Origin of the sequence: Rhodococcus (subgen. Prescottella) equi (assembly GCF_003013675.1) — a bacterium.
GTDB lineage: Bacteria > Actinomycetota > Actinomycetes > Mycobacteriales > Mycobacteriaceae > Prescottella > Prescottella equi.
Genome location: NZ_CP027793.1, coordinates 5,035,314 through 5,149,318 on the forward strand (window position 1 = coordinate 5,035,314; position 114,005 = coordinate 5,149,318).

The following is a 114,005-nucleotide window of genomic DNA, read 5'->3' on the forward strand; positions in this document are numbered from 1 at the left end:
CCTCCACCAGCGCCGAGGGACCGAATTGCCGCACCAGCCGCGCGATTCGGAACAGCTCGGCGTCCTCGAACGGGGAGCCGGTCGGTGCGACGACCAACAGCGCGTCCGACGACGCGGCCGCGGCCCGGCCGCGCAACCAGCCGACCAGGTGGTCTGCCGTCCCCAGCGGGGACGACAGCACGAGGGGAGGCGAATTCGATTCCCTGCGTGCCCAACTCGAGGCCCGGGCTGCGTCGGCCACCAGACCGGAGTCCCGTCCCAGGGTCATCGGCACGACACATACCGGGTCGGTGGACGCCGCCCGCGCGGTGTCGATCGCGGCGGTGAGGGCGCGGCCACCTGCGACGACAGTCCAGTCGGGCGAGACGGTTTGCAGGTAGGCGGGGTCGGGACACTCGTGTCCGCACACGAGGATCACGTTCACGGCGGCCACGTGCTCATCCACCGATCGGGTCGTGACACGACACCAACTTGGTGCCGTCGACGAAGGTGGCCTCCACCTGCACGAGCTGGGTCATCTCACGCACGCCGGGCATGACATCGCTGCTGGTCAGCACCTGTCGACCGAGCTGCATGCACTCCGCGACGGTCCTGCCGTCACGGGCACCCTCCACGACCGCCTCGCTGATGAGCGCGACAGCCTCGCCGTGATTGAGTTGCAGCCCCCGGTCACGACGACGACGCGCGAGATCGGCAACGACGTGGATGTACAGCTTGTCCATTTCGCGCGGACTGAGGTTCATGGCGAGCACTGTCCGTTCTCATCCCGAGGGATGTCTCGTTGGTGGGTGCCGCGAACCAGGGGGAGCGAGCGGAACGATCCGTCGCGAGCGCGTGCAGCAGCTTCATTCCTGGAATCTGGCGGTGCCCAACATCTTACAGATTCGCGCCGAGCTATCAAGCTCGGCCCGTTCCGAGGGAAGAGCCTGCCGAGAGGGGTACCCGTCACCACCCTGCGTTCGGAATGTGGCCGTACCGAGTCGAATTCGACGATCCGACTTGCGCGGCACTGCTACCTTCTCATCTGAACAGCCGCACATATGTCGGTCTCGTTCCCCCTTCTCCACGTCCACCCTCGGGAGGATCATGAAACTCGTTCCAGCTCTTTCTCTTTTCTCACTCGTACCGATTGCCCTGGTCGGATGCACCGCGCCGGCCTCGCCTCGGGCCGACGGCGGCACCGCACTCGTCCTCGCCGACGGCTACGAACTGGGCAACTACAACCCCGTCGCCGGCTTCGGCGAGGCGGGCGAGGCCAAGGTGTACGACGGGTTGGTCCGGCTCTCCGGGGGCCGGGACTCCGGTATCCCGGCGCTCGAGCCCGCGCTCGCAGCCGAGATGCCGGTTCCCGACGCCGACGCGAAGGTGTGGACCGTCCGGATCCGCGACGGCGTCCGATTCACGGACGGCACGACGTTCGGACCCGAGGACGTCGTCGCCACCTACCGCGCGATTCTCGATCCCGCGTCGGCGTCGCCGCTGGCCACGTCGTACGACATGCTCGAGTCGGTGCAGGCCACCGGCCCCGACACCGTGGAGTTCCGGCTCGCCTATCCGTACTCGCCGTGGCCCACCAAGCTGCTGCTGGGGATCGCACCGTCCGAACGGCTGACCGGCGGCCTGGCCGAGCAGTCGCCGCTCAACAGCGCACCGGTGGGCACGGGCCCCTACGAGCTGGTGTCGTTGCGGGCCGACCAGGCCGTGTACGAGGCCAACGAGGACTACTGGGACGGTGCCCCGCAGGTGAAGAGGCTCACCGTGGTGTACGTGCCGGACGACAATGCCCGCGCCCAGCGGATGGCGTCCGGCGAACTCGACGGGGCCAACCTTCCGCCGCTCCTGGCGAACACGTTCGCCGACCGCGACGGGTACGAGGTGGTCGCCAACACGTCCGCGGACTGGCGCGGCGTGACGCTGCCCGCCGACAACCCGGTCACCGCCGATCCGGCGATGCGCACGGCACTCAACCTCGCGGTGGACCGGGAGGCGATGGTCGAGAGCATCCTCGCCGGGCACGGACGGGCCGCGTCCACCCCGGTGCCGGAGGTGTACGGCGACGCCTACGAGCCGAGTGCCGTGTTCCCGTTCGACCGCGTCCGGGCGGAGCAGATCCTGTCCGACGCAGGCTGGGTGCCGGGCCCCGACGGAGTGCGCGTCAGGGACGGGGCCCGCGCCGAGTTCACCGTCATGTACTTCCCGCAGGACACGCTGCGCCGGGACCTGTCGCAGGCGTTCGCCTCCGACGCATCGAAGATCGGGGTGCGGGTGAACGTCGAGGCCGTGGACCGCAGCGTCTTCCCCGACCAGCTCACCGCCAAGGCCGGGCTGCTCGGCGGGGGCGACCTTCCGTACGACCCGGACACCCAGCTGTACTCGACGCTGCACTCGTCGTACGCGCGGCCCGGTGTCGGCAGCGGCTACGACAACGCCTCGAACTACGTGAATTCGCGGATCGACCGTGCCCTCGACGACGCCCGCCGCAGCGTCGACGCGGCCGCGCGCGCCGCCGACTACCGCGCGGTGCAGACCGCGTACGTCGCCGACCCCGGTTACGTGATGCTGGTGTTCCTCGATCACACCTACGTGGTGCGCGACAGCGACTGGACCGGCCGGGCGCCGATCCTCGAGCCGCACAGCCACGGCGTCGGCTGGGGACCGTGGTGGAACCTGCGGGAGTGGACCCACCCGTGACCTCGACACCCGCCCGGATGGCATTGCGCCGGGCCGCCTTCGCGGTGCCACTGCTCGTCGTGGTGTCGGCGGCGCTGTTCGCGCTGGCGTCCCGCTCGCCGTTCGACCCTCTGGCCGGCTATCTCGGCGACCGCTACACGACCACCAGCGACGCCGACCGCGCCCGCCTCGCCGACGAACTCGGCCTGCACGATCCGTGGTGGGCTACGTACGGGCACTGGGTGCGCGGGATGCTGTCCGGCGACCTCGGAGTCTCCCGCAGCTTCGGGCAGCCGGTCGCGACGGTGATCGGCGAGCGGCTGCCGTGGACCCTGCTGCTCACCTGCCTCGGGCTCGGCCTGGCGATCGTGGCGTCGTTCGTGCTCGGCGTGTGGTCCGGCGCGCGCCCGGGCGGCCCGGTGGACCGGCTGGTGACGCCGCTCGCCCCGGTCGTGCAGGCCACCCCGCCGTTCGTGCTCTCCCTCGGCGCGGTCGCGGTGTTCGCGCTCTTGCTGGGATGGCTGCCCGTCGCCGGTCTCACCGACGCCGGAACGGACCCGACGTTCGGCCAGGTGTCCGAGCACCTCGTGCTGCCGGTGACCGTGCTGGCGGTCTCGCAGGTGCCGTGGCTGGCGATGTCGGTGCGGCAGTCGGTGCGCGACGCGATCGGGTCGGACGCCGTCCGCGGCGCCCGGGCCCGCGGCATCCCCGAGCGGACGATCCTGCTGCGGCACGTCGTCCCGCTGGCCCTCGGCCCGTTCGTGACGGTGATCGGTCTGCGGCTGCCGGAGATCATCGTCGGCGCGGCGATCGTCGAGGAGGTGTTCTCGTGGCCCGGGATCGCCGGCGCCGTCGTCACCTCCGCGCGTGAACTCGACTTCCCGCTGCTCGCCGCCCTCACCGTCGGCACCACGCTCATCGTGCTGATCGGGTCGCTGCTCGCCGACGTCACGCTGGCACTGCTCGATCCGCGGGTGACCGCCGATGGGTAGGGCCCGCCCGGATCGCCGACTGCTGGTGTCCGCCGTCGTGCTGGCCGCGATCGTCGCGTACGCGCTGCTGGTGCCGTGGCTCGCAGGTGTGGACGACCGGCTCACGAACTTCGCCGATGCCCGACTGGCGCCCACTACCGACCACTGGTTCGGCACCGACAACGCGGGTCGCGACCTGTTCGTCCGGGTGGCGGCCGGCCTGCGGGTGTCACTGTTCATCGCCGCGGTGTGCGCGGCCGCCTCCACCGTGCTGGGCGTCGGGATCGGTGTGGCTGCCGCAACTTTCGGCGGCTGGACCGATCGGATCGTGATGCGGGCGGTCGACGGGGTCAACGCGCTCCCACACCTGTTGCTGGGGATCGTCATCGTGGCGCTGTTCCGGGGCAGCCTGCCGGCGATCATCGCGTCCATCGCGCTGACGCACTGGACGCAGGCGGCCCGCATCGCCCGCTCCGAAGTCCTCGGAGTCCGCGGCCGCGAGTACATCGACGCCGCACACCTCGCCGGCGCCGGACGGTGGCACGTGATGCGGCACCACCTCGCCCCGGCCGCCGCCGGCCAGGCCCTCATCGCCGTCGTGCTGCTCCTCCCCCATGCCATCTGGCACGAGACCACGCTGTCGTTCCTCGGGCTCGGCCTGCCGCCACACCAGCCTTCGCTGGGAACACTGCTGCAGGAGGCACGTTCGACGCTCCTGCTCGGCGGGTGGTGGACCCTGCTGTTCCCGTCGCTGCTGTTGGTCGCCGCGACCCTGGCCGTCGCCGGCATCGGAGCCGCGCTGCGCGACCGGATCAACCCACCGATCCTGGAGAGGATCCCCCGATGACCGCCACCCTCACCATCGACGCGCTCACCGTCCGGATCCCGGTCGGATCGGGCGTGGTGCACGCCGCCACCGACGTCGACCTGACCCTCGAGGCCGGACGCGTGCACGCCCTCGTCGGCGAATCCGGTTGCGGCAAGTCGATCGTCGCGTCCGCGGCGTGCGGACTACTGCCGTCGAACGCCCGTGTGTCCGGTTCCGTCCGGCTGGCCTCCGCAAGCGACGACATCGAGATCGTGGGTGCCCCGGAACGGCTCCTGCAGAGCGTGCGTGGGCGCCGGATCGCCCTCGTCCCGCAGTCCGCGGCCACGTACCTGACGCCCGTCCGCACCGTCGGAGCGCAGCTCGACGAAACGCTACGCCATCTCGGAAGTCGTTACGGTGTGGACGAACTCCTCGCCCGGGCCGGGCTCGATCCCGAGTGCCGAACGCTGTACCCGCACGAGTTGTCCGGCGGAATGGCCCAGCGGGCCGCGATCGCGTTCGCACTCGCCGGCGAGCCGGCGGTGATCGTCGCGGACGAGCCGACGTCGAGCCTCGATCCCGACCTCACCGAGCGGATCCTCACACTGCTCGACGGGAGCGCCGACGCCGGAGCCTCCGTTCTGCTGATCACGCACGACATCGCGGCCGCCCGGCGCCACGCCGCCGCCGTGTCGGTGATGTATGCCGGACGGATACTCGAATCCGGTCCAGCCGCCGAGGTTCTCGACGATCCCTGGCACGACTACACCAAGGACCTGATGGCCGCCCTCCCCGGCAACGGGTTGCGCCCCATGCCGGGCACGCCGCCCGAACTGACCGACCTGCCCGACGACTGCGTCTACCATCTTCGTCGCCCGGGCACCGCCTTCTCGGGCGGCCGGACCCAGCTCGTCCGGAGCGGCGCGCGCGTGGTCCGCACCCGCGTCGGAGGTGGATCGTGAGCCTCATCGCCGAGCATCTGCGGGCCGGGCACCGACCGGACATCCCCGTCCTCGACGACGTCGGGATCGAGATTCCGCGCGGCCGCACCATCGGGCTCACCGGGCCTTCGGGCGCAGGGAAGACGACTCTGGCCCGGGTGTGCGCACTGCTGCATCGGCCCTGGTCGGGCCGGGTGAGCGTGGACGGCGTCGTCGTGTCCGGCGGCGCCGCGGCTCCGCCGGACACGCGGCGGGCGATCGCGATGCTGTTCCAGTCGCCGCGCCAGTCGACGTCGCCGCGGTTGACGCTCGAACGGATCGTCACCGAACCGCTACTGATCGCCCGGGTGCCGCGGCGCGAACGCTCGGACGTCGTGCACGCCGCGGCCGCACGGGTGGGGCTCACGGCCGACCTGCTGACCCGCCGTCCGCATCAGGTGAGCGACGGTCAACTGCAACGCGCTTGCCTTGCAAGGGCTCTGGTGCAGCGTCCGCGTTACCTGATCTGCGACGAGATGACCGCGATGCTCGATCCGGCGACCACCGCGGCCGTCGTCGCCGTGCTGCGGGAGGAGACGCGCGCCGGTCTGGGCGTCCTCGCCGTCAGCCACGACCACGAACTGTTGGGCGCGTGGGCCGACGATGTCGTCGAGCTGCCCGTCAACGCCGCCGCGCGTACTCCGTGACCGCCACCCCGGATTCGAACGAGCGGGTGTCGACCGCGTCGAATCGGCCGGGGCGGTACGTTCCGGGCGCGAACATCGGGATGCCGTTGCCGAACAGCACCGGATGACGCTTGACGACCAAACGGTCGATCTCGTCCACGAGCAGGGAGGCGAGTACGCCGCCGCCGCACAGCCAGATGTCGGCGCCGGGTTGCCCCTTGAGCTCCCGCACGAGTTCGACCGGGTCGGCGTCCGTCACGACGAGACTCTCGGCCTCGGCAGAGTTGTTGCGCGAGAACACGATCTGGCGCAGATGCCGGTACGGGCTCACCATCGCCGGCAGGCCCACCGCGTAGGTGTTCCACCCCATCAGGACGGTGTCGAACCCGGTGCGTGGTTGCTCGATGCCGAGGTGGGCGGCGCCGTCGGTGGGCAGCGCGTCGGCGAAGCGCGCCAGGTCGGCCATGTGGTCGCCCTCGAGGTCGAACGCATCGAACTGCCCGTCGGGGCCGGCGATGTAGCCGTCGAGACTGACGGCGACGTAGTACACGAGTTCACGCATTCCCACTCCAATCACTACATCTGTTGTGAATGGAAATGTACAACACATGTAGTGGTTCGGCTAGCATCTCGGTATGGTTCGCAACGATGAGCGGCGGCAGGTCCTCGCCGACGCAGGACTGGCAGTGCTGGCCGGCCAGGGCGCCCGGGGGCTCACCCACCGGGCAGTCGACCGTGCAGCCGAAGTCCCGCTGGGCACGACGTCGAACTACTTCCGCAGCCGGGACGCACTGGTCGCGGGCCTGGTGGAGAGGATCGGCGAACGACTGACGCCGGACGAGACGGTGCTGGCCGCGCTGTCCTCGCGGGAACCGAGTCGCGAACTGTTCGCCGACTACGTGCGCGACATCGTCCGGCGTCTCACCGAGAATCGCGAGGTGACGCTCGCCCTGTTCGAGCTCCGGCTCGAGAGCGCCCGCAACCCCGACGTGGCCGCGATGATGTCCGACTGGAGCCGAACGGCTTTCGAGGCGGACGTGGCCTTCAACACCGCCGCGGGGCTACCCGGCGGCGCGCACGAGGTCGCGCTGTTCCACTACGCCGTCGACGGACTCCTCCTCGACCGGTTGACGACACCTCTCGCGCCCGATACCTCCACCGACGAGATCGTCGACGCATTCGTGGCCGGGCTGCTCCCGTCGTAGCCGCGCGGAACCATCTGCAGCGCAGTCAGTTCCGACGCATCGTCCCGGTCTCCTCGAAGCGCTGGTGGAACGAGAGTGCCTCACCGAGCAGGTGCGGGGTGTGGCCTGACGACGGGGAGTGCTCGGCGCGATCGACGTAGTCCAGCAGCATCCCCCGGAAGTCCGGGTGGGCACACTTGTCGATCACCACGCGGGAGCGCTTGCGGGGCGAGAGCCCCCGCAGATCCGCCAGCCCCTGCTCGGTGACGAGCACCTGGACGTCGTGCTCGGTGTGATCGACGTGCGGGACCATCGGCACGATCGACGAGATCGCGCCGCCCTTGGCCGTCGACGGACTCAGGAACATCGACAGGTAGCCGTTGCGGGCGAAGTCGCCGGAGCCGCCGATCCCGTTCATGATCCGGGTGCCCATCACGTGCGTCGAGTTCACGTTGCCGTAGATGTCGGCCTCGAGCATGCCGTTCATCGCGATGATCCCGAGGCGCCGGACGATCTCGGGATGGTTGCTGATCTCCTGGGGCCGCAACACGATGTGCTTGCGGTAGAAGTCGATGTTCGAGACCAGTTCGTCGATGCCGGCCTCCGACAGCGCCAGCGACGTGGCCGACGCGTACCGCACCGTGCCGTGCTTGATGAGGTGCAGCATGCCGTCCTGGATCACCTCGGAGAAGCAGGTGAGCCCCTTGTGCGGACCGGCGTCGAGGCCTTGCAGCACCGCGTTCGCGACGTTGCCGATGCCCGACTGCAGCGGCAGGAGACCGTCTGCGGGCAGGCGCCCCTTCGACACCTCGTACTCGAAGAAGTCGAGCACGTGCGCGGCGATGGCCTGGCTGATCTCGTCGGGCGGGGTGAGCGGGCTGGCGCTGTCGCGCGCGTCGGTCTCGACGACCGCGACGACCTTGTTCGGATCCACCCTCAGCGTGGGCTGACCGATGCGGTCCTCGACCGAAGTGATCTGGATCGGCTTGCGGTACGGGGGCAGTGCGGTGCCGTAGTAGACGTCGTGGATGCCGGACATCGCCTCCGGGACCCACGAGTTGACCTCGAGGATGACCTTGTCGGCGACGTCGAGCCACGTCTTGTTGTTGCCGATCGACGCGGACGGGATCAGCTCACCGTTCTCGGTGACACCGGCGACCTCGACGACGGCCACGTCGACATTGCCGTAGTAGCCCTCCCACACCTGCTGCGCGACGTGCGACAGGTGGATGTCGACGTAGTCCATCCGCCCCGTGTTGATGCTGCGGCGCGCGGTGGGCTCGGACTGGTACGGCATGCGCAACGAGATCCCGTCGACCTCGGCGAGGAGACGTTCGGTGCCCGCGGACACCGATGCCCCCGTCAGGAGGTTGATCGTGAAGTTCGATCCGGCGCCCCGGACGGCGTGGATACGGTCGGCCAAGGCCGGGATGATCGCCTTCGGCGTGCCGGCGCTCGCGAAACCACTGATCGCGACAGTGTCGTGCGGGTGGATGAACTCGACGGCCTGCGCGGCCGAAGTCACCTTGTTCCGGAACACCGAGCTGCGGATTCGCGTCGAGCCCAGAGTCGGGGTCGGCTGCGATCCGGATTCATCCACATGCGACGTCACAGTGACAAGGCTAACTCTCGACACGCCGGTGAAATGCCGGCCACGAACACCCGAAATGCTCCTGACATGCGGTTTCGGTCTCTGGTCGCGTGTCGAGGGTCGCCGATCCGGCCATTTCGTGCGACGAGCGTGCAGAATGCCGCGACGAACAGCGTTCACCAGCTCAACCGAACACCCAGTTCGCAAGAACCATGTAAGTCGCGGTCCCGCCGACGATGCTGAGCAGCGCGTGCGATCGCCACAGGTGCAGAGCGATCGTCACCGCCAGCGCCGCCGCAGCCGGCACGAGCGACGCGGGCGCGAAGGACACGCCCCGAAGCGTGTAGATCGCGAGGATCAGCATGATGCCCACCGGCATGTGCGCGCCGAGGTAGTGGACGAGCGCGGACGAGCGCAGCGGGGCGATCACCGCGAACGGCACCGCGCGCAACAAGAACGTCACGCCCATGATCACGGCCAGGGCGGCGAGCAGGTAGGAGACGTCAGGCATCGACGGCCCCCCGGCGGCGCTGCCACAGGAACCGGGCGAGCAGTGCGACGACGAACAGGCTCATCGCGACCACGAGCATCTGGTCGCGCGCGACGACGAGCGCGACGAGTGCGCTGAGCAGCGCCAGGACGGGGGCCGGCACGTCCCGGCGGGCCCGGAACGCGTCCACCGCCAGCACCACGAACAGCGCGGTGAGCGCAAAGTCCAGGCCGTCGAGCTGCATCGGCAGGGCACTGCCGACGAGGGCGCCGGCCACGCCGCCCAGCACCCAGTAGAGCTGACAGAACACCTGGATGAGGATCACCCGGCGGCTGCTCAATGAGCGGGGATCCTTGGTCGCGGCCACGGCGTACGCCTCGTCGGTCAGCGCGTACATGCTGTACAGGCGCGCCGCCTTTCCCCGCACGCGGTGCAGGGGAAAGGACAACGCATAGAAGACGTGCCTGAAGTTGACGAGCAGCGTCGTCATCGCGATCGACGCGAGGGGTGTCACGGCGAGCACGAGACCGATCGCGAGGAACTCGAGCGAACCCGCATAGATGGTCAACGAGAAGATCGGCGCCCACCACCAGTGGAAGCCCGACTGCACCAGGAGCAGACCGAACGCCAGACCGAGGGGGAACAGCCCGAACCCCACGGACACGGTGTCACGGGCGGCCGCCCGCAGGTCCGACCGGCGCGAGTCGCCGGACGAGACGCCTGGGCCCTGATCGGTAAACGCGCTGGTCACACGGCAATAATAGTGCCCTCGACGAAGCAGTTGATTGCGAGAGATTGCCTCTGGGGATCCGTCGGCGCAATATTCTGCTGTGGATGATCTGGATCGCGCAATATTGCGCGAGTTGCGCTCGAACGGGCGCCTGACGAACGCCGAACTCGCTGAGCGGGTCGGCCTCACGCCGTCGCCGTGCCTGCGCCGGGTCCGGCGGCTCGAGGCCGACGGCGTCATCGTCGGCTATCAGGCGGTGGTCGACCCGGACGCCGTCGGACGCGGCTGCGAGGTGATCGTCAACGCCGAGATCGTTTCGCAGGACCGCAAGACCGTCGAGGCGTTCGAGTCCCAGGTGGGCGCGTTCGACGAGGTCGTGGAGTTCCGCCGCATGATCGGGCTCCCCGACTACTTCATCCGCGTCGCCGTCGCCGACCTCAACGCGTTCGAGGTATTCCTGCGAACCAAGCTGATGGAGCAGCCTGCGATCTCGAAGATCGAGTCGCACCTGACGATGAAGAAGCTCAAGGGCTAGCGTCCGCCCGCTTCACGACCTCCACTGCCGCGGCGACGACCTCGTCGAGGTCCAGCCCCGCATCGACGGAAGCGCCGACTTCACCGGGACCGAGCGGTTCGAGCGCCGCCAACTGGGACGCCAGCAAAGACGCCGGCATGAAGTGCCCGGTGCGGTGGGAGATACGGTGCGCGATCACCGCCGGCTCGGCCGTCAGATGCACGAAGACCGCACCGATCGCGCTGCGGCGCAGCACGTCACGGTGGCTGCGCGCGAGGGCCGAACACGCGACCACACCTCCTGGGCCCGCGCTGCAACACTCGCGCAACCATGCGCCGACCGCGTCCAGCCACGGTTGCCTGTCGGCGTCGTCGAGCGGCGTGCCGCGAGCCATCTTGGCGACGTTCCTCACCGGGTGCAGGTCGTCGGCGTCGATCCACGGCAGGTCCAGTCGCTCCGCGAGACGGCGTGCGACCGCAGTCTTACCCACCCCCGAGACACCCATCACGACCACACACCGCCGCGCTTCGGGTCCTGACATCACTCTCCCGCCGTACAGGGTCCGGCCGAGGCCAATGGTAGGTCTGCCACAGAGTTTCACGCTCGCGCGCAAGTGCCACCGCAGAAGCGCCCGGGCCGCGGCGTCGGAGCCTACTTTCGGGGTCCCATGGCGGCGTATCGCTGAGATCGCTGACACAAAGCGACCGTACGGACCGCCCATGGGCGCGATCGGTCGATCGCGGTATCGCCGGACGCTTCCGGCCAAGAGCGGAGCCTGTAGTCACAGTGACGTAATTCAGATGCACGGACTGCCCATTGACCGTCCGACCTCGGCATACGGCCTTCCGAGCATTCGTACTCGGTGGTCCGTTCGATGGCCGATGGAGTCGCCTCTAAGGCCCGCCGAAGGCCGTCGAGCGGCCTGACCTGCAACTTCCCTCGGAACCGGTTGGTTCTTATCCCATCAAGGTAACGACAGCATCACGGTGGACGAGTCGATACCTCTTTGTTACTTTTCCGTGACGAAAGATCCGAGGTCGCCGTCCATCGGGACCGACCAGAGACCACAAATGAGGTACTCCCTGTGGCCGATAACCACAGCACATACAACGTCGTAGCCCCGACTTCCCCCGCCGCCCTCCGCAGCCGCGCCGCGAAGGCCACCGCCGTCGCCGTCACGACGGGCGCCCTGCTCGCAGGCAGTGTGCAGATCGGCGCCGCCACCGCGTCCGCCGCGCCCCTGCACCGGCCCGACGTCGCCGGGGTCCAGCTTCAACTGCCCGCCGGCCAGTTCCTGCCCGGCGTCGACATCCCGTCGCTCGTGGACGCCGTGCACGCCGGACCGGGTCAGTGGACGCCGACCACCGCCGCCTGGTGGAAGCCCGCACCCAAGCTCCAGGCCCCCGCCCCCGCCCCGGAACCGCAGTCCGTGCCGATTCCGGCTCCGATGCCCGAGCCGCTACCGGCCCCCGAGGCCGTCCCCGCGCCCGAGCCGCTGCCGGCCCCCGAGGTCGCTCCGGCACCGATGCCGGCTCCCGTGCTCCCCCCGCCGCGTCCCGCCTTCGTCCAGCCGGTCGCGGGCTTCCTGACGTCGAGTTACGGACCACGCTGGGGAACCCACCACAACGGCATCGACATCGGCGCCAACCTCGGCACGCCGATCCTGTCGGCCGCCGACGGTGTCGTCATCGACGCCGGTCCGGCATCCGGGTTCGGACTGTGGGTGCGGGTCCAGCACACCGACGGCACCATCACCGTCTACGGCCACGTCGACACGTTCGTCGTGAACGTCGGGCAGCCCGTTCTCGCCGGTGAGCTGATCGCCACGGTGGGCAACCGAGGCCAGTCGACCGGTCCGCACCTGCACCTCGAGGTGTGGAATCCGGCCGGCTACCAGGTCGATCCGCTGATCTGGTTGCACGACAGCGGAGTCGCCGTCAACTGGTGACCTGCGCCGGGTCACACCGGGTCGAGCTCGGCACGCAGCTCACGCTTGAGCAACTTGCCGCTCTGGTTGCGAGGCAACGTCGAGACGAAGCGAATTCGCTTGGGCACCTTGAACGGTGCGATCCGATCTCGGACGTGGTCCACGAGCACCTGCGCCGTGACCACGTCCGGGTCGGCGTCGTCGCGCAGCACGACGACGGCTGTCACGGCCTCGATCCACTTCTCGTCGGGCACACCGATCACCGCGACCTCGGCCACACCGGGGTGCGTGTAGAGGGCGTCCTCCACCTCACGGGAGGCCACCAGGATGCCACCGGTGTTGATCACGTCCTTGATCCGGTCGACCACGGTGATGTATCCCTGGGCGTCCCGGGTCACCAGGTCGCCGGAATGGAACCAGCCGTCCCGGAACGCCTCGGTCGTGGCCTCCGGATTGTCCCAATACCCTTGGCACAGTTGCGGAGAGCGATAGAGAATCTCACCCGGCTCGCCGTCGGGGACGTCGTCTCCGTTCGCGTCCACCACCCGGGTCTCGACGAAGTAGACCGCACGACCGCACGACGACGGCCGCGCTTCGTGCTCGTCGGGGCCGAGCACCGTTGCGAGCGGACCGATCTCGGACTGCCCGAAGCAGTTGTAGAAGCCGAGGTCCGGGTACCGCTCCCGGAGCCGGTTCAGGACCGTCACCGGCATGATCGACGCGCCGTACTGCGCCTTCCGCAGCGACGAGAGATCACGCCGCTCGAGGTCCGGGTGCGCCGCGAGCGGTACCCACACGGTCGGCGCCAGGAACAGCGAGCCGATCCGATCGACCTCGATGCGGCGCAGGATCTCGGGGATGTCCGGCGTCTGCATCAGGTGCACGGTCGCCCCCACCGACAGGTACGGCAGCATGAACACGTGCATGCCCGCGGAGTGGTAGAGCGGCATGCAGATCAGGGGGTTGTCGTCGGCGTTCAGCCCGAGGGCGATCACCGACGACACGTACTCGTGCACCAGTGCGCCGTGGGTCATCATGGCGCCCTTGGGTTTCGATGTCGTGCCGGAGGTATAGAGCAGCTGCGCCAGGTCGCCGCCGGACACTCGGGCCGGCACCTGCGGGACGTCGCCGTCCCGGGTCCACTCGAGCAGCGAGTCGCCCTCGCCCCGAAGCGTGACCACGTGCTCGACACCGAGATCGGCGCGGACGGATTCGAGGCTCGACCGGAGCGCCGGGTCGACCAGTACGGCCCGGGACCCCGATTGCGCCAGCAGGTAGCGCAATTCGTCGCCGGTGAGGGCATAGTTCACCGGCACGTGGACCAGGCCGGCGCGGGAGCAGGCCAGGAACCCGATGACGTAGGCGTCGGAGTTGACGCCGTACCCGGCCACGCGGTCGCCGGGGGCCAGTCCGAGCGCGAGCAGGCGCCCGGCGGCGCGGGTGACGGCGTCGTCCAGTTCGCGATACGTCCAGCTGCGGTCGTCGAAGGTCAGAGCAGTGTGTTCGGGCCGTCTCGCGGCGGACCGACGGAGCACTCCGTCGACGGTGTCGGTGCGCGGATCCTCACTCATGTGACGCAGGTTATAGGACGTCCAACTATTGCGTAAGGGCTTTCTTTCCGCGCACCGGTTGTGTAGTTTCGCGCGTCCGCGCCGGAATCAGCCGCCGAAAGCGGCCGTGATCGCCGACATGTCGAAGTAGTCCCGCCACGCCGCGATCTTCCCGTCGACCACCTCGAACACGCCCATCACCGGTAGCGGTGTCGCCTTGCCGAGGCCCCGGAGCACGTCCGTGCGTTCGTTCATCACGATGCCGCCCGACTCGACCTGCTTGTGGATCTGGAAGTCGATCCCCTCGAACATCGCCAGGAAGCCCTCGAGGAACTCCTGAATCGCGGCGCGGCCCTTCACCGGATCCATCGGAATGTTGTGGTAAATGGCATCTTCGGTGAAGTAGCCGGCTATCACCGCCGGATCGGGATCGGCCCAGAGGGCACAGAACTCGGTGACCAGATCTTCGGCAGCACTCATGCGTTCACTCCAGTTCTCGTATCCAGTTCCCGAGCGGTTCGGGTGAGGCCTTCGATGTAGTGCGCCCGCTCGTCGCGACCGACGGCGGAGCGCAGGGGACCGATCTGCAACTCCCACGCCGCGCGGCCGTCCGCGTCGAAGACCGGCGCCACCAGGTAACTCACGGGCAGTGCCCGCTCGCTCGCGAGATCGTCTGCGCCGTAGGGCCTTCCGCTGATCCCGCCGAGCAGGTCCAGCACCCGGCCGCGCAACGCGTTGCGCGTGGGGTCGTCACCGAGGTGCTCCACGACCTCCGCCAGCACGTCCAGCATGCCGGGGTCGGCGGCACCGATCCCCCACATCCCGACTCCGGTGGTCCGGATCAGCTCGAGCGCCTCGGCGGTCTCCGCGCGCAGCTCCGGGGGCAGGGTGTCGAGCCAGGCGCGCCGACGGGCCTGGTCGGCGAACGCGATGACAGCCGCGCCCGCGGGCGCCCGCAGCGGCAACCCGGTGCCCACGGTGATCCCCGCGGGCAGCCGCCCCCGGCCCGCGTCGACCGCAAGGAACGTCATCTCCGTGGCGGTGACCACGCCGAGTGCCGCGCCGCAGTCCACCTGCGCGGACAACTTGGCGAGCGCCGCGTCCAGTCCGGGCGGCACGCCCGCCGCCGAACGCGCAGCCTCACCGATGCTTGCGAGGCGCGCCCCCAGGCGGTACCGGAGGTCGGCGTCGCGGCGGACCCACCCGTGGGCGTCCAGCGAGCCCAGCACCGCACCCACCGTCGAACGACTCAATCCGAGCGCGTCGGCCACCTCGGCGATGGTGCACGCCTCGTCCCGACCGGCCAGCAGTTCGATCACCGCCACCACCCGATCGGTGGGCGGCGATGCGGTTGCACCCTTGTCACGGTCCATGTTTCCTCCTACCCTCGCCACAGTAACCGATATTCGTCCAGTGCGACACGAATATTCGTCTCGCATCTTCTCGGGAGGATCCCGCCGATGACCGCTCCGTCAACGCTCGACACCGTCGACATCGAGGGGGTCGACTTCGCCTTCGAGGACTCCCCCGAGATCCATGCCGTCCTCGAGCGGCTACGCAGCGAGAAGCCCTACGCCGTAGTGCCCTTCGCCGGCGTCAAGGCCGTCCTGCTCCTCACCCACGACCTGGTGTCCGCGGCCTTCAAGGACGAGGACACCTTTCCGGCGTCAGCCATCTACCCGATGACCACCGGGCCGGTACTGGGAAAGACGTTGCAGTGCATGGCCGGTCGGGAGCATCGAGTGAACCGCGCCATCGTGTCCCCGCCCTTCCGGCGCAGCCGGATCAGCGAGTACATCGAGCCGATTCTCGAACCGCTCGCGCACGAACTGATCGATCGCTTCGCCGATCGGGGCACCGCCGATCTGGTGGCCGAGTTCACCACGCGGTACCCGGTGCTCGTCATCAGCCGATTGCTCGGTCTGCCGGTGGAGGACGAGGCCACCGTGCACCGCTGGGCGCACGACCTGTTCTACTTCCCGATGGATCCCCCGGCCGCGATGCGCGCGTCGGAGGAGTTCACCGACCACGTGATGCCGATCCTCGCCGAACGACGGCGCAACCCCGGCGACGACCTGATCTCGATGCTCGTCACCGAGTCCGCGGAGGGCGAGACGCTCGACGACGAGCAGATCCTCGCGTTCCTGCGCCTGCTGTTCCCCGCGGGCGCCGACACCACCATGCTCGCTCTCGGAAACACGCTGTCCGCGTTGCTCACCCATCCCGACCAGATGGACCTGCTGCGCTCGGATCCGGCCGAGCACACGCAGTGGGCGATCTGGGAGGGCCTGCGTTGGGAACCGCCGGTGGGGTTGCTCCCCCGCGCCTGCCCGGAGGCCACCACATGGAACGGCATCGACATCCCGCCGCTCACACCGATGATCTTCTCGATCAACGCCGCGCTGCGCGACCCGGCCGTCCACGAGGATCCGCACCGCTTCGACATCACCCGCCGCGCCACCTCGATGCTCGCGTTCGGGCAGGGCCCACACAGCTGCGCCGGTAGCTGGCTCGCACTGGCCGAACTGAACACCGCGCTGACGATCCTGCTCACCCGACTCCCCGGTCTGCGACTGCAGGACGGCGCCGCGGAGCAGGCTCGGGTCACCAGCCAGGTCGGCGTTGCACTGCGTGGGCCCAATTCGCTACTCGTGGAGTGGGACCGCGCGTAGCGGGCACAATGGCGGCATGAACTCCACTCGCCGCCTCGTCCTCGTTCTCGCGATCGCGGCCGGCGCCTGGGCAGCCTGGCGCCGGCTGCGGTTCGACGCGCCGCTCAGTACGGCCGAGTGGCGCGCCGACGCCGTCGGCCCGGACGATCTCGCCGGCTGAGCCGGCCACTCACCGCGGCAGCACCCCGTTGAGCAGGATGTCGACGAGCGACGAGGCGAGCCGCTGCTGGTCCTCGACGTCGCGTACCGACTGCGCGAAGATCGCCGTGCCGGCGATGACGTCGAGCAGGACGTCCGGATCGACGCCCTCTCGCAGCTCCCCGGCGGCCATCGCTTCCCGCATGCGATTACCGAGCTCCTCGCGGATCACCTCGAGCTGGTCGGTGATCAGTGCCTTGCGCAGTTCGGGATCGCTGCGCCCCTCATTCATCAGCCCCGGCACGGCCTCCCGCGCCGCCGGACCGCCGAACAACGCCACGGCACCGTACGTGAGCCGCCCGAGCTCCTCGGCGATCTCCAGGTCGGACACGTTCTCCGACTCCATCACCGGATACACGGCGTCGTGCACGATGTGTGCCTTCGACGGCCAGCGCCGATAGATCGCCGGGCGGCCGACCCCGGCCCTCGTGGCGATGGCATCGATCGATGTTCCGGCATAGCCGTTCTCGACCAGAAGATCGCGCGTCGCCTGCAGGACGGCCTCGTCGATCGCGGGGTTCCGTTGCGGCCCAAGCCTGTGCTGCGCTTGCCGCTGCCTGGACATCGAATGGAACCCCTTGCGTCGAAGTGTGATGGCCGTTACATTGTGTCACGTCGTAGTCGATACGCAATGTATCGACTAGAGCTTTCCGCGTCCCGTCGACACCACCGGGGCCGCCGATCGAACTGCCGCTGGACCGCTCCACCGCAGCACCCCGCTCTCCCCTGCCTGCGAGGCGCCCGAACGCCTCCCGACCAGACGAAGGGTCGCCATGAGTTTCGAGTACACGACCGACGATCGCGACTACTCGGAGATCGCCAGACCCGGCGAATCCCGCACGGATCCGGCCGAGTTGGGCTCGCGACTCCAGGGCTGGCTCCGGACCAAGCTGCCGGCCGATGCGGAACCCGAGGTCACCGACGTCCAGGTACCGGCCGCGAACGGCATGTCGAACGAGACCATTCTGTTCGACGCACTGTGGAACGAGGAGGGCGAACGCCGTCACCACCACCTCGTGGCCCGCATCGCGCCCGCCCCCTCAGGGGTGCCGATCTTCCCGTCGTACGACCTGGACCAGCAGTTCGAGGTGATCAAGGCGGTCGGGGCGCACTCCCCGGTCCCGGTGCCGCGAGTCTACTGGTCCGAGACGTCGCCGGACGCACTCGGCGGCGAGTTCTTCGTGATGGAACGCCTCGACGGCGAGGTTCCGCCGGACGTGATGCCGTACAACTTCGGCGACTCGTGGTTGTTCGCCGGTTCTCCCGAAGACCGTCGGCGCCTCCAGGACGCATCGGTGCGCGTCCTCGCCGAGCTGCACGCGATACCGACACCCGCACAGCTGTTTCCGAGCCTGGCACCCGCAGCGGGTGTCGACGCCGTCACGGCGGACTCCGCGCTCCGCGCGCACGTCGACGGCCAGCGCCGCTACTACGAGTGGGCCACCGAGACGGGGCCGCGCTCACCGCTGATCGAGCGTGGCCTCGACTGGCTGGACGCGCACTGGCCCACCGTCACCGGACCGGCCGTGCTGTGCTGGGGCGATTCGCGGATCGGGAACATCATCTACCGCGACTTCGAGCCGGTCGCGGTGCTCGACTGGGAGATGGCGACGCTCGGGCCGCGCGAGATGGACCTGGCGTGGATGATCTTCATCCACAGGTTCTTCGAGGACCTGGCCACGATGGCCGGCCTGCCCGGACTGCCCGACTTCCTGCGCCGCGACGACGTCGCGGCCACCTACCGCGACCTCACCGGGCACGAGGCCCGCGACCTCGAGTTCTACACGCTGTACGCCGCGCTGCGGCACGCGATCATCATGTTCCGCGTGCAGAGCCGCGCTGTCGCGTTCGGCCAGGCCGACGCGCCCGCAGACCCGGACGACATGATCCTGCACCGCAAGACGCTCGAGGAGATGCTCGACGGCGTCTACTGGCCCCGCATCGACAGCGAAGGAGTGGCGTGATGCTCTCACCGATGGACGACTACCCGGTCCACCAGATCGCCGAACCGATCCGTCACGTCGGCACGTCCGACCGCAACTTCTACGACCGCTACTACTTCAACTGTCACCCGGGTCTCGACTACGACGGGGAACCACTGTTCCTCATCATCGGCCTCGGCCAGTACCCCAATCTCGGTGTGACGGACGGCTTCGCGGTGCTCCGTCGGGGCAACGACCACATCGTGGCCCGCGCGTCCAAGGCGCTCGGCTCGGATCGCATGGACGTCTCGGTGGGGCCGCTGCGGATCGAGGTGTTCGAGGGCCTGCACCGCCTGCGTGTGGTCCTCGAACCCACTCCCGAGGCGCCCGACCTGTCGTTCGATCTCGTATTCGAGTCGGATGTGCCGGCAGCGTTGGAGGCCAGGCACTTCCACCGGCAGCTCGAGCGCGTCACGTTCGACACGCAACGCTTCGTGCAGACCGGACGTTGGAGCGGCACCCTCACCGTGGACGGCGAGACCCTCCCCGTGACCCCCGACACGTGGCGCGGAAACCGCGACCGGTCGTGGGGCGTACGCCCGGTCGGAGAGGCCGAGCCGCCCGGACGGCGCGCCGATCCGGCGATCGCGGGCGAGCAGAACTTCTTCTGGATCTACGCGATCATGCAGTTCGACGAGTTCTCGATCGTCGCGATCATGCAGGAAGACCGGCAGGGCCGCCGGATAGTGCAGGACGCGACGCGGGTGTGGACCGACCGGTCCCGCGAGCCCGAGTGGCTCGGCCGACCCGAACACGACCTGACGTTCGTCCCCGGCGGGCGCGAGGTCGCGACGGGGACGCTGACGTTCCACCGTCCCGAGGGATACGGCAAACCCGACCGGATCCTCACCGTCGCTTGCGAACCCGTTCTGCCTCACTACCTCGGCGTCGGCACCGGGTACGGCCTCGAGCAGGACTGGCGGCACGGCATGTGGCAGGGCGAACTGGTCGTGCAGGGTGTCCGCGAGAAGGTCGCCGACATCGAGGCGTGGAAGAAGATGTTCTGCCCCGTCGACAATTTCGCGCGGTTCACCCTCGTCGAGGACGGCGAGAGCGTGGTCGGCTCCGGCCTCTTCGAGGTCGCGGTCATCGGTCCCTGCGACCGGTACGGCTTCACCGGCATGGCCGACGTCGCGAACTGATCCCTTCTCCCGGAGGGAACTTCGAGTCGGCGACCAAGATGTGGGCCTGAGCCCCACCGATACCTCGGAGCCCGGCCGGTCCTGCCCCCGATCGGGACCGGCCGGGCTCCGATCCAGTTCAGCTACGGACCGCTGAGCGCCGGCGCGCCGTGACGCCCGCCGCCGTCGCCGTCGCGGCGAGCCCGACAGCAACTGCAACCGCAACGGGCACCGGGTCGGCGCCCGCAGCGCCACGTACACCAGTACCGCGGTGACAGCGGCGGCGGTGGCGGCCCACTGCAGCGTCGTGTGGAGCCAGATGCCGCCATCCCCCTCGAGCGCAATCGTGTCGTTCGGTTCCGACGCGAGGATCGCGAACCCCGCTACGAACGCGCCGACGAAGGCGGCGAAGGCCGGTCCGATCCGGTCGATGATCTTCACCGGCCGAACCTATCCGGGCCGCAGCAAATATTCATTAAGTGACTACTCAATGTATTATTCGGCATGACCGCGAGAACCCCACCCGAGGAGCTGTACTTGCGCACCGTCGACGAGGCCGCACGCGAGACGAAGAGGATCGCGCTGCTCGACGCGGCGGCACAGTGCTTCGCAGAACGCGGATACAACGCCACCCGCACCGCGGACATCTGCTCGGCAGCGGGCATGAGTTCCGGCAATCTGTTCCACTACTTCCCCACCAAGCACGCCGTGCTGCTGGCAGTCGTGGAGCGTGACGGCGCCGAAACCGCAGCTGCCATAGCCGGATTGACCACGGCAGCTGATCCGTTCGCCGCCCTCCTGTCCCTCCTCGACGAGATCTGCAGGCTCGCTGCCGACGCCACCTACTCCGGGCTGGCACTCGAGATCTCGGCGCTCGCACACCGCGACGAGGACGTCGCGATGCGGTTCGAGGCCAACGATCTGAGCTTCCGGCAGGGAATCGAGACACTTCTCCGCCGCGCCGACGACGCGGGCCTGCTCGACACGGACCTGACCGCCGAGCAGGCCGCGACATGGCTGGCCGGCCTGATCGACGGGATGTTCGCGCGGGTCGCCGCCGATCCGCACTTCGAACCGACCGCGCAGGCCCCCGTGCTGCGCCGGATCGTCACCCAGTTACTGCAGGGCGCGTCCCGATGACCGATGCTGCCCAGTCCCGCGTCCGGCCGGGAACCGGATCCCGCCTGCAGAACGTCGACGCGCTGCGCGGATTCGCGCTGCTGGGGATCCTCGTGGTGAACGTCTGGGCCTTCGCCGACCCGTACTACGCGTCGACCGAGACGAATCCCACTTTCGACTCCGGGCTCGACCACGCCATCCGATTCTTGGTCTCGCTGTTGTTCGAAACCAAGTTCTATCTGCTGTTCTCGTTCCTGTTCGGGTACAGCTTCACACTGCAGATGGCCGCCGCCGAGCGCGCGGGAACCGGCTTCGTGCCGCGGATGCTGCGCCGGCAGTCCGGACTGCTCGCGATCGGCCTGCTGCACGGCGCCCTCCTGTACTACGGCGAGATCCTGTCGATGTACGCGGTCCTCGGGCTGATCCTGCTGGCCTGCCGCAACATCGCTCCGGCCACCGCGGTGAAGATCGGGGTCGGCCTCGTCGCGTCCGTCGGCCTGGCATGGATGTTGCTCGGGCTTGCTCAACTCGCCGAGGGCGCTCTCACCGGTTCGGGATCTGAGGACGCGCCCGCCAAGCTGTCGGCGTTCAGCGGAGATGCCGCCGCGACGCTCGCGTTCCATTCCGGCCACCTGGCGGAGACACTCGGCGCCCTCGCGATGCTGCAGGCACCGAGCGCGATGGCGATGTTCTTCTTCGGGTTCGCCGCGGGACGGAACCGTATATTCGCGAACCCGGAGCGGCACGCAGTCACGATGCGGCGGATCCAGCAGATCGGGCTGCCGGTCGGGCTGTCCGGTGCCGCCGTCTACGCCTTCGCGGCCGCCTATGCCCCCGGTGGCGGTATCGAGACGTTCGCCTTCGGCCTCGGCCAGCTCACCGCGCCGGCCCTCACCGCGACCTACGTCGTGGCCGGGCTCATGTTGTTCCGCACCGCACGTGGCCGACGAATCGAATCTGCGCTCGCCCCGATGGGCAGGATCGCACTCACCAACTACCTGCTGCAATCCGTTCTGCTGGGGGTGTTGTTCACCGGCTACGGGCTCGGCCTTGTGGACCGGCTGACGCCGGCCGCCGTCGTCGTGGTGGTCGCGGTGGTGTTCGCCTGCCAGACCGTGGCCAGCAAGTACTGGCTGCGCGGCCACAGGTACGGGCCGGCCGAGTGGGTGCTCCGAGCGGTCACGACGGCCTCCTTCCCGCCGTGGCGACGACGTTCCTGAACCGACCCTTGTCGACGATGCCGGGGCGGTAGCGTCGGTGCTGCGACAACGAGTACGTACCGACGCCCCCCAGGAGCATCCCGTGGCATCTCGTCTCAATCCGTACATCAGCTTTCCCGGCACCGCGCGCGACGCGATGGAGTTCTACCGGGACGTCTTCGGCGGCACCCTGAACATGAGCACCTTCGGCGAGTTCGGGGCACCCGCTCCCGAGGACCAGATCATGCACGCCACGCTCGAGACCGGCAGCGGCTTCACGATCATGGGCGCGGACACCCCGCCCGGCATGGAGCGGACGCACGGCACCGACATGGCGGTGAGTCTGAGCGGCGACGACGCCGACGAACTACGCGGCTACTGGACCGCGCTGTCCGGGTCCGGAACCGTCGACGTGCCCCTCGAGAAGCAGATGTGGGGCGACACCTTCGGTGCCTGCACCGATCGTTTCGGGGTTTCGTGGATGGTGAATATCACGGAACCGGCGTCCTGAGTGCAGTAAAACTCCAGGTGAGTTGCTATCGACTCCATTCATGACCACACTCGCCTTTGGCCTAGACGACAGAGCGTGATCAGGAAGGTCCCATGGACAGCAGCTCGCCCAAGACGACCGTCGTTGTACCTACGTACAACGAACGCGACAATCTTCCCAAGCTCGTCGAGCTGCTGGCGGCGCTGGAGGTACCGAACCTGCACCTGCTCGTCGTCGACGACAACTCGCCCGACGGCACGGGCGACGTCGCGGAGAAGCTGGCGCTCGAGTCTCCCCTCCCCATCGGGGTGCTCCACCGCACCGAGAAGGACGGGCTGGGTCGGGCGTACGTGGCCGGCATGACCCGCGCGCTCGCCGAGGGCGCCGACATCGTCGTCCAGATGGACGCGGACCTGTCGCACCCGGCCGAGGTGATCCCGACGATGATCCGCACCCTCACCACGACGGACGCGGCGGTGGTCCTCGGCTCCCGGTACGTGCCGGGCGGCGCCGTCGCGAGCGACTGGCCGTGGCACCGCAAGGCGCTGTCGGCGTGGGCGAACTTCTACGTCAACGCGATCCTGCGACTCGGCGTGAAGGACGCGACCGCGGGCTTCAAGGCGTGGGATGCGCGCACCCTCGAGGCGATCGACGTGGCGTCGATCCACAGCAACGGCTACTCGTTCCAAGTGGAGATGAACTACCGGACCACCAGCCGCGGCATGCGGATCGCCGAGGTCCCGATCCGGTTCGAGGAGCGGATCGAGGGTGTGTCGAAGATGAGCCTCGGCGTCCAGCTCGAGTCGGCGCTGGTGCCGTGGAAGCTGCGGTTCGGCAAGAAGCGCTGAGCGTCGCCGTCGCATCGCTGCCGGCCGAAAAATCACGGGCGGTCACGACGGATTCCTGCCAACATCGGCAATCATGACGTCTGCAGAAGGTATCCGGGTCCGCGCCGCCACCGAGAGTGACTGGCCGGCGATCGAACTGCTCGACGCCGTCGGGTTCGGCTATCACCCGGCGGAGCCGGACCGGACCCTCGGCAGAGCGCTGAACCGGATCGACGACATCGTCGTGGCGACCGACGACGGCAACCCGGTCGGAGTCGCGCTCCACCTGCCGCTCGAACTCACGGTCCCCGGCGGGCACCGGGCGGCCACCCGTGGCGTCTCCTGGGTGTCGGTGGCGCCGACACATCGGCGGCGCGGCGTCCTCCGTGCAATGTTCACCCACCTGCATCGGGAGATCGCGGCCACCGGCGTGCCGCTGTCCGCCCTGACCGCGAGCGAGAGCGGTATCTACGGCCGGTTCGGGTACGGCCCCGCCACCGTCGTCTCCGACGTGACACTCGATCGCCGGTTCGCCCGGTTCCGTGACGACGCGCCCGACCCGGGTGGCGTCCAGGTGGTGGACGCGACCACCGCCGCGCGCCACCTGCCGGAAATCTACGACCGCTGGCGCCGCATCACACCCGGCGCACAGGCACGACCGGAACCGCACTGGGAGTTCACGTTCACCGATCCGGAGTCGGGCCGCGGCGGCGGTACCGGGCTCTTCTTCCTGCTGCACCCCGACGGGTATGCGATGTTCCGACGCCGCGGCGACGGCGACGCCCGCACCGCTGTCGTCGAGGAGTTGATCGCGGTGACCGACGACGCCCACGCCGCGCTGTGGCGAGCCCTGTGCGGGCTGGACCTGATGGTCCGTGTCGAGGCGAGCACGCACCCCGACGATTCGCTCCGGCACATGCTCACCGACCCTCGGCTGGTGCGCACCACCCGCGTCGTCGACGACCTGTGGCTGCGCATCATGGACGTGCCGGCCGCACTGGAGGCACGCACGTACGCCCTCGATCTCGACACCGTCGTCGAGGTCCGCGACCCGTATCTGGATGCCGGCGGAACGTACGCGTTGACGGTGCGGGACGGGCACGCACAGTGCCGACGCACCGATGCGTCACCCACGATCTCGCTCGATCTCGAGGTCCTGGGCAGCCTGTATCTCGGTGGCCACCACGCCCGCCCCTTCGCGGCAGCCGGGCGCGTGCGGGCGATGTCGGACCGCGAACTGACGCAGTTCGATCTGGCGTTCCGGGCGGAGCGGCCCGCGGTGCTCGGTTGGGGTTTCTGAGTTCGGATTTCACCCTGTGCGGGTGAAATGCGTTGCCGGTCCGGGCAGCTAGCGTGGCGGGGTCGCATGTTCATCGCTGTCGACACGAAGGGATTCGCATGAGCCTCCCGCGCAGTTCCGCCACCCTCGCCGCGTTCGCTGGTGCCGCCTGCCTGGCATTCGCGCCCACCGCTTCCGCTGCCACGACGTACACCGTGACCGTCGTTCCTCCGATCGGCACCGTCTTCAGCAGCACGATCACGACCCTGGCGGTGGTCGTCGGCCCCGTCCCGTCGGGCGCCGACGCCACCACCCCCGTCACCCTCGCCCTCACGGAACCCGACGGCGACACGACCAGCTTCACCGTTCCGCTGACCTTGGGCGGCGCCACCCAGGTCGTTCGGGTCCACGAGGCGGGCCGCTACACGGCAGTTGCCACCTTCGCACCGCCGTCGGGCGAAACGGCAACCACCACAGTGCAGTTCGACGTGACACCGTCACCGTTCGGGTTCGGCAGCGCGTCGTAGACGGTCTCAGCGCCGGAGGCGGCGGGCCTCGGTCAGCGCGCAGTCCCGCAGCACCCGCATCAGCGGAGTCACGCGACTCGCGATGTAAACGAGGCTCACCGCGGTCGGCGCGGCCCCCTCGATATCGACGAAGCGGACGTTGTGGTGGTGGACGCGGCGGCGCGCCGCCACCGGCACCGCCCCGACACCGCGGTCGGCCGCGACCAGCTCCAGCCACTCGTCGAAGTTGGTGCAGGTCACGATCTCCCGGTTCGGGTCTGGCGCGGCCCACGATTCGGCGCGGGTCGTCCCGGTCAGGGTGTTGACCACCAGCGGATGCGTCCCCAGCTCCTCCCACGTCACGGTGTCCCGCTCCGCGAGGGGTGAGCGGGCACTGACCGCGGCGACCCGGGGCTCCGAGAACAGGTGATGCACGGCGAGGGCTGCGCCGGAAACCTCACCGCGCATCACCGCGGCGTCCACGACACCGTCCCGCAGTGCCGTCACCGGGTCGTCGCACCGTTGCAGCAGCACGCGCGCACCCGAGCGCTGTTCGCACGCGGCGATCGTGTCGTGCGCCCACGGATCGGGCAGCAGCCAGCTGAACCCCAGCCGCACCGTCCGGTTGGCCTGCACCGATGCGACGGCAGCATCCAGATCGCCGAGCACGTGCCGCACCCGCTCCGCGAAGGCTCGCCCGTCGTCGGTGGGCTCCATCGAGCGGGACGTCCGCTCCAACAGCCGGGTGCCCAGCGTCGCCTCGAGCTGCTGGATCGTCCGCGTCAGCGCGGGTTGGGTGATGCTCAGTCGCTCGGCAGCGCCGGTGAAGGTCCCGGCGTCGATCACCGCGACCAGCGCCCTCAGATGCCGCAACTCGACATTCATAACTGCTGAGCATAGATCCAAACGAGGCGGCATTTCCGTCCGGCCGCCCTCCCGCATAACGTCGAGGCGACGAAGGGGGACGACGTGAGCGCGCCGGCAGGAACCGACCTGGAGGTCCCGGCCCGCCGCACACGCCTGACGGTGGTGCGCGCGGCGGCCGGACTCGCCGCCGCCATGGGGGTCGGCAGGTTCGTGTACACCCCGCTGCTGCCGCTGATGCAGGAGCAGACCGGGGTCTCGCACTCGGACACGGCACTGGTCGCGACCGCCAACTACCTCGGCTACTTCCTGGGTGCGATCGCCCTCGCGGTGTTCCCGGCCGGCACGCGCTCGGTGACCGTCTTCCGCGCCTCGATCCTCGCCCTCGTCGCGAGCGAACTCGCGATGACCGTCGGGACGGACGTACGCGTGTGGCTGGCCGCGCGCGTGGTCGCGGGCGTGGCCAGCGCCGCGATCTTCGTCTACTGCGCCACGGCCGTGGTGGGACACCCCTCGGCCGGGATCACCTTCACCGGCGTCGGGATCGGCATCGCGACCTCCGGGGCGCTCGTCGCCGTGCTCGGGCCGATGCTGTCGTGGACTGCGCTGTGGGTCGTCGCCGCGGCGTCCACGGTCGGGTATGCCGCGATCGCGTGGAGCCTGCCCCCGGGATACCCACCGCCTTCCCCGACCCACGGCAGACCTCCGCCCCGCACGGCGCCGTCCGCACGGTGGTGGACACTCGGCGCGTCGTACTTCCTGGAGGGACTGGGCTACATCATCCTCGGCACCTTCCTCGTCGCGGCGGTATCGGCGGGCGGCGAAGCGTGGACCGGCCCCGCCGCGTGGGTGGTGGTCGGGCTCGCCGCCGTGCCGTCACCGCTGCTGTGGGCGAAAGCCCTCCGCCGCTGGTCGGCCGAATCCCTGCTGGCCGTGGCACTCCTGCTGCAGTCGGTGTCGGCGCTGCTGCCCGCACTGGTCGACGGACCGATAGCCGCCGTGGTGGCCGCCGTCCTGTTCGGCGGAACATTCATGGGAATCACGTTGCTGGCCATGGATTCGGCTCTGGGACTGGGCATCCCCCGAGCCGCGGCCGCGCTCACCGCGATCTACGGCCTCGGCCAGATCCTCGGACCGCTCGTCGTGGCACCGATGCTCGGCGACGGGTTCCGGGCGGCATTCATCTGCGCTGCAGCCGTTCTCATGACGTCTGCGCTACTCGCGGGCGCCACTCGCCGCCGGTAGGAGCAGGTCGACCACGCGCTCGGCGAGGTCGGCGTCGACCAGGCCACCGCTGACCACCTGGCGGTAGAAGACCGCGCCCGCGAGCGTGTCCATGAACAGGTCGACGTCGAGATCGGCCGGCAGATCTCCCCGCGCCACCCCCCGGTCGATGACCTCCACGCAATTGGTGCGGCGCTCGGCGAGGAATGCGCCCCGGAAGGCGGCGAGCCCCTCGGGCGTCCGGGCCAGGTCACTGATGAGGGCGGGCATCGCGACGCCGAGGGGTGAGCCCGCGTAATTGCGCACGGTCCCGGTCAGCCACTGCACGAGGTCGTCCCGCGTACTGCCGGTGTCAGGAACCGGCCCGGTGTCCATCAGTGTCGCGAGTGCGTCGGCGACGAGTTCCGGCTTGCCCGACCACCAGCGGTACAGCGTGGTCTTGTGCACACCGCTCGCCTCGGCGATGCGCTCGACGGTCAGCTGCGCGTACGGCGTCACGGCCAGCTCGTCGACGACCGCCCGAAGCACGAGGTCACGCTTGCGTGGGCCGCCGCGACGCGGCTCGGCACTGGGAACCGGCATGCGCGCATGCTGCCACGCGATAGGATGCAACGCAACGTTGCGTTGCATTAAGGAGTGGAATGAGGATCACCGTCTTCATGGGGTCGGCCACCGGGCACGATCCCGCCCATCTGCAGACGGCGACGCAGTTCGGCCGCGACCTGGCCGCGGCCGGAATCGGCCTGGTGTACGGCGGCGGCCGCGTCGGACTCATGGGCGCCGTGGCCGACGCGGTGGTCGCAGGCGGCGGCGAGACCGTGGGGGTGATTCCCCGGCATCTCGCGGACAAGGAGATCGCACATCCGGGCCTGTCGACCCTCGAGGTCGTCGAATCGATGCACGTCCGCAAGCAGCGGATGGCCGAACTCGCAGACGCCTTCGTGGTGCTGCCGGGCGGCGCCGGAACGCTCGACGAGTTTTTCGAGATCTGGACCTGGCAGCAGCTCGGGCTGCACGACAAGCCGGTGTTCCTGCTCGACGCGGGCGGTTTCTGGCAGCCCCTCGTCGCGCTCCTCGACCACCTCGTCGACGCCGGGTTCGTGGCCGCGTACCAGCGGGAGGCGCTGCTCGTCGCCACCGACCTCGACGGCGTTCGGACCGCGATGACGACGTGGGCGCCGCCCGCCCCGAAGTGGTCCGGGACCGCCGAGCCCGCGAACGACACCGACCTCGAACGGGCGTGAGCCTCCCGGGGCCTGCCACGCGCCCGAACCGGCGTGACAGGCCCGGCGGCTCACAACCGGGTGATGTCGAGGCTTCCGTCGTGGAAATCGGCGCGTAGGCGCTTCTTGTCGAACTTGCCGACGCTGGTCTTGGGGACCTCTTGGATCTGCGCCCAGTTCTCCGGCAGCTGCCACTTGGCGACCTTGTCGGCCAAAAAGTCCCGCAACTCGTCCAACGTGGCGCCGCTGCCCTCGCGCAGCACCACCGCCACCAGCGGGCGCTCGTCCCACTTCTCGTCGGGGATGCCGATCACCGCGGCCTCGGCCACGGCCGGGTGCCCCATCACCGCGTTCTCGAGGTCGACCGAGGAGATCCACTCCCCACCGGACTTGATGATGTCCTTCGTCCGGTCCGACAGCGTGAGGTACCCGTCGGGCGTGATCGAGCCGACGTCACCGGTGCGCAGCCAGCCGTCCCGGAACTTGTCCGGCGCCTCGACGCCGTAGTACGACGCGGTGATCCACGGCCCGCGGACCTCGAGTTCACCGATGCTGGTGCCGTCGTGCGGAACCCGGTTGCCGTCGTCGTCGATCAGGCGGGCCTCCACGGATGCCGGGAACCGGCCCTGCGTGTAGCGGTACTTCCATCGCTCCTCCCCCGTGGCCTCGGCGGGCGGACGCGCGACCGAACCGACCGGCGACGTCTCGGTCATGCCCCACGCGTGCAGCACCGACACCTGGTGGTCGTTCTCGAACGCGTGCATCAGCGACGGCGGCACCGCGGCCCCGCCGATGAGCACCTCACGCATCGACGAGATGTCCTGCGGATGGTGTTCGAGGTGCAGGTGCAGGCCCTGCCAGATCGTCGGCACCGCGGCCGCGAACGTCGGCCGCTCCGCCGCGATGAGCTCCGCGAGCGGGCCGGGCTGCAGGAACCGGTCCGGCATGATCAACGACGCGCCGATCATGAACGCCGCGTAGGGCAGCCCCCACGACATCGCGTGGAACTGCGGCACCACCGCGAGCGCGCGGTCGCCCTGCGCCAGGTTCGGCCCGTCACTCATGCAGACCTGCATCGAATGCAGGTAGATCGAGCGGTGCGAGTACACGACACCCTTCGGGTCACCGGTGGTCCCCGAGGTGTAACACATTGCCGCTGCAGATCGTTCGTCGAGCTCGGGCCAGTCGTACTCGGTCGACTCGCCGGCGATCAGGTCCTCGTAGGTGTGCACCTGGACGCCCTCCGGCGCCTCCAACCCGGCCGTCGACTCTCCCGTCACGATCACGTGCTCGACGGTCTTGAGCTGCGGCAACTGGGGCGCGAGCAACGGGACGAGCGTGGCGTCGACGATGATCACGCGGTCCTCGGCGTGGTTCGCCACGTGGACCAACTGCTCCGGGAACAGTCGGATGTTGAGCGTGTGGAGCACCGCCCCCATCGACGGCACCGCGAGGTAGGCCTCGAGGTGCTCGGCGTTGTTCCACATGAACGTCGCGACCCGGTCGTCACCGTCGACGCCGAGGCCACGGAGGGCGTGCGCCAGCTGTGCACAGCGCCGCCCGACCTCCGCGTACGTCCGACGCCGCGCGCCGGCCTCGGTCCAGGTCACCACCTCGGCGTCCGAGTGGACGGTGCTTCCGTGCCGCAAAAGCTGCGCGATGGAAAGAGGTAAATCATTCATCGTACTCAGCATTGACGGCTCCTCGCTCGATGCACGCCGTGTGGCGTGTTGGTGTGGGCCGAAACTATGCCATGCGAGAGACCCGGATCACAGCCCCTCGGTTCCTGGCGTTTCGGACTAATCGGTCGGTGGGGTGTTGGATCCGAGCCGGTAGGCGCGGCGCGCGTTGTCAGCGGCGATCATCCGTGCGACGCGCCGGGCATCCGCACGCGACCAGTCCCGCCGGGCCACTTCGGCGTCGAGCACCGCTGCGAGTGCGCGACGGAACCGCACCGCGGCCACGTGGAACAGCTCGGGCAGCCCACACCCGTCCGTGGAGAAGAGCACCGACCCGAACGGAGCGAGCTCGAGCAGTTCGGCGAGGATGCGGGCCGCGCCGCCACCACCGACGTTCTGCACGGCGAGCCCGACGTCGACGAAGACGTGGTCGAACACCTGCGCGAGATAGCCCGCGTTGCGGTGGAAGGGGTAGTTGTGCAGCAACATGATCGGCACGTCCCGGCCCGCAGTAGCCCGCAGCAGCGGCATCAGCAGCAGCGGGTCCGCGCGGTGTAGATCTGTGTCGGCGTCGCCGTAACCGACGTGGAACTGGATCGGCAGACCCAGATCGACGGCGGTCCAGAACAGGAACCGGACGAGGGTTTCGTCGTGCAGCCGAACCGGGCGCCCCGCGGCGACGTCCGCCGCCCAGCGCGCAGCGGCCGTGAAGACCGCGGCGTCGGACGGGCGATCCGCCGCCAGATCCAGGCCCACCCGATAGGCCGCAACGGTTTTGAACGCGACGGCGGTGCGGGACGCGTCGGCCAACCGCGCTCGACACGTCGGCGCGAACGCGTCGGCGTTGTGCCCGGCGATGACGTCCTCGGCCACCGACTCGAGGCGGACCACCTCGTGCGCGACACCGCCGGTGAAATCTGCCAGCTCGTCCGGCGCCGTCAGCCGGTCCGGGAGAAACCCTGTGTCGACGAGGAACTCGGAGATCCCGGCCGCGTCGAGCAGCCGTCGGGTCACCTCGTCGACGCCGAGTTCGGTCCGCCGGTCGAGGTACTCGTCGGATCCGGCGTGCCTGTCGAGGTCCAGCACCGGCGCGCACAGACTGCGGACCGCGGTGCCGGCCTGCGTATCGAACAAGCTCCCGTGCCACCGTCCGGGTGCCGCCGCCTCGGTGAGGAACGACTCGAACCCGGCCCGGTCGAGGGGGCGACGCAGCACGCCGTGGCAGTGATGATCGACGAGCGGGAGGGCGTCGACCATCTCCGCAAACGAGTCACCGTCGGGGGCCGGGGGCGTATCGTCCGGTGAGAACGTCACGCTGCCATTCTGCCGCCGACCGGCCCCGCTGCGAGGGAGTTGCGATGGATCGGCTCGAACGTGAGCGTCGGGCCCTCGCCGCGGCGCGGCTCACCGGCGAACTCGCCCACGCCGGGGTGGTGCTCGTCGCGTTGCCGTGGGTCGACAACAGCGGCGTGGTGCGCACCAAGGCCGTCCCGATCGACCGTTTGGAGCGGGCCGCCGCGTGGGGCGTGGGCGCCTCCCCGGTCTTCGACGCGTTCGCCCCGGACGACACGATCGTCCCCGGCCGCTACGCCGGCGGACCGGTCGGCGACCTGCGGTTGATGCCCGACCTCGACCGGATCACCGTCCTCGCCGCGGTGCCGGGGTGGGCGTGGGCGCCCGTGGACCGGTACACGCAGGACGGCGAGGTGCACCCCCAGGATGCGCGCGGGACACTGCGCCGGGCGGTCGCGCAACTCGACGACGAGGGTCTGACGGCGCAGGCGGCGTTCGAGATCGAGTGGATCGTCGCGGCGGACGCCGACGACTTCGCCCCCGCCACCCGGGGTCCCGCGTACGGATTCACGCGGCTGGTCGAGAAGTCCGACTACCTGACCGACCTGGCGAGCGCACTGCGGAAGCAGGGTGTGCGGGTGGAGCAGATCCATCCGGAGTACGCGTCAGGGCAGTTCGAGTTGTCGGTGGCCGCGGAGGACCCACTCGCTGCGGCCGACACGTCGGTGCTGGTGCGCGAGACGATCCGAGCGGTGACGGCCCGGCACGCAATGCGGGTGTCGTTCTCCCCCAAAGTGGTTGCCGGCGGGGTTGGCAACGGCGGACACGTGCATCTGTCGCTGTGGTGGGACCGACGAAATCTGCACAGCGGCGGCGACGGCCCGTGCGGGCTGACCGCGACGGCCGAGGCCTTCGCCGCCGGCATCCTCGAACACCTACCCGGTCTGCTCGCGGTGGGGGCACCGTCGGCGGCGAGCTACCTTCGCCTGGTGCCCGGGCAGTGGGCTGCGCCGTTCCGGGCGTGTGGCCACGAGAACCGCGAGGCCGCACTGCGATTGGTCACCGGCAGCGGCGGCGAGGAGGACCGCGCCTCGAATCTCGAGGTGAAGGTGCTGGATCTGTCCGCGAACCCGTACCTGTGCATGGCCGGTCTGCTGTTCGCCGGGATGGCCGGAATCCGCGAGGGCGTCGCCCTGCCCGACCTGGTGGACGTCGACCCGGCTTCGCTCACCGACGAGGAACGCAGCCGTCGCGGAATCGACCGCCTGCCGAGTTCTCTCGCCGCGGCCACCGACGCCTTCGAGGCGGACACGATGCTCACCGAGGCGTTCGGGACCGAGCTGTCCGCGACCATCGTCGACGTCCGCCGTGCAGAGACCGCGCGATTCGCGGATGCGAGCGACGAGGAGATCGCCGCGGCGCTGCGATGGGCGTTCTGACAGCTTGCGCCGTCGCTCCGATCCCGGTGAGCCGTCAGGAATCGAGCCGGCCGAACCCGACGACGGCGCCGTCCGACAGCCAGTCGAGATCGTGCACCCGGATCTTGCCGAGTTCGTTGCCGCCGACCGTGGTCGCGGTGTCGCCGTCCACCGCGACCACGAAGTTGGTGTGCTGACCGATGCGGAACTCGTTGTCGTACAGCACCGTATCCCCGGTCTTGGGACGGTAGCCGTTACCGATCGGCTCGAAGCGCCCCTGGGATTCGTAGTACTCCTGCAACGTATACACACCGGGAATGCGCCACGACCCCGAGTTGGGGTTCGAGAACGGTTCGCCGGCCTCGCGCATCACCCAGCTGACGAAGTTGGCGCACCACGGCTCCTTGACGCCCTCCGAGTAGAACGTGCCGGGCCGCTGCTCGCGGTGCTCGTTCTCCAGAAGACCGACGACCTTCGCCTGGGTGGGCGTCAGCGCGGACGTGTCGACGTCGGGAAACGACGCCGTGTCCCACGGCAGGTAACGCGGCGGCGCCCACCACAGCACGGCGCCCGCCACCAACACCAGCACCGCGGCCACGGATGCGATCCACATGGCGAGGCGTCGACGACGGGCGACCGGCTGTGCGCTCATGCCCTCGAATGTAGCCGCAAGCGAGACGGTGATCGGGCGGCCTCACGGATGGGCTCAGCGTTCGGGACGTCAGCCGACGAAGACGCGCTTGCCGTCGACTACCGCGACGGCGTCCATTTCGATGAGCATGCCCTCGACGAGCAATCCCGAGGAGATGGCGATGGAAGCGGGCCACGGAGCCTGCAGAAACTCGGGACGCACCTGCTTGAACAGGTCGTAGTCTTCGATGTTCGGGACGTGAACCGACATCTTCACGATCGACTCGAGACCCACCCCGTGCGAACGCAGGGCGAGTTCGATGTTCCGGAACGTCTGCCGGGCCTGCTCGACGAAACCGCCTGCCACCAGGCTGCCGGCATCATCGAAGCCACCGATGCCCGCCGTGTAGACGAAGTCGCCGACCCTGACGACCTGGCTGTACTCCGCGGTCTTCGCCCACGTGAACGGCGCCTCCCGGACCTCGATCACCTTGGTTTCCTGCGACATCCGACTCTCCTCTCGATACCCGGCAGCGACCTGATCTGTGGACGAAATCGCCACTACCGCAAGGGAAAGGGGCGAGGCGCTACCTTCGTCGAGGCTGTCACACACCGATCTGCAACAGCGACGTACTGTCGTACGGACTTCCTTGCAATCGACATACCCTCGTATAGTGCAGTCCTCATTCCCGAACGTCGGCAGGAAACACAATGTCCGAGTTGACCGTGGGCGACCTCGTCGCCATGCGCCAGTTGGGTTGTCGGACGATCGCCGGATCGGGCGGCCTGGACCGACCGGTCGTGTGGGCGCATTCCTGCGAGCTCGACGACCCGTGGAACTGGGTGGCCACCGACGAACTGCTGATGACCACCGGCATGTGCATTCCCTCCGACGAAGCACTCCAGATCGAGATGATCCGCCGGCTCCACAAAGCGGGCATCGCCGGCATGGCGATCGGCGACGACCTGAAAGCCCCACCGCTGACGGACGGGATGCTCGACGAGGCGAACGCGCTGGACCTGCCGATCCTGAGCGTCTCGCATTCCACGCCGTTCTCGGCCATCGGGCGGACGGTCGGCGTCGCCACCCAGAGCGAACAGATCAGCCGTATCGCGCGGCTGAGTCGGCTGTACGAGGTGGCGAGGTCCGCCACGCTCGCTGACTCTTCGCTGCTGGACCGGCTGTCCACGGAACTGGGGCACCCCCTGCACGTTGTCGACGTCGAATTCGGCACCGAAGTTCTCGGCCGCCGGGGACGCATGCCCGCCGAGACCGTCCGAGCGCTCCGCCGACGGGTCGGCGGCAAGCTCGACCGGCTGCCCGCTCGCCAGGCCGTGACGGTAGGCGACGAACTGGTCGCGACAGCCTTCGCGCTCTCGACCCACCGCAAGTGCATGCTCGTCGTGGACGGCCCATCCGATATCGACATGGACGCGTTCGGCCTGCTGCACGCCCAGAGCCTCATCGGAATCGAGGTCGAACGCGCGACCCGCGACCGCGAACGCGACGACGCATCCGGCGCACTGCTGTTCGAGCAGATCGTCGACGGATCGCTCGGCTCCGACGCCGCGCAACCCCGGCTCGAACAGAGCGGCCTCGCCGACCGCGAGTGGGTTGTGATCGCGTTCGATTCACCGCATCTGCGCGCGGCGCGAATCTATCTGGGAGACAGCGCCTTGCCGAATCTGACATGCATCGTGGGAGAGGAGGGCTACCTCATGACCACGGCCGACGACATGAGCGGCGCGCTGGACCTACTGTCCGGCCGAATCCCGCATCTCGGTGTCTCGGCCCCCACCTCCACGATTCAGCGCCTCCCGGACAGCGTCCGACAGGCCCGCTGGGCGTTGCAGGCCGCACGCGCCGACGGCAGTGCCGTCGCCGAATACTCCACGGCGTCACCACTGTTCCTTCCCCGCACCCTCAGCGAGGCGACCTTCGCCGCGCGTGCCGTCCTGGGCGATCTGATGGACCACGACACCGCCAACCAGTCCCAGCTGGTCGAAACCCTGGACACCTTCCTGACCCTCGACCGAAGTTGGACGGCCACCGCCGAGAAACTGATGATCCATCGGCAGACACTCGCCTACCGGCTCAAGCGAATCGAAACGATCACCGGCCGCAGCACCAAGAGCTCCGCCGACATCTCGACCTTCTGGATGGCGCTCATCGCACTGCGGATCAGTCGCGGTGGGAACCAATAGTCGGGCTAGCGGAACTCGATGACCAACCGCGGCGGGGCGTCGAGCACGGTCACATCGAACAGCGCTGGATCGTCCCGGAAACCGATGAAGGACTGAGTGATTCCCCCGGTCTCCCGAATGTCGGGGAGCAAGTAGAGCTGGGCCACGCGGGAACCTTCCGGACCCGCCAGTGGTGCTGCAGCGGCAGAGAGATGACGGGCCGGTGGCGCGGTGTCCATCATGTCCACCTGCACCAGCGATCGCCCAGGAATCGTCAGCGGCGAACCACCACGGTGCGGCACAGCCTCGGCAACGTAGCCGACCTTCCAGAACGGCACTCCGGACCCGGTGAAGGAGTACACAACTCGATCCGCACCCGCCTCCACATCAGATTCGATTCGTACATCTCTCACCGACGCAGTAGAGGCAGGACCGATCGTCGAGAGGACACCGCCGTCCGGCACGAGTTCGAGCGTGGACCGCGGCGGGGCGACGGATCCGACGTCGATTCGTCCGGTTCGGTCGGCCGGCGTGGAGACGAAAGAGGGGTTCGACGGGAGCGTCGCCCGGTCGGCACCACAGCCGGTCGCCAGCGCCAGCGTCCCGAGCACACCGATCAGCCTCATCATTCTCATACGCCCCCTCCGCGGAACCCACTCCCCCGTCGCGCACTCTACGTACGTCGCCGAACAACTAGCGGCGGACCGGAACACCCGCGGCGCGAGGGGCGTCGGGGACGGCCTTTCGGCGCCCGGAAACTGCTGCCATGCAGACCTCACAATCGGTTGATAACGTTCATCACGTACCAACCGTTTCTGTTCGACCGACAGAGAAGGAGTTCCAAATGTTCTCCAGCGTGGGCGACTTTTTCACCTTGATCCTGAACCTGGGATTCTCGGCCGGCTCTTCCGGTTTCCAGGTCAGCGGTTCCGGCGGCGGGGTACCGACTCCGGCGTAATCGCTACGGCTCCATCTCTGTGCCCCGGACGAACTTGTCCGGGGCACAGTGCTGCTCCCGGGTCCACGAACTGGCGGTAACTGCCTTACTCGCAGCCGCTCCCGACCGGCCTCAGCATCCATTGACTCGAACGTAAGTTCGAACTAAGCTCGTGTCATGAATCCGGGGGGACTCAACAATTCGGGCATCGCAGCCGCTTCGCTGCGGCCTGGCGACGTGGGATCGCTCGCCGAAGCGGTTCTTGTGCAGGGCATGGCCGACGTTTGCCGTGAGATCGAACGGCTCCAAGCGTTGCGGGTAGCGATGGCCGCCGAAGTCGATGCGCGTGCGGTCTCGTTCGACACCCTCGGATTCCGCAGCGTCAAGCAGTGGCTGGCCGCGAACACATTGCTGGAGGTACCGGCCGCAGCACGGATCCTCGCGTTGGGCCGGATGCTGAGCCGGCAGCCCGAGATCGCCGACGCCTTCAACTCCGGCGATATTTCCGCCGAGCACGCGGCGTTGATCGGGAAGTTCTGCGAAACCCCGCCACGCGGCATGCCGAACGAAGCGCTTGGTTCGTGCCGGAAAGTGTTGCTGGACGCCGCGTCCGGTCCCGCCGCAACCACCACGACCGTCCGCACCTGCATCTCCCGGCTCGAGCGGATCTTCGAATCCGACGAACTCCCACCCAGCGAAGACACCGAACGCAACGAATTCCACGCCTCCAAAACCCTCAACGGCCGCGTCTCCGTCAAAGGTGACCTCGACGCCGTCACCGGCGAAATGCTCCTGACCGCACTGTCCGCGCTGACCAAACCCAGGAATCCGATCGACGACCCGGCCGAGAAACTCACCCCGGCACGGCAGCGAGCCGATGCCTTCGCCGAGATTCTGCGCCGCCACCTCGACTCCGGCGACGCCCCGATCGAGGGCGGGGAGCGGCCACACCTGTCACTCCATGTGAACGCCGCCGATCTCGCCCGCAGCGAGTCGGCTCACGAGTGGACGCATCCGAACGAAGGGTCGGACCTGTTCGGCGACAAAGACATCGCACGCATGCCCCACACCGGGCCACTGTCGATCGCGACCGCGCGGCGGATCGCGTGCGACTGTCACCTCACTCCCATCGTCATGGACGATGGCGTGCCCCTGAATCTGGGCCGCAGCAGCAGGACCGTGTCGAAGAAACAGCGTCGGGCGTTGATCGCCCGCGACCACGGCTGCGCCTTCCCCGGTTGCGGCACACCACCCGCCCACTGCGAAGGCCACCACATCGAACATTGGGCCGACGGCGGCCCCACCGACCTCGACAATCTCGTGATGCTCTGCCGCTTCCACCACCATCTACTGCATAATTCCCACTGGGACGTGAGAATCGGCGACGACCGGCACCCGTGGTTCACCCCACCGAGCACCGTCGACCCCTACAGGAAACCCGTCCCCGCCCACAACCGGGCGGGACCACACGCCGCATGACACGGTGGGCTCGAGCATCAGATTCTGCTGGCGACCCGCAATCCTTCGAGAGTCGCCTCCTCGACGGTGCGCGGCGCCTGGCAGTCTCCGATCGCGTACACCTCGGTCCCGGTTCCACTCAACTGCGCTGTCAGCTCGTGAAACAGCCCGTCCTCCTGCTTGTGGCCGAGGCACAGCACCAGCGCTGCAACGTCTTCCGCGATCACGGGCTGCGAAGTGAGGGTGTTCTGGAGGTACACGGTGTCGTCGTCGGCGCCGTAGAGTCGCGCGTTGGTGACGATCTCCACGCCCGCCTCGTACACCGCAGCCAGCATGGCGTTGCGGGTGTACTGCTGGATGGTTTCGCCGGGTGCGTAGCCGTCCACGGCGAGCGTCACCTTGCGGCCTCCGCTGCGGGCGATCATCTCCGCGACCCCCAGACCGATCCAGTCGCAGCGCCAGTCGGCCACCACGATTCGTCCCTTCGGAAGCTCGGCGGCGTTCGACTTGATGACGTCCCATGACTCGAACACCGGCAGGGCGTCGTCGAGCTCGAGTGGCGGACGGTACGGGGTGGCGCCCGTAGCGACGATCACGACATCCGGGTTCACCTCGCGGACCAGCGCGGCGTCGACATGCACTCGGGTGTGCACCTCCACCCCGTAGCGTTCGATCTCCGACTGCAGGTTCGTGACCGCGCCGCCGAACTCCGCTCGGTGCGGCAACCTCTCGGCCAACAACACCTGACCGCCGACGCGGCCGGCCGCCTCGTAGATCGTGACGTGGTGCCCACGCTGCGCGGCAATCGCGGCCGCTTTCATGCCCGCCGGCCCGCCGCCCACGACCATCACGCTCTTCGCCGCGGCAGCGGGAACAGTACGGCCGAACTGAATTTCACGGCCCGTCTCGGGACGCTGGATGCACGAGATCGGGTACCCCATGTGGAAGTGGCCGATGCATGCCTGGTTGCACGCGATACACGCCCGGATCTCCTCGGTGCGTTGCGACTGCGCCTTGTCCGGCATCTCGGGATCACAGATGAGCGCCCGCGTCATCGCGCAGGCGTCGGCCTGTCCGGACGCCAGCACGATCTCCGCCTCGTGCGGCTGGTTGATGCGTCCGGCGACCAGAACCGGCACCGACACCTGCTTTTTGATCTTCGCGGCGGACGGTGCGGTGTACATCGCCTCGTAGTGCATGGGTGGCACGATGTGCGTGGACCCGCCCGTGCTCGCGGACGTGCCCTCGGTGACGTTCAGGTAGTCGACGTAGCCGTCCGCGTCGAGCGCCTTGCACAGCGCGATGGTGTCGCTCTCACCGGTGGCGTCGTAGGTGTTCTCGTCGGCCGAAAGGCGTACGCCCACCACGAAGTCGGGTCCGACTGCCTGGCGCACGGCCCGGGCCGTCTCGCGCAGCATGCGCATCCGATTCTCGAGGCTCCCGCCGTAGCGGTCCTCGCGCACATTGAGATTCGGATTGAGGAACTGCGCGGGGAGGTAGCCGTGACTCGCGACGATCTCCACACCGTCGAGGCCCGCGGTCTGCAGCCGTACCGCGCCCTCGGCGTAGCCGGCGATGATCTCCTGCAGAAGTTCGATGCCAACGGCCTGCGGCATGACGTGGAAGCGCTCGTTCGGCACCGCGGAAGGTGCGAGCGCGACGGGTAGCGCACCGTCGCCGGATTCCATGATTTCGCGTCCCGGATGGAAAATCTGCGAGATCAATTTGCAGTCGTGCTCGTGCACTGCCTCGGCCACTCTCCGGTAGCCGGGAATGCAGCTGTCGTCGGTGATCATCAGGACGTGCGAGGTGTAGCGCGCGGTCTCGTGAATGCCGGCGACCTGCATGATGATCATTCCGGCGCCGCCCTCCGCCCGCGCGCGGTGGTATGCGACGAGCTGGTCGGTGACCTCGCCGTCGTGCACCATGACGGTGTCGTGACCCGACGAGAAGATCCGGTTCTTCAGCGTCGTCCCACCGAGTCGGAGGGGGCTGAACAACGTCGGAAACTCGATCGCGGTCGACATGGGAGACCTCTCTGGAACGTGCTGATGCTTCGATCTGGCGCCTCGACTGTTCCACACCGACCCACCGCGATCACTCGTACTGAAGTCTGCAATTGACCCCCGCGCTCGTACTCGCGTACACCCGGTCCGGCGGTATTTCGCACCACGAGCAACAAGGCTCGAATCAGGCCCCAGCACGCTGTCTTCGAGTCCAGGGGGTTGTACTGCTGGATAGAATCACCCACGAGTTACGTCCTGTCGTACAGTTCACACCGGCCGAGGGTTCTCCTAGTGTTTCGAGCAATCAGTTCCGCTCCGGTCCATCTCCTGGCCGCGGCTGCGACACTTCGAGGACACTCACGATGAAATCTTTTGACGTCATGGACGAGGCGCCGACGTCGCGCTTCCACCGAAAGTTGTTGATCGCCTGCTGCGGCGGCCCGTTCCTGGACGGGTTCGTGCTCAGCATCATCGGCGTGGCGCTGGTCGGCATCAAGGCCGACCTGATGCCGTCGAGTGCCGAGGTCGGACTCATCGGTGCCGCGTCGTTGATCGGCATCTTCTTCGGCGCGACGCTCTTCGGCGCACTCACCGACCGCATCGGCCGCGAGAAGATGTACGCCCTCGACCTCACGGTCCTGGTGATCGGTTGCGCCCTCAGCGCGTTCGTCCAGGAGGCGTGGCAACTGATCGTGCTCCGGTTCGTGATCGGACTCGCGATCGGTGCGGACTATCCCATCGCGACGTCGCTGCTCACCGAATTCACCCCGACGAAGAAGCGGGGCTTCATGATCGGCGTGACCGGTCTGTCGTGGTCGCTCGGCGCCGGCTTCGCCTACATCGTCGGCGCGGTGTTCGTCGGCGTCAGTGGCGGTCACGATCACTGGCGCTGGATGCTGGCGACGTCCGCGATCCTGGGCGTCGTCGTCGTGCTCGCCCGCCGCGGCATCCCGGAGTCGCCCCGGTGGCTCCTCGGCAAGGGTCGCGTCGCCGAGGCCGAGCAGGTGATCCTCGACGTCTACGGCAAGAAGCTCGACCTCACCGACGAAGCACCTGCCGACTCCGGGATGACGATGCTTCAGTCGTTCAAGGCGATCGTGCGCGGGGGCTATCTCAAGCGCACCCTCATGTGCGGTGCCCTGTACTTCGCACAGATCACGCCGCAGTACGCGATGCTGACCTTCCTCCCGGTCATCCTGGCGGGCTTCGCGGTGTCGAGCGACGGCTCGGCCGGTTTGATCGTCGAGACCGTCATCATCCTGCTGTTCGCGATCGGTTCCATCCCGGCATTGCGCTGGGTCGAGACGATCGGCCGCCGCAAGATGTCGATCATCCCGTTCGCGGTCATGGCGTTCCCGCTGATCTTCCTGTGGCTCGTCCCGGACGCACCCGTGTGGCTGGTGGTCGTGGCCTTCTGCGCGTATGCCTTCGCGTCCGGTGGCCCCAGCATTCTCGAGTGGATCTACCCGAACGAGCTGTTCCCCACCGAGATCCGCGCCACTGCCGTGGGTGTGTCCGTGGGGATCAGCCGGATCGGCGCCGCGACCGGCACCTACCTGCTGCCCATCAGCATCGACAACTTCGGTATCGGCACCACCATGGGCTTCGGCGCGCTCATCACGCTGGCCGGATTCGCCGCCTGCTACGCGTGGGCTCCGGAGACCGCCGGACGCCCGCTCGAGGAGACCGCGTCCGTTGCTCCGGCCCGCGTCCGCCCTGCCGCGGCCGTGGACTGAGAACCCGTATCTCCGCAGGCGAACTCTCGAAAGATGACTCGATGACGATCCTCACCACCCCCGACAGCATCGTCGACTCCGTGCCCACCGACCTGTGGGTGGGCGGCCGGCAGACCCCCGCATCCACCGGCGCCACCTTCCCGGTGCACAACCCTGCGACCGGCAGCGTCCTCACCCACGTCGCCGACGCGAGCCCGGACGACGGCCGCCGCGCCCTCGATCTCGCGTCGAGAACCCAGGCTCGGTGGGCGGCCACCGCGCCGCGGGAGCGCGGTGAGATCCTGCGCGCCGCCTTCGAGTCGGTGCGCAGGCGCAGCGAGGACTTCGCGACCGTCATGACACTCGAGATGGGCAAGGCCATCGGTGAGGCGCGCAGCGAGGTCGCCTACGGAGCCGAGTATCTGCGATGGTTCGCGGAGGAGGCCGTCCGCGTCGGCGGACGGTTCGGCGCGGCGCCGGGCGGCAACGGACGGATCCTGGTCACCAAGGTCCCGGTGGGCCCGGTACTGGCGATCACCCCGTGGAACTTCCCGCTGGCCATGGGAACCCGCAAGATCGCGCCGGCCGTCGCGGCGGGATGCACGATCATCGTCAAGCCGGCCGAGGAGACACCCCTGACGATGCTGCTGCTCGGTGAGGTGTTCGCCGAGGCCGGGCTGCCCGACGGCGTGCTGTCGATCCTGCCGACGTCGAACGCGTCGGCACTGTCCGGGCCACTCATGCAGGATCCCCGCCTGCGGAAGGTGACCTTCACGGGCTCGACGCCGGTCGGAAAGCTGTTGGTGCGCAATGCCGCCGACCAGCTCCTCCGGACCTCGATGGAACTCGGCGGCAACGCACCGTTCGTGGTGTTCGAGGACGCCGACGTCGATGCCGCGGTGGACGGTGCCATGGCCGCGAAGATGCGTAACGGCGGGCAGGCCTGCACGGCCGCCAACCGGTTCCACGTCGCGCACGCGGTCATCGAGGAGTTCACCGAGAAGCTGAGCGCACGGATCTCCGCGCTGCGCACGGGCCCGGGCATCGATCCGACCACCGACGTCGGACCGCTCGTCAACGCGGACCAACGCGACGTCGTGTCCGACCTCGTGGCCGACGCCGTCGCTCGCGGTGCCCGTGTCCGCACCGGCGGTTTCGCCCCGGAGAGTCCGGGATTCTTCTACGCACCGACACTGCTCGACCGCATCCCCGCGGACGCGAGAGTGCTGCGCGAAGAGATCTTCGGGCCCGTCGCGACCGTCTCCGGATTCGACACCGAAGAGGAGGGCATCGCGGCCGCGAACGACACCGAGTACGGTCTGGCCTCCTACTTCTACACCCGCGACATGGATCGGGCGATGCGGGTCGCGGCCGCTCTCGACACCGGCATGGTCGCCGTCAACCGGGGCATCCTGTCGGACGCGTCCGCCCCGTTCGGTGGCGTCAAGCACTCGGGTTTCGGCCGCGAGGGCGGCACCGAGGGCATCGAGGAGTACCTCGAGACGAAGTACGTCGCGCTGTGACCCTGGCCGCGGAGAACCCCGAGACCCGCACTGCCGCGGCGCGATCCTGGCTCCTGGCGGCGGCGGTGGGCGAGGACGCGTTGTCCGCCGCCGCCCGCGCCGGAGCGGACTGCCTCGTCGTCGACCTCGAGGACGGAGTGCCGTTCGCTCGCAAGAGCTTCGCGCGACAGCTGGTACGGGAGTGGCTGTCCGACAACCCGTCCTGGGTCCGCATCGGGGACATGAACTCCGGCCAGCACGCTCTCGACGTCGAGGTGGTGCGGGGCACTCCCGGGGTACTCGGTGTGGTGCTCGCGAAGGCCGAATCCGCCGAGGACGTACGCACGACGGCACGCGAACTGCCCGGGCTCCCGATCGTGCCGATGATCGAGTCCGCGCTCGCACTCACCCGCGCGGTCGAGATCGCCGCCGCCGGACCTGCGGTCCGCCTGGCCTTCGGTGTCGGCGACTTCCGACACGACACCGGCGTGGCGAACACCCCTGCCGCGTTGGCGTACGCGCGGTCCCGACTGGTGGTGGCAAGCCGCGCCGCCGGGCTGCCCGGGCCGATCGACGGTCCCAGCGCACGGGAGGAAGCGGTGGCGCTCGACACCCGCGGTGCAGCCGAACTGGGGATGACGGGAAGACTCGCCGTGCGGCCGGCCGATGCCGCAGTCATCAACGATGCACTCTCCCCCACTCTCGCCGAGATCGATTCCGCGGCAGCGACGATCGACCGCCTGGGCGCGCACGGCGAACACGTCGCTTCCGGCGCGGACGTGCCCCGGCTGGCCGCAGCCAAGGCCGTGCTGCGGCGAGCTCGGCAGTTCGGGCTCCCGGTCGACGGTTGACGGGTCAGGGCGCGAGCGGTCCTGCGACGGGATGCGCCTGCTGCGTGCCGTCGGCGACGCGGTAGCTCATCGCGTGCCGGACGATCCCGCGCGGATCGGTGGGGTCGGATACGTAGAACCAGTCCATCTGCGCCGCAGCTTCGTTCACTTCGAACACACCGTAACCGTGCGAATCCAGTTCGACGTACCGGACGTGACGGTTGAACGCCTTGAACGCCTCTTCCGCGGCCACGGTCGCGGTGCGAGGCGGCACCTTCAACATGTCGTCGATGTTCGGCGACGTCACCGACGGCACGACGAACTCGGTGCCGACCGTGCCCGCGGCCGGGTAGTTCGCGGCGTCCACCGGTAGGTCGCACGCCCACGACGTGTGGATGTCCCCGGTGAGGAACACCGTGTTGCGCACCCCGTTCGCGGTGATGGCGTCGAACAGGCGTCGACGGTCGGCGGTGTAGCCGTCCCACTGGTCGGTGTTGTAGGGGATGCCGGCGTCGGGCACGCCGATCATCTGCGTGATCGCACTCATCGTCCGATTGTCCAGGGGCGGAAAGACGCACGGTGTGATCATCACCGGGTTGCCCACGATCTTCCACCGGGTCGACGCGGTCACGACGCCGCTCGTCAACCAATCCATTTGCGCGCGACCGGTAATCGTCCGGTCGGGGGAGTCGACCTTGCGCCATCCGGCGCCGGCGAATGCCGGTTCGTCACGATAGGTGCGCAGGTCGAGCATCGACAGTTCCGCCAACGTGCCGAACCGGAAGCGCCGGTACAGTGCGGCGTCGGACCCGGTCCCGTGGACCCGCACCGGCATCCACTCGAAGTAGGCCCGGGTCGACGCGGCCTTGCGCGCACCCCAGTCCCCCTCGGTGGCCGGATCGTGGTTCTCGGCGCCGCCGTCGTACGAGTTGTCTGCCGATTCGTGGTCGTCCCACGTCGCGATGAACGGCAGCTTCGCGTGCAACGCCAGGAGATCGGGGTCGGTCTTGTACTGCGCGTGCCGGATTCGGTAGTCGGCGAGCGAGACGATCTCGTGGGCCGGGTCGTGCAGGCGCACCGAACCGCCGCGGGCCCCGTACTCGCCGCGACCGTACTCGTAGATGTAGTCGCCGAGGTGGAGAATCGCATCGAGGTCGTCCCGTTCGGCGAGGTGCCGGTACGACGCGAAGTACCCTGCCTCCCAGTTGGAGCACGACACGACGCCGAAACGCAGGCGGGCGATGTCGGCGTCCGCGGCCGGCGCCGTGCGGGTGCGTCCGACGGGGGAGACGATGCCGAGTCCGGTGAACCGGTAGAAGTATCCGGTGCCGGGGCGCAACCCGGTGACGTCGACCTTCACCGTGTGGTCGGTCTCCGGACCGGCGGTGACCGTGCCGCTGCGAACGAGCGTCGCGAATCCCGCGTCGGTCGCGACCTGCCAGGTGACCGGGACGGCGGGCCCGGCAGCGGATCCCGGTAGCGCGTCGGCCGTCGGGGTGAAGCGCGTCCAGATGATCACGCGGTCGGGGAGCGGGTCACCGGATGCCACCCCGTGGACGAAACCCGGTGCCGGTGTGGCCGCCGACGCCCGTCCCGCTGCCGCGGCGGCGATTCCGGCCCCTGCGAGCACCATCGAGCCGCGCAGCACCCCGCGGCGAGTCACCCCAGCGATGTCGTTGTTCTCGAACACCCCCGGATCACAACGCAATTCGGACGCACGTTCAACAAGAATCGTGAAACGTACCGAGCATTCATCGACTGTTCCCCTTCCCGCCCCCTTCGCGTTTCGCGCACTTAGCGCGAGGAAAACGCCCCGGAATGCGCGACAAGTGCGCGAAACGCGGGGGAGAGGGGGACTCAGGGGTGGTGGAGACCGGAGGTCCGCGGCCGGTGGACGGCGCCGCGCGCCACCAACTCGATCGTGGTGGCGACCGCGCACGTCTGTGCGAGCAGAAGACCGACGAGGACGAGGATCTGCACGGCACCGGCCTGCACGGCGGATCCGGTCGCGAGCAGCACGCCGACGAACGCTCCGGGCAGCGTCACCAGGCCCACGGTCCTGGTCTGGTCGAGGCCCGGCAGCAGAGCATCCGCGGCGGCCGACCCGACCACCTCCATCCGGGCGTCCCGCGTGCTCAACCCCAGGCTGAGTGCAGCTTCCACCTCTCCCCAGCGTTGCTCGATCGCGTCGAGGCCGCGTTTGGCGGCAAGCGCCGTCGCGGTCATCGCGTTACCCAGGACGATGCCGCCGATCGGCACCAGTGCCACCCCCTCGAGCGGCACCACACCACTGACGAGCATGAGAGGAACCACCAGCCCGACACCGACGGCCAACGCCGACGCCAGCCATACCGCCGACCGGCCCGCCCGCGAGCGCCGCGCCGCGGTGAACGCCGCCGCCACGAACATCACCGCGAGCACCAGCAACGACGACCACAGGTGCGCGAGCGCCGCCGCCAGGATCAGCGACACCGCGGCCAGTTGCAGCGCGCCACGCACCGCGGCCCACGGCGCGGTCAGCGGGTTGCCGAGCCCGGCGAAGCGATACACGACGGCGGCCAGACCCACCATGACCGCGCACAGGACGAACAGCGCGAGGCCGGGGTTCACGAGCGAGGTGCTCACGGTTCGGAAGCCTTGGGCAGGAAGTCGTCCGCGAAGTCCTCACCGGACAGGGCCGCGTCGACCCGGGCCCGGATGTACCCGCCGGTGGTAGGGCAGTCGCGCGCCCGGTCGGTGCGGCAGCCGAGCATGTGTTCGAGCACCGCGACCGCCCGGGACAGATGACTGATGCGCTCACGCATCCGGGCGGCCTGGTCCTCGATCAACCTGCTGCGGTCCGCCACCGTGTCCGAGTCGACGATCGCCTGGGTATCGGCGAGCGAGAGCATCCCGTCCTCGTGCCACAACTGGATGTAGGCGAGCCGGCCGAGATCGTCGCGGCTGTAGTAGCGGACGCGCCCGCGACGCTCCGACGCCTCGATGAGACCGCGCTCCTCGTAGTACCGCAGCGCCGGCACGGACAGTCCGAAGGCGTGCGCGACGTCGGTGATCGAGAAGAGGTCGTCGGGCATGCGACACCTCCGACTTGCGCTCAAGCCCACTTGAGTGTGGACGCTGTGAGCCTACTCCTCGGAAAGGAACGCTCAGTGCAGTCTCTGCAGTCCGGTGCCGCACCGGCCGCGACCTCCCGCGCAGGCGTCGGCGCCTCGATGATGCTGCTGGTCGCCGGTTTCGTCCTGATCAGCGCGAACACCCGCGTCGCTTTCGGTCAGATCGGCCCACTGGCCCCGGTTGCCGGGTTCGACGCCGCCACCGTCACACTGCTCGGGCTGATCCCCCCGTTGGTGATGGGACTGTTCGCGCCGCTCGCCGTCGTCGCTCGCCGACGCCTCGGCGAGGAGCGCGCCCTGTTCGCCGCCGGCGCCGTGCTCCTCGTGGGAGCGTTGGTCCGGATGGCGGGTATGCCCGGGCTGATCGCCGGCACCGTGATCGTGAGCCTCGCGACCGCGGTGGTGAACGTGCTCGTGCCGGTGTTCGTACGCAAGCGGTTCGCGCCCGAACGGACCGGCGTGATGATGGGTGTCTACGCCATGTCGATGGGCGCCGGCTCCGCTGTGATCGCGGCGCTGATGATTCCCGTGTGGCGCGTGTCGGGCGAATCATGGCCGCCGGCAATCGGACTCGCGGTGATTCCCGCGCTCCTGGCGCTCGTCGGAACCGTCCCACAACTGCGGCATGCGAGTCGGCCCGGCACCCACGCGGGGGCGACGGCCCACGACCGGCCGAAAGTGCTGCGCACGTGGACCGCATGGAGTTCGACGATCTTCTTCGGCATCCAGACGCTGCTCTTCTACGCGACGCTCGCCTGGCTGCCCTCCATCCTGGTCGCCGCCGGGCTGGCCGACGGCAGCGCCGGAAACATGCAGGCGCTGTTCATCGTCGGCGTCGCCGGGGGAGGACTGGTGGCACCGATCCTCGCAGCCGCGAGCGTGGACCAGCGACCTCACATCCTGGCGATAGTCGCGGTGTGCGCCGCGGGCTTCGCCGGCTTGCTCATCGCGCCCGACTCCGTGCCGGTCGTATGGGCGTTGATCCTCGGTATCGGGCTCGGCGCGGGTCAAGCCGTTGCCGGAGTGCTGTACGCCCGACGCGGGCGTACCCCGGACCACGTGGCCGCGCTGTCGACGGTGGCGCAGACGGGCGGTTACCTGATCGCGGCGACCGGACCGATCCTGGCGTCGATCCTGCACGACGCCACCGGATCGTGGACCGCACCGGTCACCGCGTTCCTCGTCCTGCTCGCCGTCAACGCCGTCGCGAGCATGCGCGCCGGGCACGACCCGAAGCCGGGAAGGCAGGCAGGTTGACGAGTGCCACCGGACTCATGGAAGCACGAAACAGGCCGGACCCAATGGGATTCCCGTTCCCACCGGAACTGTCACGTCGGGACCGCCCGCCGACGTGTGGTACGCCACGATCCGATGGTCACCGGGGGTGCGCGGAATCCACCCGACTGTGGCCGTGCCGTTCAGAACGGGCGCCAGCGGGCTCGGCAGGATCGTGGCCTTCTGGAAGTCGAAGAACGAGACGGGGTTCTGCCACGTCGTTTCCGCGGTCACCGCATAGATGCAGTTGGTTCCGAACTTCTCCTCGAAGCCACGCTCCGGGGTCCACGTGTAGCTGAGTCCGGGATGGGCATCCACCCGAACGACGTCGGCCGCGGCCGTCGGCACGCCGAGAACGAGTGCCGAGAGCGCCGTACCGGCCACAACAGAGCCGACCGTCCCTTTTGTTAATTTCATGCCGGTTTCATCGCACAGGGGCGGTCCGCATTACATGTGGCGCCGATATGACGTGAACACCTTGTTGTCAATATTTCGTTGACAACAGGGAGTCTTCAATGGACCCTCGAAGCATGACCTCCGAGGATTTCACTCCACCCAACCCCAGCCGCGAGCGTGCCCACCGCGAGTACTCGGCCCTGTTCCGGATCATCGAACGCCACGGCGCCACCCCCGAACAGCGGGCGCGTCAGTCACACCCCGAAATCCTGGAACCCCTGGGTGCCATCCGGGTCGTGGCCGCGCTGGCGGGCGGCGTTCACACCCCCGAGCCCGGCGAACCGGATGTCGACGACGCCGACATCACCGCGGCCCTCGGACTGTTCCCCAAGGCTCGCGCGGAGATGGACCAGCTCGAGGCGCTGTTCCTCGGCATTGCTCGCCAGCGCGGAATGACTTGGCGAGAAATCGCATTCGGGTTGGGACTCGGCAGCACCCAAGCGGCGCGGCAGCGATACGAGAGACTGGTCGAACGCACCTGAGGTCGAATACGTGTAGGGCCCGAAGTCGACGAGCGGCTTCGGGCCCTACACGAGTCGGCCGGCTCCCGGCCACACTCGCTAGACGAGCAGCGCGGCGAACGCCCCGAGGGCTGCGATCAGACCGGCGAAAGCCCCCACCGCTTCCGCACCTGCGACAACCTGATCGAAGTCGACCGAACCCAGAGCCGTAGCGAACTCCTCAGAACCCATTGTCTTCCCCTTTGTTCCCGTGAAGCTGGTGCTTCGTCTCAGTCGCCGTTCTCGGCGCCACTGCATGTGTAGCGGACGGCGACAACGGATTCCAAGCGGTGAAAGCCTTGAATCGCAATCCATTACAGAATGGAAACGCTCAGGCACCCGCGCGTAAAAACGACGTCACACGTCGTTAACACCGAGCCCCCGCACCCGCAGATCGCGGGCCAGGTGATCGCGCTGTTCGACAACCAGGCGGCGGAGCGCTCCCGGAGCGTCGGTATTCGCCGTCAGCCAGGTATCCACCGGATCGAGCGACTCCGACGACGGGAACAGACCCAGCACGATGCGACGCGCGATCTCGATGCTCCGCGTCGCCCACACGTCGCGGAGCGCCGCGAAATAGCCGTCGTCGTACGAGCCGATCAGATCGCGGCGATCGCCGGCCCGGAAGCCGCCGATGACGGCATCGAGTTGGTCGTTACTGAGCCCCGGATCCTCCAGCGCCGCCCGCCAGGCCTCGTCCTTGACCTCCGCGAGCGGGCGTGCGGTGAGCGCTCGCAGGTGCGCAGTGCGTCCGGACGCGGTGTCGTCGCGGCCGAGTTCGGCGTCGAGATCCGCCGCGTCGGCATGCCCCGTGGCGGCCAGCGCGGTCCACAACGCCCAGCGCAGGTCCGGATCGAGCGGCAGCCCGTCGGGCGCCGGCGCGGAGCCGTCGAGCACGGCACGGATCTGCACCGCGAAGCGATCGTCGACGACGGCCGCCGCCGCCACCGCCCGTGCCCATGCCAACTGTGCGCCGGAACCGGGCTGCGCATCCCACAGCGCCGCCCAGCACGATTCGAGCCAACGGCCGCGCCACTCGTCGCGCGTCGGGTCCGGAAGATAGTGCCCGACGGCGTATCCGGCATTCGCCAGGACCGCTGCCGTGAGCGCCGTGTTGCTCTCGGACGGCGCGAAGGCCTGCGCCATCGCAAGATAGCGCTCGGGCGCGAGCTCGCCGTCACGGGTGGCATTCCACAGCGCCGACCAGATCAGCCCCCGGGTCAGCGGGTCGACGACACGGTCCAGCGAACGCTCGACGGTAGCGAGGGAATCGGCGTCGAGCCGGACCTTCGCGTACGTGAGGTCGCCGTCGTTGAGCAGGCGCAGGGGTGCATCCGGCAACTCGACGGGTGTGCGTTCATTCTCGAGGTCCAGCTCCACGCGATCGCGTCGGACGAGGTTTCCCGAGTCGTCGAAGTCGTAGGTACCCACGGCGATCCGGTGCGGCCGAGGATCGGTCTGCACGATCTCGTAGCCGTCGACGCCACGCTCGAGGATCAACGTGGAGACCCCGGTCGTCCGGAGCCATGCCTGCGCCCATGCGGCGAGGTCGCGACCGGACGCCTCCGACAACTCCGACAGCAGGTCCGCGAGGGTGGTGTTGCCGAACACGTGCTTGCGGAAGTAGCGGCGCGCTCCTTCGAAGAATGCATCCCGGCCGACGTACGCCACCAGTTGCTTGAGAACGCTGGCACCCTTCGCGTACGTGATGCCGTCGAAGTTCAGCTTCGCGGCCTCGAGGTCGACGATGTCGGCGACGATCGGGTGCGTCGTGGGCAACTGGTCCTGCGAGTACGCCCACGCCTTGCGCCGGTTCGCGAACGCGACCCACGCGTCCGTCCACTCGGTGGCCTCCGCGCTCGCGAGCGCACCCATGTAGTCGGCGAAGGACTCCTTGAGCCAGAGGTCGTCCCACCACACCATCGTCACGAGGTCGCCGAACCACATGTGCGCCATCTCGTGCAGGATCGTGTTGGCGCGACCCTCGTACTGCGCTGCGGTGGCGGCGCCCCGGAACACGTACGCCTCGGTGAACGTGACGCAACCCGGGTTCTCCATCGCACCGAGGTTGTACTCGGGGACGAACACCTGGTCGTACTTGCCCCACGGGTACGGATAGTCGAAGTTCTCGGCGAAGAAGTCGAGACCCTGGCGGGTCACCTCGAAGATCGTGTCGGCATCCAGGTAGCGGGCGAGCGACGCGCGACACAGGAGCCCGAGCGGGACGTCGAGATCACCTCGCCGCCATTGCGATTCGACGCGATGGTAGGGACCGGCGACGATCGCGGTGATGTACGTCGAGATGGGCAGAGTGGGGGAGAACTCCACCGACTGACGATCGCCGTCGTCCTCCACCATGGCGGCGGGACGATTGGACGCCACCTCCCAGCCGGACGGTGCGATGACCGCGAACGTGAAGGGCGCCTTCATGTCCGGTTGCTCGAAGCACGCGAACACCCGTCGCGCGTCGGACGGCTCGTACTGTGTGTACAGATACGTCGCTCCGTCGACCGGATCCCGGAAGCGGTGCAGCCCTTCACCGGAACGGCTGTAACAGCCCACTGCACTCACCACCACCGTGTTGGAGCGGCGCAGGCCGTGCAGCGGGATGCGGGCGCCGTCGTACTCGACGTCGATGAACTGGCCGTTGACGATCACCGAACGCACTTCGAGCCCGAGGAAGTCCAGCCACGTCTCCGGGGTGGTGGCGTCGAACTCCACCGTGGTCGTGGTCAGGAAGCCCGCCTCGGTCTCGTCGGGGGCGTCCGACACGTCCAACTCCACCCGATAGGCACGGACTGTCACGGCCGCCGAGCGCGCGGCGGTCTCGGAGCGGGTCAGATTCGCGATACTCACGCCCTCGATCCTGCCAGCCGCGGGAACGACCCGGGGTGTGTCCGGCCATCCGGCACGTACAGGGCCTGCAGGGGGAATCGCGACGTCGTAGCATCGGGCTGCGAGTACTCGCGGGAAGAGGTGCGGCATGGATGATCCGATCAGGACGAGCTTCGACGGCCGGACGGGCGTCGCGCGTCTGTACCTCGACCGGCCGGGCCAGCGGAACCCGCTGTCCACCAGCATGATGCGTGCGGTCACCGCCGCGCTGCAGGGCTTCGGCAAGGACGAGGCCGTCCGTGTCGTGGTGCTGTCGGCGGCCGGTCCCGTGTTCTCCGCCGGCCACGATCTGTCCGAGATGATCGGACGAACGCTCGAGGAGGAGCGTGAGATCTTCGAGGTCTGCACAGAGATGATGGATACCGTCCAGTCGATCCCGCAACCGGTGATCGCCGCAGTCCAGGGTCCGGCGATCGCCGCCGGCTGCCAGCTTGCCGCGTCGTGCGATCTCGTCGTGGCGTCGTCGACCGCGGTGTTCGGGACACCGGGCGTGCGGATCGGACTGTTCTGTTCGACGCCCATGGTCGCGCTCAGCCGCGCAGTGGGACGCAAGCGGGCAATGCAGATGCTGCTCACCGGCGAGACGGTCGACGCCGCGACAGCGGCAGACTGGGGTCTGGTCAATATCGTTGTGGCGCCGGAGCAACTGGACGTTCGTACAGATGAGTTGGCCGTCCGCATCGCCCAGTCCAGCCCCCTCACGTTGGCGATCGGCAAGCAGGCGTTCTACCGCCAGATCGATCTGCCCCAGCACGAGGCGTACGAACTCATGTCCCGGACGATGGCCGACAACGCCGTCACGTGCGACGCACAGGAGGGCATGAGTGCATTCCTCGCGAAACGGAAGCCCGAATGGACGGGCAAATGAGACGAACACCCCCAGTTTCTCGACACGCGGGACCAACTTGGCGCGCGCGGAACCCAATTGCGTTCTAGCCTGAGGTCCATTCCGGGTACCGCGAGAGAGAGGCACATCATGGCATTGCCCACGTTGACCCCCGAGCAGCGCGCCGCCGCCCTCGAGAAGGCCGCCGCGTCGCGCAAGGCTCGTTCCGAACTGAGGGAAGGCCTCAAGTCGGGCAAGCTGACGCTGGTGGAGGTTCTCGACAAGGCAGACACCGACGAGTTGGTCGGTAAGACGAAGGTGCTGTACCTGCTCGAATCCCTGCCGAAGGTCGGCAAGATCAAGGCTCGCGACATCGCCGAGTCCGTCGGCATCGCCGAGACGCGCCGCGTTTCGGGTCTCGGTGCGCGTCAGCGTGCCGACCTGATCGCCAAGCTCAGCAGCTGACGTCACTGCGCTTCGGAACGGCCCGCGCTCTCACAGCGCGGGCCGTTCCGTGTCCGTCAGGCCAGGATCGCGCGACGAGTCCTTGAGTGCGATACCGGAAGCCCCCATACGCCGCGCCCCGTCGACGAGTACCGCGACGACCCGCGCCGCGTGGTCGTACGTCATTCCGTCCGGCGGATGGACGTTGGAGACGCAGTTACGTTGAGCGTCGGTGCGGCCCGGCCGCGGGTGGTGCGTCAGATAGATGCCGACGCTGTCGGCGACCGACAGCCCTGGGCGTTCCCCGATCAGCACGAGCATCGTCGTGACACCGAGTTGTGCACCGATGTGGTCCCCCAACGCCACCCGGGCCTGTGTGGCGATCACCGGGGGAGCGAACGTCAGCCGCGGCAGTGCCTGGACGATCGCGGCCGTCAGACCGGGGCCGTGTGCCGCGAGCGCCGTCGCGGACAGCCCGTCACACAGTGCGATTCCGATGTCGGAGGCATTGGGCGGCAACTTCGTTCCCGATTCCGGGATGCGGCCGAGATCGGGTCGGCGCAGATATGTGGCACGGTCGGCCGCCGCACTCCGCACGATCAGCGGGGCCCCGATGCCTACATCGCGGATCCGTTCCGCCAGCGTCTCGACGTCGAGCGCTGTGTGCACCGCGTCCCGCGCCTCCGCGTGGGCGGCGACGAACTGGAGGTGACGGCGGGTCGGCACTCCGTTCCCGCTGCGGCCCAGACCGATCCGAGCCCGAGTGTGCCGCCGGATGTCGTCCCAGGGATCGATCATGCGGCGCCGCCGAGGGCGCGCAACGGCGACGCCGCGACGTCTACGGGAAGAATCCGCCCGGTGTCGTCGGCCATCCCGAGTTTGCGCAACCACGCCTCGAACTCGGGCGCGGGACGCAGCCGGGCGACCTCCCGGACGTACAGCGCGTCGTGGAACGACAGCGACTGATAGCCCAGCATGACGTCGTCGGCACCCGGCACCGTGATGACGAACGCCGTGCCGGCGACCGCGAGCAGCGTCAGCAGGGTGTCCATGTCGTCCTGGTCTGCCTCGGCGTGGTTGGTGTAGCAGACGTCCACCCCCATCGGCAGCCCGAGGAGCTTTCCGCAGAACTGATCCTCGAGCCCCGCCCGCACGATTTGCTTTCCGTCGTAGAGGTATTCGGGACCGATGAAGCCGACCACGGTGTTCACCAGCAACGGCCGCAGGTCCCGCGCCACCGCGTACGCGCGGGCCTCGAGCGTCTGCTGGTCCACCGGACGGCCGCCGGTGCCCAGGTGAGTTCCCGACGACAACGCCGACCCCTGGCCGGTCTCGAGATACATGACGTTGTCGCCGACCGTGCCGCGGCCCGACGACCGACCGGCTTCGTTGCCCTCCCGGAGCAGCGTCAGATCCACTCCGAAACCGCGGTTGGCGCCCTCGGTTCCGGCGACGGACTGGAACACGAGATCGACGGGTGCGCCACGCTCGATGAGGTCGATCGTCGTCGTGACATGGGTGAGCACGCACGACTGGGTGGGGATCTCGAACCGCTCACGGATGTCGTCGAGCAGGTGCAGCAGATCGGAGACGGCGTGCGGTGAATCGCTCGCCGGGTTGATCCCGACGACGGCGTCGCCGCACCCCAGTAGCAATCCGTCGAGGATCGCCGCGGCGACACCGCGTGGATCGTCGAGGGGATGGTTCGGCTGCAGCCGGGTGGCCAACCGCCCGGGCAGCCCGATGGTGGTCCGGAACGCGCTGGTCACGGTCGCCGCCCGGGACACCGCGACGAGGTCCTGGTTCCGCATGATCTTGCTGACGGCCGCGACGGTCTCCGGTGTCAGCCCGGGCGCGAGGGCCGCCAGGACGTCGGCCGAGTCGGGGCGTGCCGCGACCGCGAGCAGGTGATCGCGGAGTCCGCCGACGGTGAGGTGGGCGATCGGCGCGAACGCGGCGACGTCGTGGGTGTCGAGGATCAGCCGGGTCACCTCGTCGCTCTCGTACGGCACCACCGACTCGGTGAGGAACGTGCGTAGCGGCACCTCGGCGAGGGACCACTGGGCGGCTGCTCGTTCGGCGTCCGAATGCGCTGCGCACCCGGCGAGTTCGTCGCCCGAGCGGCGGGGCGTCGCCTTGGCGAGCAGGTCCACGAGGCCGTGGAACTCGTAAGCGACGTCGCCGAGCCTCTGTCGGTACACGGCCATGGCCCGCTCACCTCCCGGATTCGACACCCTCGGCTGGACCCTCAGTATGTGGCCGGGCCGGGCCGCCGTCGAGCGGACGGCGGGCGGCTCGACGGCATCAGGCCTGCACGACCCCCACGACCGGAGCGAAGTCGCACGCCGGCAGATCCCGGCTGGTGTTGTCGATCATGCTCCCCGAGACCAGGAAAACGACCGTGCCCCTTCCAGTTTCGACCGTGTTCGACAGTGTGCGGGGACCGTCCGCGGGGCGCTCCTGGAACAGCGGTGCCGTTCCCGAACGCATCGTGTTCAGGTTCATCCACGACACCGTCATCGGGTCGCCGCGGAACGGCGAGGACGTCGACGTACCCAGCCCGGAGAACAACACGTTGACCGTCCCGGGCGGAATGACCGGCGTCGGCAGGCTCGTGTCGACGGCCGGCCCGGCGATGGCCTGCGCGACACCGATCGAGTCGTCACCGAGAGCGTTGGGCAGCAGGCAGTCGGACGCCGACGTGTCGTACAGGAACGGCTGCACCACGCCCTCGGCCAGCTGCACCGAACGGGGGAAGTAGGAGGCACGCGGAACGCCGGCGGCGACCCGCCCCAGCGTCTCCAGCACCGACTGCGGGGTGAGCGCGCCGACCGGCAGTCCCGCGCCGAACGCCGTCCGGACAGCCGTCAGGTCGTCCACCGGCTCCGGCTGCGCCGCTGCGGGAGCCTGGCTACCCAGGCCCACCAGGATTCCCACCGACGCGGCAATCCCCACAATTCGTCTCATCATGCGGGGATGGTAATTCAGGGCAGCAGAACGCGTGCGATCGAGACCTGGTCCCGCGACAGGCGCCGCTCGCCGTCCTCGATGTCCCACAGAGCGTTCTGCAGGATGCGCCCGAGCGTCCAGGCTCGCGCACGATCCCGATCCAGGCTCAGCGCCTCGGTCATGAGGTCGAACCGCCAGCGGATGTCCACGTCGTCGAACCGATCGGTCAGGGCGGGCAGCAGCTCGAATCCGGGGTCACCGGCGAGTGGCTTCGGATCGATTGCGAGCCACGGCTCGCGCGCGGAGCCGAGGACGTTGTCGTAGTGGAGATCCCAGTGCAACAGCTGGTTTCCGGGCTCGTCCATCACCTCGCGCACAGCCGCAGCGCAGTCCAGCAGCAGATCCCGTTCGCCTCGGTCGTCGAGCAGACGGACAGCCGACGGCGTCTGCGCCGACATCGCGGATGCCACGTCGCCGAGCCGGCGCAACCCGTCCGGTGCCGTGTGCGCGGTGAGGCGCGCGAGGAGTCCGGCGATGATCTTCACCGCGGCGCGGGTGTCCGCGACGCTCGACAGGTGCCGGGAGATGTCGAGGCGTTCGAGCAGCATCGCGCCGGTGTCGGTGTCGTGCGCCAGCAGCCGGACTGCGCCGTCGCCCTCCCAAATCCGCAACGCGACCGACTCGCCGACGGTTTCCTCGTCGACGGCCTGGAGTTTCAGGACGGCGGCCCGCTCGTCACCGTCCGTCACCGGCAGCACGAACGCCGCCATGCCGTGCATCGCAGGGCCGACGGGGCGGAGGTTCCAGCGCTCGAGCATCTCGTCGGCGATCCGGGGGAGGGCGGCGACGAACGCCCGGCCGGACGCACCGCCGTACCTGTGCTGTGCAGCGACGAGCGCCTCGGGAACCTCGATCATTCCTCGACCGTATCGGTGTCCCGTCAGTGCAGCCGGTCCGCCCAGTCGTCCGGCACCCGACCGGCGGGTCCGGGCACCGTCTGATCCAGCGGATGATGCTGCGGGGGAGCCAGTTCCGGACCGTCCGCTAGGCCCTGCGTCCGGTAGTCCCAGAACCAGGCCTCGCCCGGCTCGTAGCTGCGGATGATCGGATGCCCGGTCTCCTTCGCGTGCGCGCTCGCGTGCTGCGCCGGGGAGGAGTCACAGCAACCGACGTGGCCGCACGCGGCACACCGACGCAGATGGAACCACCATCCGCCGGTGGCGTCGCACTCGGTGCATCCGGCGCCGCTCGGCGGCACGCTCGGATCGATGTCGGGTGTCTCGGGCACAAGTACCTCCTCGACTCGGTCGCGCCCAGCGCCCCTCGGCGTCCGGGACGGCGTCCACGCAGCCGTTGCCGCGTTGCGCACACCACCCTACGGAATCGGGCTAACGTGCAGTACAGACGCCGTTCAACCGTACGCCGACCCGGAGGACCCGATGAGCGAGACCGACGCGAGAACTGCCCGGCACGTCGACGTCCTCGTCGTGGGTGCCGGACTGTCCGGCATCGGCGTCGCCGCCCGCCTGCGTCGCGAGCACCCCGAGCGGACCCTCGCCATCCTGGAATCGCGCGCGGCTTCCGGCGGAACCTGGGATCTGTTCCGCTACCCCGGCATTCGCTCCGACTCGGACGTCCAGACCTACGGGTACGACTTCAAGCCGTGGAAGGGCCGCAAGGCGCTCGCACCCGCCGCCGACATCCTCGGCTACATCCGTGAGACCGCCCGTGAGTACGACCTCGATCGGCACATCCACTACCACCACAGGGTGATCCGTGCCGACTGGTCACGATCCGATGCCCGCTGGACCGTGGTCGCACAGATCGGTGACACCGACGAGACCGCGACGTTCACGACGAACTGGTTGTTCTGCGCCAGCGGCTATTACAACTACGACCGGGGGTACACCCCGCAGTTGCCGGGCGTCGAGCGCTTCGCCGGGCAACTCGTACATCCACAGCACTGGCCCGAGGATCTGGACTACGTCGGCAAGCAGGTCGTCGTGATCGGCTCCGGGGCCACCGCCGTCACGCTCATCCCGGCGATGGCGGACGCCACGGGTCATGTCACGATGCTCCAGCGATCGCCCTCGTACATCATTCCGTTGCCGGCCGAAGACGCCCTGTCGAGTGTGTTCCGGCGCGTGCTGGGCGACGAGCGCGGCTATCGGCTCACCCGGAAGAAGAACATCGCCCAGAACGTCTGGATCTACAAGCTCTGTCAACGGTTTCCGCGGCAGGCCCGGGCCGTCATCCGGTGGCTCAACAAGCGCCTGCTTCCGTCGGGTTTCGATGTCGACACCCATTTCAATCCTCGCTACGACCCGTGGGATCAGCGGCTGTGCGTCGTACCGGGCGGCGATCTGTTCGCGACGATCCGCAAGGGCAAGGCGTCGGTCGTCACCGACCGGATCGAGACCTTCACCGAGACCGGTATCGCGCTCGAGTCCGGCAGGCACCTCGACGCCGACATCGTGGTCACCGCGACGGGACTCGACCTGCTGGCGCTCGGCGGTGTGGAACTGCGACTGGACGGCGAACCCGTCGACATCACCGAGCGGCTGGCCTTCAAGGGCACGATGCTCTCCGACATCCCAAACTTCTCGTTCGCCGTCGGCTACACGAATGCCCCGTGGACGCTGAAGGTCGATCTGGTGGCCGAGTTCCTGTGCCGAGTGCTCACCGAGATGGATCGGCGCGGCGCCGATGTCGCCGTCGCGGAGAACCGCGAGGAGGGCATGGACACCCGCCCCCTGCTCGACTTCGCTGCCGGCTACGTCCAACGCTCCCTGGACCTGTGGCCGCAGGCCGGCACAAAAGACCCCTGGAACCTGCAGATGGACTACTACAAGGATGTCGCGGTCCTGCGCGACACCCCGGTCGACGACGGCACCCTGACCTTCGCCGCGGCCCAGCGGAGACCGACGGAACCGGACGGCGACCTCGTCAGCCCCGACTGACCGGTCTGCTCCGGCAACGCATGCAGCCGCGGTACCGTCGAGGTGACATCGCGAGAGCCTGGGAGCGTCATGGTGGATGCCGCGTCCGACGGACGATCCAGGCGGCGTGCACTGTTGCGCCGCCTGCGGGAACCCGCCCTACTGGCAGTCACGCTCGCGGCCCTCGTGGCCGGTGGCATCGCCTGGCTTTCGGGGGCGCGCGACGTCTCGGATGCGTGCTGGATCGCCGGGACCGTCGTCGCGATCGTGCCCGCCACGTGGTGGGTGGTCGACGCCCTTCGTCACCGCCGTGTCGGCGTCGATCTCATCGCCGTGCTCTCGCTCGTCGGCACGCTTCTCGTGGGGGAGTATCTAGCGGGCGCACTGATCGGGGTGATGCTGGCGACCGGCCAGGCCCTCGACGCGGCCGCGGAACGACGCGCCACCAAGGACCTGCGCTCGCTGCTCGACCATGCGCCACGGACCGCGCGACGCCGAGTCGGCGATACCGTCGATACCGTCCCGCTCGAAGCCGTCGTTGCCGGCGACGCCCTCGTCGTCGGTCCCGGCGAGGTGGTGCCCGTCGACGGCTGGGTCACCTCGGAGGTGGCGGTTCTCGACGAGTCCGTACTCACCGGCGAACCGCTCGCCGTGCAGCGCCGACGCGGCGAGGCGATTCGCAGCGGAACGGTCGACGCCGGTGGCGCTTTCGAGATGCAGGCGCGCACCACCGCGGACCTGAGTACGTACGCCGGAATCGTGCGCCTGGCCCAGGATGCCGCCGCCGAGAGCGCTCCCGTCGTCCGGGTCGCGGACCGCATCGCCGGCTGGTTCCTACCCGTAGCGCTGGCCGTGGCAGGTGCCGCCTGGCTACTCAGCGGCTCGGCGACCCGCGCCGTCGCCGTTCTCGTCGTCGCCACACCCTGCCCACTGCTGCTGGCCGCGCCCGTCGCGATCGTGTCGGGTCTGTCCCGCGCCTCGCGCCGCGGCGTCGTGGTCCGTAACGGCGGGGCGCTCGAGAATCTGGGGCATGCAACCACATTGGTGATGGACAAGACCGGCACGCTCACCACCGGCCGACCCACCGGGACCGATGTGCTCACCGCGCCCGGCGGTGACGCCTCCGAGGTGCTGCGCCTGGCCGCGTCGGCCGATCAGCTGTCACCGCACGTGCTCGCCGAGGCCATCGTGCAGGAGGCGAAGGTGCGGGGCCTGGACCTGTCCCGGCCGACCGACGTGGACGAGGAGGCCGGTACCGGAGTGACCGCCACCGTCGACGGACATCGCGTCAGCGTCGGCACCCTGAACCTGCCGGACGATGCTCCGGGCTGGGCCCGGTCGGCGCACGGACGGGCCGTCCTCGACGGGGCGGCAGTCGCCTGGGTCACCGTCGACGACCGGCTGACCGGCGCGATCCTGCTGATCGACCCGGTGCGCCGCGACGCCTCCCGCACCCTCCGGCGCCTCCGCGCCGCCGGCCTGAACCGGTTGGTCATGCTCACCGGGGACCGCCGCGAACCGGCGGAGGAGATCGGGGCGGTCCTCGGCCTCGACGAGGTCCGCGCCGAACAGAGCCCCGCCGACAAGGTGGCGGGGGTGCGGGCGGAACGGGAGCGAGCGGTCACCGTCATGGTCGGCGACGGGGTCAACGACGCACCCGCCCTGGCGGCCGCGACCGTCGGCGTGGCAATGGGCGCCCGCGGGTCGACGGCGACCTCCGAGGCGGCGGACGTCGTGCTCACCACGGACCGTCTCGACCACCTCGCGGACGCCATGGCGATCGCGCGACGCTCCCGGCGGATCGCGGTGCAGAGCGCGGCCGTCGGCATGGGATTGTCCTTGGTGGCCATGGGCTTCGCCGCCTTCGGCCTGTTACCACCCGCGGTCGGTGCGCTGCTCCAGGAAGGCATCGACGTGGCGGTGATCCTCAACGCGCTGCGCGCGCTGGGCGGCGATCGGGCCGAGGAGGTTCCGCTGCCCGAGGACACCGAGGCGATGCTGCATCGGTTCTCCGCCGAGCACGACGAGCTCCGCGACCAGCTCACCATCCTGCGCGACACCGCCGACCTGCTCGCAACCGGTGATCTCGAGGCCGCCCACGCCGCGCTTCGCCGCGTCGACGCCTTCCTGTTCGACACCCTCCTGCCCCACGAGGAGGCTGAGGACCGCGAGCTGTATCCGGCGCTCGCCACGCCCCTCGGCAACGCGGAGGCGACGGCGACGATGAGCCGCATGCACGCCGAGATCGACCGCCTCGCCCGTCGGTTGCGCACCCACCTCACTCGCGCCGACGGGGCCGGCGGCATCACCCCGGACCAGGTCGACGACCTACTGGCGTGCCTGTACGGACTGCACGCGCTGCTGCGGTTGCACTTCGTCCAGGAAGAGGAGAACTACTTCACCCTCGCCCCCGAATCCGACGCCGCCCCCAACAGCTGACGCCGCCGGGGACCCCCACGGCGCGGCCACCCGCCACCACGGGGCAAATCCCCCTACAGCCCCGGACGAGGCACCGCTAGCGTTCAGAAGTGCCGGCCGATTCGTCGGACGGCCCACGGCCTCCCGGACCCCCGACCTGGCGGGCCGTGGTCGGGTGGTGACGCAGAACGCGTTCGGCGTCACCACCCGATCCCCGAAAACCGCCGACACGCCGCCGTTGTTGCCACATCATCGGACGCTCGCCTACAGTGCCAACAGCGCACTCCATACGGGGTCTCCTGCAGCCTTGTCCACGTCGGGTCTGCCTGTAGCGCATCGTGCACCGGCATGTCACCCTCTCGGCGTTCTGCATCTTCGTCACGCGAATCGAACAGAACGCCGAACCGACTCGGCTCGTGTGGCTTCACGCAAGCACTCGAGCCGTTCGGCCGCCGGGCGTGCGATCCGACACCCCGACGCGGATCGCCCGTCCGGCGGTCGTCTCCTTCCCGACATTCGCCCGGGATGCGGGCATGACGGCTGTCTGGTAATCAACCAGAGGCACGAAGATGTCGGGGACAGGGGAATTCAGTGGGGTATTTCGATCGTCGCGTCGTCGCGGTGACCGGTGCGGGTTCAGGGATCGGCCGCGAACTGGCTTTGAGCTTGGCGCAGTCGGGGGCATCTCTGGCACTCGCCGACATCGACTCCGCCGCACTCGACGTCACGGCCGAGACCTGCCGCCGAATCGGCGCCGACGTCGCGACCACAGCACTCGACGTCATCGACCGAACAGCGGTAGCGGCATTCGCCACCGACACCGTCGGACGGTTCGGCGGGGTCGACGTCATCGTGAACAACGCCGGGGTCCTCTTCAGCGGCAACGTAGTCGACGCCGACTATGCGGACCTCGAACATGTCGTGAACGTCGACTTCTGGGGTGTCGTCAACGGTACCAAGGAGTTCCTTCCGCACATCCTGAAGTCCGAACGCGGCCACATCGTCAACCTGTCGTCGGCCTTCGGGCTGATGGCCGCCCCCGGCTATTCCGCATACAACGCCGCGAAGTTCGCGGTGCGCGGCTTCACCGAATCGCTCCGGCAGGAAATGGAGAGCGCCGGTCATCGTGTCAAGGTCACCTGCGTTTACCCGGGCGGGGTGCGGACTCCCATCGCACGCACGGCGCGCATTGCAGCGGGCGTCGACCACGCCGACGTCGTGGCGTCGTTCGAACAGCGGATCGCCCGCACAGACCCTGCCGATGCTGCTCGGACGATCCTGCGGGGTGTCGAACGCGGACGCCCACGCGTGCTCGTCGGTCCCGACGCCCGCGTGGTGGACGTCGTCACCCGGATCCTCGGGCCCGGCTACCAATGGCTGCTGCCCGCGGCCAAGCGCCTGGCCTCACGGTAGGCAGGTCTCGCGTGCCGCTCCTCCCGGAGCGGGTTCACATCATCACAACTGGGGGGATGAAAGTACGCATGACACCGGAGTGGTTGCTGATCGACACCTTCGGCGGTGCAGAGCCTGCACTGATCGGTCTCGGGTCGACCCCCAAACCGTTCGTCGCTCTCGATCGTCACTTCAAAACTCGCCGCGGACAGAGGAACCGGTCCCTCGACGACATCCGTTCCACGGTGCTGGAGGTCATGGCCGATCCGAACGATCGACCGATCGACCGGACCACCGACGACGGCGACCACCGGATCGTGGCCGTGCCACTGCTCAACTCGGAGGGACGCCTGCACGGCATTCACCTGTGGCGCGGTGGCGTCTCGGACGAACTTCCGAGGCGGGATCCCGTCGGCGCGTGGCACTTCAACCTGACGGCAGGAACCGCGAGCGGTAGTGAGGACCTGTTCGATCTGTACGGGGTGGCGCCCGAGGACCGCAGATCCGAGGCGGCACTGTCGGGCGCGTTCAACAGGTTGGTCACCAACCACGACGAGGGTCAGGCACTCGCGAAGATAGTGCAGTCCGAGCCCGGCACCGAACACCAGGCGGTGTGGAAGGTGCGGCGCGACGACGGCGTCGAACGCGCCGCACACTTCTCGTGCCGAATGCTCGATGAACGACCGGAGCCGGACGCTCCCCGCGTGGTCATCCTCCGCGGCGTCACCCACGACATCGGTCCCGCCGAACATGTTTCGTCGGCACCTCCGCCGGTCATCCTCGAGCACCGAGTCCTCGACGCGGTGCTCGCCCCCGGCCACTACCACGCATACGTCGACCTGAAACGCCTCACCCTGATCAAGTGGCGCAACCAGCCGATGCCCGGGATCGCCTGGGGCAACGCTGTCGGCGAACCGAAGCCGGCGATCCACCCGGACGATCTCCCTCTCGCCAGGGCGATGGCGAAGGATCTCGCGCACCGGAAGGTCGAGGGCGTGATCCGGTGCCGCGGACTCGACGGCGCATGGAAGCCCCTGCACCTGTCGGTGGCGCTCATGGCATTCGACGAGTCCACGCACGGCGGTCTGGTCACCGTGACGGAGGCCCCGACCGTTCGCGAATGAACGATCGGGGCCTGCCGTGCGAACCCGCGACAGCTAGCCGCTCGGTGTGGGGGCTGCGCTGGACGTCGTCGTCGGGGCCACGGTGGTGGTCTGCGGGGCCGACGTGGACGCATCCGCCGGGGGCGAAACACCTTCCGTCGCAGCTGTCGTGGTCTCGGGCACCACAACCTCCGGCGTCGTAGCGGGCGCGGGAGCCTGCGGGGTGGGCGAGGCGGCCGTGGTGGCCGCCGGCGGCTGTCCGGCCGAAGCGCTCGGCTGCGTGGAGGACGGGGTCCCGGGGGACGGTGCTGTGGAGGACGGGGCCGCGGAGGACGTGACCTCGTTCAGTGCCGCAGCCAGTTCCGCCGCACTGGGTTTGGCCGCCGCATTCACCTGCTGTCCGTTCTGAGCCTGCTTCGCGAGGTGGGTCAGCCACGCAGCCGCGTAGTCCGCCGAGGTGAGCGGCTTACCGTTCGCCTGGTCGGCGTCGCGCCAGTAGTCGAAGTGGTGCCCGACATCCGGACCCAACGTCAGCTGGTACGGATCGCTCATGATCACCGGGATCGTGTTCTGGTTCGTCACGATCAGACCGACGATCTCCTTGAACAGCTTCTGCGGCAGGTACGCCAGCGGTGACATCTTCTCGACCTGGATCGAATCCGTCTCTCCCGAAACGGGAGTCGAGATGTCCGAATCAGTGGTTGCGTTGTCGGTACCGGTCTCCGACTGCTTCGTCGTCGTGGTCGGCGGCGCGGTGGGCCGGGTGTACGACGGATTCGACACCGTGAGCAATACGTCCAGGAACGTCTCGTCGTTCTGCATCCAGTCCGGCTGCGCCTGGATGTGCGCGAAGGCGTCGAGCGCGATCCGGGAAAGGACCGTCGCGACGTCGACGCCGGTGGCCGGCGTCAACTGTTCCCGCTCGAGTGCGTCGATGTTCAGCTGTCGGCCCACGTTCACCACCAGCTGCAACAACGAGATGTTCTGCGGCGCTGCACAGGTGAGGTCACCGTCCGAGCAGAACGACGCGATGCGACCGGCCAGTGCACCGAAATCGGAGCCCCCGGTATCCGGTGTCACACCCTGACCGGGGACCGGGTTCCTGCCGTTCTGGTACTTCACGTCGAAGCCGTCCGGATTGGTGAACGGGTTCTTCGCACCGGGGAACGGGCCCTGCCCCTCCGCGCGACCGGCATCGGCGAGGATGACGACCCCGACCACGTTCGCCGGATCGACGATGCCGTAACCGCCTTCGGCGCTCGCGTCCTGGTGGCCGACGTTCATCGCGACGCGGCGGGCCACGTCGGCGCCCTCGCTGTAGCCGACGATCGCGAACTTGGTGTCCGGGCAGGACGCCCGAATCGCCTTGATCACCGATTCGGTGTTCGCGACACCGGTGGTCACGGCGTTCTCGTAGCTGGCCATGTCCGCCGGGTAGGCGATGTACATCGCGGCGTACGTGCCCGGCGCGACCGCCTTCAGCGGCGCATTTGACGCCTGGTCGATCCAGTCACTGACGTAGTCGTCCGCCGAGGCCGCCGGCAACTCCCGGCCGTTCGCGTCGACGAGCATCTTCGTGGTGCCGGAGCGAGGCGTGTCACCGCGTCCCGCGATCGACAAGGTCACCATGTCGTGGCAATCGGTGGTCGACGCCGTCAGCGCGGTGTCCATGGTGCGCGGCGGGGCGGACCACAACGCCCACGTCAGAACCACCAGCAACGCCAGCCCCACTGCGATCGGGGTGAGCACCCGCGTCGCGCCGCGGTGCCGCTCGAGAAAGCCGTGAATAGCCATGTCCACTCCCCAAACCCGACTCACGGAAGACACGTGGACAGCCCCCCGGTCCGCGCGTCACGTCATGGAGGAAGTCGGGCGGTCGACCGGACGCGTTACATCACGGCCGTGCACACTCCCGGCATCGTCACGCGCTCGGCAATTCGGACGCCCTGTCCTCGAGCCTCTTCCGTTCCCGGACGTTGGCTGTCAGTTCGGCCGCCGCCTCGAACTCCGCGCGCGCCTCCCGGTTCCGGCCGAGGCGAACGAGGAGTTCCGCGCGGGTCGCGGACAGGAACCGGTATCCGGCGAGCCGCCCGTCCGCGACGAGACCGTCGACGATCTCGAGCGCCGCACCGGGCCCGGACGCCATCGCCACCGCGGCAGCCCGGTTGAGGTCGACGACGGGGGAGGGCGCGAGCCTCCCCAGCGCCTCGTACAGCAGCACGATCCGCTCCCAGTCGGTGTCGTGCACGGACGGTGCAACCGCATGGCATTCCGCGATCGCCGCCTGCAGCGCGTAGGCACCGCGGCCGCGTCCCAGCTCGTCGGAGCGGGCGAGGGCGGCCCGGCCACGCGTGATCGCGCCCCGGTCCCAGCGTCGTCGGTCCTGGTCGGCGAGCAGCACCGGGTCACCGTTCGCGTCGAGCCGGGCCGGGAACCGGGCCGCCGTCAGTTCCATCAGCGCAACCAGCGCGTGCGGCTCGGGTTCGCGCGGCACGAGCTCGACGAGCACCCGGCCGAGCCGCAGCGCCTCCCGGCTCAGCTCCGGGCGCATCCAGTCGTCGCCGGCGCTCGCCGAATGCCCCTCGTTGAACACGAGATACAGCACCCCGAGCACCGTTCCCAGCCGCTCCGCGAACTCGGTGCGCTCGGGCACCGCGAACGGCACCTTCGCGGCGGCCAGGGTCTTCTTGGCCCGCACGATCCGCTGCTGCACCGTCGACGTCGGCACCAGGAAGGCGCGGGCGATCTCCTCGCTCGACAGGCCGCCTACCACCTTGAGCGTCAAAGCAACCCGGGCCTCGCGGGACAGCACCGGATGGCACGAGACGAACACCAACCGCAGGACGTCGTCGTCGATCCGGTCGGGGTCCCACGGCAACTCGTCCGACGAGGGATCCTCCTCCGTCCCGAGGTCGTGGGCGATCGCGGCGAGACGCTCGTCGTACCGTTCCTGCCGGCGCCAGCCGTCGATCGCGCGGCGCTTCGCGACGGCCGTCAGCCACGCGCCGGGGTTGGCGGGGACACCCGTCTGTGGCCACTGTGCGAGCGCGTCGGCCAGTGCGTCCTGCGCGAGATCCTCGGCGCGGCCGAAGTCACCGACCATGCGGGTGAGTGTCGCAACGATGCGGGCGGACTCGATCCGCCACACCGCCGCGACGGAGCGTCGCGCAGACTCCGCAGACTCCGCTGGTTCCGCGCGACGCTCGGTCGGGATGTCGGGCATACGGTCAGGCCTTGCGGTTCTCGAGTTCCTCGCGCCAGCCCTCTTCCTTCTCGATCCACTCGTTGTCCTGAGGGAAGTCCTCGGGGCCGGTCACCCGGCGCACCTCGAGCTTGGTTCCGGGTCCGAGCGGAGCGCGCTTGGCCCACTCGGCGGCCTCCTCCTTGGACGCGACCTCGAGGATCCAGAAGCCGTTGAACAGTTCCTTCGTCTCACCGTAAGGGCCGTCGGTCACCAGCGGGGTCTCGCTGGTGAAGTCGACGACGAAGCCTTCCTGCGCGTCGGAGAGACCCTCGCCGGCGAGCAGCACACCGGCCTTCATCATCGCCTCGTTGTACTTGCCCATGTCCTCGATGATCTGCTCGAACGGGATGTCCTTCGACGCCTCGATCGCCTCGTCGGTGACGCGCATGATCAGCATGTACTTCATGTGTCCGCTCCTTCGTCCGGGGTCGCGAATCGACCCTCTCATCCAGGACGTCGAACGGGAAGACGGCGGATCGACAGGTGCGGAGAATTATTTTTCGGGGGCCGGTAGTCCGGGCTCTCGGCATCGCTCTCCGCGTCCCGGCGTCGGTTTCGTGACGTCGGTTTCGTGACGTCAGAGCAGCGCGGCGACCTGTTCGGCCGTGGCGGCGGCCGACTGCGGATTCTGACCGGTCACCAGACGTCCGTCGACGACGACCTTGGAGGTGAAGGGCAGCGTGCCCCGCTCGTAGAGCGCACCGCGCTGCTTCATCTCCTCCTCCGCGTTGTACGGCACCTTCCTCGACACCCTGGCCAGCACCTCCTCCCGCCACGAGAAGCCGGTGAGCCGGCGTCCCGCGACGAGCAGCGTGCCGTCGGACAGCTTCGCGTTCAGCAGGCCGCAGTAGCCGTGGCAGACGGAGGACACGACCCCGCCGTGTTCCCAGATGTCGCAGGTGAGGCGCTGCAGGCCCAGACTGTCCGGGAAATCCCACATGACGGCGTGCCCGCCGGTGAGATAGATCGCGTCGAAGTCTGCGGTGTCGATCTCGTCCGGTCGCGCCGTGTCCGCCAGCAACGCCATGCGGGCCTCGTCGGCCAGCCACGCCTTCGCCGTCGCATCGATGTTCGGCCATTTGAGCGAGCGTGGCTCGAGCGGCGAACGCCCACCCTTGGGGCTGACGATGCGCTGCTCGAACCCGCGCTTCTCGAATACCTCCCAGGCGTGGGTCAGCTCCGACAGCCACAAGCCGGTCGGCTCGGAGGGATCGTCGTAGTGCGCGACGTTGCTGACGACGTGCAGTATGCGCCTGGTCAAGGTCGGTCCTCCCTGTCGGCCGAGTCGTGTCCACCGTATCGAGTGCCGCGTCCATCGCCCGGGCAATCGCCGCAATCGCCACATGCGGCCCGTACGCTGGATCGAGGGGAAGGAGGCGGTTGTGACGACGACACCGGAGACGACGGTCGACGACGTACTGGCCGAGCTGGCAGCCCTCGAGGATCCGAAGATCCGTGCGGTCAACGAACGGCACGGGGACGATCACGGCGTCAACCTCACCGCGCTGCGGGCGGTGGCCAAGCGCCTGAAGACGCAGCACGCCCTCGCGGGGCAGCTGTGGGGGACCGGCGACACCGCGGCCCGGCTCGTCGCGATCCTGATCAGCCGCCCCAAGGCCTACAGCGCAGCGGAACTGGATGCCATGCTCCGCGATGCGCGGGTCCCCAAGGTGCACGGATGGCTGGTGAGCAACGTCGTGAAGAAGAACGCGCATGTCGAAGAACTGCGGACCGCGTGGCTCGCCGATCCCGACCCCGCCGTCGCCGCCGCCGGATGGGCGCTCACCAGCGATCGTGTCGCGAAATCGCCGGAGGGACTCGATCTTTCCGGGCTACTCGACACCATCGAGACCCGAATGAAGGACGCCCCCGAGCGCTTGCAGTGGGCGATGAACGAGTGCCTGGCCACCATCGGCATCCACCACCGCGAACTCCGGGCGCGGGCGATCGACATCGGCGAGAGACTCGAAGTCCTGAAGGACTATCCGACACCGCCGAACTGCACCTCGCCCTTCGCGCCGGTCTGGATCGACGAGATGGTGCGCCGACGGGAACCGAAGGTCACGGGCTACCGACGGATCTCGGTGGCCGGTCGGTAGGACTCCGGTCGGTGACCGTGCCGTCCACTCCGCGGGGAGCCGGCGCCCAGGACGGTCGCCAGGCGCCCACGGCGAGGGGCGTCAGAGCGCTCAGGTGGTCGACGATCCCGCGTAGCGCCGGGTGGGCGCCGGTAGCCCGCAGGAGGAGCGAGATCGGGTATGCGAGAGTCGGATTCACGATCGGAACTCGCCGCAGATCGTAGTGCACCGGCCAGAGATACCGATCGCGCGCGGCGATCAGGGTGGCAACGTCGGCGGAGTCGGCGAGCGTGTCGAGGAGAACCTCGTTGCCGAAGTTCGGACCGGCGGCGTCGATGCGGAGGTCGAACGCGGTGGCGAGTTGATCGTAGAACTCCGACCATTCGCTGCCGGGCACGATGCCCGGCACCCAGATCCGATGCCGACGCAGTTGCGGCGGCGTCAGCGTCCGTGCGGAGGCCAGTGGGTGCCGTGGCCCGACGAGAAGCTCGAGCGGCGAGTCGAACGCGTGGATCATCCGCACGTCGCGTGGCAACATCGCCGGATCGGTGACCGAGCGGAAGGAAGCGTCGATCTCACCCGCTTCGACGGCGGCCACCGCCACCCGCGGGTCGTCGACCTTGAGGGTCACCACGTCGAGCTCGACGTCGGGGTGCATCCGCCAATACTCGTGCAGGACAACGGCCTGCGCCGACCTCAGCCCGAGGACGTCGATGCGCAGCGCCCGCGACCCGGGCCTCACCGCGGCGACTGCCCGGTCGACGCCCGCGACGATGCCCCGCGCATGGGGCAGGAACGCCTGGCCGTCGAGCGTCAGCTGGACGCCCCGAGGCGTGCGGGTGAACAGTCGGACGCCCAGCTCGCGCTCGAGAGCCGCGATCCGCTTCGAGACGGCCTGCTGAGTCACCCCCAGTTCGTCCGCCGCATGCCGTAGTTGCCCGAGCTCGGCGGCCCGGACGAACGAACGCAAGCCCTCGGTGTCCATCTTCCGAGCCTATGCCCGCACAACCGAACGTTGTGGCGCACCGCTTCCCGCGTTGTTTGATTCGGCACGGACGCAGCTGTTCTCATTCGAGACCCGCGGATCGGTTGTCGGAGAGGAGGCGCATGGACGGGTCGTCGCGACGCAACCTCGGCCGGCTGTGGTCGGCCTACGCGGTCAGCACCTACGGCACCTGGATCGCGTTCGGGGCTTTTCCTCTCATCGCCGTGCAGGTGCTGCACTCCACGGCCTTCGCCGTCTCGCTGCTCGAAGCCGCCGGACTCACCGTCGCCGCGCTCGCCGCGGTCGCGCTGGCACCGTGGGTCGAGCGCCGCGCCAAGCGGCCGATGATGGTCGCGGCGGATCTGACCCGGTTCCTCGTGGCGGCGAGCGTGCCCCTCGCGTACGCCCTGGGTGTGCTGACCTACGGACAACTGCTGATCGTCTCGGTCGCGTCGGGTACAGCCGGCATCGTCTTCACCGCCGCCTCCGGGGCCTACCTGAAGCACCTCGTCCGCGGCGAGCATCTGCTCGTCGCGAACGCCAGGTTCGAGGGGACGAGTTGGATGGCGACCGCGATGGGGCCACCGCTCGGCGGGGCGCTGGTGGGGTTGCTCGGACCCGTCGTCACCGTCGCCGTCGACGCCCTCAGCTTTCTGCTGTCCGCGCTCGGAATCCGCCGCATCCGTGGGGACGACGTCGCGCTGCCCTGCGATCCGATCGCGGTGATGCGTGCCGGCGACCTGCTGGCCGGGTGGCGATTCATCCTCCACGACCGTGTCCTGCGCTGCCTGTTCCTCAACTCGGTCGCGGTCGGTGGTCTGATCATGGCCGCGGTTCCCGTTCTGACGGTTCTCCTGCTGGACGAATATCGTTTCCCGGCTTGGCAATACGGACTCGCTTTCGGCGTCCCGGCGCTCGGGGGTCTCGTCGGCGCCCGCCTCTCCGCGCGTCTCGTCGCCCGCTACGGGCGGCACCGGGTGATGACCGTCTCCGGCTGGTTGCGCTCCGTTTTTCCACTGGGCCTCGCGCTCGTCCGACCGGGCGTCACCGGCCTGCTCACGGTGATCGTCGTCGAGAGCCTATTGATCGTCTGCATGGGCGTCTTCAACCCCGTCAACGCGACCGAACGCCTGCGCCGCACCCCCGCCGATCACACCGCGCGGGTCCTCACCGCGTGGAGCGTCAGCAGCAGGCTCGCCCAGGCCGCCTTCGTCGCGGCCTGGGGCGTCCTGGCCACGCTGACCAGTCCGCTCGCGGCGATCACCGCGTCCGGCGTCCTGCTTCTCGCGACGCCACTTCTGTTGCCGAGACGAGCCGATGTGCCCGACGCCGCCGACGGGGCGCCGGTGGCGTGACTCAGCCCTCCGCCGGCGGCGTGCCCGCCTCACCCGTGCCGTGGCTGCGCGCTTCGATGGCCTCGATGGACTTCTTCAACTGACCACCCAGCACCCGGGACCCGAAGGCACTGAGCACGCCCGCGAGCAGCTTGCCGCGGAGGTTCTTGCCGTCCCGGACCACCACCACGTCCACATCGGTCTCCCCGTCGGGCTCCCGGGTGAGGGTGTAGACGTGGCCCGAGGCGCCGCCCCACAGGTTGGAGTCCGTCGTCGTCATCACGACCCGGTGGGGATCGGTCCAGTCGTAGTGGAGGCGCTCCCAGATGCCGTTCGAGCCCTCCGTGACGTCCGCGTCGTGCGGGCCCTCGCTGTGCACCTTCAGATACCCGTCGGTGCTGTTGCCGAACAGTTCCCCGCGACCGGGCCCGAAATCGGTCAGACCGGCCAGGAACTCCTCCGGTGTCGCGGTCGTCTTCTCGTGCAGATGGATCGTCGTCATGGCGTATTCCTCGACAGTCGCGTGATCCGCCCCGGTCCCCGAGACCGGGGCAGTGACCTATCCAGAACACCACGCTCGCGGACGCCACGGAAGAGTCGGAGACGATCAGCCCATCTCCGCGTGCCGGTAGCACCACCGCCACGTCTCACCCGGTTCGTGGGAACGCATGACCGGGTGTCCCGTCTGCGCGAAATGCGCGGTCGCGTGCCGATGCGGGCTCGAATCGCAACATCCGACATGCCCACAGGTGAGACACATCCGCAGGTGCGCCCAGTTCTGTTCGCCGAGCGCCGCACACTCCTCGCAGCGACCGGGCGTCCTCGCCGCAGGGTCCGCGCCGGTGGCCTCCGCAAGCTCCACGCACGACGTGCCGGTGGCCGGATCCGAGGATCCGGACCTGATGGCGTCCGCCGCACGTCGGAGTGCTCTCTTCATCACCTCCCATCCTGCATGCTTCAAGGAGCGATATCCACACCGGAAACGTCGGACGGAGAACCGCCGTGAACGTGGCCCTGCTCGCCGTCGCGGTGGTGGCGCTGCTCACCGCCGCCGTCGCGCGCCGGTTGAACTGGTCGGCGCCGCTGCTGCTGGTCCTGGTCGGCCTGGCCGGATCACAGATCCCGGGGTTGCCCGACACCGCACTCGATCCCGATCTCGTGTTGTACGCGGTGCTGCCGCCCCTGCTCTACTCCGCTGCCCTCGACAGCTCGTCGCCGGCGATGCGCCGCAATGCGCGTCCCATCGCGCTGCTCGCCATCGGGTTGCCGCTGGCCACCACGGCTGTCGTCGGGCTCGTCGCCTACCTCGTCATTCCCCAGTTCCCGCTCGCCGCCGCGTTGGTGCTCGGGGCGGTGGTGGCCCCACCGGATGCCGTGTCCGCCAGTGCGATCGGACGCCGACTCGGCCTGCCCCGGCGAATCATGACGCTGCTCGGCGGGGAGAGCCTGCTCAACGACGCGACCGCGCTCACCGCGTACCGGGTCGCGCTCGCCGCGGCGATCGGCACCGGAGTGACACTCCTGGAAGGAGTCCGCACGTTCCTCGGCGCCGCCATCGGCGGAACCCTGATCGGCTTCGCGGTGGGAGTGGTCGTCGCCGCGATCCGGTCGCGGCTCTCGGATCCGGTGATGGAGAGCGGGATCGGCCTGATCGTCCCGTTCGTCGCCTACCTGACCGCCGAGGAGGTCCACAGCTCCGGGGTGATCGCCGTCGTCGTCGCCGGGCTGTATCTCGGCCAGCGGTCGACCAGTGCCGGCTACGCGACCCGCCTACAGGACACCGCGGTGTGGAAGGCCGTCGACGTCGTCCTCGAATCGTTCGTGTTTCTCCTGATCGGATTGCAGCTGCCGGGCGTCGTACGGGCACTGCACGATCGCAGTGCGATCGAGGTGGTGGGCGCGTCCGCGGCCGTGCTCGCCACCGTGATTCTGGTGCGGGTGGTGTGGGTGTATCCCGCGGCCTACCTGCCCCGCATGATGTCCGCGCGCATCCGCGAGCGGGAGCCTGCGCCGAGCCTGCGAGCGGTGTTCGTACTCGCATGGTCCGGGATGCGCGGCGTGGTCTCGCTGGCCGCGGCCTTCGCTATTCCGCTCACGGTCAACTCGGGCGCCCCCTTCCCCGGACGCGACATGATCCTGTTCATCACGTTCGTCGTCGTGGTCGGCACCCTGCTGCTGCACGGGCTGACCCTGCCGTGGCTCATCACTCGCCTCGGAGTCGACAATTCCGAGGAACGCCGCAGGGACGCAGTCACCCTCGCCGCCGCACAGGACAAGGCGGCGCGGGCCGCGACGGAGGTGCTCGACCAACTGGTCGCCGACACCGACGGTGACCCGGCCGCCGTCCGGCAGCGCGCGGCGGAGATTCTGCGGGCGTGGAGCGAACACCGCGCCAACGCGGCATGGGAACGACTGGGCCGCAGCGATGCGGAGCTGGGCGAGAGTCCATCCGCCGCCTTCCGCGCACTACGTCTGCAGATGCTCGAGACCGAGCGCGGCGTCTTCATCGCCGAACGCGACACCGGCCGCATCGACGACGACGTGCTGCGCCAGGTGTTGCGCGAACTCGATCTCGAGGAGGCGACGCTGAACCGGGAGTAGAGCCACCGCGGTTCAGGACTCGTCGTACCTCTCCCAGAAGCGCGCTCGCAAGCGGTATCGGATTCCCTCGTCCAGGTCGTACTTCTGCATCACGTCGCAGGCGTCGAGCAGAAGAGCTCGGTCGATGTCGTGGGGGATCGACGGTTTCGCCCGCAGGAGCTCCAACTGGTCTGCAGCAGTGGCACTCTCCTGGAACGAGGCGATGACTCGCATCACGACCTCGTCGATCAACCGGTCGTGCTCGGGGTTCTCGGTGTGGCCGTATCCCGGCAGTGCCTGCGCCTGAGACCCGGTGGAGACGCTGTAGGCGAGCACGCTGGTCGGCCGCGCCGGTGCCGGGCTGTGCGGGAGGGACGCGAGATCGAGCGGGGTGCGGGTCGGCCGCGCCGCCGCCACCGTCGCGGGTGTCGCCGACACCGTTTCCGGCGTAACGGGCTCGGGAACCGGTTGTCGATCGACCTTGAGGACGGCGTCGTCGACCGCGGCGCCTTCGATGATGTCGAGTTCGTCCGCCGCCCGCACCAGGTGCCGGCTCACGCCGTGCGGCTTGCCCTCGGCGGACGGCACGGCGAACACCACCACCTGGACTCCGTGGACCTGCGCCTCGTCCACTGCCTCTGTCAGATCGTCGTCACCCGACACGAGGAAGAACACGTCGGAGGCACCGTTGCGCGCGTGGGCCACGAGATCGAGGCCGATCCGCAGGTCGACACCCTTCTGCTCGCCGTTGACCCCGAACCGGCCCAGCCGGAGCTTGACCTTGGAGAGCTCGCCGATGCGCTCCTGCTGCGGATCCGGAACACCGTTGCGAGCCGAGTCGTACCAGTGCACGCGCAGAACCGGCAGTCCCGACCGGGCCTGCGCCGCGTCCACGAGTGAACTGACGAGCTTGGCGTAGTCGACGTGGATCCCACCGCGGAGCGAGGTGCCGGTGACCCGGGTCGCCGCCGAGGCGAGCAGGTACCCGGCATCGATGTATAGCGAGCAGGTCGACCGCATCCGCTCACTATGGCACGCGGACCCGACGCCCACGGTGAACTCGCTCGACAGCGCAGACCGCCGACGCTTCTACGTCGACAGGAGCTGGACGGGGCTTCGATTCGACGTGCCCTGACCGCGGGGGTCCGCCAGGCTCGTGGCCGGCCGGGATGCGAGTGAACACGGCGAATGATCACCCGCATCCCGTCCGGACGAAGCTGCGATCCGGTGGGTCGTGACGCGGACCCGGGACGCTAGGCGACCACTTCGGCGGCAACGGCCGCGTCGACGGTCGGGTAGATGGGGTACTCCACGCCCGACAGGTACTGCACGGTGCGCACCACCTGGCACGAGTAGCCGAACTCGTTGTCGTACCAGACGTACAGGATCGCGGTGTCGCCTTCGACGATCGCGGCGTTCGCATCGATGATGCATGCCGCCCGCGAGCCGATGAAGTCACTCGACACGGCGTCGGTTGCCGCGGTGTAGTCGAGGTTGCGGCTCAGCACACCCGTGAGCGACTCCTGACGAAGGTGCTCGAGCACTTCGTCTTTGGTGGCCTCGCGGCCGAGCTGAAGGTTGAGGATCGCGACCGACACGTCCGGCGTGGGCACGCGGATCGAGTTGCCGGTGATCTTGGCCTTCAGATCCGGGAGCGCCTTCGCGATCGCGGAGGCCGCACCCGTCTCGGTGAGGACGAGGTTGAACGGCGCGGACCGACCACGACGGTCGGCCTTGTGGAAGTTGTCCAGCAGGTTCTGGTCGTTGGTGAACGAGTGCACGGTCTCGACGTGGCCACGCAGGACGCCGAACTCGTCGTCCATGGTCTTCAGCGGCGGGACGATCGCGTTCGTGGTGCAGGACGCGCACGACACGATGCGCTCGTCCGGATCGATGTCGCGGTGATTGACGCCGTGCACGATGTTGGGGACGTCGCCCTTGCCGGGCGCGGTCAACACCACCTTCGCCACACCGGGGCGCAGGTGCTTCGACAGCCCGTCGCGGTCACGCCAGATGCCGGTGTTGTCGATCAGGATCGCGTTGTCGATGCCGTACTCGGTGTAGTCGACCGTCGTCGGATCGTTGCTGTAGATGAACTTGATGACGTTGCCGTTGGCGATGAGGGCGTTGTTCGCCTCGTCGACCTTGATCGTGCCGTTGAACTGACCGTGGACGGAGTCACGACGCAGCAGCGACGCACGCTTGACCAGATCGTCCTCGCCACCCTTCCGGACGACCACGGCACGCAGGTTCAGGCCGTTGCCCGAACCGGCCTTCTCGATGAGCAGACGCGCCACGAGACGGCCGATACGGCCGAAGCCGTAGAGGACGACGTCCTGCGGCCGCGCGGGGCTCGTCTGGGCGCCACCGACCAGGTCGGCGAGGCTCTCCGCGACGAACTCGGGGATCGGCACACCGGCGCCGTGCGCGTGGTACGCGGTCACCAGCAGACCGAGGTCGATCTTCGACGGCCGCAGATCGAGGTCGGTCAGCGCCTCCAGGAAGGGGAAGGTCTCCTCGACCGAGAGCTCGTCGCCACGAATCTGTCGGGCGAAGCGGTGGGTCCTCAGGATCTTGATGACCGACTTGTTCACCAACGAGCGACTGTGCAGCAGAATGGTCACCGAGTGCTTACGGTGCAGACCGCCGATGATCGGGATCATCGCTTCGGCGAGGGCTTCCTCGGAGTTCCACTGCGTCAGTTCCGCTGTGCTCACTGCGTTCCTCTGTCTTTCTGGCTCATTGGCGTGCTCGGTGGGACGCCAGGCTGGATGAGACGCACGTCATATGCCGGTATGGCGGAGAACGGCGTGTGCGCACCCAGCATATTGAAGCGTCTCGGCGGGCCTACCGGCACCACACATGCAGCGCCTCCCGGAGCTGTCAGGCCGCCCCGGATCAGCTTGCCAAGCCACCGGCTCCGGACGAGTCCCGGACGGGTTTACCGGGCCGGCGAAGGGGGGCAGCGTGGCGCCTGCGGCCGCGTCATCGGGTCGAAATCCCGGCGTCCCGGCCCTACCGGCTCGTCGCGCGGAGAGCGGCGTCGAGGGCACACATCAGCTCCGCAACGCGGCCCTTCCCCGGTTGCGCGGCGGGATACCGGCCGAGCACGTCGGTCAACGTGAGTGTGGCGCGCTGCCGCGCCCGCTCGATCAGCTCGTTCCCCACGTCGGCATCGTCGCCGGCGTTCAACTCACCGATGCGCGCCGCACTTGCAGCGGCGCGCAGGATGTGACCGACCTGGTGAGACTTCGCGATCGGGTGGAGGTAAGCGGCGGACGCCGCATCGCCGGCAGCGCGAGCGGCCAGACGGGCCGCCTCGGTGGGCGCCTCCTTCGCCGCCCGGTGTGCGTCCAGCGACGTCCGGCGCTGCAAATTGGTCCTCCTCGCGCCGTTGACGAACTCCCACGCCGCATCGACGGCTGCACGGGGCCGCGGGTCATCGGGACTCACGGCCTCGAACACCGGCAGGACTTCCTCAGCGCTTTCCACCACGTACCGCGCGACACATCGCAGCTCCTCGATCGTCAGCTCGAAGTCCCCGGAAACCACGGTCATGACCCCAGCCTCTCACCGCGCGGGCCTACGGCGGGCCTCCCGCGGCGTTCCGGCGGGCAGCTCGCGCGCGGCGGCTGTAGATTCGGGTCAGCCGACGGGCTCGGCACGCTTCGGGCGATGGCTCGACGGTCGCGAAGAGACGGCTGGCCGACGCTTATCGGTTCGCCACCAGCGCCTTCTGACGGCTTGTGAAGACGGTCGAGGAAGGTAGGGGGCGGCTGTGCTCGCGTTGCCGAGTCGCTACTCGCTTTCGCTGACGGTGTCTGCTGGTGCGGATCCGACCACTTCTACCGTAGGGCGTTGGCGATGTTCTTCGCGCGCGAACTCGCCGAACTCGGCGTCACTGGTAATCCAGTCCGAGGAGTGCTGCAGGGTCTCGAGTGCGGAGTCGAAGGCGTCGATCAACCAGGATTCGCATGCGCTGGCCAGCACCAGCGGTGCTCCGGCGTTCTCCTGGCAGATTCGGATCAGCCACGCTCCGGAAGTGTCCGGATCGTCCGACAGGCCCTCCGCGGTGTTGGCCGCGAGAAGGAAACGGTTGTGCGCGAGATCTACGCGGATGGCATAGCGGCCGTCGAGGTTCACGACGTTTGCCGGATGATGCGTGGCCTCCGCCAGCGCAGCCAATGCATCCGCATATCGTGCTGCGTGTTCGCGTCTTCTGGGCATCAGTTGATCCTACGAAAGAAACACCCGCAGTGCCACGCCCACAGGGGACGGCACCGCGTCGCCCTGCGCAGCGCCGTCCCGTTCGCGTTCGTCACACTGTGACGCCCGCGCTGTGCGCCATCTCGATACCGCACAACTCAAGGGTAAATGCCACTTCGACCACCGACGAAGGTGATGGGCCCACCTGTGTTGAAGTCGTGACGACCTCGGTCGTCAGTCTGGAAGGGCCCCGGCCTGGGGCGTGCCGCGGCCAGACTTCAGGCGATGTGCCGGAGTAGTCGAGCGCTGCGCGGAGGTACCCGCCCCGGATGCAGCAGGATAGCTACTCGCAGCAACCGGCGTCTGTGTCGTGCCAGTACGTGAAGGTGTGGGTAACCGTCCTCGGATCCTCGTGCGTGAGTCGCGCTTGCAGCGTCAGGTCGGTCCAGTTCTCGACCCGATGCTCGTCGAGGTGGGCGATCGCGACGTCAACGGCTGCGGCGTCGGACAAGCCGGCGGGGAAGGTTGAGACTCAGTCGCACGATTCCCATGGCTGCAGCCTAAGCGCTCAGCAGATTCGGTGCGCGCCTCCCCACCGTCTCGCGAGGGCGTGTTCCTACCGACGCACCATCACCCCTGTGCCCGTTGAAGCCCGCCACCCGACCACGCACCTTCCGGAAGGAAATCCAGAGAGTTTGTCCTCCCCCAGTGGTGGACACGTCGCAAATGGGCGGCAAGGTGCGAAGTTGATGGATCTCTTCGGTTGGTGTCGTGTCGGTGAGGGCTGAAGGGGACGACCGCAGAGTCGAAGGTGAGGCCCAGCATGTCTGCCAATCTCTTTCAGCTGCTCGTGGTGTTGATTCTCGGACTCGGCGTCGGCGGTACGCTCTCGACGATCGTCGGCGTGCGTGTTCGTCCGCCTCGACCAAGTGCATTCACGTCCCGTCGTCGGCGCCGTCTACGCCGCCCCGGATCGGGGTAAAACCTGAACTCTCGAAGTCGCCTCAGCGGACTCTCGCCGAGCCCGGATGAGTTCGGTGTCCACGCCACCGGTGTGCACTCTGGGATGCGTTGGGGCCGAACCGTAGTCGTCCGGCGGCGAGCTTTTCGACGGCGAGGCCGCTACGGTACTTTCGCGGGTGGCTAGTCGGATCGCCACCGATCGTGGTTGGACAACAAGTTCGGACAACACCGCTCGTGGCGGAGGGCAGTGGGTAAGACAGGCTGTGTAAAGCCCGCGGGCGAAACGCGCTGTCGACGGCGTCCCGGGTGTGCCAACTCGGACTGACAGTGCACACACCTCTGAGCTGCCGGGACGAGTCGGTCGACGGCTGGTAGTTTGCACTCCATGGATTTGCGCGAGCACTGGCGAGAACCATCGTCGGATCGCTCGCGTGGCGTGTTCGGAATCTCGGTGATATCCGAGCTCACTGGGGTCGGCCCACAAACGTTGAGACTGTACGAGCAGCGAGGGCTGATCACCCCGAGCCGAACGTCTGGCGGTAGGCGCCGCTACAGCCACGCCGATCTCGAAGTGCTCACCCGAATCACCGAACTGGTCGACGCCGGCGTCAATGTCTCCGGCATCAAGCTGATCCTCGCTCTCGAACAGACGAACCTGAGACTCCAAGAGGAGCACGTCGAACTCCGCAGCCGCGCCGAGGTTGAACGACGCTCGTAGGTGTCCGACTCTCCCCTCGGGCGACGCGCCCCGCCTGCGTTCCGAGTTGCCCCCTCCTGCAACACCATAGCGCCGAACACAGTCATAACCGTGTTCACTGTCAACACGCCGACGTGTACGACCGGTCGGGCGCCGCACGGCGCGGCGCGGCGCGGCGAGCGTTCACTACGTCCTCCCGCCACTACCGTCGCCTTTCAAGCATCTGCACAATGACGCCCCGGCGTCGTGGCCGCTAGTGGACAATTGTAGTTACATCAATGGCGGGGGGATGCGCCGTCCTCAGTCAGGGGAAGTGACGGTTTGAGATCAGGCGGCTTTCAAGGCGTCCCGCAGCACGTCCTCCAGCGTGGTCTTGGCCAGCTCCCTACGCAGGGCGGCCTCCACGTCGTCGAACACGGCGGTCATTGCGGGCCCACTACCGTGGCCCACGACGCACTCGGGGTCGGTGTCGCGCGATGCAGGGCGAAGACCGGTCCCGGTTCGATCGCCTGGTAGACGCCGAGCAGGTGATCGCCGCCAGGTCCCGCGCGAGCGTCCAGCCCGCCCCCGCCGTGAATCGGCCAGGCCAGCCTTACGCAGCTCGCTCAGCAGGCGGCGGATCACCACGGGGTTGGTGTTGACGCTTGTCGCGATCTGCTCGGAGGTGGTGACTTCGTGGCCACGCCGCTGATACAGGCCGATCCATGTCATTCCGGAATCAGCCGCCGTGAGCGAGCGCCGACCGACCGCGGCCTGGCCCCGGTCATCGTCAACGAGGTGATGGGGGAACAGATACTCAAGGAGACCGGGCTAGGGCGTGTCTGACAATCACCGAGTCCACGCGATGACGGCATTCAGAACCACGGCGGCGAGGTAGAAGGGTTCCGCTCACGCCCTCGTCACCCGCATGGCCAGCTCGGCCACGCGGCGCAGCTGCTCCTCATCGGCGCCGTCGCGAGCGTAGGACGACAGGCCCACGAGCAGAGCATGGGTGAAGGCGGCGAGTGTTTCGGCGTCGACGCTTGTTTCCGTGTCGATTGCAACTCTGCGCAGCTGGTCTGCGGTGATCGCGCGGTTCTGGTTGCGATTGCCGGTGAGCTCGGGTGCGCTGTTGACGAGGCATCCGCGCGGATGGGCTTCGCTGGCGTACTCCTGGCATGCGCGGTTGAGCATCATCCGCAGCACCTCGTGCGGAGTCGTGCCGGCGGTCCCCGCTGTCGTCACGGACGCGGGGTTGGCTTCATATCGGGCGACGGCCTCTTTGAACAGGGCCTGTTTGTCGCCGAACGCGGCGTACAGGCTCGGCGCGGAGATGCCGAGCTCCTGCGTGAGGTCGGCGATGGAGGTCTGCTCGTAGCCGTGCTCCCAGAACAGGCGTATCGCCTTGTCCAGTGCGGTGTCTCGATCGAAGCTGCGCGGCCGTCCCATGCATTCATTTTATAGGGGTCACTACAGATCTGCTAGCATTCTGTATCGACCACTACACAATGCGGTGGCCGGCGACCACCACGAGAGACAGGACACCTGATGACCCCCACCACTGCAGACGTGACGACCGCCTTCCTCGAGGGCCTCGGCGCACAGGACCCGGAGAGAATGGGCGAGCTGTTCGCGGAGGAGATCGACTGGTTCGTTCCGGGCGATCCGGCGGTAGCGCAATGGGTCGGCGCTCGCTCGCGTAAGAGCGAGGTGCCCGACTACTTCCGTGCCCTGTGGGCCGCTCTCGAACCGGGCAAGAGCATCGTCTCCGTCGAGGCTGTCGTCACCGACGGCGAAGACGCCGTCATCTTCGGTGCGTTCGACCACGTCGCAGCGCCGACCGGACGCCCGTTCCACACCGCCGTTGCGCTGCGCTTGACCGTGAAGGCGGGGAAAATCACGCGCATGCATCTGTTCGAGGACACGGCAGCGACGGCGGCGGCCTTCGCAGCCTAGGTGTACTGAGCCGTCGGGTTGGCGACACTCGGGCTGCGGGCGTGAAGCCCTGGCCCGAGTGGACCCGGCCAGTATCGTCGCGCTTGGAAGGACTTGGGCACGAGCTTCGGTGCACTGTTGGGCGATAGGTAGAACTGATCGGACTGACCGAGGCCAAGATCGTTGGCCCCCAATGAATTACGTCACTAGGGCATGGCCGATAAACGGTAGCGGCGCAGCATGCGGCTGATCACAGCTCAGTGAGGAATCGCCTGTCGACCGTCATCTCGATCCGCCGGGGTCGATATCGGCGCCCGCTGGTAGCAAAGCAGGCGACGTTGGTCAGGACTCGGAATAATGAAGAGCGGGGTCCGATCAACACCGAATCCACTTAGCCGCGGCGTTGCCCTTGATCGCCGCGTAGATCAGGGCGATGAGCACCGCCAGAAGCGCAGCGGGTGCAGCGACAGCCGACGCCACAGATCCGAAACCTGCCACGATACCGATCATGACCTGGATGGACAGTCCAGCAACGGCTGTCCACACCGTCCGGCGCAGAAGTGGCCGAGCAACGCGATGGGACAGCTTCCACGCTGCAGGGCTCGACATCGTCGCCATGGTGCGTATGCCTACAACGGAATTCGGTTTATCGCCGACGATTCGTGGCATAAGTGCAGCGGCAAGGGCAATGACGAGCGTCGACGACATCAGCGAAATCGTCAGACCCAGCAAGTCAGATGACCCCACTACCGGCCCCCTGCCTACGGATTTGACACAACGGACATACCGACTTTCCCGACTGGGGTCCGCGGGGTCCCTCATGCCTGCATGTGAACCGCTGCGTGTGAGCCTGTTCGTGTGACGCGGCTTCAGGTGTTGTCGGATGAGCAGTGGGAGTCGATCTCGGACTCGCTGCCAATCCGGACCGGTCGCCGGGGCCGGCCGTTCTCCGATGCGCGGACGATGGTGAAAGGCGTTGTCTACTGGTATCGGTGTGGGATTGCGTGGCGGGACGTGCCGAAGGTGTTCGGGCCGTGGCAGAGGATCTGGACCTGGCACCGCAGACTCGCCGATGACGGGACCTGGGACCGGGTACTGCAACGCCTGCTGACCGCCGCCGACGCTTCGGGGAAGATCGACTTGGCGGTGTCACTGGACTCGACCATCGCGCGCGCTCATCAGCACGCCTCGAACACCACCCGCCACACAGGGGGATGGGTCGAATTACGTGAATCCTTCGGCCGAGTCGCCTGACCATGCGATCGGCTGCTCCCGCGGTGATCTGTCGACGAAGATCCATCACCTCGTCGACGGCCACGAACGACCGCTAGTCGTGCTCATCTCACCGGGCCAGTCCGGGGACTGCCCGGCCTTCCCGCACCTGCTCGACCACCTCAAAGTTCCCCGTCTCGAAGGCGGGCGGCCACGCATGCTGCCGGATCGGGTTCGTGGCGACAAGGCGTACTCCTCCCGCGTCAATTGGGAGCTGTTGCGTCGCTGCGGAATCGGTGCGGTCATCCTTTGAACCGTCCGACCAAGCCGGGCACCGTCGTCGACGCGGCTCACGCGGTGGCAGGCCACCGGCGTTCGACTCCACCGACTACCGTGGCCGCAATGTGGTCGAACGCCGGTTCTGTCACCTCAAGCAGTGGCGCGGTCTGGCCACTCTCTACGACAAACTTGCCATCGTCTACCGGTCAGCGATCGTCCTGCACGCCTGATCGCCTGGACCCGCCGATTGTCAGACATGCCCTAGCCGTCCTCCTCGTCGAACAGGCCGTCGAGGCCGCGACGAGCGTGGTCGACCACGTAGCCGTTCTCGACCCTGGGAAGGTCGTGACTCGCCGGCGTCGGAAATCGACGAGATCGCGGCGCTGCGGGACGCGTACTGTGGCCTCGTCTGAACCTCACCGCACACACACCCTGAAATGGGAATTCACGGCACGCTTCGCTCGCGACACCGTGGCGCGGGGCTCCCGTTCGGTGTTTCACGGGCAGGAACAGGAGGGAGATAACACATCAGGGATGGGAGCTACGCTGGACGTGGGGCTGTGAGGAGCGTCGGCAGCATCTCCGTCGCTCTCGCTAGCTGCTGCCAAAGGCGGCGAAGACCCCGCACCAGGGGGTAGCACGGGGTCCTCACCGACGCTGCGGCACAGCGCATTCAACGTATCTCACCGGAAGGTTTCACTCAAATCTGCTCGGACAGAACGCATCATGATGAGCATCGACTCATGGTCGCGCCCGTCCGGTTCTGCCCGCTACTGCGATATGCCCGAATCACATCTCGACCGTCATCAGCCCGGAGGTTATCCCCCGGCATGACTCCGCGATAGCACCGTCTTATCCGCTAGCCCTGTGGCGTTTTGGGCAGCAGGCTATCTGGACGAGCCGAGCAGGCTCTGGGTGATCGTCACAATCGCTGATCGGTGACGGTTAACGGCGGATGATGCTCCCGCCATCCACGGGTAGAGCGACACCAGTGACGTAGGAGGAGCGCGGTGAAACCAACCAGACTGCTGCGTCTGCCTGTTCCTCGGGCCGTCCCGCGCGTCCAAGGGGAATCGCGCTCGTACGAGCCTGGTAACCGGCGGGATCCATCTCGGCAATGCCTCGGATCGCTTCGGTTTCAGTGCTTCCGGGGCATAGTGCGTTCACCCGAATGCCGAATCGTCCGTTCTCGACGGCCGCAGATTGAGTCAGGCCGATCACGCCCCACTTTGCGCCGCCGTAGGCCGCGAGTCCGGCGAGTCCGCTCAGACCAGCAGTCGACGCCGTGTTCACGATCGCACCGCCGGCGTTCTGCTTTCGCATCTGGATGATTTCTGCCTTGAGGCAGTAAAAGACACTCATGTAGTCGAGTCGGATTGTGTGTTCGAAATTCTCCTTGGTGTCCCTGTGGAGTGGACGCCCAGCGCTTCCTCCTCCGGCGTTGTTCATCGCGAAGTCCAGTGAACCGAAAGCCTCCACAGCAGCTTGGACCATTGCGAACACCGCGTCTTCGTCAGTCACATCAGTGTGGAGGTACTCCGCAGTTCCGCCTGCACTCCGGATACGTTGAACGGTCTCCACACCTGCTTCGTCATCGATATCGGACACCAGCACGTTCGCACCCTCACGGGCGAGACTTTCGGCCATCGCTCGGCCGATTCCGTTGGCGCCGCCGGTGACAAGCCCACTTCGTCCATCCAAGAGACCCACTACTTCTTCCTTTCTCCGCGGCCACGCGCGAATCCCATCCCGTGACAACTCGTGGCCCGAGAACGATAGATGTCCATGTTTGCTGTCACCGAGACGATTCCACTCAACGGAAATTCGAGATCGCCGAATCGTGCAGAGGACACTGGAACCCCCTGCCTTAACATCGACTGCACGGAAGCCGACGACAGCAAGTCCGGTTCCCGGACGCATCTTCGAGTCTATCGGCGTGCACACGCTGTGGCGTGATTCGGGAATGCACGGTTGCTGGCCCATGCCTCCCAGCCTTCGCAGACGCCGACGGCCGCTGTCTCGCTTCTTTCGCTGAGCAGACAGCCTGCCTAGCGGAGAGCGGCGGCCGCACAGTCGCCGCCACGCTACTGCCCAGGCCGATACTCCTGAATAGAATCGCGGCCACGTACGGCTGCGAGCCAGCATCACCAGCGACTCCGAGCGCCGAGCGAAACCGTGTCCGAGACCTGGGTTCGCGGGATCTTCCGCCGCATCTCGCCGCCGCGGCCCCAACGCCCATTCGTGAACGTCGGGATCCACAACAGTGGTGGCTCGGGCGGTCGTGGGAAGCGCCACGAGCAAAAGGGATCACCGCTCGACGTCACCATCGTCGGGTGCGCGCCAGTGTGAACGATCATTGAGCAATCTGGGGATACGTCCGTCCGGCATGGTCCAGGCCGGTCGGCGGGAATTGTCGGCGACAGGTTTGGCCACGAGTAGGAAACGCTATCGCTGACCCGCGGCGAGTTCGACAACCACGCCGCCCGGGAGATCTGACAGCCGTCGGGCCGCCCACTAAAGCTGTCCCACTCCTTCGCAACAACATCTGCACGGCCGCTTCAAGCCTCCTCCCGGCTGCCGGCGCCGGTGTCGCGGACGGCATGCCGGAATGCCATGCATCCGGGCCGGGCCCGACGCTCCGAGGACGGTGTCCGCGGTCCGCTCGAGCAGGACGCCGATCTACTCCACAATAGTCTCGGCGGCCTCGACGATCGCGTCCTGCGGCACTTCCCTCGCACCCACACCGCGCAGCGTAGGTCGGATCCGGAGCTCCGACCTCTGCGCTCCAGTACCGTCCCTTGATTCGAGCCCTAACCGAAGATCCGGGTTTCGGTATCGGTGCCGGACAGCCCTCCGTGAGCCGACCGCCGGATGACGCTGAGGTGCTGGGGTAGGTATCCCGGCAAGCTGAAGGGCACGCGACAAGACCCGCTCGCGCGGGGTTCGACAGATTCGTCAGAGTTCCGGGAGGGCGCACACCGTGTCGAGGCCGAGGACGTGGTTGAGTCGGCCCGAGACGATCCAGGAGCCGATGGACATCGTGAGCTCCACGATCTCGCGCTGGTCGTAGCGCTCGGCCATGCGGGCCCAGAACTCGTCGTCGAGGTTGTGGTGGTCGAGCGCGTACCGCTGCGCGTACTCGGCGGCCAAGCGAGTCCGGTCGTCGAATACACCTGTGGTGCGCCAGTTCTCGACGGCCTCGAAGAAGCCGTCCTCGACCCTCTCGCCCTCGCGTTCGGTGCGCCAGTCCATGCAGACGATGCACCCGTTGATCTGGGCGATGCGCAGACGAGCGGCCTCGAACTCGCGCAGCGCGAGCGTGGACTGCGTGTAGACCGCGCGCGACAACCTGGACGCCGCGACGCCGATACCGGGAACCATCTCGCCCCACACGTATCCGACGGGGTCCTTGCCTTCGGGGATGTCGATTCTCAATTGTCGGGTCCTTTCCGTTGACTCCAGTCTGCCCAGCGCCGACGATCCTGTCTCCGGAAATCCCAGTGATCGAAGATCGCAGCGCGAGCCGCATCACCGCACACTCCGGCGACCGTGTCAGCGCTGGTCGACGTGCGCCGTGAAACGAACAGTCCCCGCAAGATCTACAACTGCTGTAGACCTTGCGGGGACACAGAGGGCGACCTGCCGCATTGGGATCCTGCAGGTTGTGGCGGTCAGGTATTTTCACGACGCTGCTCGGTAGGAGACCCTATGGGATCTGCACTCGGTAGGAGCCGATCCAGGAAGAGTTACGTCTACGGGAGCGTTCGAGCGGCCGCCTCTCGGTACATGACCATGCCCGCGTGATACAGGACGTCGTCGCGAAACTCGCCGTCTGCGGAGAAGCCGGTGTCGTCGCGGTAGTAGATCATGGCGCCTTCGATCCGATACGCGCCGGTGTAGGCGGCCTCGCGGTCGCCGCGAGCTTCGACGTAGCGGCCTTCGGGGAGGAGGCGTTGGCGGATGTGCCCGTCGGCCGTTACCCATAGCCCGACGAACGAATGCTGCATTGCTGTAGCCCTTTTCGTGTCTTCAGCGTCTCCCGTGTCTCCGGTATCCCTCACAGTGCCGCCACCCGCCGGGTGATGTCGTCGCGCGAGCGGACGACCTCGGCGCGAAGTGCGTCGATGTCTTCGCCGACCAGCGATCCCGCCCATTTGCGAGGATTGCCGGCGACGAGAACGGTGTCGATGTTGCGGGCATCCGAGCCGAGTACCAGGGTGCCGATGGCGTCGTTGAGGGGCATGTTGTTGATGTCGTCGGCGCGGACGATGAGGAGGTCTGCGTCTTTGCCCGGGGTCAGCGAGCCGGTGACGTCTCCGAGTGCGTTGGCGCAGGCGCCTTGAAGGGTTGCGAAGTCGAGGACGTCCCGTGTGGTGATCTTGCTGCGCGACTCGTCGGTGCCGTAGGTGGCGTTGGTGGCGCGCATCCGCTGGATGGCGTGCAGGGCCCGCATCTGGGTGAACATGTCGCTGGCGAGTGCCACTTCGACGTCGATGCTCAGGCCCGGGCGGATCCCGGCTGCGAGGGCTTCGTCGACGGCGGGGACCGCGGTGTCGAGACCGATCTGTGCGTCGGATGTCGGCGCGAGCGACACCGTGACCTCGGCATCTCCCATCGCCGACCAGGCATCAGGAGTGAGCCCGGTCGAGTGGATGAGGGTGAGGGTCGGGTCGAGGATACCCATCCGGGCCCACCGCAGAATCGCCTCCGACGAGGGCACTCCGAAGACGGCGTCGATGCTGGTCCACACCCCTAGGTCACGGGCCACGGCCGCGAGTTCGGGCCCGTATGCGATGGCCGGGCCGGCGATCTCGTCGGTGGACAGCGCAGCGAGTCGCACGGTGACGAGGCCGTTCGCGGCGCCGTGGAAATCGCTCACCAGTCGGCCCATGTCGGCGGGCCACTGACGGTCCCACTCACCGAAGTGCGGACCCATCGAGGCGTGTACGCCCCGGATTCCGGAGTCGACGAGCGCATTGAGCGCCGCATCGGAGTGGGCGGTGCTCCGCGAGTTGTGGGAGAAGTCGAGCATGGTCGTGATGCCCGAGTCGAGCGCGGTCAACGCGGCGAGGCGGGTGCCGACGTGCATGTCGTCGGGGGTGTAGCTCGGTGCGATGCCGGAGAGCGTCGACATGACGTATTCGCCGAGGTCGCCGACGTCAGGGATGCTGCGGCGCAGTTGCGCTTCCCAGGCGTGGCGGTGGGTGTCGACGAAGCCGGGGCACACGATCGCGCCACGGGCGTCGACGACGAGCGCTGATGCGGCAGCAGCGCCGTGGTCGGGGTCGGAACGGAGGTCGAGTCCAACGGCAATGATGCGCGAGCCGACGAGCAGGACATCGCCGGAGTCGAGATCCGGAACATCTGGGTCCATCGTGACGACGGCACCGCCGCTCAACAGGATCGGGCGGCCGCTGGTGCGGGCGGCGTTGAAGTCAGCAAGGGAGGTGTGCATGTGGGTCTCTCCTCAGTCTCAAGTCGCGGTCAGGACCGGTGGAAGGTGTATCCAGCGTGGTGCAGGGTTCCGTCGATGAATTCACCGAAGGCCCAGAAGCCGAGGTCGTCGCGGTAGTCGATGCGGTCCCCGGTGATCCAGAAGGAACCTTGGAAGGCGTGCGGTCGCCCGCCGCGGGTTTCGTCGTAGCGGCCGTCGGCGGTCAGGTGCTGATGCACGAAGTCGTTCTCGTCGATCCAGGTGCCGAGATACTGGTCCGAGGGTGCGTTCGCGACAGCGGGCGCTTCAGCGGCGTCGCCGGTGTTGACACTCTGCCCGCCCCAGAGAACCACGTCGCCGGCGATGACCACCGTGGACGCGGACTCTGGGGCGCCGAGGAATCGGCGGAGCGCGGCGGATGCTGATTCGTCGGAGTCGATGGGCAAGATCGCGAAACTGGCCGGATTGCCGGGTGCAAGCGCGGTCGGCGACCGGAACGAAGCCTCGCGGTGGCCGCGCAGCTGAGCGATGTCGATGTCCATCGGCACGATGACGTAGCCGTCGCAGTCGATGACGATGGCGCCGTCGTCGTCGGCCGCGGTGAGTAGCCCGGGCCCGATGCCGACCACGCGGGAGCCGCCCAGAAGAACATCGCCGCGGTCGAAGTCACCGATCAGTGAGTCGTCGGTGATGACGCGGGCGTTGCCGAACAGAAGTGGGCGGTGCCCGGTGGCGCGGTTGGTGTTGATCAGCTCGAGCAGTTCAGGGCTGAAGGGGGTGTTCATGTGTGCTCCAGAATGGCGATTCGAGGGACGCCGGTGTTCCCGGCGAAATCCACTATCGGGCTGGATGGGTGACTGGAACAGGCCGGTGTGTACCTGGGTGCGCTACGGCCTGGTTCATGCTCCCTAGGGAGGAGAGAGTCGAATCCTGCCGATCTGCGGCATCTCTGAAAGGACTCGCTCCCATGACTTCACCCGCACTCTCGCGAATGCGCAGTGTGGTCACTGTGGCGGTGCTGACGGTGACGGGCATCCTCGCCGTCGGACAGACCTATGTTGTGCTCGGTCTCATCGATTCAATGGCCGACAGCTTGCGCGTCCCGCCCTCAGCTGTGGCAGCGTCGACCACAGTCTTCGGGATCGCTTACGCCTGTGGGTTTTTGGCCGCCGGACCGCTTGCCGGGCGCTTCGGCGCCAAACCTGTCCTGCTCGTTGGCTTGGTGTGCGCCAGTGCAACGGCGCTGGCTGCGGCCGCGCCGACATCGATCAGCGCGGAGCTGGTAATCCGCGCGGGGCAGGGTTTCGTCACCGCTGCTTTTGCGCCCTGTGCGTTGGTGTACGTAGCGCAGCAGTTTCCCGCGCGTCTTCGGACCGTCGCCACCACTGCCTTGACAACCGGGTTTCTGGCATCGGCTGTGGTCATGCCCTTGATCGCCGGTCCGGCGGCCCACTTGTGGGGCTGGAGAGGTGTATTCATCGCGAGCGGAACGGGCCTGGCAGTGTGCGCCGGCGTACTTGCGGTCACACTGACCGAAGGTGCGGTTGCGCCCGTACCGATGACCCAGGCGTTGCTCGTACTTCCCCGAGTCATTCGCCGCGGACGGATGATCGCCCTGTATCTCGCGACCGCGGCGGTGCTCGGCGGTTACGTGGCCCTGTTCACAACATTGCAGCTCAGTGATTCTGCCGTCGTCGCGGGCTTCCCCGGCGGCCTGCAAGGTCTACGGATCGCCACCCTGCCCGCCCTTGTTCTCGTGACGGTGGCCGCAAGTTTTCTATACGGCGTTCCGGCTCGCCACCGTGCCGTTGCAGGGTTCCTTCTCGCCGCGATCAGCGCAGCAGTCGTCGCCACGCAGACCGCTACCGCGATCGTCGCCATCGGCGTCGTCGTCTTCGTCGCAGCGATCGCGCTCACGACGCCTGCTCTGGTCGCGCGGATCGTGGAGATAGCCGCACCGGAACAGACCGCCGGCGCGACTGCTTGGTACGGCGCCTTCATGTTCCTCGGCGGAAGTATCGGCCCGGTGATCGCGGCATCTGCCCACCGCGGCAACCTGACTGTCGCGGCTTGCGTCGTGGTTGCAATCACACTGTTGGGTGCTGTTCTGGTCGCCTCGGTCAACCGACCTCTGCCAGGGTGCGCCACGGCCTGCCAGACCCGACACCGAGAAGCTAGCGTCGTCTCATGAGCTCGACCGAACTGGGAACGTTCCTCAAAGCACGACGCGGCCACGTGCAGCCGTCGACCGTGGGCATCAAGGCCCAGCCCGGCCGCCGCGTCTCGGGGCTCCGCCGCGAAGAAGTAGCCATGTTCGCCGGCGTCAGCGTCGACTACTACACCCGGCTCGAACAGGGCCGCGAGCGAAATCCTTCCCCCGGGGTGCTCAACGCTCTGGCGGGTGCGCTCGACCTCGACGCCGATCTGCGCGAGCATTTGTTCCGCCTTGCCGGTCTGGCGCCGGCACCGCGTACGCCGATGCGCGAGACCGTCGACGATTCGCTCCGTCAGCTTCTCACGTCGTGGTCGCACACCCCCGCGCTGATCATCAACCGCCAGTTGGATGTTCTCGCGTATAACGACCTCGCTGGCGCTCTGTACAACGGTTTCGAACGCATCGACAACATCGCCCGTATGACGTTCCTCGACCCCTTCGGGCGCCGGTTCTTCACCGATTGGGAGCGCGCTACAACCGCCTGCGTCGCGAATCTTCGGCTTGCTCTCGGCCACATCGGCTCCGCAGACGACGTCCGGGCACTCATTCTCGAGGCACACGCTGCGAGCGCAGAGTTCCGCGACCTCTGGAACCGGCACGACGTGAGAGGCAAAACCCACGAGGCCAAGGCATTTCGCCACCCCGATGTCGGCGACCTACTTCTCGAGTACAACGCATTCGATGTCCGCAGCGCTCCCGGCCACCAGCTGATCGTGTACCAAGCACTGCCCGGATCACCGAGCGCCGACAAGCTCCAACTGCTGGGAGCCCTCGCCGCAACAGCGAGCCTCGATCTCCCGTAGATCGTCGTTCAACCTGGCAGGGCCTGCCTATACATCAGGGTATTTCGATTGTGACCCTTGGCAAATAGAGCGGCGGCGTTTGAGGGCGCTGGTGCCCCCTGTAAGGACGGTGCCCAGCCCAAGCGAGTTGGATACTGTTATCTATCGGCGAACCGGCCTCTCCATGAGGAGATCACGCCTTCTGGTGGACGGCGAGATGACAGGTCATCAGTGGGATACCCACCGCGAAGGAGAAGATGCAGTCCATGCGAAAGGTTCTGGTCACCGGCGCGTCGAGCGGCATCGGCCGCGCCACCGCCCATGCATTCGCCGAACGCGGTGACACCGTGGCAGTGCACTATGCGACCGACCGAAAGGGCGCCGAACACACGAGGTCAGAGCTGCCCGGTGAAGGGCACACGCTCGTCAGCGGTGACATCGGGGATCCGGCGCAAGCACGAAATCTCGTAGAGCAGGCGGTCAGCGCACTCGGTTCGTTGGACGTGCTTGTCAATAACGCCGCCGTTGCGCCGTCCGCAGTCAACCGTCACCCGATTGCGGATACCAGCTACGACGATTGGTGCGCCGTCTGGACCCGGATGGTAGATGTGAACCTTCTCGGCGCTGCTTGCGTGACCTGGGCAGCGGCCCAGCACATGACCGCGGGTGGATGCATCATCAACGTAGGCTCGCGCGGGGCGTTTCGAGGCGAACCCGAGCACCCCGCCTACGGTGCCACCAAGGCTGCATTGCATGCGCTCGGACAATCGCTGGCTATCGCCCTGGCACCGCGAGGAATCGCCGTGAGCAGCGTCGCACCCGGATTCATCTCTAGCGAACGTCAGCAACCGAAGCTCGACAGTCACGAAGGCACCGCACTACGGCAACAGAGTCCCCTCGGCCGCGTGGGGACACCGGCCGAAGTGGCCGCAGCCATCGTCTATCTCGACTCACCCGAAGCCCAATGGGCCACCGGAACGATCCTGGACCTCAACGGCGCTTCCCATCTTCGAACATGACCGCCCGGACGCCAACGATCTCCACGGGCCATAAGCGCACTCCTATCTATAGCGGAGCTCTCTTGCGCCATTATGGCCCACGGCTGGTCCCAACTCCTGGTGTTGTCCACGCCGACGTCACCGTCGGCGACCAAGCCTGGCCGTCCTCGCCATCGATGTCCTTCGGCAGCGCCGGGCGGGGGTTGTCGCATCGGGGACACCCAGTGCCCGTGCCTACGGTCGGTCACCTTTACACGCCTCACGGACGTGTCGACGGAAGTAGGAGACGAGCTTCTCTTAGGTCAGGGGCAGCGTCAGCGCATCAGAGTCACCGGTTTGGGAGGGACTATCCGGATAACGGTGGATCCGGTTCTGGCAAACAGGTTTAATTCTCACTCGGGGTGATCGGTCTTCGAACGTGATGGCGAACGCGTTCAGCGCTGGCTTCCACCTCGCTGCCCATCGTGCTCTCCCTTTCCCGGTCCGGTCCAGGGCTCGGGTCGCGAAATACAGACACATCAGCGCGGCCTGCTTAGTGGGGAAATGGCCTCGGGCTCGGACGGCGCGTCGGCACCGTGCGTTGATGCTTCCGATCGCGTTGGTGCTGCAGATGACTCATCTGATCTCGGGTTCTTAGTTTGCAGGACATTGCTGTGGGGAAGCTGAACTTTTCAAGCGCGCTGAGGATCGCCGTAAACGGGCCATACCGCCGCAGCATTGGGTGAATATCCCAAAGGCGGCACCGGCGGCCGACGATGGCGTGCGAGCGCCGTGTCGGGGGGTCACGGGCAGTTCCGGCGCCAAGGTCACCCGGCCGCAGCGCGGCTTTCGCCCGAGTATCGTCGCGGTTGGGGACGCCCGAGTGCCGAGGAGTTCGCCAATGGCCGACGCAAAACCAGCGTCAGAGGTTGCCGCACGTCGGCTTATCACCGACCTGCGAGAGCTGACGGGTTCGAAACTGGTCGCCTACCTTGCCGGTGCTCGAGACACCCGCATTGTCAGGACGTGGGCCGACGGCACAAGCCCCATCCCTGATCAGTCAGTCATCAGCCGACTACAGGCCGCACTGGTTGCAGCGCAGACCCTGGTGCAACGTGACAGCCCTACCGTCGTACAAGCATGGTTCCTGGGGCGCAATCCGGCACTCGGAGATCGGCCCCCGCTGAAGTGTTGCGCACCGCCGACGTCGACCGAAGTCTCGATGCGGTGATCACGGCCGCGCGGGAGTTTGCTGCAGGCGGCGCCAACTCCTGAGGGGCGTCTGTCTGATGGAATGGGCGCCGGATTCAATGGACGAGCTAAAGCCCCCGGCTTCGTTGCAGCGGACAGAGTGTTGTCGGTCAGTGCGACGCCTTCTCCTCGATCGCAGTCTGGTACTGCTCAAGGAGGACACGGCCTTCCGCGGTCGGTGTTCTCGCTGCTCGATCCCACAGCGATGATCCCGCTTCGTGTTCAAGTCGGGTGAGCTGCGTGCTCAGGACCGATGCATGGGAACCGATCTCGTCAGCCGCGCCTCCCATCGAACCGCGAGCGACAATCATGCGAAAGCGCTCCAGTCGTGACCACGCTCCGCGTCCTGTGAGGACTCGGTTCAGTGGCGCTCGATAGTGGGCGGCTTCTTGTCGAGCGCGGATCGCTTCGATTCTGCTTCCACCGCCGCGTGGCCGGTTCGGTATTCCGTATGCGGCAGTGAGTCGTTCGATCGTCGACTGACTGACGTGCGCCTCGGCGGCGATCTGCCTGTGTGTTCGCCCATCGACCACATAGCGACGGTACAGCCAGTCTCGATCAATGGCGTAGCGTGCCTGACCCCTTGGGTCGAGTATGGGCATGTCGAGTTCACGGAGTCGACGCGCTATCAATCTTCGATCGATCCCGGTTTCGGCGGACAGTTGCCGTACGGACCGGATACCCCGTGTCGCCCATTGGTCGAGCGCGCTTCGGCTGAGCACCGACCGGACCTCGCGGTATCGGCGTGACGAGTTCGGAACCGTCCGAGGTTTGGGTTCTTGGTACGGGCGTGGATGGTCGACGTGTATGCACCGTATGTGATCTCGCGTTGTTCCGAACAGCTCGGCGACGGCCCCGCAAGACAGCGCCCCTTCTGCGATGGCGGTGTGGACGGCGCCCACGTCGAGCGAGTCGGGATAGGTGCCGGGCAGATCCAGCCCGTCGAGGATGGAGGTCGGGGGCTGCCAGGTTATGGGTTCGTCGGTGATGCCGAGGCTGGCGAGGTAGTCGCGGGCGTAGCCGTGCAGGGCGCCGGCGAGCCGGGCGTCCATACGGAAGACGAATTCTTCGTAGTGCATGCGCAGGGCGTTCGAGGGCAGGTGAAAGCGTTTGGGTGCCTGGCTCAGTGAGGTTCCGGTGAGGGTCGTGTAGAGGTAGCAGCGGGCCGCGCGGAGTTTGGCGCCTCTCATGCCGGCTTCGAGATCGTGGTCTCGGCACAGCGCGAGCCAGGTGCGCTCGGGGAGCAGTCGTGGCCCAACGAGTTGGCGTCGCCGTCGGTAGTCGATCACTGGTTCGCTCTCGTCGAGGTAGTCGGCGATCCGGCAGATGGCGTCGAATCCGGCCTTCCCGCTGTTCTGTCGTAGGCGTTGGAGCATGTAGCTCGTGCGCCCCGGATAGTGCGACGACAGTCGCGAGGCATGCTTCTCGAGTTCACGTTCGAGACTGCCGGGTAGCAGTAGCGCGACGCTCAGAGCTTCCCGAAATATCTCGGAGGTGATCCCGGGGTTGAGCATCAGCGAGATCCTTCGCCAGCACAGTTCGGGAATCTTGCGGTGTCGCGCTGCAACGATTACGGACTGTGTTGGGCGGCGGGGAGTGGGTGAAAAGGCACGCAGGCGTAGGGCATCGACGTGCGCGATGGTGTCTGCGTAGATATCGATGACCGCTGACCGGAGCTTGTCGGTGGCGAAGTTCCAGTCGTCGACGTATTCCAGGGGTGTGGTTGCCGAGCGGGTATCGAGGTCGGCTTTGACGAGACTGCGGAGGGAGGGCGTTCGTCGCCCTTCGACGACAGCATCGACGACCTCCACCGCAGCGGTGAGAGCGGCGGCCGCGAGGACAGCATCTTGTTCTGGAAAGAGACCTCGAAGACGTTTGATCCGTCCCGTCGTCCGAGCCTCGGTCAGGGCGGCAGCGAAGCGTGCGCCACATTGCCTGACGGACTCCGGCCGGGCCTGTGCCAAGATCCGTCCGCTCACAGTCGCCAGATCAGCCAGGATGGCGCGCGCCGCCGCATCGCCGGGTTCCTGCGCCTCGATCAGGTCGTTGATCCACAGTTGGGCGGCGAGCACGCGACTGCCGACCCGCAAGGTCGGCGTCTTGGCGCAGGACAGGTCGGCTCGACATCGCACCCTCCGAGGCTCACCGGAGATTCGGGCGTTGCACTGCTGTGGTGGCACGGCGGACCCGATGCCGCGGTAGCTGTGGGGAACTGCCCCGCATACCGGGCATCGGTCGGCCAGCAGGCACCGATGCTTCAGACAGACGAAAGACCAGGACAGGCGCCACGACAGCTGCCAGCGGCCACCGGTTTCCTTGAGGCATTTGTGGCAGTAACGGGTGCCGGTCACTCGTGGCATGAGTTCGAACCGGGAGATGCGCCGCTGCCCGTCCACGAGCACGATGGCGCGTCGGTCGTATCGAGTGAGGGTCATCGAGTGCAGGATCTGTGGGTCGACTGCGGCGGCCCAGCTGATGTCCTCGGCCTCCGCCGGAAACAGCCGAACGGTGTAGTCCCGGTAGGCACGCCCGGGGATGCCGAGCGCCTTCAGTAGCTCACTCGGTGTTGCCCGTAGCCGGTCGGCGTAGGCCCACAGCCAGCTGTCGAGAGATTCCCCCGGCGCAGGTGGGAGGCGGAGGGGGATTGTCCGCAACATCAGGAGCCCCTGCTGCCTTTCGGCGGGCACATCGATGTCGCGCGGTCAACGCCGGATCCCGTGTGTGCCCGCGTGTGGGACTGTGGGCAGGACCGGCGGCCGGGAGAATCCGCCTTGCCACGGTTGCGGCTGGTGAGCAATCCCTGTTCCATCGCCGACTGCAGCGCAACCCGGGCTCGCTCTGCGGCTTCGTCGATCGCCACCTCGTCGAGCAAGTCCCTTGTCAGCTCCTCACGTTCGGTTCTGACCGCGCGGTAACAGCCCCGGGTGATCAAGGACATGAGTGATCCGATGTGCCCGGTGCTTCGGGCGAAGAGGTAGTCGGACAACTCGTCAGCGATCATTCCTTTGTCGCGACGGGCGAGGATGAGGTTTTCTTCGATACCGAGTAAGAGCCGCCGCCAATCTGTCCGCCCGGATCTGGTCGAGATGTCGGTGCAAGGGTCAACCGTGTCCATCGCCGCGCGGTCTGTGCACGGGCCGATGCCGATGCCGTCAGCCCTTCGCTCATCAACCCACGGCCCCGGAGGTCGACTCCAACGAACAGGAACGTGACCGGTAGTTCGTTGGCAAGCCATTTGAAGTGGTTGACGATCGCGAGCCCGTCCTTGCTGCGCGCGTTCAGGAAGTGGACGTCGTCGATGATGATCAGTTGCGTGTCGCAGCTCAGAACGCAGTCGAGCGCCCGCTTGGCGAAAATCGCGGCCGATCCGGTGGTAGCGGGGTGGCCGTAGAAGTCGCAGATCATCATGTTGAGGGTGCGCATGGTCGTGTTCGATGTCAGACCGATGTGGCAGACCGGTATGTGTTGGTCACCTCCGTCGGTGGCCGGCCCGTTCCGTGCGAGCAGGGCCCGGTGGTCTGCGAACCCGAATGCGTCGGCGGTCGTCGTCTTCCCTAGACCCGGATAGGCGTCGAGTGCGATCGCACCCTTGGCGTGGTCGGAGTCTTGTCTGTTGCTGTCAACGATCTCCCACATCGAATCGTGCGCCGAACGCAACTGCGGCGTCGCGAGTGGACCGATGTTGGCGTGCCAGATCCGCCGCTGCTCGTCGTACCGCTCGCGTTCGTTCTCACCGAGGGCACGAAGCTGCCCCCAAGACATGTGCTCCGGTTTGGCCCTCGGCGGTGCGTCAGCATGTCGAAACCACCCCTCCTTGCGGCAGAGAGGATTCCGACTGCGCGCGGTGGAATTATTGCTCATGGTGGTGTCACGAACTCTGTTGCGTCCTTGTAGAATTCCGCTGGGTCGTCGGGGTCGAGCGGCTCGTCACCGGCACTCTCATGGTCGTCGTCCGAGACCAGCTCAGCTCTGTCCTCGAACATCGATCTGATCGGATCGCGATCAGCTTCGCGATCGTCGAGTTCGAGCCGCATCAGACCAGCGGAGGTATCGTCGAACATCTGCACAGCGATCGTGCGTTCACGCCGACTCAACGTGGTTTCCTTGTTCCACCGTGCGAGAAGTTCGATCAGCGCCAGACGATCGTCCGGGAAACGATCGGGGTCGCGTCGAGTTGCCAGCCGCCGCGCGTAGGTCAGGGCGTCCAGGCTGAAGGGCTGCTCGAGGTCACGGGCGTGTTCCCACTCGATTCGATGCCAGCTGTGGTCGTCAGGGTGCTGGAAGTAGATACAGCTGATATCCGCCGGGTCATATCGGATGGGGTACTTACCGTAGTGGCTGCCCGTGTGGGGACTGATTCGCTCGATGAACTCCGCCAGAATGTCGTCGTCGTATGTCAACCCGTGGAAGTCGATTCCGTAGTGGTTGATCTTGCGCCATTCGACGGGCAGAAAATCGTAGACTGCGTCCCTGCTGGTGGGTATTCGGCGATAGCCCGTCGTCGCGACCCCGATGTCGTACATCGCTCGCGGCGACAACGTGAGGTGCGGATCGGCCGGCAGGACCAGGCCGCCGTGGGGACGCTCATGGTAGATCTCGCGGACCCAGCGGCGGATGATCGTCTCGAGTTCGTCGACGAAGTAGAACGCACCCTTCTCGGCGTCCTTTCCCCGGGAGTACAGATCCGGTCCCATGTACCCGTCGAGGTACTCGAGAAGGCCTTGGCGAAGGGTACGGAACCACCGCTCGAGTGGCCCCTTGTCCGACCCCTTGTACGTACGCACGGGCTGAATCGAGATGCCGAATCTTTCCAGCACGAACGAATGTGTTTGGACATGAACACTTTACCGTGATCGATGACCACACATTCGACCGGTATCGCCGCCTCCATCGACTGCTCCGCCGGCGTATCGATCGGCACCAGCAGGCTCTCAGGTATCCCGACGAACGGAAGTTGTGCGCGATCACCTGCCCTGCGCGGGCAGACCACCTCGAACAACACCGAAGCGACATCCGCGCTCTTGGTCGAGATCGGAGCCAGGCGCAACCCGCAGATGATCCGCCCGTACACGTCCATCGCCGCGGTGAGCTCGGTGTTCACCCAACGCCGAGTCAGCCGATCCATCGCGTACACGTCGAGGCGATTGGTGTCGAGGATGACGTACTCCCCCAGCCGGGTCGCGCGCAATTGCCCGTACAGCCCTGCGGCCGACCGGCTATCTCACGACGCCCCTTCGCACTGCCCCGGAACATGTTCCTGCCGCGCGTGATCTCGTCGAGTGCCTCGTACGCACGCGTCCTCCCCGGAACTCTGACGTCTCCACCGCCGTGCTCCGCCCTCAACCGAGCATCGACCTCGAACAACACGTACTTCTTCGTGTGCGAGGACGCTTCGGTCAACTCCGCGCACACCCGTCGGCACATGTCGACCCACCTCGCGTCAAGCCCGGCGAGCGGACCGTGTGCCCTGGTACCGCGGTGATCGATCAAGGCCGCCGGACCGTCCTTCCGGTATTCGGCGGCCCAGTGGCTGACTGTCTTGTCCGAGATGCCGAGTTCTTGCGCCTTCGCTTTGCAGCGCGCTGTCATCGCCACCGTCGGCTGGTAACACGGTTTCGGTTCGCCTGGCCGTGGCACCTCAGAGATTCCTGACCGGTACCCGGTGAGGACCTCCCGTACATGACCGACCTTGTTCCGCCAGGCTTCTCGCTGTTCGTCGGAGAGCCCGTCGATCAATGCACCGCAGTCGTCACCCGCCACCTGCTCCTCGTTCGCGAAGACCGTGGACACGTCGTCCAAGAGTTCTTCGACCGACACAACCATCGCTTTGGTGCTCGAGCGCAGAAGCATCCTGCTCGCATGCACTTCCGCAACGGTCCACAGGCGTCCATCCCGCTGGACGATGCTGCCGACGTGCAGGGATGCGGTGCTCAAGTGGATGCCTCCCCCAGTAGGAGGGCCGCCGCTGACAGGGGCTCATCCAGCGACGCGTGCAGGATGTGTCGCCACAGGAGATGGAAGACCGCTGGCCGAATTTCGCGCCAGTTACTCCTGTTCCCGAGCATTCTCTCAACTTCGGTAACCGTGTGACCGGGGCCTTCGCGAGCGACCGACGCAAGAAGTTCCTGCCGATGGTGAGGCCGGCGGAAACCCGCAAGAAACCGCACGTTCGCGAGGAGGACCGGATCGGCCCCCGTCCAGACCTCGTGCCGCCACCCGCAGGTGGCGAGGGCAGCGGTCACCCAGTCGAACGTCGACCGCACCCCCTCGTCAACCAGCGCCTCCGGAGTCTTCACGTTGACTACCGTCACCGTACGATCCGAATGCACCAGCAGGAAGTCCGGAATTTGACGGCGCACGACCACCGAATCATGTCGCTCTACGAGCTGAAATGGCTGCGCCACAATCTCTTCCACAGATGGATCGAAATCCGCGATCAAGAGCCTGGACAACTCGATCCGCGAGTCGTACTGAACATGCGCACGCATCGTCGACGACCAGTACCAGCCCGGAAAGCTTCGCTGCCCCGAATACCACGTCAGCGACCGAACGGGAACCAACCCGACCAGATGCTCGACGCAGACAGCCCGCAGTGGGACGGTGGAGAGCCCACCGACTTCGTTCCTGACTCGGACGAACGCGCCGTCCACATTGGTAGCCATGGATGTGCCTCGACACCTCCAGCCTGACACTCACCGAGCAGTATCGCCAACGCCCGAAGAACGGAGACGGCAGACGTAACAACTGGTCAATCGGATATTTGCCCTCAAGTTGGGTTTTGGCTGCCCAAAACTTGGCCGGCGGGGCGGTAGGAGCACGACACGTTTCCGCGACATCCTCCTCAATCGTCGGCCGCAGATTCGGACCCTCCGCTCTGCAGGCCTACGCAACCCGGAGAAGCGTCAATCAAGCCCGATTGTCAGAGATCAGAGCACCACAGGTGAGTGTCCGCGCGAGTTCGATCGGTACCGTCCGACCACTCGCCGGACCTCCGCGGAAGAATGCGAGTGGAGAATGCCCACCAGCTGGTCAGCCCCTGCGGACTGTACATCGGGGAGCGCAACTGCCACCATTCGCGCGACGAGCGTGCCCTCCCCAGAAAGCATTCTGATCACGAGTGGCATGAAGTGCTCGGGGCGGTCGCTGCGAACAGCCTGGTCTGCAACTCGGTTGGCGATCACTGCCCTCACCCACGGGTCGTCGTCCCGGGATAGTGCATACAGAGCCGACATGTCACCATTGCTGCGAGCAGCGACGATCTCAGCGGCGGCGGCTCGCTGGTTGCGATCGTCAGCCTCCATCAACGCCAACAATTCGTCTTCGGTGATCGCGTCGATGTCGACCGCTGCCAACGCGCTTGCGGCGCGTCCGCGCACATCCTCACGGCCGAAGATCGAGAGATCGCGGTCACCGGTCGTCATCAGTTCGCGAAGGGGATCAACAAGCTTGGTAGCAACGATATCCGGAACATCGTCACCGAATCGCCGGAGGTTCCGCAGTGTTCCGATCAGGTGGTTTACGAACGGGGCGCGCACCGACAACAATTCGATGAGCGGGTCCCACCGTGCCGCTCCTGGGTGGCTCACGTTCATCACAACCAATGTGCCCGCACAATCAAGGCCGCGGTGAGCACTCGATCCCCTTCGAAGAACATTGATCTGCTTGTCGATTGCCGCACCGAGATGACTCATCGTCGCGTGGACCGAATCCGAGTCGAGGTCTCGAAGATCACTGAAGGCATCCAAGGCCGCCAGATCGCCCTGGCGAATCCTCTCGCGCAGCGCTTCTCGTGCCTGGCTGTCACCTGCTGCCAGGACAGCATCGAGTACCTCGCGGAGTTCGAAATGATCAGCCTGCCCGCGTGACGCAAGCGCGACACGGTCGTCGACAGACCAAGCATCCTCGGGCACACGCTTGATCACCTTCGCCCAATCGTGTGCCCAACCCTGGTCGTCCTGCGGCGGCAACGAGACCACCCGATCGACAACTTCCAGCAGGGTTTCAGGCGTGACCACAGGTACCAACTCAGCGAGGGCGTCCGACAGGATTGAGTGGATATTGAACATTGGCCTGAATCGTGCGGCGAAGGCCGGCAGATCATCGCAGAAAGTGAGGATCCATCGTGCGGCAGCATCCGCGCTCTCGGGTTCGAGAACATCTGCAGCGGAGGTCAGCATCTGCAGGTCGGCGCGGATCGACGTCCTGGTCGCAGTATCAAAGTTGACACGTTGCGCAGCGCTCTGGACCGCCGTTGCGGGCCCGTGCCGCAGTACACGCCGAACCGACATTTCGATTGTCTTGCTGTCTCCCACAACGCGCAGATCGTTCAGGGCCTCGGAGATCGATCCCGGATCTGAAGAGAAGGTGAGCACGTGCCGCGCGAGGAGACCGAGCGAATGGCGCCACGACGTGTGGTCTGCGGACAGCCCCGAAAGCAATGTGGCAGCTCGTAAGCGCAGCCAGGTGTTTCGAACCCCGTTCGATGTGTCTGCGGCGCCATCTGCCCACGCCTTGAAATGGTCATCAAAATGACTCTGGAGTGCCGACCCGATCTCCTGGTTTCGCCACCACGACGCGATGGTGTCGCGCCCGCTGATGACCTCACCGAGGTCACTACCCCAGCCACTTGCGGTGAAGACGATGTCTGCCCCTGCGCCAGCAATTGCCATGGCAGTGGGGTCGTCGGGCGCCGTCGCGCGAAGGCGTTGCAGTTCGAAGGCAATCTCGCGTGACTGTTGGAGGTCGCCGAGTTCACTGAGACAGCGGGATTTGTGAAGCAGAAGCCAACAGTGATCGGTGGGATCACAATCGTCTCGAGAGAGTACGGAGTCGACGATCTGCAACCCGCCGGATGGATCGAACACCTCAACTTTCAGTGCACACAGGATGGCTGCGGCGGCGGCCCTTTCATGTGGTGCCGCCGCATCGTCGATCAGCATCTCGATCGACCCGATCTCGGCGCCATTGATCAGTACATCGTGGAGAGCTGCGTACAGCCGCCATCCCCAGTCATCAGAGGTTCTGCACTGCTCGATCTCCGGGGCCCCGGTGCGCGGTCCCACCCGACTCGGTGTGAGGTCGTCCACCCGCATCTTGATCAGCATCGCGATCGCCTCATCAGGTCTGAGCGATGTGATGGTCAGATTGGGATGCGGGGCGATCAAGCGTGGGGTCAGGAGCGCGTACCGGAGTCTCTCGGGTGGAAGTATGGATACCCCTCCGCCCCACGCACTTCCTTCCCACCTAGGACCCATACGTTGAGCGGTCGCGACCCTCAGCAGTTCCTCCGCGTGGTCCCGGGAAACAACAGACGACTTGGGAACGAAAATCTTCGCCCCTTTGCCGGTCGACACGACATTGCCTTTGGTGACGTGCACCCAGTAGGACTGATCATCAGTTTCGTCGTGCAGGATCAGCAGATGCGGGACAGTATGAGTTTGCCAGTAACGAAGATGGGCGGCATCGGGATCCCGGTACCACCACCCTTCGACTTCTCCCGACTCACTGACCTTTGGTTCCCGGAAGAAGGATTCCCCCGACTTGACCTGCGCGCCAATGAATGCGCCATGATCGAATCGACGTTCATCGCGTGCTTGAAGTAGGAGGTCCGTGCCCACCTCGCCTGCCGGGTTGGGCGCGACATGCCAACCCAACCGGGTGAACTTCAACGTCACCGACTGCTCGCCAATGTTCCCGGTCTGCTCGCTTTCGCTTCCCCGCACGCCCCTACTCCCTGCAGCAACATTCCTTCATGCTTGCGGAACAGCCAACCACGGTTTCCAGTCCGGGCGAGCCAATGGACAACCCTGCCCATCGGCGGCCCCAAAGCTCGAGGGATCGGCACTCGGTGCCACCCTGAGTCTGCCTCACGTTGCCGAAACGCGATCTAACGGAACATATAGATCGGATTTATCGCGAGTACAGAATTGATAAGTCCGGAATTCCGCATCTATCGGCGGAACCTACAGCGGCGGCAACTACCCCCGCGCCATGTCCACGAAGCGCGAGTAGTGCAGCTGGTGCGCGACGGTGATGGTGGCCGTCGGACCGCCACGGTGCTTGCCGAGGATGATGTCGGCCTCACCACCGCGCGGATCGTCCCGCTCGAAGGCGTCGGGGCGGTGCAGCAGCATCACCATGTCGGCGTCCTGCTCGAGCGAGCCGGACTCGCGGAGGTCGGAAACCTGGGGGCGCTTGTCCGTGCGCTGCTCGGGACCACGGTTGAGCTGACAGATCGCGATCACTGGAACCTCGAGTTCCTTCGCGAGCAGCTTGAGGCTTCGCGAGAACTCCGAGACTTCCTGCTGACGGGACTCGACCTTCTTGCCGGACGACATCAGCTGCAGGTAGTCGATCACGATCAGCCGGATGTTGTGCTTCTGCTTGAGCCGGCGGGCCTTCGCGCGGATCTCCATCATCGTCAGGTTGGGGGAGTCGTCGATGAACAGCGGGGCCTCGCTGATCTCACTCATCCGCCGCGCCAGGCGCGTCCAGTCGTCGTCGGTCATCTTGCCCGAACGCATGTCCGAGAGCTTGATCTTCGCCTCCGCCGACAGCAGACGCATCACGATCTCGGTCTTGCTCATTTCCAGCGAGAAGATGACGCTCGCCATGCCGTGCTTGATCGAGCACGACCGCATGAAATCCATGCCGATAGTGCTCTTGCCGACGCCCGGACGAGCCGCCACGATAATCATCTGACCTGCATGAAGACCGTTGGTGATCTCGTCGAGTTCGCTGAACCCGGTGGGCACGCCGAGGGAGATGCCGCCGCGGCTGGCGATGGAGTCGATCTCGTCCATCGTGGGCTGCAGCAGCTCCTCGAGCGGCATGAAGTCCTCGGTGGTGCGCCGCTCGGTGACCTCGAAGATCTCGGCCTGCGCACGGTCGACCACCTCGGCGACGTCCTGGCCGTCGGAGCCCGCGTAGCCGTACTGCACGATGCGGGTGCCGGCGTCGACGAGGCGACGCAGGATGGACTTCTCCGCGACGATCTCGGCGTAGTACGCGGCGTTCGCGGCGGTGGGGACGGTCTGGGTGAGGGTCACGAGGTAGGGGGCGCCGCCGATGCGGCGCAGTTCGCCGCGACGATCCAGTTCCGCGGACACCGTCACCGGGTCGGCGGGCTCGCCTCGGCTGTAGAGGTCGAGGATCGCGTCGTAGACGGATTGGTGTGCGGGCCGGTAGAAGTCGCCCGGGCGCAGCACCTCGAGGACGTCGGCGATCGCGTCCTTGCTCAGCAGCATGCCGCCGAGCACCGACTGCTCGGCGACCATGTCGTGCGGAGGTTGCCGGCCGAACTCCTCGCTGGGCTCCTCCGGGGGTCCCGGGTACTCGGAGTGGCCTCGATCATCTACAACCGCCAACGCGACCGTCCTTCCCCGCAACGAGCCCGCGACGCCTCCCGAACCGAGGTCCGGGCGGCGTCCTGCACTCTCTTTGTACTCGCGTCCCCCGACAAATCCCGGCCGCCCCGCGGGCGCCTCGAGAGACATGCTCGCAGCGACGTTAGGGGTCTCGAGGAGCCCACATCAAACCGGCCTGTGTACACAGTTGTGGATGAATTGGGGACGCGGAACTCTCGAGTGTTAACCGACTGGGGAAAACTGGGGACAACCTGTGGATCGATGAACATCACACTCAACAATTCGCAGGTAGATGACACTTTTCGATTTCACAACCCTGTGGATTGAAGTTCTCTCGGCGTGTCGGCCAAGTTGACAAGCCGGGCGTGTTGGGTAAACAAACGTCCAACGAGAGTATGACTCAGGTCATAGAAATGGCACCGGGTGGCGAATCTATCCACAAGCCGTCCCCAACAACGCGAAGGGCCCCGCGGACCAGGAGTCCGCGGGGCCCTTCGACCGAACGTGTCGACTAGGCGGCGACGACGTTCAGGTGGAACTTGGCAGCAACCTCGGGGTGCAGGTTGACCACGATCTGGTGCTTGCCGGTGGCCTTGATGTGGGCCTTCGGCAGCTCCAGGCTGCGCTTGTCGACGACCGGGCCGCCGGCAGCCTTGATGGCGCCTGCAACGTCGGCCGCGGTGACGGAACCGAACAGCTTGCCCGAGTCACCGGCGGTCTTCACCGACAGCGACACACCCTCGAGACCCTCGATGGCAGCCTTGAGCTCCTTGGCGTGGTCGAGGCCACGGACCGCGCGCGCTTCCTGCGCACGACGGATGCCCTCGACCTGCTTCTCGGCGCCACGGGTGGCGACGATGGCCAGGCCGCGGGGGAGCAGGTAGTTACGGCCGTAGCCGTCCTTGACCTCAACGGTGTCGCCGGGCGCACCGAGGTTTTCCACGTCAGCGGTGAGAATCAGCTTCATGTCGTCCCTCCCTTTCCTCAGCGAGCCGTCGAGACGTAAGGCAGCAGGGCAACCTCACGCGAGTTCTTCACGGCAACCGCGATGTCCCGCTGGTGCTGGACGCAGTTGCCGGTGACGCGGCGGGCGCGGATCTTGCCGCGGTCGCTGACGTACTTACGCAGCAGTGCCGTGTCCTTGTAATCGATCTGCGTGTTCTTTTCCTTGCAGAACGTGCAGACCTTCTTCTTCATAACCTTGTCGCGCAGCGGCGGCTTCGGCATGTCTATCTCCGTTTTCTGGATGTTCCGATCGGGTACGGATCAGAACGGCGGTTCGTCGTCCCCGCCGCGGGAGCCCCCGAAGGAGCCCGCCTGCGGCGCGCTGCCCCACGGATCTTCTCCGCCGGGACTGCTGTTGTAGTTGGACGCCGGACGTCCGCCGCCGGATCCGCCGGAAGAACCACCGAAGCCACCACCGCCACCGCCTCCGCGGTTGGCCTTGTTGACCTTGGCAGTGGCGTAACGGAGCGACGGGCCGATCTCGTCGACCTCGAGCTCCACGACAGTGCGCTTCTCGCCCTCACGGGTCTCGTACGACCGCTGCTTGAGCCGTCCGCTCACGATCACTCGCGAGCCACGGGTCAAGCTCTCCGCAACGTTCTCCGCAGCCTCACGCCAGATGTTGCAGCGCAAGAACAGCGCTTCGCCGTCCTTCCACTCGTTCGTCTGACGATCGAAGGTGCGGGGCGTGGACGCAACGGTGAAGTTCGCGACCGCGGCACCCGCCGGGGTGAAACGAAGCTCGGGATCAGCCGTCAGGTTTCCGATGACGGTGATTACGGTGTCGCCTGCCATGTGGTTCCTCCTGCTGTTTGTGGAGTTCCTGTTGGTCCAGAGCCTAGGTGCTGATACTGACGACCAGCGCCCGTCCCCGGATCAGACGGGAATCACTTGCCGTGGCGCAGGACCTTCGTACGAAGCACCGACTCGTTCAGACCCAGCTGACGGTCGAGCTCCTTGACGGTGGCCGGCTCGGCGGTGATGTCGACGACCGCGTAGATGCCTTCGGCGTTCTTCGCGATCTCGAACGCGAGACGACGCTTGCCCCAGACATCGACCTTGTCGACATTGCCGCCGTCCTTGCGGACGACATTCAGGAACGTATCCAGCGACGGGGCGACAGTGCGCTCGTCCAGGCTGGGGTCGAGGATGACCATCAATTCGTAATGACGCATAAGACCTCATCACCTCCTATGGACTGTGAAACGGCCACGGACTGTCCGTGGCAGGAGGGTCGTTGCGTCAGCAACCTTTGCAGGGTACACGAGTGCCCTTTGACCTGCGAAATTGACCTCGCAGTCGGATCCGGCCGGGGCTCGCCGGTCCCACGGGACCGCGGGATCGCCCTACGCTGGATCCATGCGGGCGACGGGGCACCTCCGGGCCGGAGCGACGACGATCACCGTTCTCACCGCATGCGTGCTCACCCTGTTGCTCGGTTACCTGGACAAGGCTCGCTGCATCGGTCCACCGTTCGGCGCCGACGGTCGCAGTCTGATCTTCGATCGGATCAAGGACTCCGACGTCTGCTACTCCGACGTCCAACTCCTGTGGCTCGGACGCGGCATCGACCAGCACCTGTTCCCCTACACCGGCGGCATCACGCCCGACGGCCTGCTCACCGGCGGCACCGTCGAATATCCGGTGCTCACCGGGTTGCTGATGTGGCTCGGGGCGATCGGCGCGCACACCGATGCCGAGTTCTTCCAGCACTCGGCGCTGCTGCTGGCGCCGTTCGGGCTGGCGACGGCGTGGATGCTCGGCCGGCTCACCGGACGCACCGCGCTGCTGTGGGCGGCCACCCCGCCGCTGTTGCTGTACGGATTCCACAACTGGGAACTGCCCGTCGTCGCGACGTCGGTCGCAGCGATCGCGGTGATGGCGACGGGCCGGTGGTCGGTGCGCACCCGCGGGGTGCTCGCGGCGGTGCTGTTGGGCGTGGGGTTCTGCCTCAAGCTCTATCCGGGCCTGTTCGTGCTGCCCCTCGCGCTGTACGTCCTCACCCGGAACCGGGCGCGCGCCGACCTCGACGTCCGCGGCGCCGCCGCCGTGGTCGGCGCCGCGGCGGCGACGGTGGCGGCGATCAACCTGCCGTTCGCGGTGCACGACTACACGGGCTGGCGCGCGTCCTTCTCGTTCCAGCAACTGCGCGAGGCCGACCTCACCAGCAACAGCATCTGGTACTGGGGCCTGCGTCCGCTGATGGGCGCCGGCGATCGGGGGAGCGCGTCGTACCACGCTCTCGTCGGCACGCTGTCCCCGTTGGCGCTCGCCGCCGGCTTCGCGCTCGCGTTGTGGCTGGGCTGGCGCCGGTACGGACGCGAGGGCGTCTACCCGTGGATCGGTGTCAGCGCGTCGATGCTGTGCGCGTTCGTCCTGCTGCACAAGGTGCACTCGCCGCAGTACACGCTGTGGCTGCTGCCGTTCCTGGTGCTGCTCCGGATCCCCTGGTCGCTGGTCGGCACGTACCTGGTCGCCGACGCCGTGCTCGGAATCGCGGTGTTCCGCTGGTTCGACGCCCTCGCAACCGACTCGGACGCGGAGGTCGCACGGTTCCTCGTCGAGTTGGGCGTGTGGAGTCAGGCCGCACTGCTGGTGGTGTTCTTCGTGCTGTTCACGCGGGTACCGTTGCGCCGCTACGCGGGCGGGACCCGGGCGCCCACGACACCGGCCGACCTCGTCCGGGAACGTCCGGTCACCGCGACGACGGCGCGCTCGCGGTGAACCGCGGCTCCGCGCCCCGCCGGCATCCTTGTGATGCACTGGATCCCGTGACCGTCCCGCCTGCGCATCAAGGGCTACGTCGCCTCGCCGCACCCGCGGCAGTGGCCGCCGCCGCGTTCGCGGTCTGCGGCTTCGTCGTCCGGGCGAACCCCACCGTGCCCGGTGGACCCATCCCGACCTGCCCCACGCAGGCGCTGCTGGGCCTCGACTGTCCGCTGTGCGGCAGCTCTCGAATGCTGTACGCGCTGCTGCACTTCGACGTTCCGGGCGCGCTGCGGTACAACGCCGTCGGGGTCGCCGCCGCGGTCGTGCTCGTGGCCGCATACGTAGTGTGGGTGTTCCGATCGCTGCGTGGGCGCCGCCGCGAGAGCACACGACGGCCCGGCTGGGTTCCCGTCGCCGTCGGTTCGACCCTCGCGGTGTGGTTCGTGGTCAGGAATCTTCCGTTCGAACCCTTCACCGGACTGCGGGTCTGAGCGGCCGGAAGGACACTCTCTACCTCGCGTGGACCGGTTCCTCGACCGGAGCCGGTGGCACCTTGGGCCGCAGCCACGCCGGCAGCCATCTCGGCGGCGCGTCCTCGGCCTGATCGAGGACGCCTCCCGCGGGGTCGTCGATGAATCCGAACCGCACGAGGTCGTCGGCCGGGCGGTAGATCTGCCGTAGGACCAGCACGCACAGCGCGACGACGGCCAGGTCACGCACGACGACGGCGCCGGTGAACCATTCCTCGGGCAGCCCCTTGTTGGAGACGCCCAGGTAGTACATCATTCGCGGCACCCACACGAGTGCGTCGATCGTCATCCAAGCCAAGAGGATCCGACGGTGCGGCAGGGCCAGGACGGCGAGTGGCACCAGCCACAACGAGTACTGCGGACTCCACACCTTGTTGGTGAGTAGGAAGCCGGCGACCAGCAGGAAGCACAGTTGCGCCACGCGCGGACGACGCGGCGCGGTGAGCGCGACGTACCCGATGCCGACACACACCGCGGCGAACAGCAGCAGCGTGACGGCGTTCAGCACGGACGGCGACTCACCCGGCGCGAGCGGTCCGTCGAATCCGGTCCATCCGGTGAACGACGCGATGACGTTGTAGATCGAGTCGGGATCGGCGCCGCGTTCGGAGTTGAGCCGGAAGAACTCGGCCCAACCACGCGGGAACAGCAGCGCGATCGGCAGATTCACCACCAGCCACGCGGCGGCCGCCGCGAGCGTCGCCCGCGTCCAGTCGCGCATCCGTCCGGACCGCAGACACAACACCAGCAGCGGGCCGAGCAGCATCAGCGGGAACAGTTTGGCGGCGCCGCCCAGCCCGAGCAGGATGCCCGCGAGCACCGGCCGTCTGCGCGCCCACGCCAGCAGGCCTCCCATCGCGAACGCCGTCGCGAGCGGGTCGAAGTTGGTGAACGCGTGCACGATCACCAGCGGCGAGCACGCGACGAGGGCCGCGTCCCACACCCGCCTGCCGGCCAACAGCGCGCTCGCCCACACCGTCACCAGCCACGCCATCGCCAGACCGAACGCGACGACGTTGAAGTAGATCGCCACCTGCAGGCCACCGGGCAACCACGGCGTCGCGTCCCACGCCTTCGCGACCACCATCGAGCCGTACTGGTACAGACCCGACAGCACCGGGTACTCCATGTACCGCTGCTGGATCGAGCCGTCGGATCTCGGTTCCTCCCACCACTTCTTGTAGGGGAACGCGCCCTCGTCGAGGTGCTCGGCACCGTACAGCGGGACGGTGTCGGAGTAACACATCGCGACGTACTGGCGGTTGCCGCTCCAGTCCAGCCCGAGAGCGCCGTCCGCGCCCACCGGGGCCTGCTGGATGCAGCCGGCCTTGGTGAACCAGCCGAGCGCGAGGAAGACGACGGCCAGCAGCAGGATCACCCTCATCGGGGTGAAGAAGCGGGTCCGGCCGATCAGCGCGTGCCGGCCCACAGGGCCGCCGATGGTCGATGCCAGCTTCGACGTCAGCGGATCCGTGTGGCCGGGGACGTCCCGCCAGTCGGCGGAACGACGATCGGCGGCGAGTGGTGCCGGAGACACCAACTCACCGCCGATCCTGTCTTCGGTGCTGCCCGCAGTAGTGTCGGCCACTCCGCGAGGCTACCGGGAATCCGCTACCCGGCGGGTACCGGCTGCGGCGCGGGCCGCTGCTGTCCCTGTGGAGCGTTGCCACCCGCGGCGGGCGGCTCCTGCTCCTCGGACGACGCGTCGGGGGACTGCGTCGGGGTGGGTTCCGTGGTCTGCCCCGGTCGGATCCCCGGGATCGGGATCGTCACGCCGGGCAGGATCTCCACGTTGCTCGTGGTGATCTCGAGCGGCGGCCGCGTCGTCGTGGTCTCCGAGGTGCTCGGGGGCGCCTGGGTCGTCGTCTTGGGCGCTGCCGGGGCCGAGTACGCGGGCACACCCGCGACACCGGCGATCGGCTTGGGCGTCGGGAACTTCTCGACGTCCGTGCCCTTGAGTGCGCCGTCCATCGTGGCCTTCCAGATGTCCGACGGCAGACCCGAGCCGTAGATCATGCCGCCGTAGCTGTTCACCAGCGGCAGACCCTGCTCGGTGCCCACCCACACGGCGGTCGACAGCGACGGGGTGTAGCCGACCATCCAGGCGTCCTTGTTGGCGCCGGTGTCACCGAGCTGCGCGGTGCCGGTCTTCGACGCCGACGGGCGTCCACCCGCCAGGCCGTGGCCGCGCGAGTACGCGGCGATCGGGGTCATCGCGGCAGTGGTGTTGTCGGCGACGGCGTCGTCGATGCGCTCCTCACCGGCCGGCGTGCCGCGGTCGAGCAGCACGGTGCCGTCGGCGGTGACGACCTTCTGCACGAAGTACGGCTGGTGGTACACACCCGACGCGGCCAGCGTCGCGTACGCGGACGCCATGTCGAGCGGCCGCGACTGGTACTGGCCCAGCACGATGCCGTTGTTGGGGCCGTTGCCGTCGGGCTCGGTGAGCGACTTGCCGACCCCGGGAATCTCCTCGGGGATGCCGGCCTTGTGCGCCATGTCGGCGATGGCCTGCGGACCGTTGTCCATCGACAGCATCTGTCGGTAGAAGCTCGTGTTGAGGGACCGCTTGAGCGCCTCGGCGATGGTGCACGTGCCGCAGGATTCGCCTTCGACGTTGCCGATCGAGATGCCGTTGACGGTGAGCGGGCCACTGTCGTACATCTGCGACAGCGGAATCCCCTGGTCCAGTGCGGCCGCGAGACCGAACACCTTGAACGACGATCCGGTCTGCAGGCCGGCCTGCGCGAAGTCGTAGCCGGAGCCGTCCTGGCCGCCGTAGTAGGCGCGCACGGCGCCGCTGCGCGGATCGACCGACACGACGGCGGTGCGCAACTCCTCGGGCTCGCCCTCCATGTAGGTCTCGACGGCGTCGATCGCGGCCTGCTGCGCCTTCGGATCGATCGTCGTGGTGATCTGCAGGCCCTCGGTGTTGAGGTCCTGCTCACTGATCCCCGACGCCGAGAGTTCCTGCAGCACCTGCTGCTTCACGAGACCCTCGGGGCCGCCGGCACCGCCGCCGTTGTCGACCTCGGCGGACGGAATGACCTGCGGGAACTGAGCTGCCGCACGATCGGCCGAGTTGAGTGTGCCGCTGCCGACCATGCCGTCGAGGACGTAGTTCCAGCGCGACTGCGCACCGGTCGGGTTGAACTCCGGATCGAGCCCCGACGGCTGCTGGATGACCGCAGCCAGCACGGCGCCCTCGGACACGGTCAGTTCCTCGACCGGCTTGCCGAAGTACGCCTTCGAGGCCGCCGCGATGCCGTACGCGCCACGACCGAAGTAGATCGTGTTCAGGTAGGCGGCCAGGATCTCGTCCTTGGACCACTGCTTGGCCATCTTCGACGAGATGACCAGTTCCTTCATCTTGCGAGTGAGCGACCGCTCCGAACCCACGAGCGCGTTCTTGACGTACTGCTGGGTGATCGTCGACCCGCCGCCTGCGCTGTCGCGGCCGAGCACGTTGTCGCGCGCCGCGCGGGCGAAGCCGGTGACCGAGAAGCCCGGGTTGGAGTAGAAGTCACGGTCCTCGGC

General features: G+C 67.6%; 109 protein-coding genes and 2 pseudogenes (2 of these 111 cut by a window edge). 46 read left to right on the forward strand and 65 right to left on the reverse strand.

Annotated elements, in window-relative coordinates; all coding sequences use genetic code 11:
* Both C7H75_RS23340 and C7H75_RS23345 read right to left on the reverse strand, forming a co-directional pair.
* Window positions 1-433 carry the 5' portion of a sirohydrochlorin chelatase gene (locus tag C7H75_RS23340; RefSeq protein WP_233281821.1) on the reverse strand. Its footprint begins 320 nt before the window's first position, so 433 of the gene's 753 nt are visible here — the first part of the coding sequence; it begins with the start codon at window positions 431-433; the stop codon falls past the left edge of the window.
* 4 nt (window positions 434-437) lie between these two features.
* Window positions 438-743 (reverse strand): urease subunit gamma, encoded by a 306-nt coding sequence (locus C7H75_RS23345; protein WP_022598468.1) that lies wholly within the window; start codon window positions 741-743, stop codon window positions 438-440.
* 343 nt (window positions 744-1,086) lie between these two features.
* Between C7H75_RS23345 and C7H75_RS23350 the strand changes: the two genes are divergently transcribed.
* From C7H75_RS23350 to C7H75_RS23370, 5 genes are read left to right on the forward strand one after another with little or no spacing between them, the layout of a single operon-like run.
* Window positions 1,087-2,691 carry an ABC transporter substrate-binding protein gene (locus C7H75_RS23350; protein ID WP_106851902.1) on the forward strand — a complete coding sequence of 535 codons (1,605 nt, stop codon included), beginning with the start codon at window positions 1,087-1,089 and terminating at the stop codon, window positions 2,689-2,691.
* A gap of 17 nt (window positions 2,692-2,708) precedes the next feature.
* Complete coding sequence (locus C7H75_RS23355) at window positions 2,709-3,662, forward strand: ABC transporter permease (protein ID WP_175280072.1); 954 nt, start codon at window positions 2,709-2,711, stop codon at window positions 3,660-3,662.
* Window positions 3,655-4,488, forward strand: a complete 834-nt coding sequence (locus tag C7H75_RS23360) for an ABC transporter permease (RefSeq protein ID WP_106851903.1) — start codon at window positions 3,655-3,657, stop codon at window positions 4,486-4,488. The genes C7H75_RS23355 and C7H75_RS23360 overlap by 8 nt, the downstream gene beginning before the upstream one ends.
* On the forward strand, window positions 4,485-5,411 hold the full coding sequence (locus tag C7H75_RS23365) for an ABC transporter ATP-binding protein (protein WP_106851904.1): 927 nt from the start codon (window positions 4,485-4,487) through the stop codon (window positions 5,409-5,411). The genes C7H75_RS23360 and C7H75_RS23365 overlap by 4 nt, the downstream gene beginning before the upstream one ends.
* Entirely contained in the window at window positions 5,408-6,076 is a 669-nt protein-coding gene (locus tag C7H75_RS23370) for an ABC transporter ATP-binding protein (protein WP_081183960.1), read from the forward strand. The genes C7H75_RS23365 and C7H75_RS23370 overlap by 4 nt, the downstream gene beginning before the upstream one ends.
* Here C7H75_RS23370 and C7H75_RS23375 read toward each other — a convergent pair.
* The gene (locus C7H75_RS23375; protein ID WP_106851905.1) at window positions 6,051-6,617 is read right to left on the reverse strand and encodes a dihydrofolate reductase family protein; all 567 of its coding nucleotides are present in this window, start codon (window positions 6,615-6,617) and stop codon (window positions 6,051-6,053) included. The genes C7H75_RS23370 and C7H75_RS23375 overlap by 26 nt on opposite strands.
* Window positions 6,618-6,690: 73 nt before the next feature.
* Between C7H75_RS23375 and C7H75_RS23380 the strand changes: the two genes are divergently transcribed.
* Window positions 6,691-7,260, forward strand: coding sequence for a TetR/AcrR family transcriptional regulator (locus C7H75_RS23380; protein WP_005516884.1), 570 nt, complete (start codon window positions 6,691-6,693; stop codon window positions 7,258-7,260).
* 25 nt (window positions 7,261-7,285) lie between these two features.
* Here the strand turns inward: C7H75_RS23380 and scpC are convergent, their stop codons facing one another.
* From scpC to C7H75_RS23395, 3 genes are all read right to left on the reverse strand, one after another.
* Window positions 7,286-8,806 (reverse strand): succinyl-CoA:acetate CoA-transferase ScpC, encoded by a 1,521-nt coding sequence (scpC, locus tag C7H75_RS23385; protein WP_237169398.1) that lies wholly within the window; start codon window positions 8,804-8,806, stop codon window positions 7,286-7,288.
* A gap of 208 nt (window positions 8,807-9,014) precedes the next feature.
* Window positions 9,015-9,341 (reverse strand): branched-chain amino acid transport AzlD family protein, encoded by a 327-nt coding sequence (locus C7H75_RS23390; RefSeq protein ID WP_005516881.1) that lies wholly within the window; start codon window positions 9,339-9,341, stop codon window positions 9,015-9,017.
* Window positions 9,334-10,071 carry an AzlC family ABC transporter permease gene (locus tag C7H75_RS23395; protein WP_005516879.1) on the reverse strand — a complete coding sequence of 246 codons (738 nt, stop codon included), beginning with the start codon at window positions 10,069-10,071 and terminating at the stop codon, window positions 9,334-9,336. Before C7H75_RS23395 ends, C7H75_RS23390 begins: the two co-directional genes overlap by 8 nt.
* A 79-nt stretch (window positions 10,072-10,150) precedes the next feature.
* On the opposite strand from C7H75_RS23395, the gene C7H75_RS23400 reads away from it, so the two are divergent.
* On the forward strand, window positions 10,151-10,585 hold the full coding sequence (locus tag C7H75_RS23400) for an Lrp/AsnC family transcriptional regulator (RefSeq protein WP_005516878.1): 435 nt from the start codon (window positions 10,151-10,153) through the stop codon (window positions 10,583-10,585).
* Here the strand turns inward: C7H75_RS23400 and C7H75_RS23405 are convergent.
* The gene (locus C7H75_RS23405; protein ID WP_201791026.1) at window positions 10,575-11,105 is read right to left on the reverse strand and encodes a gluconokinase; all 531 of its coding nucleotides are present in this window, start codon (window positions 11,103-11,105) and stop codon (window positions 10,575-10,577) included. The two genes, C7H75_RS23400 and C7H75_RS23405, sit on opposite strands and share 11 nt — an antisense overlap.
* A 543-nt stretch (window positions 11,106-11,648) precedes the next feature.
* Between C7H75_RS23405 and C7H75_RS23410 the strand changes: the two genes are divergently transcribed.
* Window positions 11,649-12,512: a M23 family metallopeptidase gene (locus tag C7H75_RS23410; protein ID WP_084987546.1), complete on the forward strand. Its 864-nt coding sequence runs from the start codon at window positions 11,649-11,651 to the stop codon at window positions 12,510-12,512.
* 11 nt (window positions 12,513-12,523) lie between these two features.
* Here the strand turns inward: C7H75_RS23410 and C7H75_RS23415 are convergent, their stop codons facing one another.
* The 3 genes from C7H75_RS23415 to C7H75_RS23425 all read right to left on the reverse strand — a co-directional run bounded on the left by C7H75_RS23415 (window position 12,524) and on the right by C7H75_RS23425 (window position 15,414).
* Window positions 12,524-14,062, reverse strand: coding sequence for an acyl-CoA synthetase (locus C7H75_RS23415; RefSeq protein ID WP_064059443.1), 1,539 nt, complete (start codon window positions 14,060-14,062; stop codon window positions 12,524-12,526).
* A gap of 87 nt (window positions 14,063-14,149) precedes the next feature.
* Complete coding sequence (locus C7H75_RS23420; RefSeq protein ID WP_005516871.1) at window positions 14,150-14,521, reverse strand: limonene-1,2-epoxide hydrolase family protein; 372 nt, start codon at window positions 14,519-14,521, stop codon at window positions 14,150-14,152.
* Window positions 14,518-15,414: a helix-turn-helix domain-containing protein gene (locus C7H75_RS23425; RefSeq protein WP_106851906.1), complete on the reverse strand. Its 897-nt coding sequence runs from the start codon at window positions 15,412-15,414 to the stop codon at window positions 14,518-14,520. The genes C7H75_RS23420 and C7H75_RS23425 overlap by 4 nt, the downstream gene beginning before the upstream one ends.
* Window positions 15,415-15,501: 87 nt before the next feature.
* Between C7H75_RS23425 and C7H75_RS23430 the strand changes: the two genes are divergently transcribed.
* Both C7H75_RS23430 and C7H75_RS26055 read left to right on the forward strand, forming a co-directional pair.
* Window positions 15,502-16,713: a cytochrome P450 gene (locus C7H75_RS23430; RefSeq protein ID WP_081183941.1), complete on the forward strand. Its 1,212-nt coding sequence runs from the start codon at window positions 15,502-15,504 to the stop codon at window positions 16,711-16,713.
* A 16-nt stretch (window positions 16,714-16,729) separates the two neighbouring features.
* On the forward strand, window positions 16,730-16,873 hold the full coding sequence (locus C7H75_RS26055) for a hypothetical protein (protein ID WP_175279534.1): 144 nt from the start codon (window positions 16,730-16,732) through the stop codon (window positions 16,871-16,873).
* Between the two features lie 9 nt (window positions 16,874-16,882).
* Here the strand turns inward: C7H75_RS26055 and C7H75_RS23435 are convergent, their stop codons facing one another.
* Window positions 16,883-17,476 carry a TetR/AcrR family transcriptional regulator gene (locus C7H75_RS23435; protein ID WP_005516865.1) on the reverse strand — a complete coding sequence of 198 codons (594 nt, stop codon included), beginning with the start codon at window positions 17,474-17,476 and terminating at the stop codon, window positions 16,883-16,885.
* Between the two features lie 208 nt (window positions 17,477-17,684).
* Between C7H75_RS23435 and C7H75_RS23440 the strand changes: the two genes are divergently transcribed.
* The 8 genes from C7H75_RS23440 to C7H75_RS23475 all read left to right on the forward strand — a co-directional run bounded on the left by C7H75_RS23440 (window position 17,685) and on the right by C7H75_RS23475 (window position 25,455).
* Window positions 17,685-18,875: a phosphotransferase family protein gene (locus tag C7H75_RS23440; protein ID WP_005516860.1), complete on the forward strand. Its 1,191-nt coding sequence runs from the start codon at window positions 17,685-17,687 to the stop codon at window positions 18,873-18,875.
* Window positions 18,875-20,035, forward strand: a complete 1,161-nt coding sequence (locus tag C7H75_RS23445) for an Rv3169 family protein (RefSeq protein WP_106851907.1) — start codon at window positions 18,875-18,877, stop codon at window positions 20,033-20,035. The genes C7H75_RS23440 and C7H75_RS23445 overlap by 1 nt, the downstream gene beginning before the upstream one ends.
* 483 nt (window positions 20,036-20,518) lie before the next feature.
* Window positions 20,519-21,154, forward strand: coding sequence for a TetR/AcrR family transcriptional regulator (locus C7H75_RS23450; RefSeq protein WP_084846808.1), 636 nt, complete (start codon window positions 20,519-20,521; stop codon window positions 21,152-21,154).
* Window positions 21,151-22,353 carry a DUF418 domain-containing protein gene (locus C7H75_RS23455; protein WP_084846809.1) on the forward strand — a complete coding sequence of 401 codons (1,203 nt, stop codon included), beginning with the start codon at window positions 21,151-21,153 and terminating at the stop codon, window positions 22,351-22,353. The genes C7H75_RS23450 and C7H75_RS23455 overlap by 4 nt, the downstream gene beginning before the upstream one ends.
* Before the next feature lie 82 nt (window positions 22,354-22,435).
* A complete protein-coding gene (locus C7H75_RS23460; protein ID WP_013417573.1) occupies window positions 22,436-22,843 on the forward strand; it encodes a VOC family protein in 408 nt (135 codons plus the stop codon).
* Between the two features lie 92 nt (window positions 22,844-22,935).
* A complete protein-coding gene (locus tag C7H75_RS23465; RefSeq protein ID WP_005516848.1) occupies window positions 22,936-23,670 on the forward strand; it encodes a polyprenol monophosphomannose synthase in 735 nt (244 codons plus the stop codon).
* 73 nt (window positions 23,671-23,743) lie between these two features.
* Window positions 23,744-24,949 carry an enhanced intracellular survival protein Eis gene (locus C7H75_RS23470; protein ID WP_106851908.1) on the forward strand — a complete coding sequence of 402 codons (1,206 nt, stop codon included), beginning with the start codon at window positions 23,744-23,746 and terminating at the stop codon, window positions 24,947-24,949.
* Window positions 24,950-25,047: 98 nt separating this feature from the next.
* The gene (locus C7H75_RS23475) at window positions 25,048-25,455 is read left to right on the forward strand and encodes a hypothetical protein (RefSeq protein WP_064076363.1); all 408 of its coding nucleotides are present in this window, start codon (window positions 25,048-25,050) and stop codon (window positions 25,453-25,455) included.
* A gap of 6 nt (window positions 25,456-25,461) precedes the next feature.
* On the opposite strand, the gene C7H75_RS23480 is transcribed toward C7H75_RS23475, so the two are convergent.
* Complete coding sequence (locus C7H75_RS23480; RefSeq protein WP_005516841.1) at window positions 25,462-26,319, reverse strand: LysR family transcriptional regulator; 858 nt, start codon at window positions 26,317-26,319, stop codon at window positions 25,462-25,464.
* A gap of 84 nt (window positions 26,320-26,403) precedes the next feature.
* On the opposite strand from C7H75_RS23480, the gene C7H75_RS23485 reads away from it, so the two are divergent.
* A complete protein-coding gene (locus C7H75_RS23485; RefSeq protein WP_233281822.1) occupies window positions 26,404-27,543 on the forward strand; it encodes a YbfB/YjiJ family MFS transporter in 1,140 nt (379 codons plus the stop codon).
* Here C7H75_RS23485 and C7H75_RS23490 read toward each other — a convergent pair.
* A complete protein-coding gene (locus tag C7H75_RS23490) occupies window positions 27,514-28,104 on the reverse strand; it encodes a TetR/AcrR family transcriptional regulator (protein ID WP_106851909.1) in 591 nt (196 codons plus the stop codon). The genes C7H75_RS23485 and C7H75_RS23490 overlap by 30 nt on opposite strands.
* 59 nt (window positions 28,105-28,163) lie before the next feature.
* On the opposite strand from C7H75_RS23490, the gene C7H75_RS23495 reads away from it, so the two are divergent.
* On the forward strand, window positions 28,164-28,766 hold the full coding sequence (locus C7H75_RS23495) for an LOG family protein (protein ID WP_106851910.1): 603 nt from the start codon (window positions 28,164-28,166) through the stop codon (window positions 28,764-28,766).
* A 50-nt stretch (window positions 28,767-28,816) separates the two neighbouring features.
* Here C7H75_RS23495 and C7H75_RS23500 read toward each other — a convergent pair whose 3' ends face one another.
* Window positions 28,817-30,439, reverse strand: a complete 1,623-nt coding sequence (locus C7H75_RS23500) for a long-chain fatty acid--CoA ligase (protein ID WP_084986134.1) — start codon at window positions 30,437-30,439, stop codon at window positions 28,817-28,819.
* A 105-nt stretch (window positions 30,440-30,544) separates the two neighbouring features.
* The gene (locus C7H75_RS23505) at window positions 30,545-31,738 is read right to left on the reverse strand and encodes an amidohydrolase family protein (protein WP_013417580.1); all 1,194 of its coding nucleotides are present in this window, start codon (window positions 31,736-31,738) and stop codon (window positions 30,545-30,547) included.
* Window positions 31,739-31,782: 44 nt separating this feature from the next.
* Between C7H75_RS23505 and C7H75_RS23510 the strand changes: the two genes are divergently transcribed.
* Window positions 31,783-33,156 carry a type I glutamate--ammonia ligase gene (locus tag C7H75_RS23510; protein WP_106851911.1) on the forward strand — a complete coding sequence of 458 codons (1,374 nt, stop codon included), beginning with the start codon at window positions 31,783-31,785 and terminating at the stop codon, window positions 33,154-33,156.
* Window positions 33,157-33,190: 34 nt separating this feature from the next.
* Here the strand turns inward: C7H75_RS23510 and C7H75_RS23515 are convergent, their stop codons facing one another.
* Complete coding sequence (locus C7H75_RS23515; protein ID WP_013417582.1) at window positions 33,191-33,787, reverse strand: CHAP domain-containing protein; 597 nt, start codon at window positions 33,785-33,787, stop codon at window positions 33,191-33,193.
* A gap of 69 nt (window positions 33,788-33,856) precedes the next feature.
* On the reverse strand, window positions 33,857-34,273 hold the full coding sequence (locus C7H75_RS23520) for a RidA family protein (RefSeq protein ID WP_064059454.1): 417 nt from the start codon (window positions 34,271-34,273) through the stop codon (window positions 33,857-33,859).
* Between the two features lie 203 nt (window positions 34,274-34,476).
* Here C7H75_RS23520 and C7H75_RS23525 point away from each other — a divergent pair, with 203 nt between their 5' ends.
* Entirely contained in the window at window positions 34,477-35,970 is a 1,494-nt protein-coding gene (locus C7H75_RS23525; protein ID WP_106851912.1) for a PucR family transcriptional regulator, read from the forward strand.
* 5 nt (window positions 35,971-35,975) lie between these two features.
* Here C7H75_RS23525 and C7H75_RS23530 read toward each other — a convergent pair whose 3' ends face one another.
* The gene (locus C7H75_RS23530) at window positions 35,976-36,584 is read right to left on the reverse strand and encodes an AMIN-like domain-containing (lipo)protein (RefSeq protein ID WP_139809541.1); all 609 of its coding nucleotides are present in this window, start codon (window positions 36,582-36,584) and stop codon (window positions 35,976-35,978) included.
* Between the two features lie 479 nt (window positions 36,585-37,063).
* Here C7H75_RS23530 and C7H75_RS23535 point away from each other — a divergent pair, with 479 nt between their 5' ends.
* Window positions 37,064-38,365, forward strand: coding sequence for an HNH endonuclease signature motif containing protein (locus tag C7H75_RS23535; RefSeq protein WP_106851913.1), 1,302 nt, complete (start codon window positions 37,064-37,066; stop codon window positions 38,363-38,365).
* Window positions 38,366-38,382: 17 nt separating this feature from the next.
* Here C7H75_RS23535 and C7H75_RS23540 read toward each other — a convergent pair whose 3' ends face one another.
* Window positions 38,383-40,371: an oxidoreductase gene (locus C7H75_RS23540; RefSeq protein WP_106851914.1), complete on the reverse strand. Its 1,989-nt coding sequence runs from the start codon at window positions 40,369-40,371 to the stop codon at window positions 38,383-38,385.
* Window positions 40,372-40,712: 341 nt separating this feature from the next.
* Here C7H75_RS23540 and C7H75_RS23545 point away from each other — a divergent pair, with 341 nt between their 5' ends.
* The 3 genes from C7H75_RS23545 to C7H75_RS23555 are packed head-to-tail and all read left to right on the forward strand — an operon-like array spanning window position 40,713 to window position 44,418.
* Window positions 40,713-42,086, forward strand: coding sequence for an MFS transporter (locus C7H75_RS23545; RefSeq protein WP_041674474.1), 1,374 nt, complete (start codon window positions 40,713-40,715; stop codon window positions 42,084-42,086).
* 41 nt (window positions 42,087-42,127) lie between these two features.
* The gene (locus tag C7H75_RS23550) at window positions 42,128-43,588 is read left to right on the forward strand and encodes an NAD-dependent succinate-semialdehyde dehydrogenase (protein WP_022598502.1); all 1,461 of its coding nucleotides are present in this window, start codon (window positions 42,128-42,130) and stop codon (window positions 43,586-43,588) included.
* Window positions 43,585-44,418, forward strand: coding sequence for an HpcH/HpaI aldolase/citrate lyase family protein (locus C7H75_RS23555; protein ID WP_064079117.1), 834 nt, complete (start codon window positions 43,585-43,587; stop codon window positions 44,416-44,418). The genes C7H75_RS23550 and C7H75_RS23555 overlap by 4 nt, the downstream gene beginning before the upstream one ends.
* Before the next feature lie 4 nt (window positions 44,419-44,422).
* Here C7H75_RS23555 and C7H75_RS23560 read toward each other — a convergent pair whose 3' ends face one another.
* The 3 genes from C7H75_RS23560 to C7H75_RS23570 all read right to left on the reverse strand — a co-directional run bounded on the left by C7H75_RS23560 (window position 44,423) and on the right by C7H75_RS23570 (window position 47,471).
* Window positions 44,423-46,030, reverse strand: a complete 1,608-nt coding sequence (locus C7H75_RS23560) for an alkaline phosphatase D family protein (RefSeq protein ID WP_175280073.1) — start codon at window positions 46,028-46,030, stop codon at window positions 44,423-44,425.
* Window positions 46,031-46,254: 224 nt separating this feature from the next.
* A complete protein-coding gene (locus tag C7H75_RS23565) occupies window positions 46,255-47,022 on the reverse strand; it encodes an ABC transporter permease (protein WP_022598508.1) in 768 nt (255 codons plus the stop codon).
* On the reverse strand, window positions 47,019-47,471 hold the full coding sequence (locus C7H75_RS23570; protein ID WP_005516819.1) for a MerR family transcriptional regulator: 453 nt from the start codon (window positions 47,469-47,471) through the stop codon (window positions 47,019-47,021). The genes C7H75_RS23565 and C7H75_RS23570 overlap by 4 nt, the downstream gene beginning before the upstream one ends.
* 75 nt (window positions 47,472-47,546) lie before the next feature.
* Here C7H75_RS23570 and C7H75_RS23575 point away from each other — a divergent pair, with 75 nt between their 5' ends.
* The gene (locus C7H75_RS23575) at window positions 47,547-48,767 is read left to right on the forward strand and encodes an MFS transporter (RefSeq protein ID WP_106851916.1); all 1,221 of its coding nucleotides are present in this window, start codon (window positions 47,547-47,549) and stop codon (window positions 48,765-48,767) included.
* 15 nt (window positions 48,768-48,782) lie between these two features.
* Here C7H75_RS23575 and C7H75_RS23580 read toward each other — a convergent pair whose 3' ends face one another.
* Entirely contained in the window at window positions 48,783-49,169 is a 387-nt protein-coding gene (locus C7H75_RS23580) for a hypothetical protein (RefSeq protein WP_084924328.1), read from the reverse strand.
* A gap of 146 nt (window positions 49,170-49,315) precedes the next feature.
* Between C7H75_RS23580 and C7H75_RS23585 the strand changes: the two genes are divergently transcribed.
* On the forward strand, window positions 49,316-49,723 hold the full coding sequence (locus C7H75_RS23585; protein WP_106851917.1) for a DNA-binding protein: 408 nt from the start codon (window positions 49,316-49,318) through the stop codon (window positions 49,721-49,723).
* 78 nt (window positions 49,724-49,801) lie between these two features.
* Here C7H75_RS23585 and C7H75_RS26385 read toward each other — a convergent pair whose 3' ends face one another.
* Both C7H75_RS26385 and pepN read right to left on the reverse strand, forming a co-directional pair.
* A complete protein-coding gene (locus tag C7H75_RS26385) occupies window positions 49,802-49,933 on the reverse strand; it encodes a hypothetical protein (protein ID WP_005516815.1) in 132 nt (43 codons plus the stop codon).
* 165 nt (window positions 49,934-50,098) lie between these two features.
* Complete coding sequence (gene pepN / locus C7H75_RS23590) at window positions 50,099-52,597, reverse strand: aminopeptidase N (protein WP_106851918.1); 2,499 nt, start codon at window positions 52,595-52,597, stop codon at window positions 50,099-50,101.
* 127 nt (window positions 52,598-52,724) lie between these two features.
* Here pepN and C7H75_RS23595 point away from each other — a divergent pair, with 127 nt between their 5' ends.
* Together C7H75_RS23595 and mihF are read left to right on the forward strand one after the other, a co-directional pair.
* Window positions 52,725-53,504: an enoyl-CoA hydratase gene (locus tag C7H75_RS23595; protein ID WP_005516812.1), complete on the forward strand. Its 780-nt coding sequence runs from the start codon at window positions 52,725-52,727 to the stop codon at window positions 53,502-53,504.
* A 108-nt stretch (window positions 53,505-53,612) separates the two neighbouring features.
* The gene (gene mihF, locus C7H75_RS23600; protein WP_005516808.1) at window positions 53,613-53,927 is read left to right on the forward strand and encodes an integration host factor, actinobacterial type; all 315 of its coding nucleotides are present in this window, start codon (window positions 53,613-53,615) and stop codon (window positions 53,925-53,927) included.
* A 30-nt stretch (window positions 53,928-53,957) separates the two neighbouring features.
* Here the strand turns inward: mihF and eutC are convergent, their stop codons facing one another.
* From eutC to C7H75_RS23625, 5 genes are all read right to left on the reverse strand, one after another.
* On the reverse strand, window positions 53,958-54,704 hold the full coding sequence (gene eutC / locus C7H75_RS23605; RefSeq protein ID WP_013417595.1) for an ethanolamine ammonia-lyase subunit EutC: 747 nt from the start codon (window positions 54,702-54,704) through the stop codon (window positions 53,958-53,960).
* Window positions 54,701-56,113, reverse strand: a complete 1,413-nt coding sequence (locus C7H75_RS23610; protein ID WP_106851919.1) for an ethanolamine ammonia-lyase subunit EutB — start codon at window positions 56,111-56,113, stop codon at window positions 54,701-54,703. Before C7H75_RS23610 ends, eutC begins: the two co-directional genes overlap by 4 nt.
* 97 nt (window positions 56,114-56,210) lie before the next feature.
* Window positions 56,211-56,876: an Rv1157c family protein gene (locus C7H75_RS23615; protein ID WP_064059465.1), complete on the reverse strand. Its 666-nt coding sequence runs from the start codon at window positions 56,874-56,876 to the stop codon at window positions 56,211-56,213.
* Between the two features lie 14 nt (window positions 56,877-56,890).
* Window positions 56,891-57,772 (reverse strand): aminoglycoside phosphotransferase family protein, encoded by an 882-nt coding sequence (locus C7H75_RS23620; protein ID WP_106851920.1) that lies wholly within the window; start codon window positions 57,770-57,772, stop codon window positions 56,891-56,893.
* Between the two features lie 23 nt (window positions 57,773-57,795).
* Window positions 57,796-58,143, reverse strand: a complete 348-nt coding sequence (locus C7H75_RS23625; protein WP_005516798.1) for a UBP-type zinc finger domain-containing protein — start codon at window positions 58,141-58,143, stop codon at window positions 57,796-57,798.
* 151 nt (window positions 58,144-58,294) lie between these two features.
* Here C7H75_RS23625 and C7H75_RS23630 point away from each other — a divergent pair, with 151 nt between their 5' ends.
* From C7H75_RS23630 to C7H75_RS23650, 4 genes are all read left to right on the forward strand, one after another.
* Window positions 58,295-59,815, forward strand: coding sequence for a flavin-containing monooxygenase (locus C7H75_RS23630; RefSeq protein WP_084848350.1), 1,521 nt, complete (start codon window positions 58,295-58,297; stop codon window positions 59,813-59,815).
* A gap of 69 nt (window positions 59,816-59,884) precedes the next feature.
* Window positions 59,885-62,233 (forward strand): heavy metal translocating P-type ATPase, encoded by a 2,349-nt coding sequence (locus C7H75_RS23635; RefSeq protein WP_106851921.1) that lies wholly within the window; start codon window positions 59,885-59,887, stop codon window positions 62,231-62,233.
* A 570-nt stretch (window positions 62,234-62,803) separates the two neighbouring features.
* Complete coding sequence (locus C7H75_RS23645) at window positions 62,804-63,625, forward strand: SDR family NAD(P)-dependent oxidoreductase (RefSeq protein WP_064059468.1); 822 nt, start codon at window positions 62,804-62,806, stop codon at window positions 63,623-63,625.
* A gap of 68 nt (window positions 63,626-63,693) precedes the next feature.
* Window positions 63,694-64,728, forward strand: coding sequence for a GAF domain-containing protein (locus C7H75_RS23650; protein WP_106851922.1), 1,035 nt, complete (start codon window positions 63,694-63,696; stop codon window positions 64,726-64,728).
* Window positions 64,729-64,761: 33 nt separating this feature from the next.
* Here C7H75_RS23650 and C7H75_RS23655 read toward each other — a convergent pair whose 3' ends face one another.
* The 4 genes from C7H75_RS23655 to C7H75_RS23670 form a co-directional block, all read right to left on the reverse strand.
* Complete coding sequence (locus C7H75_RS23655) at window positions 64,762-66,501, reverse strand: cutinase family protein (RefSeq protein WP_106851923.1); 1,740 nt, start codon at window positions 66,499-66,501, stop codon at window positions 64,762-64,764.
* 127 nt (window positions 66,502-66,628) lie between these two features.
* The gene (locus C7H75_RS23660) at window positions 66,629-67,930 is read right to left on the reverse strand and encodes an RNA polymerase sigma factor (protein WP_106851924.1); all 1,302 of its coding nucleotides are present in this window, start codon (window positions 67,928-67,930) and stop codon (window positions 66,629-66,631) included.
* A 4-nt stretch (window positions 67,931-67,934) separates the two neighbouring features.
* Window positions 67,935-68,357 carry a YciI family protein gene (locus C7H75_RS23665; RefSeq protein WP_005516784.1) on the reverse strand — a complete coding sequence of 141 codons (423 nt, stop codon included), beginning with the start codon at window positions 68,355-68,357 and terminating at the stop codon, window positions 67,935-67,937.
* A 171-nt stretch (window positions 68,358-68,528) separates the two neighbouring features.
* A complete protein-coding gene (locus tag C7H75_RS23670; RefSeq protein WP_005516783.1) occupies window positions 68,529-69,212 on the reverse strand; it encodes a type 1 glutamine amidotransferase domain-containing protein in 684 nt (227 codons plus the stop codon).
* A gap of 82 nt (window positions 69,213-69,294) precedes the next feature.
* On the opposite strand from C7H75_RS23670, the gene C7H75_RS23675 reads away from it, so the two are divergent.
* On the forward strand, window positions 69,295-70,050 hold the full coding sequence (locus C7H75_RS23675; RefSeq protein ID WP_106851925.1) for a DNA alkylation repair protein: 756 nt from the start codon (window positions 69,295-69,297) through the stop codon (window positions 70,048-70,050).
* Here the strand turns inward: C7H75_RS23675 and C7H75_RS23680 are convergent.
* Window positions 70,013-71,014, reverse strand: a complete 1,002-nt coding sequence (locus tag C7H75_RS23680) for a LysR family transcriptional regulator (RefSeq protein ID WP_106851926.1) — start codon at window positions 71,012-71,014, stop codon at window positions 70,013-70,015. The genes C7H75_RS23675 and C7H75_RS23680 overlap by 38 nt on opposite strands.
* Before the next feature lie 122 nt (window positions 71,015-71,136).
* Here C7H75_RS23680 and C7H75_RS23685 point away from each other — a divergent pair, with 122 nt between their 5' ends.
* The gene (locus C7H75_RS23685) at window positions 71,137-72,369 is read left to right on the forward strand and encodes an MFS transporter (RefSeq protein WP_106851927.1); all 1,233 of its coding nucleotides are present in this window, start codon (window positions 71,137-71,139) and stop codon (window positions 72,367-72,369) included.
* Between the two features lies 1 nt (window position 72,370).
* Here C7H75_RS23685 and C7H75_RS23690 read toward each other — a convergent pair whose 3' ends face one another.
* On the reverse strand, window positions 72,371-72,850 hold the full coding sequence (locus C7H75_RS23690) for a hypothetical protein (RefSeq protein ID WP_005516779.1): 480 nt from the start codon (window positions 72,848-72,850) through the stop codon (window positions 72,371-72,373).
* 105 nt (window positions 72,851-72,955) lie between these two features.
* Window positions 72,956-73,285 (reverse strand): UBP-type zinc finger domain-containing protein, encoded by a 330-nt coding sequence (locus C7H75_RS23695; RefSeq protein WP_041674478.1) that lies wholly within the window; start codon window positions 73,283-73,285, stop codon window positions 72,956-72,958.
* Window positions 73,286-73,350: 65 nt separating this feature from the next.
* On the opposite strand from C7H75_RS23695, the gene C7H75_RS23700 reads away from it, so the two are divergent.
* Window positions 73,351-74,949, forward strand: coding sequence for a Na+/H+ antiporter (locus C7H75_RS23700; protein ID WP_005516777.1), 1,599 nt, complete (start codon window positions 73,351-73,353; stop codon window positions 74,947-74,949).
* Between the two features lie 12 nt (window positions 74,950-74,961).
* Here the strand turns inward: C7H75_RS23700 and C7H75_RS23705 are convergent, their stop codons facing one another.
* The 5 genes from C7H75_RS23705 to C7H75_RS25765 form a co-directional block, all read right to left on the reverse strand.
* Window positions 74,962-75,948, reverse strand: a complete 987-nt coding sequence (locus C7H75_RS23705) for an NYN domain-containing protein (RefSeq protein WP_106851928.1) — start codon at window positions 75,946-75,948, stop codon at window positions 74,962-74,964.
* A gap of 233 nt (window positions 75,949-76,181) precedes the next feature.
* Window positions 76,182-77,645, reverse strand: a complete 1,464-nt coding sequence (locus C7H75_RS23710; protein ID WP_005516774.1) for a glyceraldehyde-3-phosphate dehydrogenase — start codon at window positions 77,643-77,645, stop codon at window positions 76,182-76,184.
* A 298-nt stretch (window positions 77,646-77,943) separates the two neighbouring features.
* A complete protein-coding gene (locus tag C7H75_RS23715) occupies window positions 77,944-78,486 on the reverse strand; it encodes a putative immunity protein (RefSeq protein ID WP_013417611.1) in 543 nt (180 codons plus the stop codon).
* A 240-nt stretch (window positions 78,487-78,726) separates the two neighbouring features.
* Window positions 78,727-79,155: a hypothetical protein gene (locus C7H75_RS23720; RefSeq protein WP_106851929.1), complete on the reverse strand. Its 429-nt coding sequence runs from the start codon at window positions 79,153-79,155 to the stop codon at window positions 78,727-78,729.
* A 322-nt stretch (window positions 79,156-79,477) separates the two neighbouring features.
* The gene (locus tag C7H75_RS25765; protein WP_013417613.1) at window positions 79,478-79,645 is read right to left on the reverse strand and encodes a hypothetical protein; all 168 of its coding nucleotides are present in this window, start codon (window positions 79,643-79,645) and stop codon (window positions 79,478-79,480) included.
* Between the two features lie 837 nt (window positions 79,646-80,482).
* Here C7H75_RS25765 and C7H75_RS23725 point away from each other — a divergent pair.
* A complete protein-coding gene (locus C7H75_RS23725) occupies window positions 80,483-80,815 on the forward strand; it encodes a MerR family transcriptional regulator (RefSeq protein WP_084848337.1) in 333 nt (110 codons plus the stop codon).
* Window positions 80,816-81,121: 306 nt separating this feature from the next.
* On the opposite strand, the gene C7H75_RS26390 is transcribed toward C7H75_RS23725, so the two are convergent.
* From C7H75_RS26390 to C7H75_RS23735, 3 genes and pseudogenes are all read right to left on the reverse strand, one after another.
* A complete protein-coding gene (locus tag C7H75_RS26390) occupies window positions 81,122-81,244 on the reverse strand; it encodes a hypothetical protein (RefSeq protein ID WP_262510150.1) in 123 nt (40 codons plus the stop codon).
* A gap of 114 nt (window positions 81,245-81,358) precedes the next feature.
* Window positions 81,359-81,505 (reverse strand): annotated as a pseudogene (locus C7H75_RS26500) (Rrf2 family transcriptional regulator); the annotation flags it as partial.
* A 177-nt stretch (window positions 81,506-81,682) separates the two neighbouring features.
* Window positions 81,683-82,222, reverse strand: coding sequence for a TetR/AcrR family transcriptional regulator (locus C7H75_RS23735; RefSeq protein WP_013417616.1), 540 nt, complete (start codon window positions 82,220-82,222; stop codon window positions 81,683-81,685).
* A 99-nt stretch (window positions 82,223-82,321) separates the two neighbouring features.
* Here C7H75_RS23735 and C7H75_RS23740 point away from each other — a divergent pair, with 99 nt between their 5' ends.
* Window positions 82,322-82,729: a nuclear transport factor 2 family protein gene (locus tag C7H75_RS23740; protein ID WP_041674479.1), complete on the forward strand. Its 408-nt coding sequence runs from the start codon at window positions 82,322-82,324 to the stop codon at window positions 82,727-82,729.
* A gap of 354 nt (window positions 82,730-83,083) precedes the next feature.
* Here the strand turns inward: C7H75_RS23740 and C7H75_RS23745 are convergent, their stop codons facing one another.
* A complete protein-coding gene (locus C7H75_RS23745) occupies window positions 83,084-83,416 on the reverse strand; it encodes an SdpI family protein (RefSeq protein ID WP_159025992.1) in 333 nt (110 codons plus the stop codon).
* Window positions 83,417-83,566: 150 nt separating this feature from the next.
* Here C7H75_RS23745 and C7H75_RS26095 point away from each other — a divergent pair, with 150 nt between their 5' ends.
* A complete protein-coding gene (locus C7H75_RS26095; protein WP_041674480.1) occupies window positions 83,567-83,962 on the forward strand; it encodes an IS5/IS1182 family transposase in 396 nt (131 codons plus the stop codon).
* On the forward strand, window positions 83,937-84,233 hold the full coding sequence (locus C7H75_RS26100; RefSeq protein WP_197535462.1) for a transposase: 297 nt from the start codon (window positions 83,937-83,939) through the stop codon (window positions 84,231-84,233). Before C7H75_RS26095 ends, C7H75_RS26100 begins: the two co-directional genes overlap by 26 nt.
* 911 nt (window positions 84,234-85,144) lie before the next feature.
* Here the strand turns inward: C7H75_RS26100 and C7H75_RS25770 are convergent.
* From C7H75_RS25770 to C7H75_RS23780, 5 genes are all read right to left on the reverse strand, one after another.
* Window positions 85,145-85,909, reverse strand: coding sequence for an SDR family NAD(P)-dependent oxidoreductase (locus tag C7H75_RS25770; protein ID WP_159025993.1), 765 nt, complete (start codon window positions 85,907-85,909; stop codon window positions 85,145-85,147).
* Between the two features lie 1,245 nt (window positions 85,910-87,154).
* Window positions 87,155-87,634: a carboxymuconolactone decarboxylase family protein gene (locus C7H75_RS23765; protein ID WP_041674481.1), complete on the reverse strand. Its 480-nt coding sequence runs from the start codon at window positions 87,632-87,634 to the stop codon at window positions 87,155-87,157.
* Window positions 87,635-87,951: 317 nt separating this feature from the next.
* On the reverse strand, window positions 87,952-88,206 hold the full coding sequence (locus C7H75_RS23770; RefSeq protein ID WP_106851931.1) for an Atu4866 domain-containing protein: 255 nt from the start codon (window positions 88,204-88,206) through the stop codon (window positions 87,952-87,954).
* Between the two features lie 50 nt (window positions 88,207-88,256).
* A complete protein-coding gene (locus tag C7H75_RS23775; RefSeq protein ID WP_106851932.1) occupies window positions 88,257-89,654 on the reverse strand; it encodes an amidohydrolase family protein in 1,398 nt (465 codons plus the stop codon).
* A 29-nt stretch (window positions 89,655-89,683) separates the two neighbouring features.
* Window positions 89,684-90,418 carry an Atu4866 domain-containing protein gene (locus tag C7H75_RS23780; RefSeq protein ID WP_013417622.1) on the reverse strand — a complete coding sequence of 245 codons (735 nt, stop codon included), beginning with the start codon at window positions 90,416-90,418 and terminating at the stop codon, window positions 89,684-89,686.
* A gap of 182 nt (window positions 90,419-90,600) precedes the next feature.
* Here C7H75_RS23780 and C7H75_RS23785 point away from each other — a divergent pair, with 182 nt between their 5' ends.
* The 3 genes from C7H75_RS23785 (at window position 90,601) to C7H75_RS23795 (ending at window position 93,649) form a co-directional block, all read left to right on the forward strand.
* Complete coding sequence (locus C7H75_RS23785; protein ID WP_106851933.1) at window positions 90,601-91,824, forward strand: MFS transporter; 1,224 nt, start codon at window positions 90,601-90,603, stop codon at window positions 91,822-91,824.
* Window positions 91,821-92,651, forward strand: coding sequence for a helix-turn-helix transcriptional regulator (locus C7H75_RS23790; protein ID WP_013417624.1), 831 nt, complete (start codon window positions 91,821-91,823; stop codon window positions 92,649-92,651). Before C7H75_RS23785 ends, C7H75_RS23790 begins: the two co-directional genes overlap by 4 nt.
* Before the next feature lie 245 nt (window positions 92,652-92,896).
* On the forward strand, window positions 92,897-93,649 hold the full coding sequence (locus C7H75_RS23795; RefSeq protein ID WP_106852064.1) for an SDR family NAD(P)-dependent oxidoreductase: 753 nt from the start codon (window positions 92,897-92,899) through the stop codon (window positions 93,647-93,649).
* 378 nt (window positions 93,650-94,027) lie between these two features.
* Here C7H75_RS23795 and C7H75_RS23800 read toward each other — a convergent pair.
* From C7H75_RS23800 to rpsF, 12 genes and pseudogenes are all read right to left on the reverse strand, one after another.
* Window positions 94,028-94,243, reverse strand: a pseudogene (locus tag C7H75_RS23800) (transposase); the annotation flags it as partial.
* A gap of 725 nt (window positions 94,244-94,968) precedes the next feature.
* A complete protein-coding gene (locus C7H75_RS23810) occupies window positions 94,969-97,515 on the reverse strand; it encodes a TniQ family protein (RefSeq protein ID WP_106851934.1) in 2,547 nt (848 codons plus the stop codon).
* A 340-nt stretch (window positions 97,516-97,855) separates the two neighbouring features.
* Complete coding sequence (locus C7H75_RS23815) at window positions 97,856-98,719, reverse strand: ATP-binding protein (protein ID WP_317047803.1); 864 nt, start codon at window positions 98,717-98,719, stop codon at window positions 97,856-97,858.
* Window positions 98,716-99,642, reverse strand: a complete 927-nt coding sequence (locus C7H75_RS23820) for a Mu transposase C-terminal domain-containing protein (protein ID WP_159025995.1) — start codon at window positions 99,640-99,642, stop codon at window positions 98,716-98,718. The genes C7H75_RS23815 and C7H75_RS23820 overlap by 4 nt, the downstream gene beginning before the upstream one ends.
* 328 nt (window positions 99,643-99,970) lie before the next feature.
* Window positions 99,971-100,675, reverse strand: coding sequence for a helix-turn-helix domain-containing protein (locus tag C7H75_RS23825; protein ID WP_217451366.1), 705 nt, complete (start codon window positions 100,673-100,675; stop codon window positions 99,971-99,973).
* A 113-nt stretch (window positions 100,676-100,788) separates the two neighbouring features.
* Window positions 100,789-101,520, reverse strand: a complete 732-nt coding sequence (locus C7H75_RS23830; protein WP_106851936.1) for a TnsA-like heteromeric transposase endonuclease subunit — start codon at window positions 101,518-101,520, stop codon at window positions 100,789-100,791.
* 264 nt (window positions 101,521-101,784) lie between these two features.
* The gene (locus C7H75_RS23835) at window positions 101,785-104,580 is read right to left on the reverse strand and encodes a DUF4365 domain-containing protein (RefSeq protein ID WP_084969547.1); all 2,796 of its coding nucleotides are present in this window, start codon (window positions 104,578-104,580) and stop codon (window positions 101,785-101,787) included.
* A gap of 255 nt (window positions 104,581-104,835) precedes the next feature.
* Window positions 104,836-106,224 carry a replicative DNA helicase gene (dnaB, locus tag C7H75_RS23840; RefSeq protein ID WP_005516772.1) on the reverse strand — a complete coding sequence of 463 codons (1,389 nt, stop codon included), beginning with the start codon at window positions 106,222-106,224 and terminating at the stop codon, window positions 104,836-104,838.
* A gap of 511 nt (window positions 106,225-106,735) precedes the next feature.
* A complete protein-coding gene (rplI, locus tag C7H75_RS23845) occupies window positions 106,736-107,191 on the reverse strand; it encodes a 50S ribosomal protein L9 (protein WP_005516770.1) in 456 nt (151 codons plus the stop codon).
* Window positions 107,192-107,208: 17 nt separating this feature from the next.
* Entirely contained in the window at window positions 107,209-107,451 is a 243-nt protein-coding gene (gene rpsR, locus C7H75_RS23850) for a 30S ribosomal protein S18 (protein ID WP_005516769.1), read from the reverse strand.
* A gap of 39 nt (window positions 107,452-107,490) precedes the next feature.
* On the reverse strand, window positions 107,491-108,024 hold the full coding sequence (locus C7H75_RS23855; protein ID WP_005516768.1) for a single-stranded DNA-binding protein: 534 nt from the start codon (window positions 108,022-108,024) through the stop codon (window positions 107,491-107,493).
* A 92-nt stretch (window positions 108,025-108,116) separates the two neighbouring features.
* Window positions 108,117-108,404, reverse strand: coding sequence for a 30S ribosomal protein S6 (gene rpsF / locus C7H75_RS23860; protein ID WP_005516767.1), 288 nt, complete (start codon window positions 108,402-108,404; stop codon window positions 108,117-108,119).
* A 184-nt stretch (window positions 108,405-108,588) separates the two neighbouring features.
* Here rpsF and C7H75_RS23865 point away from each other — a divergent pair, with 184 nt between their 5' ends.
* The gene (locus tag C7H75_RS23865) at window positions 108,589-109,953 is read left to right on the forward strand and encodes a glycosyltransferase 87 family protein (RefSeq protein WP_106851937.1); all 1,365 of its coding nucleotides are present in this window, start codon (window positions 108,589-108,591) and stop codon (window positions 109,951-109,953) included.
* Window positions 109,954-110,000: 47 nt separating this feature from the next.
* Window positions 110,001-110,429 (forward strand): DUF2752 domain-containing protein, encoded by a 429-nt coding sequence (locus tag C7H75_RS23870; RefSeq protein WP_106851938.1) that lies wholly within the window; start codon window positions 110,001-110,003, stop codon window positions 110,427-110,429.
* 19 nt (window positions 110,430-110,448) lie between these two features.
* Here C7H75_RS23870 and C7H75_RS23875 read toward each other — a convergent pair whose 3' ends face one another.
* Both C7H75_RS23875 and C7H75_RS23880 read right to left on the reverse strand, forming a co-directional pair.
* Complete coding sequence (locus C7H75_RS23875) at window positions 110,449-112,056, reverse strand: glycosyltransferase family 87 protein (RefSeq protein WP_106851939.1); 1,608 nt, start codon at window positions 112,054-112,056, stop codon at window positions 110,449-110,451.
* 23 nt (window positions 112,057-112,079) lie between these two features.
* Window positions 112,080-114,005, reverse strand: the 3' portion of a protein-coding gene (locus C7H75_RS23880) for a transglycosylase domain-containing protein (protein ID WP_414477678.1). 216 nt of this gene lie beyond the right edge of the window; 1,926 of the gene's 2,142 nt are visible here — the last part of the coding sequence; its start codon lies beyond the right edge, outside the window; the stop codon is at window positions 112,080-112,082.

Coding starts and splice junctions, on each gene's coding strand:
- C7H75_RS23390 (WP_005516881.1), bottom strand. CDS start 9,341: ATGCCTGACGTCTCCTACCTGCTCGCCGCCCTGGCCGTGATCATGGGC.
- C7H75_RS23560 (WP_175280073.1), bottom strand. CDS start 46,030: ATGGTGCTCGCAGGGGCCGGAATCGCCGCCGCGGCAGCGGGACGGGCG.
- C7H75_RS23545 (WP_041674474.1), top strand. CDS start 40,713: ATGAAATCTTTTGACGTCATGGACGAGGCGCCGACGTCGCGCTTCCAC.
- C7H75_RS23360 (WP_106851903.1), top strand. CDS start 3,655: ATGGGTAGGGCCCGCCCGGATCGCCGACTGCTGGTGTCCGCCGTCGTG.
- C7H75_RS23690 (WP_005516779.1), bottom strand. CDS start 72,850: ATGACGACGATCCATCTGCACGAGAAGACGACCGCGACACCGGAGGAG.
- C7H75_RS23815 (WP_317047803.1), bottom strand. CDS start 98,719: ATGAGCAATAATTCCACCGCGCGCAGTCGGAATCCTCTCTGCCGCAAG.
- C7H75_RS26385 (WP_005516815.1), bottom strand. CDS start 49,933: ATGGGTTCTGAGGAGTTCGCTACGGCTCTGGGTTCGGTCGACTTCGAT.
- C7H75_RS23535 (WP_106851913.1), top strand. CDS start 37,064: ATGAATCCGGGGGGACTCAACAATTCGGGCATCGCAGCCGCTTCGCTG.
- C7H75_RS23425 (WP_106851906.1), bottom strand. CDS start 15,414: ATGGACCGTGACAAGGGTGCAACCGCATCGCCGCCCACCGATCGGGTG.
- C7H75_RS23620 (WP_106851920.1), bottom strand. CDS start 57,772: ATGATCGAGGTTCCCGAGGCGCTCGTCGCTGCACAGCACAGGTACGGC.
- C7H75_RS23430 (WP_081183941.1), top strand. CDS start 15,502: ATGACCGCTCCGTCAACGCTCGACACCGTCGACATCGAGGGGGTCGAC.
- C7H75_RS23780 (WP_013417622.1), bottom strand. CDS start 90,418: ATGAACACCCCCTTCAGCCCTGAACTGCTCGAGCTGATCAACACCAAC.
- C7H75_RS23680 (WP_106851926.1), bottom strand. CDS start 71,014: ATGGACACCGAGGGCTTGCGTTCGTTCGTCCGGGCCGCCGAGCTCGGG.
- C7H75_RS23855 (WP_005516768.1), bottom strand. CDS start 108,024: ATGGCAGGCGACACCGTAATCACCGTCATCGGAAACCTGACGGCTGAT.
- C7H75_RS23810 (WP_106851934.1), bottom strand. CDS start 97,515: ATGTTGCGGACAATCCCCCTCCGCCTCCCACCTGCGCCGGGGGAATCT.
- C7H75_RS23490 (WP_106851909.1), bottom strand. CDS start 28,104: ATGCCGGTTCCCAGTGCCGAGCCGCGTCGCGGCGGCCCACGCAAGCGT.
- C7H75_RS23675 (WP_106851925.1), top strand. CDS start 69,295: ATGCGGCCCGTACGCTGGATCGAGGGGAAGGAGGCGGTTGTGACGACG.
- C7H75_RS23735 (WP_013417616.1), bottom strand. CDS start 82,222: ATGGGACGGCCGCGCAGCTTCGATCGAGACACCGCACTGGACAAGGCG.
- C7H75_RS23525 (WP_106851912.1), top strand. CDS start 34,477: ATGTCCGAGTTGACCGTGGGCGACCTCGTCGCCATGCGCCAGTTGGGT.
- C7H75_RS23720 (WP_106851929.1), bottom strand. CDS start 79,155: ATGCCCAGAAGACGCGAACACGCAGCACGATATGCGGATGCATTGGCT.
- C7H75_RS23445 (WP_106851907.1), top strand. CDS start 18,875: ATGCTCTCACCGATGGACGACTACCCGGTCCACCAGATCGCCGAACCG.
- C7H75_RS26055 (WP_175279534.1), top strand. CDS start 16,730: ATGAACTCCACTCGCCGCCTCGTCCTCGTTCTCGCGATCGCGGCCGGC.
- C7H75_RS23375 (WP_106851905.1), bottom strand. CDS start 6,617: ATGCGTGAACTCGTGTACTACGTCGCCGTCAGTCTCGACGGCTACATC.
- C7H75_RS23475 (WP_064076363.1), top strand. CDS start 25,048: ATGAGCCTCCCGCGCAGTTCCGCCACCCTCGCCGCGTTCGCTGGTGCC.
- C7H75_RS23500 (WP_084986134.1), bottom strand. CDS start 30,439: ATGCTGAGTACGATGAATGATTTACCTCTTTCCATCGCGCAGCTTTTG.
- C7H75_RS23660 (WP_106851924.1), bottom strand. CDS start 67,930: ATGCCCGACATCCCGACCGAGCGTCGCGCGGAACCAGCGGAGTCTGCG.
- C7H75_RS23480 (WP_005516841.1), bottom strand. CDS start 26,319: ATGAATGTCGAGTTGCGGCATCTGAGGGCGCTGGTCGCGGTGATCGAC.
- C7H75_RS23465 (WP_005516848.1), top strand. CDS start 22,936: ATGGACAGCAGCTCGCCCAAGACGACCGTCGTTGTACCTACGTACAAC.
- C7H75_RS23570 (WP_005516819.1), bottom strand. CDS start 47,471: ATGCCCGACGACCTCTTCTCGATCACCGACGTCGCGCACGCCTTCGGA.
- C7H75_RS23655 (WP_106851923.1), bottom strand. CDS start 66,501: ATGGCTATTCACGGCTTTCTCGAGCGGCACCGCGGCGCGACGCGGGTG.
- C7H75_RS23685 (WP_106851927.1), top strand. CDS start 71,137: ATGGACGGGTCGTCGCGACGCAACCTCGGCCGGCTGTGGTCGGCCTAC.
- C7H75_RS23610 (WP_106851919.1), bottom strand. CDS start 56,113: ATGGCCGTGTACCGACAGAGGCTCGGCGACGTCGCTTACGAGTTCCAC.
- C7H75_RS23455 (WP_084846809.1), top strand. CDS start 21,151: ATGACCGATGCTGCCCAGTCCCGCGTCCGGCCGGGAACCGGATCCCGC.
- C7H75_RS23405 (WP_201791026.1), bottom strand. CDS start 11,105: ATGTCAGGACCCGAAGCGCGGCGGTGTGTGGTCGTGATGGGTGTCTCG.
- C7H75_RS23830 (WP_106851936.1), bottom strand. CDS start 101,520: ATGGCTACCAATGTGGACGGCGCGTTCGTCCGAGTCAGGAACGAAGTC.
- C7H75_RS23350 (WP_106851902.1), top strand. CDS start 1,087: ATGAAACTCGTTCCAGCTCTTTCTCTTTTCTCACTCGTACCGATTGCC.
- C7H75_RS23770 (WP_106851931.1), bottom strand. CDS start 88,206: ATGCAGCATTCGTTCGTCGGGCTATGGGTAACGGCCGACGGGCACATC.
- rpsF (WP_005516767.1), bottom strand. CDS start 108,404: ATGCGTCATTACGAATTGATGGTCATCCTCGACCCCAGCCTGGACGAG.
- C7H75_RS23420 (WP_005516871.1), bottom strand. CDS start 14,521: ATGAGTGCTGCCGAAGATCTGGTCACCGAGTTCTGTGCCCTCTGGGCC.
- C7H75_RS23595 (WP_005516812.1), top strand. CDS start 52,725: ATGGATGATCCGATCAGGACGAGCTTCGACGGCCGGACGGGCGTCGCG.
- C7H75_RS23785 (WP_106851933.1), top strand. CDS start 90,601: ATGACTTCACCCGCACTCTCGCGAATGCGCAGTGTGGTCACTGTGGCG.
- C7H75_RS23715 (WP_013417611.1), bottom strand. CDS start 78,486: ATGACCGTGGTTTCCGGGGACTTCGAGCTGACGATCGAGGAGCTGCGA.
- C7H75_RS23345 (WP_022598468.1), bottom strand. CDS start 743: ATGAACCTCAGTCCGCGCGAAATGGACAAGCTGTACATCCACGTCGTT.
- C7H75_RS23585 (WP_106851917.1), top strand. CDS start 49,316: ATGACCTCCGAGGATTTCACTCCACCCAACCCCAGCCGCGAGCGTGCC.
- C7H75_RS23440 (WP_005516860.1), top strand. CDS start 17,685: ATGAGTTTCGAGTACACGACCGACGATCGCGACTACTCGGAGATCGCC.
- C7H75_RS23630 (WP_084848350.1), top strand. CDS start 58,295: ATGAGCGAGACCGACGCGAGAACTGCCCGGCACGTCGACGTCCTCGTC.
- C7H75_RS23550 (WP_022598502.1), top strand. CDS start 42,128: ATGACGATCCTCACCACCCCCGACAGCATCGTCGACTCCGTGCCCACC.
- C7H75_RS23510 (WP_106851911.1), top strand. CDS start 31,783: ATGGATCGGCTCGAACGTGAGCGTCGGGCCCTCGCCGCGGCGCGGCTC.
- C7H75_RS23865 (WP_106851937.1), top strand. CDS start 108,589: ATGCGGGCGACGGGGCACCTCCGGGCCGGAGCGACGACGATCACCGTT.
- C7H75_RS23530 (WP_139809541.1), bottom strand. CDS start 36,584: ATGAGAATGATGAGGCTGATCGGTGTGCTCGGGACGCTGGCGCTGGCG.
- C7H75_RS23725 (WP_084848337.1), top strand. CDS start 80,483: ATGGATTTGCGCGAGCACTGGCGAGAACCATCGTCGGATCGCTCGCGT.
- rpsR (WP_005516769.1), bottom strand. CDS start 107,451: ATGCCGAAGCCGCCGCTGCGCGACAAGGTTATGAAGAAGAAGGTCTGC.
- C7H75_RS23470 (WP_106851908.1), top strand. CDS start 23,744: ATGACGTCTGCAGAAGGTATCCGGGTCCGCGCCGCCACCGAGAGTGAC.
- C7H75_RS23450 (WP_084846808.1), top strand. CDS start 20,519: ATGACCGCGAGAACCCCACCCGAGGAGCTGTACTTGCGCACCGTCGAC.
- C7H75_RS23520 (WP_064059454.1), bottom strand. CDS start 34,273: ATGTCGCAGGAAACCAAGGTGATCGAGGTCCGGGAGGCGCCGTTCACG.
- C7H75_RS23435 (WP_005516865.1), bottom strand. CDS start 17,476: ATGTCCAGGCAGCGGCAAGCGCAGCACAGGCTTGGGCCGCAACGGAAC.
- C7H75_RS23635 (WP_106851921.1), top strand. CDS start 59,885: ATGGTGGATGCCGCGTCCGACGGACGATCCAGGCGGCGTGCACTGTTG.
- rplI (WP_005516770.1), bottom strand. CDS start 107,191: ATGAAGCTGATTCTCACCGCTGACGTGGAAAACCTCGGTGCGCCCGGC.
- C7H75_RS23740 (WP_041674479.1), top strand. CDS start 82,322: ATGACCCCCACCACTGCAGACGTGACGACCGCCTTCCTCGAGGGCCTC.
- C7H75_RS23745 (WP_159025992.1), bottom strand. CDS start 83,416: ATGTCGTCGACGCTCGTCATTGCCCTTGCCGCTGCACTTATGCCACGA.
- mihF (WP_005516808.1), top strand. CDS start 53,613: ATGGCATTGCCCACGTTGACCCCCGAGCAGCGCGCCGCCGCCCTCGAG.
- eutC (WP_013417595.1), bottom strand. CDS start 54,704: ATGATCGATCCCTGGGACGACATCCGGCGGCACACTCGGGCTCGGATC.
- C7H75_RS23775 (WP_106851932.1), bottom strand. CDS start 89,654: ATGCACACCTCCCTTGCTGACTTCAACGCCGCCCGCACCAGCGGCCGC.
- C7H75_RS23650 (WP_106851922.1), top strand. CDS start 63,694: ATGACACCGGAGTGGTTGCTGATCGACACCTTCGGCGGTGCAGAGCCT.
- C7H75_RS23355 (WP_175280072.1), top strand. CDS start 2,709: ATGGCATTGCGCCGGGCCGCCTTCGCGGTGCCACTGCTCGTCGTGGTG.
- C7H75_RS23795 (WP_106852064.1), top strand. CDS start 92,897: ATGCGAAAGGTTCTGGTCACCGGCGCGTCGAGCGGCATCGGCCGCGCC.
- C7H75_RS23515 (WP_013417582.1), bottom strand. CDS start 33,787: ATGAGCGCACAGCCGGTCGCCCGTCGTCGACGCCTCGCCATGTGGATC.
- C7H75_RS23615 (WP_064059465.1), bottom strand. CDS start 56,876: ATGATGAGACGAATTGTGGGGATTGCCGCGTCGGTGGGAATCCTGGTG.
- C7H75_RS23415 (WP_064059443.1), bottom strand. CDS start 14,062: ATGAGTGAGGATCCGCGCACCGACACCGTCGACGGAGTGCTCCGTCGG.
- C7H75_RS23695 (WP_041674478.1), bottom strand. CDS start 73,285: ATGAAGAGAGCACTCCGACGTGCGGCGGACGCCATCAGGTCCGGATCC.
- C7H75_RS23790 (WP_013417624.1), top strand. CDS start 91,821: ATGAGCTCGACCGAACTGGGAACGTTCCTCAAAGCACGACGCGGCCAC.
- C7H75_RS23495 (WP_106851910.1), top strand. CDS start 28,164: ATGAGGATCACCGTCTTCATGGGGTCGGCCACCGGGCACGATCCCGCC.
- C7H75_RS23365 (WP_106851904.1), top strand. CDS start 4,485: ATGACCGCCACCCTCACCATCGACGCGCTCACCGTCCGGATCCCGGTC.
- C7H75_RS23540 (WP_106851914.1), bottom strand. CDS start 40,371: ATGTCGACCGCGATCGAGTTTCCGACGTTGTTCAGCCCCCTCCGACTC.
- C7H75_RS23665 (WP_005516784.1), bottom strand. CDS start 68,357: ATGAAGTACATGCTGATCATGCGCGTCACCGACGAGGCGATCGAGGCG.
- C7H75_RS23380 (WP_005516884.1), top strand. CDS start 6,691: ATGGTTCGCAACGATGAGCGGCGGCAGGTCCTCGCCGACGCAGGACTG.
- C7H75_RS23705 (WP_106851928.1), bottom strand. CDS start 75,948: ATGCGGTCGACCTGCTCGCTATACATCGATGCCGGGTACCTGCTCGCC.